The 84168-nt window shown below is 61.4% G+C and carries 81 protein-coding genes, 1 tRNA gene and 2 pseudogenes; 37 read left to right on the top strand and 47 right to left on the bottom strand.

Annotated features, from left to right (window positions below; genetic code table 11):
* Positions 1-58 precede the first annotated feature (58 nt).
* Positions 59-295 carry a hypothetical protein gene (locus ACOYQJ_RS20820; protein WP_422907927.1) on the bottom strand — a complete coding sequence of 79 codons (237 nt, stop codon included), beginning with the start codon at positions 293-295 and terminating at the stop codon, positions 59-61.
* Positions 296-450: 155 nt separating this feature from the next.
* A tRNA-Arg gene (locus ACOYQJ_RS20815) sits at positions 451-527 on the bottom strand.
* Positions 528-765: 238 nt separating this feature from the next.
* Here ACOYQJ_RS20815 and ACOYQJ_RS20810 point away from each other — a divergent pair.
* Both ACOYQJ_RS20810 and ACOYQJ_RS20805 read left to right on the top strand, forming a co-directional pair.
* Positions 766-1791, top strand: a complete 1026-nt coding sequence (locus tag ACOYQJ_RS20810; RefSeq protein WP_422907926.1) for a LacI family DNA-binding transcriptional regulator — start codon at positions 766-768, stop codon at positions 1789-1791.
* Position 1792: 1 nt separating this feature from the next.
* Positions 1793-3010: a winged helix-turn-helix domain-containing protein gene (locus tag ACOYQJ_RS20805; protein WP_422907925.1), complete on the top strand. Its 1218-nt coding sequence runs from the start codon at positions 1793-1795 to the stop codon at positions 3008-3010.
* A 5-nt stretch (positions 3011-3015) separates the two neighbouring features.
* On the opposite strand, the gene ACOYQJ_RS20800 is transcribed toward ACOYQJ_RS20805, so the two are convergent.
* The gene (locus ACOYQJ_RS20800) at positions 3016-3720 is read right to left on the bottom strand and encodes a winged helix-turn-helix domain-containing protein (RefSeq protein ID WP_422907924.1); all 705 of its coding nucleotides are present in this window, start codon (positions 3718-3720) and stop codon (positions 3016-3018) included.
* On the bottom strand, positions 3692-3985 hold the full coding sequence (locus ACOYQJ_RS20795; RefSeq protein ID WP_422907923.1) for a hypothetical protein: 294 nt from the start codon (positions 3983-3985) through the stop codon (positions 3692-3694). Before ACOYQJ_RS20795 ends, ACOYQJ_RS20800 begins: the two co-directional genes overlap by 29 nt.
* Before the next feature lie 174 nt (positions 3986-4159).
* On the opposite strand from ACOYQJ_RS20795, the gene ACOYQJ_RS20790 reads away from it, so the two are divergent.
* The 4 genes from ACOYQJ_RS20790 to ACOYQJ_RS20775 all read left to right on the top strand — a co-directional run bounded on the left by ACOYQJ_RS20790 (position 4160) and on the right by ACOYQJ_RS20775 (position 7815).
* On the top strand, positions 4160-4642 hold the full coding sequence (locus ACOYQJ_RS20790) for a hypothetical protein (protein ID WP_422907922.1): 483 nt from the start codon (positions 4160-4162) through the stop codon (positions 4640-4642).
* Between the two features lie 151 nt (positions 4643-4793).
* Positions 4794-5270 carry an SsrA-binding protein SmpB gene (smpB, locus tag ACOYQJ_RS20785; protein ID WP_422907921.1) on the top strand — a complete coding sequence of 159 codons (477 nt, stop codon included), beginning with the start codon at positions 4794-4796 and terminating at the stop codon, positions 5268-5270.
* A gap of 505 nt (positions 5271-5775) precedes the next feature.
* Complete coding sequence (sseA, locus tag ACOYQJ_RS20780) at positions 5776-6627, top strand: 3-mercaptopyruvate sulfurtransferase (protein WP_422907931.1); 852 nt, start codon at positions 5776-5778, stop codon at positions 6625-6627.
* Positions 6628-6630: 3 nt separating this feature from the next.
* Entirely contained in the window at positions 6631-7815 is a 1185-nt protein-coding gene (locus ACOYQJ_RS20775; RefSeq protein ID WP_422907920.1) for an amino acid aminotransferase, read from the top strand.
* 125 nt (positions 7816-7940) lie between these two features.
* Here the strand turns inward: ACOYQJ_RS20775 and ACOYQJ_RS20770 are convergent, their stop codons facing one another.
* The 6 genes and pseudogenes from ACOYQJ_RS20770 to ACOYQJ_RS20745 all read right to left on the bottom strand — a co-directional run bounded on the left by ACOYQJ_RS20770 (position 7941) and on the right by ACOYQJ_RS20745 (position 14978).
* Positions 7941-8285: an antibiotic biosynthesis monooxygenase family protein gene (locus tag ACOYQJ_RS20770; protein WP_422907919.1), complete on the bottom strand. Its 345-nt coding sequence runs from the start codon at positions 8283-8285 to the stop codon at positions 7941-7943.
* A 57-nt stretch (positions 8286-8342) separates the two neighbouring features.
* Complete coding sequence (locus ACOYQJ_RS20765) at positions 8343-11291, bottom strand: error-prone DNA polymerase (RefSeq protein WP_422907918.1); 2949 nt, start codon at positions 11289-11291, stop codon at positions 8343-8345.
* A gap of 110 nt (positions 11292-11401) precedes the next feature.
* Positions 11402-12307: a metal ABC transporter permease gene (locus tag ACOYQJ_RS20760; protein WP_422907917.1), complete on the bottom strand. Its 906-nt coding sequence runs from the start codon at positions 12305-12307 to the stop codon at positions 11402-11404.
* Positions 12308-12324: 17 nt separating this feature from the next.
* Positions 12325-13224 (bottom strand): annotated as a pseudogene (locus ACOYQJ_RS20755) (metal ABC transporter permease); the annotation flags it as partial.
* A gap of 1 nt (position 13225) precedes the next feature.
* Entirely contained in the window at positions 13226-14002 is a 777-nt protein-coding gene (locus tag ACOYQJ_RS20750; protein ID WP_422907916.1) for a metal ABC transporter ATP-binding protein, read from the bottom strand.
* A gap of 1 nt (position 14003) precedes the next feature.
* Entirely contained in the window at positions 14004-14978 is a 975-nt protein-coding gene (locus tag ACOYQJ_RS20745) for a metal ABC transporter solute-binding protein, Zn/Mn family (RefSeq protein ID WP_422907930.1), read from the bottom strand.
* Between the two features lie 216 nt (positions 14979-15194).
* Between ACOYQJ_RS20745 and deoC the strand changes: the two genes are divergently transcribed.
* From deoC to rlmH, 4 genes are all read left to right on the top strand, one after another.
* Positions 15195-16190: a deoxyribose-phosphate aldolase gene (gene deoC / locus ACOYQJ_RS20740; protein WP_422907915.1), complete on the top strand. Its 996-nt coding sequence runs from the start codon at positions 15195-15197 to the stop codon at positions 16188-16190.
* A 34-nt stretch (positions 16191-16224) separates the two neighbouring features.
* A complete protein-coding gene (locus tag ACOYQJ_RS20735) occupies positions 16225-18561 on the top strand; it encodes an aldehyde dehydrogenase family protein (protein ID WP_422907914.1) in 2337 nt (778 codons plus the stop codon).
* Positions 18562-18825: 264 nt separating this feature from the next.
* Positions 18826-19200 carry a ribosome silencing factor gene (gene rsfS, locus ACOYQJ_RS20730; RefSeq protein ID WP_422907913.1) on the top strand — a complete coding sequence of 125 codons (375 nt, stop codon included), beginning with the start codon at positions 18826-18828 and terminating at the stop codon, positions 19198-19200.
* Complete coding sequence (rlmH, locus tag ACOYQJ_RS20725) at positions 19201-19671, top strand: 23S rRNA (pseudouridine(1915)-N(3))-methyltransferase RlmH (RefSeq protein WP_422907912.1); 471 nt, start codon at positions 19201-19203, stop codon at positions 19669-19671.
* A 9-nt stretch (positions 19672-19680) separates the two neighbouring features.
* Here rlmH and ACOYQJ_RS20720 read toward each other — a convergent pair whose 3' ends face one another.
* From ACOYQJ_RS20720 to pcaD, 7 genes are all read right to left on the bottom strand, one after another.
* A complete protein-coding gene (locus ACOYQJ_RS20720) occupies positions 19681-21105 on the bottom strand; it encodes an amidase (RefSeq protein WP_422907911.1) in 1425 nt (474 codons plus the stop codon).
* Complete coding sequence (locus ACOYQJ_RS20715) at positions 21089-21388, bottom strand: ArsR/SmtB family transcription factor (RefSeq protein WP_422907929.1); 300 nt, start codon at positions 21386-21388, stop codon at positions 21089-21091. Before ACOYQJ_RS20715 ends, ACOYQJ_RS20720 begins: the two co-directional genes overlap by 17 nt.
* 97 nt (positions 21389-21485) lie before the next feature.
* A complete protein-coding gene (locus ACOYQJ_RS20710) occupies positions 21486-22718 on the bottom strand; it encodes a mandelate racemase/muconate lactonizing enzyme family protein (protein WP_422907910.1) in 1233 nt (410 codons plus the stop codon).
* A 90-nt stretch (positions 22719-22808) separates the two neighbouring features.
* Positions 22809-23894 carry a Zn-dependent alcohol dehydrogenase gene (locus tag ACOYQJ_RS20705; RefSeq protein WP_422907909.1) on the bottom strand — a complete coding sequence of 362 codons (1086 nt, stop codon included), beginning with the start codon at positions 23892-23894 and terminating at the stop codon, positions 22809-22811.
* A gap of 121 nt (positions 23895-24015) precedes the next feature.
* On the bottom strand, positions 24016-25341 hold the full coding sequence (locus tag ACOYQJ_RS20700; RefSeq protein ID WP_422907908.1) for a class-II fumarase/aspartase family protein: 1326 nt from the start codon (positions 25339-25341) through the stop codon (positions 24016-24018).
* Positions 25342-25368: 27 nt separating this feature from the next.
* Positions 25369-26079 carry an alpha/beta fold hydrolase gene (locus ACOYQJ_RS20695; RefSeq protein ID WP_422907907.1) on the bottom strand — a complete coding sequence of 237 codons (711 nt, stop codon included), beginning with the start codon at positions 26077-26079 and terminating at the stop codon, positions 25369-25371.
* A gap of 30 nt (positions 26080-26109) precedes the next feature.
* Positions 26110-26898 carry a 3-oxoadipate enol-lactonase gene (pcaD, locus tag ACOYQJ_RS20690; RefSeq protein WP_422907906.1) on the bottom strand — a complete coding sequence of 263 codons (789 nt, stop codon included), beginning with the start codon at positions 26896-26898 and terminating at the stop codon, positions 26110-26112.
* Positions 26899-27020: 122 nt separating this feature from the next.
* Between pcaD and ACOYQJ_RS20685 the strand changes: the two genes are divergently transcribed.
* On the top strand, positions 27021-28265 hold the full coding sequence (locus ACOYQJ_RS20685) for a SulP family inorganic anion transporter (protein WP_422907905.1): 1245 nt from the start codon (positions 27021-27023) through the stop codon (positions 28263-28265).
* Between the two features lie 103 nt (positions 28266-28368).
* Here ACOYQJ_RS20685 and ACOYQJ_RS20680 read toward each other — a convergent pair whose 3' ends face one another.
* Positions 28369-28797 (bottom strand): FKBP-type peptidyl-prolyl cis-trans isomerase, encoded by a 429-nt coding sequence (locus ACOYQJ_RS20680; protein WP_422907904.1) that lies wholly within the window; start codon positions 28795-28797, stop codon positions 28369-28371.
* 228 nt (positions 28798-29025) lie between these two features.
* On the opposite strand from ACOYQJ_RS20680, the gene ACOYQJ_RS20675 reads away from it, so the two are divergent.
* Both ACOYQJ_RS20675 and ACOYQJ_RS20670 read left to right on the top strand, forming a co-directional pair.
* Positions 29026-29703 (top strand): haloacid dehalogenase type II, encoded by a 678-nt coding sequence (locus ACOYQJ_RS20675; protein WP_422907903.1) that lies wholly within the window; start codon positions 29026-29028, stop codon positions 29701-29703.
* On the top strand, positions 29703-30524 hold the full coding sequence (locus tag ACOYQJ_RS20670) for an alpha/beta fold hydrolase (protein WP_422907902.1): 822 nt from the start codon (positions 29703-29705) through the stop codon (positions 30522-30524). The genes ACOYQJ_RS20675 and ACOYQJ_RS20670 overlap by 1 nt, the downstream gene beginning before the upstream one ends.
* A gap of 64 nt (positions 30525-30588) precedes the next feature.
* Here ACOYQJ_RS20670 and truB read toward each other — a convergent pair whose 3' ends face one another.
* Positions 30589-31503: a tRNA pseudouridine(55) synthase TruB gene (truB, locus tag ACOYQJ_RS20665; protein WP_422907901.1), complete on the bottom strand. Its 915-nt coding sequence runs from the start codon at positions 31501-31503 to the stop codon at positions 30589-30591.
* A 127-nt stretch (positions 31504-31630) separates the two neighbouring features.
* Here truB and ACOYQJ_RS20660 point away from each other — a divergent pair, with 127 nt between their 5' ends.
* Entirely contained in the window at positions 31631-32584 is a 954-nt protein-coding gene (locus tag ACOYQJ_RS20660) for a quinone oxidoreductase family protein (RefSeq protein WP_422907900.1), read from the top strand.
* A 33-nt stretch (positions 32585-32617) separates the two neighbouring features.
* Here the strand turns inward: ACOYQJ_RS20660 and metG are convergent, their stop codons facing one another.
* The 3 genes from metG to ACOYQJ_RS20645 all read right to left on the bottom strand — a co-directional run bounded on the left by metG (position 32618) and on the right by ACOYQJ_RS20645 (position 36465).
* Positions 32618-34330, bottom strand: coding sequence for a methionine--tRNA ligase (metG, locus tag ACOYQJ_RS20655; protein WP_422907899.1), 1713 nt, complete (start codon positions 34328-34330; stop codon positions 32618-32620).
* 68 nt (positions 34331-34398) lie between these two features.
* On the bottom strand, positions 34399-35646 hold the full coding sequence (locus ACOYQJ_RS20650) for an MFS transporter (protein WP_422907898.1): 1248 nt from the start codon (positions 35644-35646) through the stop codon (positions 34399-34401).
* A 168-nt stretch (positions 35647-35814) separates the two neighbouring features.
* Entirely contained in the window at positions 35815-36465 is a 651-nt protein-coding gene (locus tag ACOYQJ_RS20645) for an ImuA family protein (RefSeq protein WP_422907897.1), read from the bottom strand.
* 110 nt (positions 36466-36575) lie between these two features.
* Between ACOYQJ_RS20645 and ACOYQJ_RS20640 the strand changes: the two genes are divergently transcribed.
* A complete protein-coding gene (locus ACOYQJ_RS20640; protein ID WP_422907896.1) occupies positions 36576-37616 on the top strand; it encodes an aldo/keto reductase in 1041 nt (346 codons plus the stop codon).
* A gap of 34 nt (positions 37617-37650) precedes the next feature.
* Here ACOYQJ_RS20640 and ACOYQJ_RS20635 read toward each other — a convergent pair whose 3' ends face one another.
* Positions 37651-38511 carry a helix-turn-helix domain-containing protein gene (locus ACOYQJ_RS20635; protein ID WP_422907895.1) on the bottom strand — a complete coding sequence of 287 codons (861 nt, stop codon included), beginning with the start codon at positions 38509-38511 and terminating at the stop codon, positions 37651-37653.
* A gap of 113 nt (positions 38512-38624) precedes the next feature.
* Here ACOYQJ_RS20635 and ACOYQJ_RS20630 point away from each other — a divergent pair, with 113 nt between their 5' ends.
* From ACOYQJ_RS20630 to ACOYQJ_RS20605, 6 genes are all read left to right on the top strand, one after another.
* Positions 38625-39548 carry a fatty acid desaturase gene (locus ACOYQJ_RS20630; protein WP_422907894.1) on the top strand — a complete coding sequence of 308 codons (924 nt, stop codon included), beginning with the start codon at positions 38625-38627 and terminating at the stop codon, positions 39546-39548.
* Between the two features lie 21 nt (positions 39549-39569).
* The gene (locus ACOYQJ_RS20625) at positions 39570-40472 is read left to right on the top strand and encodes an EamA family transporter (protein WP_422907893.1); all 903 of its coding nucleotides are present in this window, start codon (positions 39570-39572) and stop codon (positions 40470-40472) included.
* Positions 40473-40581: 109 nt separating this feature from the next.
* Positions 40582-42606 carry an FAD-dependent oxidoreductase gene (locus ACOYQJ_RS20620; protein ID WP_422907892.1) on the top strand — a complete coding sequence of 675 codons (2025 nt, stop codon included), beginning with the start codon at positions 40582-40584 and terminating at the stop codon, positions 42604-42606.
* A gap of 175 nt (positions 42607-42781) precedes the next feature.
* Positions 42782-44215, top strand: coding sequence for a cell envelope integrity protein CreD (gene creD / locus ACOYQJ_RS20615; protein WP_422907891.1), 1434 nt, complete (start codon positions 42782-42784; stop codon positions 44213-44215).
* Positions 44216-44294: 79 nt separating this feature from the next.
* Positions 44295-44855, top strand: a complete 561-nt coding sequence (locus ACOYQJ_RS20610; RefSeq protein WP_422907890.1) for a type 1 glutamine amidotransferase domain-containing protein — start codon at positions 44295-44297, stop codon at positions 44853-44855.
* A 188-nt stretch (positions 44856-45043) separates the two neighbouring features.
* A complete protein-coding gene (locus tag ACOYQJ_RS20605; protein WP_422907889.1) occupies positions 45044-45949 on the top strand; it encodes a LysR family transcriptional regulator in 906 nt (301 codons plus the stop codon).
* Positions 45950-46103: 154 nt separating this feature from the next.
* Here ACOYQJ_RS20605 and ACOYQJ_RS20600 read toward each other — a convergent pair whose 3' ends face one another.
* The 4 genes from ACOYQJ_RS20600 to ACOYQJ_RS20585 all read right to left on the bottom strand — a co-directional run bounded on the left by ACOYQJ_RS20600 (position 46104) and on the right by ACOYQJ_RS20585 (position 49152).
* Positions 46104-47033, bottom strand: a complete 930-nt coding sequence (locus tag ACOYQJ_RS20600; RefSeq protein ID WP_422907888.1) for an OmpA family protein — start codon at positions 47031-47033, stop codon at positions 46104-46106.
* Positions 47005-47574, bottom strand: coding sequence for a peroxidase-related enzyme (locus ACOYQJ_RS20595; RefSeq protein ID WP_422907887.1), 570 nt, complete (start codon positions 47572-47574; stop codon positions 47005-47007). Before ACOYQJ_RS20595 ends, ACOYQJ_RS20600 begins: the two co-directional genes overlap by 29 nt.
* On the bottom strand, positions 47571-48329 hold the full coding sequence (locus ACOYQJ_RS20590) for a GNAT family N-acetyltransferase (RefSeq protein ID WP_422907886.1): 759 nt from the start codon (positions 48327-48329) through the stop codon (positions 47571-47573). Before ACOYQJ_RS20590 ends, ACOYQJ_RS20595 begins: the two co-directional genes overlap by 4 nt.
* 97 nt (positions 48330-48426) lie before the next feature.
* Positions 48427-49152, bottom strand: a complete 726-nt coding sequence (locus ACOYQJ_RS20585) for a competence/damage-inducible protein A (RefSeq protein ID WP_422907885.1) — start codon at positions 49150-49152, stop codon at positions 48427-48429.
* 49 nt (positions 49153-49201) lie between these two features.
* Between ACOYQJ_RS20585 and sfsA the strand changes: the two genes are divergently transcribed.
* Together sfsA and ACOYQJ_RS20575 are read left to right on the top strand one after the other, a co-directional pair.
* Positions 49202-49906, top strand: coding sequence for a DNA/RNA nuclease SfsA (gene sfsA / locus ACOYQJ_RS20580; protein ID WP_422907884.1), 705 nt, complete (start codon positions 49202-49204; stop codon positions 49904-49906).
* Positions 49907-50047: 141 nt separating this feature from the next.
* Positions 50048-50857 carry a methyltransferase domain-containing protein gene (locus tag ACOYQJ_RS20575; protein ID WP_422907883.1) on the top strand — a complete coding sequence of 270 codons (810 nt, stop codon included), beginning with the start codon at positions 50048-50050 and terminating at the stop codon, positions 50855-50857.
* Between the two features lie 154 nt (positions 50858-51011).
* Here the strand turns inward: ACOYQJ_RS20575 and ACOYQJ_RS20570 are convergent, their stop codons facing one another.
* From ACOYQJ_RS20570 to mutY, 3 genes are all read right to left on the bottom strand, one after another.
* Positions 51012-51932: a manganese-dependent inorganic pyrophosphatase gene (locus tag ACOYQJ_RS20570; RefSeq protein WP_422907882.1), complete on the bottom strand. Its 921-nt coding sequence runs from the start codon at positions 51930-51932 to the stop codon at positions 51012-51014.
* A 120-nt stretch (positions 51933-52052) separates the two neighbouring features.
* The gene (locus ACOYQJ_RS20565) at positions 52053-53186 is read right to left on the bottom strand and encodes an alkane 1-monooxygenase (RefSeq protein WP_422907881.1); all 1134 of its coding nucleotides are present in this window, start codon (positions 53184-53186) and stop codon (positions 52053-52055) included.
* A 136-nt stretch (positions 53187-53322) separates the two neighbouring features.
* Positions 53323-54366 carry an A/G-specific adenine glycosylase gene (gene mutY / locus ACOYQJ_RS20560; protein ID WP_422907880.1) on the bottom strand — a complete coding sequence of 348 codons (1044 nt, stop codon included), beginning with the start codon at positions 54364-54366 and terminating at the stop codon, positions 53323-53325.
* A gap of 88 nt (positions 54367-54454) precedes the next feature.
* On the opposite strand from mutY, the gene ACOYQJ_RS20555 reads away from it, so the two are divergent.
* From ACOYQJ_RS20555 to ACOYQJ_RS20545, 3 genes are read left to right on the top strand one after another with little or no spacing between them, the layout of a single operon-like run.
* The gene (locus ACOYQJ_RS20555; RefSeq protein WP_422907879.1) at positions 54455-54970 is read left to right on the top strand and encodes a DUF721 domain-containing protein; all 516 of its coding nucleotides are present in this window, start codon (positions 54455-54457) and stop codon (positions 54968-54970) included.
* A gap of 32 nt (positions 54971-55002) precedes the next feature.
* On the top strand, positions 55003-55671 hold the full coding sequence (locus tag ACOYQJ_RS20550) for a DsbA family protein (protein WP_422907878.1): 669 nt from the start codon (positions 55003-55005) through the stop codon (positions 55669-55671).
* Positions 55668-56786 (top strand): CaiB/BaiF CoA transferase family protein, encoded by a 1119-nt coding sequence (locus ACOYQJ_RS20545; RefSeq protein ID WP_422907877.1) that lies wholly within the window; start codon positions 55668-55670, stop codon positions 56784-56786. Before ACOYQJ_RS20550 ends, ACOYQJ_RS20545 begins: the two co-directional genes overlap by 4 nt.
* 85 nt (positions 56787-56871) lie before the next feature.
* Here the strand turns inward: ACOYQJ_RS20545 and ACOYQJ_RS20540 are convergent, their stop codons facing one another.
* From ACOYQJ_RS20540 to ACOYQJ_RS20525, 4 genes are all read right to left on the bottom strand, one after another.
* Complete coding sequence (locus tag ACOYQJ_RS20540; protein ID WP_422907876.1) at positions 56872-58002, bottom strand: saccharopine dehydrogenase C-terminal domain-containing protein; 1131 nt, start codon at positions 58000-58002, stop codon at positions 56872-56874.
* A complete protein-coding gene (locus tag ACOYQJ_RS20535; RefSeq protein ID WP_422907875.1) occupies positions 57999-59054 on the bottom strand; it encodes a saccharopine dehydrogenase in 1056 nt (351 codons plus the stop codon). Before ACOYQJ_RS20535 ends, ACOYQJ_RS20540 begins: the two co-directional genes overlap by 4 nt.
* 48 nt (positions 59055-59102) lie before the next feature.
* Entirely contained in the window at positions 59103-59762 is a 660-nt protein-coding gene (locus ACOYQJ_RS20530; RefSeq protein WP_422907874.1) for a histidine phosphatase family protein, read from the bottom strand.
* A gap of 72 nt (positions 59763-59834) precedes the next feature.
* The gene (locus tag ACOYQJ_RS20525) at positions 59835-60734 is read right to left on the bottom strand and encodes a mechanosensitive ion channel family protein (RefSeq protein WP_422907873.1); all 900 of its coding nucleotides are present in this window, start codon (positions 60732-60734) and stop codon (positions 59835-59837) included.
* Positions 60735-60841: 107 nt separating this feature from the next.
* Here ACOYQJ_RS20525 and map point away from each other — a divergent pair, with 107 nt between their 5' ends.
* A complete protein-coding gene (gene map / locus ACOYQJ_RS20520; RefSeq protein WP_422907872.1) occupies positions 60842-61678 on the top strand; it encodes a type I methionyl aminopeptidase in 837 nt (278 codons plus the stop codon).
* An 81-nt stretch (positions 61679-61759) separates the two neighbouring features.
* Here the strand turns inward: map and ACOYQJ_RS20515 are convergent, their stop codons facing one another.
* From ACOYQJ_RS20515 to ACOYQJ_RS20505, 3 genes are all read right to left on the bottom strand, one after another.
* Positions 61760-62725, bottom strand: coding sequence for an MBL fold metallo-hydrolase (locus tag ACOYQJ_RS20515; protein ID WP_422907871.1), 966 nt, complete (start codon positions 62723-62725; stop codon positions 61760-61762).
* Positions 62726-62941: 216 nt separating this feature from the next.
* Positions 62942-63499 carry a 16S rRNA (guanine(966)-N(2))-methyltransferase RsmD gene (gene rsmD, locus ACOYQJ_RS20510; protein WP_422907870.1) on the bottom strand — a complete coding sequence of 186 codons (558 nt, stop codon included), beginning with the start codon at positions 63497-63499 and terminating at the stop codon, positions 62942-62944.
* On the bottom strand, positions 63496-64704 hold the full coding sequence (locus ACOYQJ_RS20505) for an NAD(P)/FAD-dependent oxidoreductase (RefSeq protein WP_422907869.1): 1209 nt from the start codon (positions 64702-64704) through the stop codon (positions 63496-63498). Before ACOYQJ_RS20505 ends, rsmD begins: the two co-directional genes overlap by 4 nt.
* An 82-nt stretch (positions 64705-64786) precedes the next feature.
* Here ACOYQJ_RS20505 and ACOYQJ_RS20500 point away from each other — a divergent pair, with 82 nt between their 5' ends.
* A complete protein-coding gene (locus tag ACOYQJ_RS20500) occupies positions 64787-65275 on the top strand; it encodes a peroxiredoxin (protein WP_422907868.1) in 489 nt (162 codons plus the stop codon).
* Positions 65276-65338: 63 nt separating this feature from the next.
* Here the strand turns inward: ACOYQJ_RS20500 and ACOYQJ_RS20495 are convergent, their stop codons facing one another.
* A complete protein-coding gene (locus tag ACOYQJ_RS20495) occupies positions 65339-65569 on the bottom strand; it encodes a hypothetical protein (RefSeq protein WP_422907867.1) in 231 nt (76 codons plus the stop codon).
* A gap of 151 nt (positions 65570-65720) precedes the next feature.
* On the opposite strand from ACOYQJ_RS20495, the gene ACOYQJ_RS20490 reads away from it, so the two are divergent.
* Positions 65721-67349 (top strand): tetratricopeptide repeat protein, encoded by a 1629-nt coding sequence (locus tag ACOYQJ_RS20490; RefSeq protein ID WP_422907866.1) that lies wholly within the window; start codon positions 65721-65723, stop codon positions 67347-67349.
* A gap of 60 nt (positions 67350-67409) precedes the next feature.
* On the opposite strand, the gene ACOYQJ_RS20485 is transcribed toward ACOYQJ_RS20490, so the two are convergent.
* From ACOYQJ_RS20485 to ACOYQJ_RS20460, 6 genes are all read right to left on the bottom strand, one after another.
* Positions 67410-67700, bottom strand: coding sequence for a 4a-hydroxytetrahydrobiopterin dehydratase (locus ACOYQJ_RS20485; protein ID WP_422907865.1), 291 nt, complete (start codon positions 67698-67700; stop codon positions 67410-67412).
* Entirely contained in the window at positions 67697-68896 is a 1200-nt protein-coding gene (locus ACOYQJ_RS20480; protein ID WP_422907928.1) for a GNAT family N-acetyltransferase, read from the bottom strand. The genes ACOYQJ_RS20485 and ACOYQJ_RS20480 overlap by 4 nt, the downstream gene beginning before the upstream one ends.
* A gap of 34 nt (positions 68897-68930) precedes the next feature.
* Positions 68931-69686, bottom strand: coding sequence for a glycerophosphodiester phosphodiesterase family protein (locus tag ACOYQJ_RS20475; RefSeq protein WP_422907864.1), 756 nt, complete (start codon positions 69684-69686; stop codon positions 68931-68933).
* Complete coding sequence (locus tag ACOYQJ_RS20470; protein ID WP_422907863.1) at positions 69686-70150, bottom strand: RidA family protein; 465 nt, start codon at positions 70148-70150, stop codon at positions 69686-69688. The genes ACOYQJ_RS20475 and ACOYQJ_RS20470 overlap by 1 nt, the downstream gene beginning before the upstream one ends.
* 215 nt (positions 70151-70365) lie before the next feature.
* Positions 70366-71670, bottom strand: coding sequence for an HlyD family type I secretion periplasmic adaptor subunit (locus ACOYQJ_RS20465; RefSeq protein WP_422907862.1), 1305 nt, complete (start codon positions 71668-71670; stop codon positions 70366-70368).
* On the bottom strand, positions 71667-73400 hold the full coding sequence (locus tag ACOYQJ_RS20460) for a type I secretion system permease/ATPase (protein ID WP_422907861.1): 1734 nt from the start codon (positions 73398-73400) through the stop codon (positions 71667-71669). Before ACOYQJ_RS20460 ends, ACOYQJ_RS20465 begins: the two co-directional genes overlap by 4 nt.
* Before the next feature lie 223 nt (positions 73401-73623).
* Here ACOYQJ_RS20460 and ACOYQJ_RS20455 point away from each other — a divergent pair, with 223 nt between their 5' ends.
* A complete protein-coding gene (locus tag ACOYQJ_RS20455) occupies positions 73624-74346 on the top strand; it encodes an MlaA family lipoprotein (RefSeq protein ID WP_422907860.1) in 723 nt (240 codons plus the stop codon).
* Positions 74346-74954, top strand: coding sequence for an MlaC/ttg2D family ABC transporter substrate-binding protein (locus tag ACOYQJ_RS20450; protein WP_422907859.1), 609 nt, complete (start codon positions 74346-74348; stop codon positions 74952-74954). Before ACOYQJ_RS20455 ends, ACOYQJ_RS20450 begins: the two co-directional genes overlap by 1 nt.
* Positions 74955-75012: 58 nt before the next feature.
* Here the strand turns inward: ACOYQJ_RS20450 and ACOYQJ_RS20445 are convergent, their stop codons facing one another.
* Positions 75013-77199: a transglycosylase domain-containing protein gene (locus ACOYQJ_RS20445; RefSeq protein WP_422907858.1), complete on the bottom strand. Its 2187-nt coding sequence runs from the start codon at positions 77197-77199 to the stop codon at positions 75013-75015.
* Between the two features lie 259 nt (positions 77200-77458).
* Here ACOYQJ_RS20445 and ACOYQJ_RS20440 point away from each other — a divergent pair, with 259 nt between their 5' ends.
* Both ACOYQJ_RS20440 and ACOYQJ_RS20435 read left to right on the top strand, forming a co-directional pair.
* Complete coding sequence (locus ACOYQJ_RS20440) at positions 77459-77797, top strand: P-II family nitrogen regulator (RefSeq protein ID WP_422907857.1); 339 nt, start codon at positions 77459-77461, stop codon at positions 77795-77797.
* A 32-nt stretch (positions 77798-77829) separates the two neighbouring features.
* Positions 77830-79152, top strand: a complete 1323-nt coding sequence (locus ACOYQJ_RS20435) for an ammonium transporter (protein WP_422907856.1) — start codon at positions 77830-77832, stop codon at positions 79150-79152.
* Between the two features lie 175 nt (positions 79153-79327).
* Here the strand turns inward: ACOYQJ_RS20435 and ACOYQJ_RS20430 are convergent, their stop codons facing one another.
* Positions 79328-79546, bottom strand: a complete 219-nt coding sequence (locus ACOYQJ_RS20430; protein WP_317384548.1) for a tautomerase family protein — start codon at positions 79544-79546, stop codon at positions 79328-79330.
* A gap of 123 nt (positions 79547-79669) precedes the next feature.
* Here ACOYQJ_RS20430 and ACOYQJ_RS20425 point away from each other — a divergent pair, with 123 nt between their 5' ends.
* The 3 genes and pseudogenes from ACOYQJ_RS20425 to ACOYQJ_RS20415 all read left to right on the top strand — a co-directional run.
* On the top strand, positions 79670-80104 hold the full coding sequence (locus ACOYQJ_RS20425; RefSeq protein ID WP_422907855.1) for an acyl-CoA thioesterase: 435 nt from the start codon (positions 79670-79672) through the stop codon (positions 80102-80104).
* Between the two features lie 309 nt (positions 80105-80413).
* Positions 80414-80989, top strand: coding sequence for a methyltransferase domain-containing protein (locus ACOYQJ_RS20420; protein ID WP_422907854.1), 576 nt, complete (start codon positions 80414-80416; stop codon positions 80987-80989).
* Positions 80990-81076: 87 nt separating this feature from the next.
* A pseudogene (locus ACOYQJ_RS20415) lies at positions 81077-81682 on the top strand (tyrosine-type recombinase/integrase); the annotation flags it as partial.
* A 200-nt stretch (positions 81683-81882) separates the two neighbouring features.
* On the opposite strand, the gene ACOYQJ_RS20410 reads toward ACOYQJ_RS20415, so the two are convergent.
* The gene (locus tag ACOYQJ_RS20410; protein WP_422907853.1) at positions 81883-82686 is read right to left on the bottom strand and encodes a LuxR C-terminal-related transcriptional regulator; all 804 of its coding nucleotides are present in this window, start codon (positions 82684-82686) and stop codon (positions 81883-81885) included.
* A gap of 190 nt (positions 82687-82876) precedes the next feature.
* On the opposite strand from ACOYQJ_RS20410, the gene ACOYQJ_RS20405 reads away from it, so the two are divergent.
* A complete protein-coding gene (locus ACOYQJ_RS20405) occupies positions 82877-84085 on the top strand; it encodes an MFS transporter (protein ID WP_422907852.1) in 1209 nt (402 codons plus the stop codon).
* The last annotated feature ends 83 nt before the right edge of the window (positions 84086-84168 follow it).

Genomic DNA, 84168 nt, shown 5'->3' with positions numbered 1-84168 from the left:
AGATCGCTCATGTCACCGCTCCAGTTTTGGAAGCGTGAATCACGCGGCGCCACAGAAATCAATGCATCCTGACCCTAACCAGCTTTTCGAGCGCTGTTCGGATCTGCTTTTCGCTCAGATAGGGGAACAACTCACCAAAGGCCGAGATCGAATTGTAGGTCCAATACCGCCCGTCTCGAAGGTTACGGCGATTGGCTTGGTTCTTCTCGATCCAGAAGGTGATGTTCTGGAAAATCACCGCTGCATTCAGACCGACACGTCCGGCGATTTCGGGATCAAAGCTATGAAGGCTCATGATTGACCCTCGAAATGCGCACAAACGTGCGAATTTTGTACAGGTTTTGTACGAGATTTCGGTCGTTTTCGGGGAATTCGGCAGATATTGAAACGGGCGTTTCTACACGGCTCTGCACAACAGGCTGAAAATAAGCCATATTTTTCAGGTGTTTTTGGCGACCCTGGCAGGATTCGAACCTGCAACCTGTCCCTTAGGAGGGGACTGCTCTATCCAGTTGAGCCACAGGGCCGGTCAAGGCTGTTCGCATGAACGGTTCGAGTACACTCGTAGTCGGCGGGCCCCCAATAAATCAAGGCCGGATTTCGCATTGACTTCCTCGTTGGAAGGGGGCTGCTCTATCCAGTTGAGCCACGGGACCACTAAACCTGCTCATAACGTCCTGCGTGAAGCTTGTCATCCCGCAACCTGTCTTGAACCCAGCCGGGATTGCGGTAACGATTGCAGCAACTCAAAAAGGAACTTCGCCCTTGTCCAACGATGATACCCGCCCGCTGACCCTTCGTGATGTCTCTGAGGCCTCTGGCGTTTCGGAAATGACTGTAAGCCGTGTGTTGCGAAACCGGGGAGATGTCAGCCAGGCCACGCGGGAAAAAGTGCTCGAGGCGGCGAAGGCGCTGGGCTATGTGCCGAACAAGATCGCCGGGGCGCTGGCCAGCCAGCGGGTGAACCTTGTGGCGGTGATCATCCCGAGCCTGCGCAACATGGTGTTCCCCGAGGTCATGTCAGGCATCTCTGCCGTTCTGGAAGAGACCGATTTACAGCCGGTTGTGGGCGTCACCGACTACCTGCCGGAAAAGGAAGAGCGGGTTCTGTATGAAATGCTGTCATGGCGCCCCTCGGGGGTGATCATCGCGGGGCTCGAACACAGCGAGGCCTCCAAGGCGATGCTGAAGGCCAGCGGCATTCCGGTGGTCGAGATCATGGACACCGACGGCACACCGATCGACAGTGCTGTGGGGATCAGCCACCGCCGCGCGGGCCGCGAGATGGCCAAGGCGATCCTCAAGCAGGGCTATCAGCGCATCGGCTTTATGGGCACCAAGATGCCGCTGGATCACCGCGCACGAAAGCGTTTCGAGGGCTTTACCGAAGCGCTGGCCAAGGAAGGCGTCGAAATTGCCGATCAGGAGTTTTATTCGGGCGGCTCGGCGCTGGCCAAGGGGCGCGAAATGACGCGCGCCATGCTGGAGCGCGATCCTGAATTGGATTTTCTGTACTATTCAAACGACATGATCGCTGCTGGCGGTTTGTTGGAACTGCTGGATCAAGGCATTGATATTCCGGGGCAGGTTGGTCTTGCCGGATTCAACGGGGTTGAGCTGCTTCAAGGCCTGCCGCGCCAATTGGCGACCATGGACGCCTGTCGAACCGAGATTGGCACCAAGGCGGCGCAGATCATCGCAGCCCGCGTCGCAGGTGGCGAACCGGCAGTTGAAAAGGTGACCGAGCTGACCCCCACGCTCACCTATGGCAATACGCTGAAACGGCGTTGAGGTGCGGCTGGAGAACGCCCTTGCCCGGAGGCTGTTCCTAGACAAACACGCCCTGTCCGAGGCGCCGGTCGGGCCTTCGAAAGGGGCGGAACTTCTGGATCTGATCCAACGCATCGGCTTTGTTCAGGTCGACAGCGTGCGCACGGTTGAACGCGCCCACCACATGATCCTGTTCGCGCGGCGCGCCTCGTACCGGCCTGCGCATCTGGCACCTTTGCTGGAGCGTGACCGGGCGCTTTTTGAACATTGGACGCATGATGCCTCGGTCATCCCGACCGAGTTCTTCCCGCATTGGCAGTTGCGCTTTGCCCGCGACAAGCAACACTTGCAGGCGCGCTGGGAAAAGTGGCGCCGAAATGGCTTTGCCGAAAAGGCCGACGACGTGCTGGGCCATATCCGCGCGAACGGCCCATGCGGATCCTCGGATGTTGGGGCGGATGAAAAGCGCAGTTCGGGTGGTTGGTGGGACTGGCACCCGTCCAAAACGGCGTTGGAATACCTCTGGCGCTCCGGCGCCTTGGCCGTCACCCGCCGCGAGGGGTTTCGTAAGATTTATGATCTCACTGAACGGGTGATTCCCGAGGCGGCTTTGGCCGCACAACCGCCCGAGGCCGAGACAACCGATTGGCTGTGCCGGATGGCGCTGACCCGCTTGGGCTTTGCCACGCCGGGAGAGATCGCCAACTATTGGCAAACCCTGCGTCCGGCAGAGGTGAGGACATGGGCCGAAGACGCCTTGAAACGCGGTGAGATCGAGCCCATTGAGGTTGGCTGCATCGACGGAACCTGGCGCAAATGTCTGGCCTTTCCCGGTGTGCGTGACGCGGCGCTCGCCGCGCCCGAGCCAACGGGGCGGTTGCGGGTGCTGTCGCCCTTTGATCCGGCGCTGCGTGATCGCCAGCGGGCAGAGCGGCTGTTTGGCTTTCACTATCGGATCGAGATATTCGTACCGGCGCCCAAGCGGGTCTACGGCTATTACGTCTTTCCCTTGCTGGAAGGGGATCGTCTGGTTGGGCGAATCGACATGACGGCGCATCGCGGCGACGGCGTTCTGGACATTGCCGCGCTCTGGCCCGAGCGCGGGGTGCGCTGGGGTGGTGGGCGTCAGGCCCGGCTTGAGGCCGAGTTGATGCGCATGGCCCGTTTTACCGGGTTGGAGGGGCTGCGCTGGGCGGATGGATGGCTGCGCGATGGGCACCCGACAGGGGCGGTAGAATAAACGCCTTACGCCACCTCAATCACCGATTTGTCGATCGACAGAACATAGCCGCGCCGCGCCACATTCTTGACCAGCAAGGCGCTGACAAGCTGGTTGCCCAACCCGTCGCGCAACCGCTTGATCCGCATGGCCCCGGCGCTTTCATCGCAATCAGACTCGGATTTACCTGAAATCACGGCCTCGATCTGGGCGCCGGTCAGGATGTCGTCGTCCATGCGGGCCTCGGCCAGAACGGCGAGGGTTTCCATCAGCGCCTCGGTCAGTTTGAAGCCGGTGGAGTTGAGGTAAACCGTATTTTCCTCGCGCGACAGGACAAGGCTGTTCACCTCGATGCCCGAGCGTTCGATCTGCGCCATGCGGCGGTTGAGGCCCACCAGCATGACCAAAAAGACCAGCGCGGCCACAAGCATGGCGGCGGCGAAGAGCAGAAGCACAAAGATCACCATGCGATAGCTGGTCAGCGTATCGGCAAAGGTCGTTCCGCTTTGGGCGAGAATTTCGAGCAGCTTGATCTCGGCTTGCGAGGTCAGGTTGTCGTTCTCGACAAAGATCCGTTCCACCCGCGCGTTGAACGCATTGGCGTCGGGCAGGGTCAGCATCAGGACCGTGCCCACAAGCACCAGCAGCGCCACGATCGCGGCAATCCCGGCTGTCACGATGCGGGTGCCGGACCGGCGGGTATCAGTAACGGAGGTAGTAGTCACCGGCATTGGACCTCATCTGTGCTGTGGGTGATTGTTCGGAAAGGCCCAGCACATTCAGCAAGACCCAGCCTCCGGCAGACAGACGCGCCTGCGCAGTGCTGGCAGCCTGAGGGGCAAGGGGGCAACTGCCTTTGATGGCGAGAATGCCATAGTGCAGGCGCAGGGGGCTGTCCTGCTTGGCCTTGTATTCGACAAAGCAATCGGCCTGCGCGGCGGCTGGCAGACCAAGTGTCACAAGGGCGATCAGGAGGGGGGCGAGTGTGTTTTTCATAATGTGCAGACTGCGCTCTGGCTGCCGGAAATTCAATAACGATGGGCCTTTGGTGGGGTGTTATTCGATATCCCCGCGCGGTTATTGCCTGATTTTCCGGAACTCTCGCAAGGTGGATGCATGGACGCCTGTTCGGGGCGCCGCCGACCCAAACCCTTTTCAAGGAGAAACCCCATGTCTGCCAAATTCATTACCGGTGTTCTGACCATTGCCGCCACCATCGCCGCTTTTTCGGCCGCACCCGCCCGTGCAGGGAATGACGACGAAATCGCCAAGATCGTCGCTGGGGTTGCCACGCTTTATATTGCAGGCCAACTGATCAACGAGCTTTCCGACAATGGCGCCATCGTGCAGGTCCACGGTCCGGGCGATCGGTACGACGACCGCCGCTATGGCCACCAGGGCGGCAAGTGGAAAGGTGGCAAGTGGCAAGGCCACCGCTTCAATAAGGTCCTGCCGGGCAGCTGTGTTCGCAAGATCCAAAAGCGCCACACGCGTTTCGTGCTGCCGCGTCACTGCCTGCGCCGGAACAATGTTGCGCTGCGCCATTTGCCGCAACGCTGCGAAATCAACTGGCGCGGAAACCGCGGTATGCGCACCGGCTATGCACTGCGCTGCCTCAAGCGCAATGGCTATCAGATCGCACGTCGCTGGTAAGTGCGTGCACCGACCCGGCTGGTAGGCCGGAACCTGACTGAGCAGTGACACCGAAAAGGGCCCCCGCGGGGGCCCTTTTCACGCGTCGCGCCGCCGCGCTTTGGCTGGTCCGCATATGGACAGTGGCGGGCAGAGTGACTATCTGACCTTAATGGCCAAGAAACCCGCAAAAGCTGACCCGAACTACAAGGTGATCGCCGAGAATCGGCGCGCGCGCTTTGACTATGCCATCGAGGACGATATCGAGTGTGGGATCATTCTCACCGGGTCCGAGGTCAAAAGTCTGCGCGAGAACCCGTCGAACATCGCGGAAAGCTATGCGGCCGTCGAAGATGGTGAGCTGTGGTTGGTGAACTCGTACATCGCGCCCTACGACCGCGCGATGTTCAAACACGAAGAGCGCCGCCGCCGCAAACTTCTGGCCAACAAACGCGAACTGTCACGGATGTGGAATGAAACCCAGCGCAAAGGTATGACCCTTGTGCCGCTGGTGCTGTACTTCAACCACAAGGGCATCGTGAAGATCAAACTGGGCATCGCCAAGGGCAAGAAGAACCACGACAAGCGCGAGACCGAGGCCAAGCGTGATTGGGGCCGCCAGAAACAGCGTCTGCTCAAGCAGGGCTGATATACGGGGAGAACTGGTCAGAGTTTCCTGCCGCCTGCGAGCACCGCGCTTTGCTACCCCTCTGTTCGGCCGATTTGCGGCCCAAAAGGAGGGAGATCCCGAATGGAATTGATAATTGCTCTGGTGTCCGGCGCGATCGGCGGCAATGCAGCGGGCGGTTTGCTCAAAACATCAACCAAGGCACTCTGATCAATTCGCTGGCCGGTATCGTCGGCGGTGGATTGGGCGGCACCTTGCTGGGCATGTTGGGGGTACCTGATTTGGCGGGCGCAGCTGGTAAGGCCTGAGGCCTGGATCTGGGTGCAATCATCGGTCAGGTTGCCGGTGGCGGCATCGGTGGCGGCGTGGTTCTGGCCATTGTGGGCGCTATCCGCAACGTGATGGGCAAATAAGCAAAAACCGAAGGGCGCAAAGATCGGAAACGGGGTCGCACCCTTGCCAGTACGCGCCACCGGGACTAAGGACGGTATGTCTTTTCAACGCTCCCGGGAGTAAGCCCATGGCCATGGATGATCCCAAGACGCTGGTCTCGACCGAATGGCTGGCGCGTCATCTCAAAGATCCCGATCTGCGCATCCTTGATGCCAGTTGGTACCTGCCCGCCATGGAGCGGGACCCAAAAGCGGAATATGAACAAGCGCATATTCCCGGCGCCCGGTTTTTCGACATCGACGAAATCTCGGATGCCCGGTCCGAGCTGCCGCATATGGCGCCGACGATCGAAAAATTCATGTCGCGGATGCGTGCGATGGGCGTCGGTGATGGCCATCAGGTGGTTGTCTATGACGGCATGGGCATGTTCTCTGCCGCGCGCGTCTGGTGGACTTTCAAGCTGATGGGCAAGGATGATGTCGCCGTGCTGGACGGTGGGCTGCCCAAGTGGCAGGCCGAAGGCCGCGAGATCGAAGATCTGCCGCCGATGGTCCGCGACCGCCACATGACGGTGCAACGGCAGGCGCATCTGGTCAAAGACGTGACGCAGGTTTCCGCCGCCTCCAAGCTGCGGGATACCGAAATCATCGACGCGCGCTCTGCGGCTCGCTTCCGCGGCGAAGCGCCCGAACCACGCGAAGGGCTGCGGTCCGGTCACATTCCCGGCTCCAAGAACGTGCCCTATGACAGCCTGATGACCGAAGACGGCACGATGAAAGCGCCGGATGCGCTGCGCGCCGTGTTCGAAGCGGCTGGTGTGGACCTGTCCAAGCCGGCCATCACCACATGCGGATCTGGCGTCACAGCCGCGATCCTCAGCCTTGCCCTGGAACGCCTCGGCAAGAGCGACCATTCCCTTTATGACGGAAGCTGGAGTGAGTGGGGGCAGTTCCCCACCCTGCCCGTCGCCACCACAGAGGACTGACCGATGTTCGAGACCCTCAAGGAACAACCCGCAGACAAGATCCTGATGCTGATGCAGGCCTTTCGCGAAGACCCGCGCGAAGACAAGATCGACCTTGGCGTCGGCGTCTACAAGGATGCCACTGGTAATACCCCGATCATGCGGGCGATCAAGGCGGCAGAGCAGCAACTTTGGCAAGCCGAGACCACCAAGGCCTATACCGGTCTTGCGGGTGATCCGGCTTACGGCGATGCCATGATCAACCTTGTTCTGGGCGATGCGGTGCCGCGCGCCAACGTGGCTGCGGCTGCGACGCCGGGCGGGACGGGCGCGGTGCGTCAGGCCTTTGACATGATCAAGATGGCAAACCCGAAGGCCCGTGTGTTCGTGTCCGATCCGACTTGGCCCAACCACTTGTCGATCCTCAAGCACATGCAGATCGAAACGGTGATGTACCGCTATTTCGATAATGAAACGCGCGGCGTGGATTTCGATGGCATGATGGCTGACCTTGATCAGGTCAAGGCGGGGGATGTGGTGTTGGTCCACGGCTGCTGTCACAACCCGACGGGCGCCAATCTGAATATGGCCCAGTGGAAAGAACTGGTGGCCTTGCTGCTGAAAAAGGGCGCAACCCCGATGGTCGACATCGCCTATCAAGGCTTTGGGGACGGGTTGGACGAGGACGCACAGGCCGTGCGCCTGATCGCGTCGTCGGTGCCGGAATGCCTGATCGCGGCCTCTTGCTCCAAAAACTTCGGCATCTACCGCGAGAGAACAGGCTTGCTGATGGCCGTGTCGAATGACGCAGGCAATCAAAAGCTGAACCAAGGTACGCTGAACTACCTTAACCGTCAGAACTATTCCTTCCCGCCGGATCACGGAGCGAGGCTTGTGACCATGGTTCTGAACGATCCGGCCCTGCGCGCCGATTGGGCGGCCGAACTCGAAGAGGTGCGCCTGTCGATGCTGGGTCTGCGCGAGCAGCTGGCGTCTGAACTGCAGCGCCTGTCGGGGTCTGACCGCTTTGGCTTTATCGCGCAGCACCGGGGCATGTTTTCGAGGCTCGGCACCTCGCCGGAGATGGTGGAAAAACTGCGGGCCGAGCATGGCATCTACATGGTCGGCGATTCGCGGCTGAACATCGCCGGTCTGAACAAGACCACGGTGCCGATTCTGGCCGAGGCGATCATCAAGGTTGGCATCTGAGGTCAGCCTGATCCAATTGTGCCCTTCCGGGCGCTTTTATTCAGCGGGATGGTGAGGCGACGGCCTTACCATCCCGTTTCGTTTGGCGCCTATGATGGATTGAGCCCTTTAAGAACTTGGGCGCTTTAACCATGCTCCATGCGGCTGTCGTCGGGTGCCTGATCGCGGTCGGTCAGGCCGTAATCGCGCAGGACATGGCAGACCTTCAAGCGATAGTCCGAGAACAGCCCGGCGCGCCCTTTGGACTGGGCGTTGCGGTGTTTCGCCAGTTTCCGCCAACGATCCACAGCCGCTTCGTCTTCGAAAAAGCTGATGGAAAGCAGTTTCTCGGGGTTGGTCAGACTTTGGAAGCGTTCGACGGACAGGAAGCCCTCGACCTCTTCGACCAAGGGGCGCATCTGCGTCGCGATATCCAGGTAGGCGTTTTTTCGGCCTTCGGCCGGGATGACTTCGAAGATGATGGCGATCATGGTTTTGTCCTTGGTCAAAGCTTTGCGTTTCATCTTGTCAAAAATACCCCGGGGGAGTCACGCGCTTGCGCGGGGCGGGGGCAGCGCCCCCTTGCCGGGCCGTACAACAGGGTCGGGCGTCAAAATGGCGCGCAGCAGGGCCACAGGGTGTTCGCGCAGGGTCAGGCGCAGGGCGACGTAGTCTTCGACCACCTCTTCGCCGCGCGTCATCAGGGGCAGGTTGGCTGCGGGTTCGGCAATGGCTTCGCCGTCCATGTCCAAGGCGAAAAGTGGCAGTTCCGGGCCATTGGTCAGGGCCTTGGCCTCCCACAGGGCATCGCGGCGGTTCAGGCCGAGGGCGGCGAAGGCATCGGCTTCTGCCAGACGGGTGAGCAGTTTCGGGCTGAGCCCTGCACGCCGCCAGACATCCCGGACGGATTGGTAGCCGTTTCCGCGCGCCGCGGTGATCCAGCCCGCGTCCTCCTCGCTTAGCCCTTTGATCTGGCGAAAGCCCAGCCGCAGGGCAAGGCGGCCATCGTCGTCCGGCTCCATCCGGTTGTCCCAGAAGCTGGTGTTGATACAGACGGGCCGCACGGTAACCCCATGTTCGCGTGCATCGCGAACGATCTGTGCGGGCGCATAAAAGCCCATGGGCTGGGCGTTTAGAAGGGCGCAAGCGAAGATCCCCGGATGGTGGTATTTGATCCAGGCCGAGGCATAGACCAACAGCGCAAAGCTGGCGGCGTGACTCTCGGGGAAACCATAGGATCCAAAGCCCTCGATCTGGGAAAAGCAACGCTCGGCAAAGTCGGCGTCATAGCCGTTGCGGGCCATCCCCTTGAGGAACCGCCCCCGGAATTCCGAGACATTGCCGTGTTTCTTGAAGGTCGCAAGCGAGCGGCGCAGGCGGTCCGCCTCGTTCGGGGAAAAGCCCGCACCGATGATGGCGATCTGCATGGCCTGTTCCTGAAACAGCGGCACGCCAAGGGTTTTGCCCAGCACGGCGCCCAGCGCGTCCGAGGGGAAATGTACCTTTTCCTCGCCGTTGCGGCGGCGGATATAGGGGTGCACCATGTCGCCCTGGATCGGGCCGGGGCGGATGATGGCGACCTCGATCACCAGATCGTAGAAACTGCGCGGTTTCATACGGGGCAGAAAGTTCATCTGCGCGCGGCTTTCCACCTGAAACACCCCGACGCTGTCGGCTTTGCAGAGCATGTCGTAGACGCGCGAATCCTCGGGCGGCAGGGTGGCGAGACTGTATTTGGTCCCGTGGTGCCGGGTCATCAGGTCAAAGGCCTTGCGGATACAAGTGAGCATGCCAAGGCTGAGCACGTCGACCTTGAGAATCCCCAGCGCGTCGATGTCATCCTTGTCCCAGCAAATGACCGTTCGCTCGGCCATGCTGGCGTTCTCGACGGGGACAAGTTCATCCAGCCGCCCTTCAGTGATGATGAAACCGCCAACGTGTTGCGACAGGTGGCGGGGGAAGCCGATGATCTCGTAGATCAGCTCCATCGTCAGGCGCAGTTGCAAATCCTCGGGATCAAGGCCGATTTCACGCATGCGCTGGGCCTCGAGCCCCTTGGTCGAGAAAAACCCCCACAGTTGCGACGACAGCGCGCCGATGGTGTCCTGAGACAGGCCCATGGCGCGACCAACCTCGCGGATGGCGCGTTTGCCGCGATAGTGGATGACGGTGGCGCAAAGGCCCGCCCGGTGGCGGCCATAGCGTTCATAGATGTGCTGGATCACCTCTTCGCGGCGTTCGTGTTCGAAATCGACGTCGATATCTGGCGGTTCGTCCCGCGCCTCGGACACAAAGCGCTCAAACACCATAGTGCCGATTTCCGGGCTGACCGAGGTCACGCCAAGGGCATAGCAGACCACCGAATTGGCGGCGCTGCCCCGCCCCTGACACAGGATATCGCGCGAGCGGGCAAAGGCGACGATGTCGCGGACGGTCAGGAAGTAGGGTTCGTATTTGAGTTTGCTGATCAGCGTCAGTTCATGCTGCAGCATGGCGCGCACCTTGTCCGGGGCGCCTTGGGGGTAGCGCCACTGCAGCCCCTCATGGGCGAGGCGGGCAAGGCGCTGGCTGGCGGTTTCGCCATGGGCGATCTCTGAGGGGTATTCGTAACGCAACTCGGCCAGATCGAACTGGCAGGTTTCGGCCAGATCAGCCGCGCGGGCAATGGCGCCTGCGTGCGGACCCAGAAGGCGGCGCATGTCAGCCTCGGAGCGCAGGCGCTGTTCGCCATTGGCCAGCGCGGCGCGGCCCAGATCGCCGACGCGCTGGCCGGTGCGAATTGCGGTCAGCACATCGGCTAGGCGGCGGCGGCGCCCGTGATGCATGCGTGGGGCGGCGCTGGCCACGGTCGGGATGTTCAGGGTTTCGGCCAGCGCGGCCAGCGCGTCAAAGCGCGGGGCGTCCTGACCGTCGTATTGCGGCGCAAGGGCGAGGTGGATTTGCCCGGCAAAGCGGCGCGACACCTGCTGCGCCTGTGTCAGCCATCCGCCCGCGCCGCCTGTCGACGTTGGTGCCTGTTTCGGCGGGTGAAGGATCAGCCGCAGTCCTGACATGTCAGGGGGCAGATCACCAAGGCTGAGATCGCAATGACCTTTTTGGGCCCGCAGGCGCCCCTTGGAAATCAGGCGGCACAGAGTGGCCCATCCGGTGCGGGTGGCGGCAAGCGCGGTGACCTCGATCCCTTCGGACAGGCAAAGACGCGCGGCGGGGATCAGGCGAGGGACATTGTGGATATGCACCGAGGGCGGTTTGGGCAGATGCGCGGGCGCGGGCGGGCCGATTGGGCCATCGCGGGCCTCGGCCTTGCAGCGCTCGGCGATCTGGTGCCTGATCTCTTTGGCTTGGCTATGGGCGCGCACGATCCCGGCCACCGAATTGACATCCGCAATGGCGATGGCGCTGAGCCCCAGAAGGGCGGCACGCTCCATATACTCCTCGGGGTGGGAGGCCCCGGTGAGGAAGGTGAAGTTGGAGGTGATGCAGAGCTCGGCGAACATGACCGCAGTATATGTTCTTATTTTGTTCTTTTGGAGTCTCTTGTTTTCACGACAGGCGGGATGCGTCCTTGGTCCGCGGCGCGACATTGCATCAAAGCGAAAAGGATATTTCAGGCGCGTCTGTGCGGCGCGATCAGGGCGGCGATACCCAGAAACAGGCCCGAGATGGTGGCGATCATACCCGCTGCCGAGACCGAGGCCGCGGCCCCGATCCAAAGCGGGCCGTAGCCCGCGATCACATATCCCAGAACCGCCGAAAGCGCTGCAAACCCAAGCGACCAGAGGATCTGATGCTCCAGCCGGTTGGTCATCAGCCGCGCGGTGGCGGGCGGACAAATGAACATGGCGATCACGATGATCGAACCGACCGCATCAAAGGCGGCGACGGCGGCAAGCGCGGCCATGGCGACAATACCAAGTCCGATGGCTGTGGTGGGCAGGCCGAGCGATCGGGCAAAGCTTTCGTCAAAGGTCGAAAGCTTCATCGGGCGCCAGAACACCGCTGTGGCAAGGGCCAAACCGGCAAAGGTCACGGCCATGCGGAGCAGTTCAGGCGGCAGCAGGGCGAGGGCGGTGGGATCGGCAAGGGATTCCCACCCCAGCGCGTCGAGCCAGATCAGGCTTTCGAGATTGCCGTAAAGGGCGTGCTCGACATCCAGATGGACAGATGAGGTGTCGGACTGTTCAAGCAGCAGCACGCCGCCTGCAAACATCGCGGTAAAGACCACGCCCATCGCCGCCCCGGGTTCGACCCTGCCAAAACGACGAATCGCTTCGATCAGCAGAACCGAGAGCATAGCTGCCCCTGCGGCGCCAAGCATCATCGGTGCGGTGGTCACGGTGCCGGTGATCAAAAAGGCGACCACGATGCCGGGCAGGACAACGTGGCTGATGGCGTCGCCAATCAGCGCTTGGCGTCGAAGCAGCAGGAAGTTGCCCGGCAGGGCGCAGGCCATGGCCGCCAGCGTCCCGATCACCATCGGCGGCAGCGAGAGGGCGACAAATTCGTAGCCCATCAAGCCACCCTCTGGGGCTGCCGTCGCAGGCGGCGCTGACGCAAGGCTCCGGCAATCACACCGCGCGAGGGGGCAAAGAACATCGAAATTGCAAAAAGCGCCGCTGCGACAAGAACGATAATCGGCCCTGTCGGAAGGTCGGGCGCGGTGGCTGAGACAGCGGCACCGGCATGGCCCGAGACGCCTCCGAACAGACCCGAGAGCAGAACCACGCGGGCCGCATTGTCAGACCAGAACCGCGCGGCGGCGGCCGGGATGATCAACAGGGCGACGATCAGGATAAGCCCGACGATCTTCAGCCCCACCACGGTGACGGCCAGAACCAGCGTCATCAGCGCAAGGTCCAGCCGGTGCGTGTTGATCCCCTGCACACGGGCAAAACCTTCGTCAAAGGCGGTGATCAGAAGCGGGCGGCGCAGCGCCCAGATCGCCAGCAGGACCAGCGTGCCTCCGGCTGCGATCAGCAAGGCGTCGCTGCGCAACATCCCCGCCGTCGAGCCCAGAAGAAAGCTGTCGAGTCCGGCCTGTCGCCCCGCCTGCATGGTCTGGATCACCGTCAAAAGCACGATGCCAAAGCCGAAAAAGACCGACAGCACAGCCCCGATGGCCGCATCTTCGCGCAGCCGTGTGTGGCGTGTCAGCCAGCCTACCATCAGCAGGCCCAGCCAGGCGGACGCCGCGGATCCTGCCATCAGGCCGACAAGCGCGCGCCCCTCGCCGCCGAAACTGACCATCACCAGAAAGGCGATGGCGAGGCCCGGCAGGGTTGCATGGCTGACCGCGTCGGACACCAGCGACCGTTTGCGAAAATAGAGAAATGCCCCTACGACCCCTGCAGCAAGGCCAAGCGCCGTTGATCCCAGCGCCACCAGTGCCGCGTTGTAGCCCAGTTGCAGGGTGAGGGCGTCAAACAGCATCTTACGCCTTCAGCGACACGCGCCCGCCATAGGCGGCATCCAGATACTTTTGGGTAAAGGCACTGGCGACCGGGCCTTCGGCGATGCGGTGACGGTTGATCAGGAAAACCCGGTCAAAATAGTCTTCGACGGTGGACAGATCGTGATGCACGGCAACGACGGTGCGGCCCTCGTCGCGCAGTGATTTGAGGACGGCGATGATGGCGGATTCAGTCGCGGCGTCGACCCCGGCAAAGGGCTCGTCGAGCAGATAGAGGTCGGCTCCCTGGGCCAAGGCGCGGGCGAGGAACACGCGTTGCTGCTGGCCGCCGGACAATTGGCCAATTTGACGTTCGCCAAAGTCCTGCATGCCCACGCGTTCAAGACAGGCGAAAGCGGTGTCGCGGTGCGCCGGGCGGACGCGGCGGAACAGCCCGAGCTCCTGATAAAGACCCATCAACACAACGTCGATCACGCGAGTCGGGAAATCCCAGTCCACGCTGGCGCGTTGCGGGACATAGGCAATCCTTTTTCTCTGGCTCGCCAAGGGCTGCCCCCAAGCGGTACTTTGCCCGGCGAGCGATGGCACAATGCCAAGGGCGGCTTTCAATAAGGTCGATTTCCCGGCACCGTTGGGCCCGATTATGGCGGTCATGCTGCCTTGGACCACCGTCATGTCAATGTCCTGCACCACAGGGTCGGATGCGTAAGCCACCGACAAGCCGCGCAGCGCAAAGGGGCTGGCGGCAATGGCGCCTTCGGGAAGCGCGTTTTCGTAGGCAATATCACGCGGGCTCATATCATCCACCTGCCTTCAGGTTACCGGACATCCCACCCGCAGGCACATCTGCCCCGAGGGCTGCGGCGATAGTGGTCACGTTGTGGTCGATCATGCCGATATAGGTGCCTTCGTAGGTGCCGGGCTGGCCCATGGCATCCGAGAACAGCTCACCCCCGATGCGAACCTCATGCCCGCGCGCCGCGGCGCCTTCGATTAGCGCGCGGATATTGCGATCCGAGACCGAGCTTTCGACAAAGGCCGCCTTGATCTGTTTTTCGACCAGAAGATCGACAAGCGCGCCGATGCGTTGCAGGCCCGCTTCGGACTCGGTGGAAATGCCCTGAATGCCTTCGACGTCAAACCCGTATTCGCGCCCGAAATAGCCAAAGGCATCATGCGCGGTGACCAGAACACGGGCCTCCGGTGGCAATTTGGAAAGGGTGTCGCTGGCGTAGCTGTGCAGGTTGTCCAGTTCGGCCAGATAGCTTTCGGCATTGGCGGCAAAACTCACGCTGTGTTCTGGGCGCTGTTCGATCAGGGCGTCGCGCGTCGCTTCGACGGCAAAGCGCCACAGACGGGGGGCCATCCAGAGGTGCGGATCGGCGCGCCCTTCGTATTCGCTGTGGGTCAGGCGGACATCCTGCGGGGCGGCCTCGGCCACGGCGCGCACCGGAACGCGGCGCGCAAGGCCTTGAAGAAAGGTTTCAAGTTGCGCCTCAAGATACAGGCCATTCCACAAGACCAGATCGGCGCGGGTCATCGCCACGATATCCGAGCGGGTCTGGCGATAGCCATGCGGGTCAACACCCGGCCCCATCAGTGCGTGCACCGCAACCAGATCGCCGCCCACCGCGCGCGCGGCATCGGCGATCATGCCGGTTGTGGCAACCACATTCAGTGGCGCAGCAGCGAAAGCGCTGCGGGCAATCAGCGGGCTAACCATCATTCCAGCAAGAATACGGCGTCGGGTTAGTGGCACAGAAATCTCCTTCATCCAGTTGTATATGAGAGTCATTCGCAGAAGGTCAATGTTTTTGCGAATTATTCGCATCTGTGTCCGGGCGCGCGGCGATTGACGCCACTCAATTGCGCAAAACCGCCAACAAGGGGCCAATGGCATCGGCTGGCCCGCCGTCGCGGAACGCTTGTATTCCGACCCGTCCGGGGCCACTCTGACGCCCTGACTTGACCCAGTCGCAAGGAGGAGAGGATGGCCACATCCCAAACAGTCACCACCGGCAGCGCGCAGCTTCCGCTGGTACAAGAGGCCCGCAATCCGGGGATGGATCTGGATATGGACTGGGTGATGCGCGCCCGGGCCAATCGTTCAGCCATCGAGCGGCGCGCGGCCACCCTGCCGGGGCGGCGCAGCGTCAAGAAAGAGTATCAGGCGGCTTGGCTGGCGCGGGCGGTGTCCTGCATCGACCTGACGACCCTGGCCGGCGACGACACGGCGGGACGCGTGGCGCGGCTTTGCGCCAAGGCGCGGCAGCCAGTGCGCAGGGACCTGGAAAAGGAACTGGGGCTTGAGGGGCTGACGGTGGGCGCAGTCTGTGTCTATCACGACATGATCGCACCAGCAGTTTCGGCCTTGCAGGGTTCGGGCATCCCGGTGGCAGCGGTCAGCACGGGCTTTCCTGCGGGATTGTCACCCTTTCACCTGCGGGTCGCCGAAATCGAGGAAAGCGTCAAGGCAGGCGCCGCCGAGATCGATATCGTGATTTCCCGTCGCTTGGTTCTGACCGGGGATTGGCAGGGGCTGTATGATGAAATGCGCACCTTCCGCGCGGCCTGCGGCGAGGCCCACGTCAAGGCGATTCTGGCGACTGGGGAACTGGGCACATTGCAGAACGTGGCGCGGGCATCACTGGTGTGCATGATGGCGGGGGCGGATTTCATCAAGACCTCGACGGGCAAGGAAAGCGTCAATGCGACCTTGCCGGTGTCCTTGGTGATGATCCGCGCAATCCGCGAGTATCATGAAAGAACCGGCTTTCGCGTCGGCTACAAACCTGCGGGCGGGATTTCCAAAGCCAAGGATTCGCTGAACTATCTGGCGCTGATCAAGGAAGAACTCGGGGATCGCTGGCTGCGGCCTGACCTGTTCCGGTTTGGCGCCTCGTCACTTCTGGGCGATATCGAACGGCAGTTGGAACACTATGTGACCGGGGCCTATTCGGCCTCTTGGCGGCATGCGGCCGGATAAGCCCGGACCTGCGATTATTGAAAGAGACAAAGCCATGAGCGTCAGAGACATCTTCGAGAGCATGGATTATGGCCCCTCGCCCGAGGGCGCAGGTGATGCGCTGGCCTGGCTGGTGGATCAGGGCGACCGCTTTGGGCATTTTATCGACGGGGCCTTTACCGATCCCGGCGAGGGCTTTGACAGCCGCAATCCTGCGACGGGCGAGGTGCTGGCCACTTTGACCCAAGCGACACAGGCAGATGTTGAAACGGCGGTTGCGGCAGCGCGTCGGGCGCAGCCGGGTTGGGAAAAACTCGGTGGCAAGGGGCGCGCCCGCTATCTGTACGCGCTGGCGCGGCTATTGCAGAAACATTCGCGACTGTTCGCGGTTCTGGAGACGCTGGATAACGGCAAGCCGATCCGCGAGAGCCGGGATATCGATATCCCATTGGCGCAGCGGCATTTCTATTATCACGCGGGCATGGCGCAACTGATGGAGGCAGAACTGCCCGGCCGTCAGGCGTTGGGCGTTTGCGGCCAGATCATTCCGTGGAACTTTCCCTTGCTGATGCTGGCGTGGAAGATCGCACCGGCTCTGGCCATGGGCAACACGGTGGTTCTGAAACCTGCCGAGTGGACCTCGCTCACGGCACTGCTGTTTGCGGACATCTGCCGTCAGGCGGGGTTGCCCAAGGGCGTTGTCAACATCGTCACCGGCGATGGTGCGGTGGGCGAAATGATCGTGAATGCCGATGTCGACAAGATCGCCTTTACCGGCAGCACCGAGGTGGGGCGCAAAATCCGCGCGGCCACGGCGGGGCGCGGAATTGCGCTGACCTTGGAGCTGGGCGGCAAGAGCCCCTACATCGTCTTCGAAGACGCCGATCTGGATTCTGCTGTCGAAGGGCTGGTTGACGCGATCTGGTTCAATCAGGGTCAGGTGTGCTGCGCCGGATCGCGCCTTTTGGTGCAAGAGGGGATCGCCGAGCGCTTCCACGCCAAGTTGCGCGCCCGGATGGACAAGCTGCGGCTGGGCAATCCGCTGGACAAATGCATCGACGTCGGCGCGATCGTGGACCCGGTTCAACGCGACCGGATTGCCGCCTTGGTCGCGGACAGCGAGGGCGAGGTCTATCAGGCCGATTGCCCGGTGCCGAACGGCTGTTTCTATCCGCCAACCCTGATTACCGGACTGTCGCAGGCCGCGCATCTGATGCAGGAAGAGGTCTTTGGCCCTGTGCTGGTCTCTACCACCTTCCGCACGCCCTCCGAGGCGGTGCAACTGGCCAACAACACGCGCTATGGGCTGGCGGCCTCGGTCTGGTCCGAGAATATCAATACCGCGCTGGATGTGGCGCCCAAGCTGGCCGCAGGTGTTGTCTGGGTGAATGGCACCAACATGTTCGACGCGGCCGCAGGCTTTGGCGGAGTGCGCGAGAGCGGCTTTGGCCGCGAGGGCGGCTGGGAGGGGCTGTCTGCCTACACCCGCCCAGAGGGCAAGGCGAAACCGGTCAAAGTGATTGCGGCCTACGCCGGTGACGAAAGTGAGCCGCAGCCGGTGGACCGGACGGCCAAGCTGTATATTGGCGGCAAACAGACCCGCCCGGACAGCGGTTATGCCCGCAATTTTTATGACAAGAAGGGCAAGCTGATCGGACAGGCCCCGATCGGCAGCCGCAAGGACATTCGCAATGCCGTCGAGGCGGCGCGCGGGGCGTCAGGCTGGACAAGCGCCACGGCGCATCTGCGGGCGCAAGTGATCTACTACATCGCGGAAAACCTCGTGGCGCGCGAGGCCGAATTTGCCGCCCAGATCGACCGGATGACCGGCGGGCGCACGGGCACGAAAGAAGTCGAGGCTTCGGTGGATCGCCTGTTCACCTATGCGGCCTGGGCGGACAAGTTCGATGGCGACGTGCGCTCGGTCCCGATGCGCGGCGTGGCCCTGGCCATGCGAGAGGCCTGCGGCGTGATCGGCGCGTTTTGCCCCGATGACCTGCCGCTCTTGGGGCTTGTCTCGGTCATGGCGCCCGCGATTGCGATGGGCAACCGGGTTGTTCTTGTCGCCTCCGAACCCTTCCCCCTTGTGGCGACGGATTTCTATCAGGTGTTGGAAACCTCGGACGTGCCGGGGGGCGTGGTCAACATTCTGACCGGGTGCCACGCGGATTTGGCGCCGACTATGGCGGCCCACGCGGATATCGAGGCGGTCTGGTCATTTTCCTCGTCCGACCTGTCGAGCGAGATCGAACGTGGCGCGGCCGGCAACCTGAAACGCAGCTGGGTCAACCATGGCGCGGCGCGCGACTGGATGGGGGCCGAGGGCGAAGGCCGGGCCTTTCTGGAGGCCGCGACCGAGGTCAAAACGGTATGGGTGCCTTACGGTGCCTGATGGGTGGTGGCCATCCAGCCTTGCATTTGAAGCGTTTAGGGGTGGTGTCCGTTATGCGCCGCTTTGAAGCAGAGCTGTAAAAGAAGGCTGGTCTTTGCCGCCCGGCCTCTTCATAAGCCCCGAAATGTTGAGAAATGGCATTCGGGGTGCTATCTTTAGGATAGGCCGGGCGCCGGGGCCGATTGTGCGGCGTGAATTGTCAAGGAGGACATTGTCCTGACACCTAATACAGGTGCGGCCGATGCCGCAAATACTGGAAACCCGATGACGGGCGCATCCAAGACCGAAACGACCAGCGAAACGGTGCTGGCCGCAGTGCTTGAAAGTCTTACTGAAAACAAGGCCGAAGACGTCGTGCAAATCGATCTGCGCGGCAAGACATCCGTGTGCGATTACATGGTGATCTGCTCGGGGCGTTCTTCGCGTCAAGTCTCGGCAATAGCTGAGAAACTTGTTGAAGTGCTCAAGTCAGACTGTGGCGTCTATGCCAAGATCGAAGGCAAGGAAACCGGCGACTGGGTGCTGATCGACAGCGGTGATGTGGTGATCCATATCTTCCGCCCCGAGGTGCGCGAATTCTACCAGTTGGAAAAGATGTGGGTGCCGATGGCCAGCGGGGCCGCGCCGACGGGCGCGTAAGTGCGCCTGCATCTATGCGTCGTGGGCCGCCTTCGGGCGGGGCCTGAACGTACGCTGATCGACGACTATCTCAAACGATTCGACCGGACCGGGCGGGCACTTAGCCTTGGCCCGGTGACGGTGCATGAGGTTGAGGATCGCAAAGGCGGCGGAATGGCCGCCGAGGGCGCGCTGTTGCGCAAGGCGATTCCCACTGGCGCGCGTCTGTGCTGCATGGATGAGCGCGGCAAGGTGATGACGTCGCCACAGTTTGCCGACTGGATGGCGGGCGTGCGCGACTACGGCGCCAGTGATCTGGCCTTTGTCATCGGCGGCGCGGATGGCATTGATCCCGAATTGCGCGCCGAGGCGGATTTGTCCCTATCCTTTGGTCAGATGGTCTGGCCCCATATGTTGGCCCGGGCGATGCTGACCGAGCAACTTTATCGTGCGGCGTCCATTCTGGCGGGCAGTCCCTACCACCGGGTCTGATGCGGCGCGTCAGCCGGGAATTGGATCAATCGGCGTTTGCGCAAAGCCGATCCGCTCTTCCAGCGCGCGGGCCACTTGTAGCAAGCGCGCTTCGCCGCGCGGTTGACCTATCAGCTGGATACCGACAGGCAAGCCGCTGTCGGTAAACCCAAGCGGCAACGACAAGGCGGGCAGGCCGCACAGCGTTGCCGGATAGGCAAAGACCAACCACGACAGGTAGTCCTTGGAAGGAACGCCTGCGACCTCGGTTGGGTATTCCACCGATTGTGGCAAGGGCGGCAAGCCGCTGACCGGGCAGGCCAGAACGTCCATGCCGGACAGGAACCCGCGCATATCCTGATAAAGGCGCGAGCGTGTGGTGATCGCCTCGGCCAGATCTTCGGTTTTCAGGGCGCGTCCGTCTTCGATGTTCTGCAACAGCGTGGGTTTGTAGTGTTTTGTGATCCGCTCAGGCGTCTTGCGGGCCTGCGCCCAGAAACCAAGCGCACGCAGGGCGCGGAAACAGGTGTCAGCATCTTTCAGCGGCGGGGCGGCGTCCTCGACCGAGACACCTTCGCCAGCAATGGCGGTCAGCCCGGCGCGCAGGATGCCCTCCATCTCCGAGGTCACCGGGGCAAGGCCGCCCAGATCGGCGGAAAACCCGATGCGGATAGTGCCGGCATCAGCAAGGCAAGCGTCCAGATAGCTTTGCGCTGGGGCCGGGTAAGACACCGCCGAGGTGGGGTCAAACCCCGCCATGGCATCCAGAAACAGCGCGCAATCCGCGACGTTGCGCGCCATCGGCCCCTGAACGGGCAGGGTGTCAAAGGTATTGGGCCCGCCACCAAGGGCCACGCCCGGCGAGGGGCGCAATCCGACAATACCGCAAAAGCTGGCCGGGGTGCGCAGGCTGCCACCAAGGTCCGAGCCATGGCTGAGCCAAACCTCACCCGTGGCCAGCCCTGCCGCGGCCCCGCCGGAGGATCCGCCCGCGTTCATCTTGGTATTCCAAGGGTTGTGAGTGGGGCCATAGACCGGATTGAAGGTATTTGCCCCGGCGCCCATTTCGGGTGTGTTGGTCTTGCCAATCACCACGCCGCCGCGCGATTCAAGACGCAGGACCAGGGGATCGGACGCATCTGGGATGAAATCGGCCAGGGCGGGCGTACCCCAAGTGGTGCGTACACCGGCAACCGGGGTCAGGTCCTTGATGCCGATGGGCAGCCCGGCCAGCACACTGGAGCGATCAGCGGACTTGGCGGCCTCATAGGCGCGTTCGGCGCAGGTTGCGACCATGGCGTTGATCGCGGGGCTTGACTGTTCAATCCGCGAAAGGCTGGCGTCGATCAACTCGGCCACGGTCACTTCGCCGGTCTTCAAGGCAGCGATGGCCTGCCTTGCGGTCAGGCGGCACACTTCCGGGCCAGAGTAGGTCGTCTCAGGCGCAGCTGCCATCGGAACCTGCGCAGAACATCTCGTACAGCAGGCCAATCACCCGGCTCGTGTTCTCGTTCGCAAGGGAATAATAGATCGTCTTTCCATCGCGGCGTGTAACGACCAGCCCTTCTTCGCGCAGCCTTGCAAGCATCTGGCTGACCGCTGCCTGACGAATGCCAAGAAGCTCTTCCAGCTCGCCCACGGATTTTTCGCCCGAGCCCAGATGGCAAAGAATCATCAGCCGCCCTTCATGCGCCAGCGTCTTGAGAAACGCAGCCGCATTCTGGGCGTTGGAGGCCATCTCATCGGGCGGGGCTGGAGGCTGATGCTGGTTCACTGGGCATATTCTCACACAATTCGATGGCCCAATATATCAGCCTGATTCGGAAAAGGCGAGATCATGGATCGGATGCCGGGGCGCCACCCTGAAAATTGTTGCCCTCTGCGTAATTGCAGGGCTCATCCTGCATTTCGAGATGCAGCGCTGAGCCCGTGTAGGGATGCGCGCGGGCAAGGTCTTCGTCGACCTCGATACCAAGTCCGGGGGCCTGCGGCGCCGGGACAAAGCCGTTCTCGACACGGATGCTGCCTTTGATCAGGGCATCGTGGAACGGGGTTTCGATGGTTTCGGCGATCAGCAGATTGGGAATGGCAGCGGCCAGCTGGATGTTGGCCGCCCATTCAATGGGGCCGGCGTAAAGGTGCGGGGCCATTTCGGCGTTGAAGCTTTCAGCAAGCGCGGCGATCTTGCGCGCCTCCCAGATGCCGCCCGCACGACCAAGCGCCGGTTGCAGGATCTTGGCGCCGCCGGTGCGCAGAACCGTGGCAAATTCCGCGCGTGTGGTCATCCGCTCGCCCGTAGCGATGGGGATGCGGACCGCTTGCGCGACCTGCTGAAACTCCAACAGGTTGTCCGGCGGGATCGGCTCTTCGAACCACAGCGGGTTGTAGGGCTCGATCGCGTGCCCAAGGCGGATGGCGCCGGATGTGGTGAACTGGCCATGGGTGCCAAAGAGCAGATCGGCGCGGTCGCCCACGGCCTCGCGGATGGCTTTGCAAAAGGCGATGGATTGGGTGATGTCGGAGATCGCGGGCTGGTGCCCGCCATGCATGGTGTAGGGGCCCGCCGGGTCGAATTTGACAGCGGTGTAGCCGCGCTGAACGCAATCGGCGGCGGCTTCGGCGGCCTGATCCGCCGAGGTCCAGAAATCCGCCATTTTGTGCTGCGGCAAGGGGTAGAGGTAAGTGTAGGCGCGGATGCGCTCGTTCATCAGCCCGCCGATCAGCGCCCAGACGGGGCGGCCTCGCGCCTTGCCCAGAATATCCCAGCAGGCGATTTCGAGGCCAGAGAACGCGCCCATCACCGTCAGGTCGGGGCGTTGGGTGAACCCCGAGGAATATGTGCGGCGGAACATGCGTTCCACGTTTTCCGGGTTTTCGCCTTCAAAGTAGCGCTGAAAGACGTCCTTGATGACAGCCTGCATGGCATCCGGGCCGACAGAGGCGGCATAGCATTCGCCCCAACCGCTGATGCCGCAAGCGGTGGTCAGCTTGACGAGGATCCAATAGCGCCCGCCCCAGCCCGGCGCCGGTGGCGCGGTCACGATGATATCGAGGTTTCGCAGTTTCATGCGGCGCGTTCCTTTTGAGACCTGCCGGATCATGATGTGATCCGACCCGTCGGGAAATTTAAGAACCGGTGAAGGGCAGGGCGTGGTCCATCATGTATCAAACAGGATAACGTTGCGACGGGCCTTGCCGGTCTTGGTGTCGGCGATGGCTTCGTTGATTTGGTCGAGACGCCAGCGGTTCGAAACCAGCTCATCAAGCTTCAGGCGGCCCTGACGGTAGAGATCGGCCATCCAGGGGATGTCGCGCTGGATCACCACGTCACCCATTTTCGAACCGATCATGTGCTGGCCCATGAAGGCGGGCACGACCGGTTCGTATTCGGCCATGGCGCCGGTGGCGGGCATGCCGACCATGACCATGCGCCCGCCCCAGCCCATGTAGCGCAGCGCATCGTTGTAGGCGGGGATGGCGCCGACAGTGACGGCGACCACATCGGCACCCCGGCCCAAGGCCTTGAACGCCTGTTTCCATGGTTCTTTGGAGGTGGCAAGCACACCGTGGGTGGCGCCGAATTCCATGGCGTCGTCAAGTTTTTCTTCGCTCATGTCGACGGCGACGATGCGACGGGCCCCGGCGATACGCGCGCCTTGAATGGCGTTCAACCCAACGCCGCCCGCGCCAATGACCACCACGTCTTCGCCCGCCCGCAGGCCCGCTGCATTCACCACCGCGCCGATGCCGGTGATCACGCCGCAGGCCAGCAGCGCTATGCTTTCTGCGGGCATATCCTCGGGCATTTTGACGATCTGGGTGGGATCGACAATCACGCGTTCGGCGAAGGCGCCGCAGTTCATGGATTTGACAACTTCGGTGCCATCCGGGCGCGTCAGCGGCGAGGGTTCGGGTTTTGCCCCGTCACAGATCGTCGGTTTGCCGGTCGCGCAATTGGCACAGCTTCCACAGGATTTGATCAGGGTGACGACAACGCGGTCGCCTATGGCAAAGCCCTGCACGTTTGCGCCAAGGGCAGTGATGCGCCCGGCAGCCTCGTGGCCATAGACAGCCGGAAGATCGCCGCCCCACGCGCCCTCGGCATAGGAGATGTCGGAATGGCAGATCGCCACAGCTTCGAGGGTCACTTCGACTTCGCCGGGGGTGGGCGCGCGCAGGTCCAGATCTTCGATTACAAGCGGTGCGCCGAAGTCTGTGCATACGGCCGCTTTGATCCGTGTCATGCCTACCATCTCCCTGATTTGTTTTTTGGGCAGGGTGCGACGGGCAGACCCCCCGCGCAAGATGGAATTTCAACAGTTACGTGGCGGCGCACCGGGCGTCGCCGCTGGTTTGGCGTTGGGATCAGATCTGCGAGACGGCCTGGGCGAAGGCGCGCGCCTCGGCCGGGGCGGTGCCCAGCTGCCGTGATGTGTCGAATAGGTCGCTCGGCAGCCCGGGAAAGGCGGCGCGGGCGATGTGTTCCAGCGGCTCGCCGGTTTCGCGCGCCTGAGCGCACAGCTTTTTGGTGGCGGCTTGGGCTTCGGGGCGGGGCATTTCCTTGGCGAGGGCGAAGGAAAGGGCCTCGGCCAAGATCAAACCGCCGGTGCTGTCCAGAGTGGCCTGCATCGCGGCGGCGTTCGGTTGCAGGCTCTGCGCCAGATTGGCCGCGTGGCTCAGGGCCGCGGCGCAGGTCAGAACCAGTTGCGGCAGGGTCAGCCATTCGGTGAACCACGCCGCGCCATCACGTTGCTGGGCATGGACGGCAGTGCCCTGAAGCGTCGCGTTCAGCCCCCGCGCATGGGCGGCAAGAGCGACAAGTGCCGAGGGGCCGACAGGGTTCTGCTTTTGCGGCATGGTCGAAGACGCGCCAGAGCCACCAAGCGTGACCTCGCCAATGCCGGACTGAACGGCAAGGACCAGATCCTGCCCCATTTTGCCCGCCGCAAGCGTGGCGCGCGTCATCCAGTCGGCAATACGCAGGATTGGGGTGCGGTCGGTGTGCCAGCTGCGCCCGGGATCGCCAAGCGCCAGTTTTGCGGCTAAATCGGCCCGAATGGCAGCGGGGTCCGGCCCAAGAACAGAAGCCGTGCCTGCGGCGCCAGAGAGCGAGACCAGAAGGCAGCTTTTCTGAAGCTCAGGCAGAGCCTCAAGCGCGCCGATAAACGGCCAGCCCCATGAAGCGACCTGTGCGCCAAAGCTGGTAGGCGTGGCGTGCTGACCATAGGTGCGCGCCGCCATCGGCGTATCTGCATGCGTAGCGGCGAGGCGTCCGAGGCCGGTGAGGGTTTCCCTGAGTTGCCCCTCCATCTGCCCCAGCGCCTGTCGCAGGCGCAGCATCAGCCCGGTGTCCTGAATATCCTGCGAGGTTGCTCCCCAATGCAGGTATTGCCCATGCTCGGGGGCTTGCATCGCCTCACGAAAGGCACTCACCAGAGCGGGGGTTGTCACACCGTTCTGCCCGGTGGCATTTGCCAAAGCGCCCGGATCGATCTGGATTTCAAGGCTGGCGCGGTGGATCGCGGCTGCCGAAACCTCGGGGATCACACCATGGGCAGCCTGCACCGATGCCAAGGTGCCTTCGACCAACATCATCGCCCGGATTTCAGCCGTATCCGAAAACAGGCGGGCGGTATCGCCGGTCGGGAAAAGCTGGTGCAGGTGGGCGCTGTCGAAGGGGGTGGCTGGCATGGTCGTCCTCGTCTGATTACGCAGGGTTTAGGCGCCTCGGGCGATACTGTCGAGGGTCCGGGCAAGCCCCTTGGGGTCGGCAAAGAAGGGCGAATGCGAGGTCGGCATCTCGCATACGTTTTTGGCAGGCAGTTTGGCAGCCATCATGTCCTGCAATTCCGGCGGAATGGCGCGGTCGTCGCGGCAAACTATATAGTTCCGCGGGGGCGTCACCTGCGCATCGTTGGGCAGGGCAGTTTCCATCGGCTCAATGGGCTGCGGGCATAGGTTCTGGAGGGCAAAGGTGACAGTTTCGGCAGGGCAATCGTGGTAGAACAGCGCTCGCGTCATGTCCTTGTCAAACGTCATGGTGATGCCGTCCGGCGCCTTGCGGATCGCGGGCACCAAGGGCTGGCGATCTGCCAAGCGGCGCATGTCAGCAAGGGTCAGATCCTTCCAGGGCGTATAGGCGCAGACATAGACAAGGCGGGCGATCTGATCGGGCGCAATTTGCGCGGCGCGGGTGATCGGATAGCCGCCCATGGAGTGGCCGACAAGGATGGTGGGGCCGTCGAGCTTGCCCACGATCGCCTGCGCATACAGGTCCAACGTCACTTGATCCGCAGGCGTTTCGTCGTCGCCGTGTGACGGCAGGTCCATGGCACGGGCGGTGTGGCCCAGCGCCTCAAGCGCAGGGATCACGTCGCGCCACGCCCAGGCGCCATGGCAGGCGCCGTGAATCAGAAGGAAGTTTGCCAAGGGGGTCTCCGCCGCAAGTCCGGCCGTTGATCAGGCCACGCCCTGAGCCTTGAGGAATTCGGTCAGGATGGCCGCGTATTCGGCGGGCTTTTCCACGCAGGGCAGATGGCCCGCGCCTTGGATTAGCTTGGTGTCCGAACCCGGGATCAGGCCAAGGGTTTCGCGCACCAGATCGGGCGGGGTCGAGCCGTCCTCGGACCCGGCGATCCCCAACGCGGGCAAGCGCAAAGACGCGGTGGTGGTAAAAAAATCTGTTCCCGCAATGGCGGCGCCGCAGCCCATCCAGCCGGCTGCCGGGCAGCGCAGGAACATGTTGCGCCATGCATGGAAATCGGAGGTCGTGTGGAACGGCCGGGCAAACCAGCGCTGCATGGTCGCATCGACCACTGTGCTCAGGCCGCCCGCGGCGACGGCGTCGATCCGTTCCTGCCACATCTCGCGGGTGCCGATCTTGGCGCCGGTGTTCGACAGCACCACGGCGCGCACCAGATCAAGGCGCTTGGTCGCCAGTCCCTGGGCGATCATCCCGCCGATGGACAGGCCGACAAAGATCGCGTCCTTGAAACCGTGCCGGTCCATAAGGTGTTCGGTATCGGCGATCAGCTGACCCATGGTGTAAGGGCCCGAGGGGCAATCGGACAGCCCATGCCCGCGCTTGTCGAAGCGCAGGATACGCAGGCCCTTGGGCAGCAGCGGCAGAATGGGATCCCACAGGCGCAGATCGGTCCCAAGGGAGTTGGCGAAGACAACTGGCGTGCCATCCTCGGGGCCATCGATGCGGTAGTGCAGGTGAAGCCCATCAAAGTTAGCCATATGCATGCTGAAAACTCCCGTTTTTCTCCACTCTAAACCTATGGCGGCGGGGCGGAAAGGGGCCTGAGCGTCTTTCAGTTGCCTTGGCGGGCTCTGAGGCCTATCGCTTGGCTATGAAACCCAAGATTTTGACGACTCTCCCGAGCTATACCAAGCAGGCTTTGCTGGCGGATGCGCTGGCTGGGGTCAGCGTGGCCATGGTGGCCTTGCCGTTAAGCCTTGCCATCGCGATTGCCTCGGGGGCCGATCCGGCCAAGGGGCTGGTCACTGCGATTGTCGGCGGCTTGCTGATCTCATTGCTGGGCGGCAGCCGGGTACAGATCGGCGGGCCGACTGGAGCCTTTATCGTGGTGGTCTTTGGCACGATCATGGCGCACGGCTATGACGGTTTGGTTCTGGCGACCTTCATGGCGGGGATCATCCTTTTGATCGCAGGGTTTCTGCGGGCCGGGAACCTTGTGGCCTATGTGCCCGAAGCGGTGATCCATGGGTTCACCATCGGGATCGCTGTGATCATCGCGACAAGTCAGCTCAAGGATCTGTTCGGGCTGCAGGCGGAGGCCCTGCCAGCCGAGTTCTTTGAAAAGCTGGCAGCACTGTGGGCCGCTCGGGCCAGCCTGAACCTGCCGGCGCTGGGCATTGGTGTGGCGACAATGCTGGGTATCCTTATCCTGCGGAGGGTTTTTCCGAAACTGCCGGGGCTGATCGTGGCGGTTGGGGCAAGCTCGGCGGTGGTCAGCCTGTTTGGATTGCCGGTCGAGACGATCCATTCGCGCTTTGGTGATCTGCCAAGCACGTTGCCGGTTCCGATGCTGCCTCAGATCACATGGGAGCGGGTGACGGAATTGCTGCCCTCTGCTTTTGTGATCGCCTTCCTTGCCGGGGTTGAATCGCTGCTTTCTGCAATGGTGGCGGATCGCATGATTGGCGGGCAGCACCGCCCGAATGCCGAGGTGCTGGCGCAGGGCGCGGCGAACATCGGTTCGGCCTTGTTTGGCGGGATGCCCGCGACCGGAGCGATCGCGCGGACGGCGACCAACGTGCGCGCCGGTGGACGTACCCCGGTGGCCGGCGTCGTGCATGCGCTGGTGATTTTGGTGGTGATGCTGGTTGCCGCGCCCTTGGCGGGATACCTCGCCATGCCAGCGCTGGCCGGGCTTTTGGTGCTGACCGCATGGAACATGAGCGAGCCGGACAAATGGGCGGGCTATCTAAGGATGCGGAGGTCAGATCTGGCGCTGTTGCTGTTGACCATGGTGCTGACGGTGGTGGCGGACTTGACCATTGCCATCGGCGTGGGTGTGGCGATTGGGCTGGCACTGCGGTTGCGCAGGCGCGGCGTTCCAGCGGATTGGACCCCGCGAGACAAATGAAAAGGGCGGGGAAGACCCCCGCCCTGCGTCAAAGCGTTTCACGGTGTATCAGGTGTTTCCCGAAACGCCGTGCTGATCCAAGGACGTGACGCCCCGGGCGTAATTACGCGATTTCGACCAATTCGATGTCAAAGGTCAGGTCTTTGCCTGCCAGCGGGTGATTGGCGTCGAGGGTCACTTCGGTCTCGGTCACTTCGGTAACGGTCACGGGCATGACCTGGCCTGTTGGGGTCTGGACCTGAAGCTGAAGGCCGACCTCAAGCGGGATATCGGCGGGGATTTCGGCGCGCGGCACGGCTTGCATGGCCTCGGGGTTGGGGTGGCCGTAAGCCTCGTCTGCGGGGATCTCGACTTTTTTCTTGTCGCCGACGGTCATGCCGGACACGGCTTTGTCGAAACCGGGGATGACCTGACCGGTGCCCACGGTGAATTCCAACGGATCGCGACCCGCCGAGCTGTCAAAAGTGCTGCCGTCCTGCAGAGTGCCAGTGTAGTGAATGCGAACTGTGTCGCCGGATTTAGCCTGCGTCATAAGGGGGCTCCGATATGTTTGGGGGGTTCATGTAAGAGGCCGGGGCGCCCCGGGTGCTCTTTTCGATCCCCGTCAAAATAGGGTGAGTTGACCGGATTTGCAAACACTGGGCGGTGCGGCGCATGGCGAGGTCCGATTTTCGGGCATCGAGAAACAGAAGAAGGCGGCGGCGGGCTTTTCCATGGCGGCGCGCTGTGTCAGGGTTCGCCCGGAAAGCGGGAGGCGCTGATGACGATCCGGGTTTGTGTATTTGATGCCTACGGCACTTTGTTCGACGTTTCCGCCGCTGCGCGTATCGCGGCCGAGCAGCCGGGACGAGAAGCCTTGGCCGAAGTCTGGCCGGTGCTGGCCGAGGACTGGCGACGCAAGCAGTTGGAATACAGTTGGCTGCGGGCGGTGACGGGGGACCATGTGAGTTTCTGGCAGGTCACGCAGGATGGGCTGGACTGGGCGCTTGAGAAAGCCGGGCTTGATGATCCTGAACTGCGAGAACTTCTGCTGGCGCTGTATTGGGAACTGGCCGCCTACAAAGAGGTGCCGATGATGTTGGCGCAGTTGAAGGCGCGCGGGTTGTCCTGCGCGATCCTGTCCAACGGCAGCCGCGACATGCTGGAGGGGGCGGTCGATCATTCAGGTGTTGGTCTGTATCTGGATGCGATCCTGTCGGTTGACGATGTGGGCATCTTCAAGCCCGCCAAAGCGGTTTACGACATGGTTGGCGCCAAGTTCGGCTGTGCCCCGGATGAGGTGCTTTTCGTATCGTCGAATGGCTGGGATGCTGCGGGCGCTTCGGCCTATGGGTTCCAGACCGTCTGGGTGAATCGCGCCGGTCTGCCGATGGATCGGCTGATGGCGCACCCGGCGCATGTTCTGACTGATCTAACCACAATTCCGGAGCTTGTCTGATGTCACGTTTCTTTGCTTCTGACGGGGTAGCCCTGCACTACAGCGATGAGGGCGAAGGGCTGCCGTTGCTTTGCCTCGCGGGGCTGACGCGGGATGTGCACGACTTTGATTATGTCGCACCGCATCTGGAGGGCGTGCGGCTGATCCGGATGGACTATCGCGGGCGTGGACAGTCGGACTGGGCGCCGCATGAGACCTATCAGATCCCAGTTGAAGGGCGCGACGCACTTGAGCTGCTGGATCATCTGGGGCTTGAGAAAGCGGCGGTGCTGGGCACGTCGCGCGGCGGGCTGATTGCCATGGTGCTGGCGGCGACTGCCAAGGACCGGCTTCTGGGCGTCGCTTTGAACGACATCGGGCCAGAGATCGCGGATACAGGTCTTGAGGTGATCAAGGGCTATCTGGGGCGCAACCCGCCGTGGAAAAGTTTTGAAGAGGCGGCGGAAAAGCGCGCCGCCGCCATGACCGCCTTTGCCAACCTGCCCGAGGGGCGCTGGCTGGACGAGGCGAAGAAGCTGTACCGTCAAGGCAAGGACGGTTTGGTCATTCCCTACGATCCGAAACTGCGAGAAGCGGTTCTTGAAAGCGGCGCGAATCCGGCGCCCGACCTTTGGCCGCTGTTCGACGCGCTGGCGGGATTGCCCCTGTGCGCGATCCGGGGGGCGAATTCGGACCTTTTGTCCGAGGACTGCTTTGCCGAGATGAAGAAGCGGCGCCCGGATATGATCGCGGTCGAAGTGCCGGATCGCGGGCATATACCGTTTCTCGACGAAGCCGAGTCGCTGGATGCCTTGGAGCGCTGGCTGAAGATGCTGCGGTAAACGCAGTACGGCGCTGGTTCCGGCCAAAGGCCGAAACGCCGCCCCGCCCACCGTCCCGCAGGCGTTACTCTGGCGCCTGTGCGAAGACCCGGGTCGGGTGCAATTCCCCGGCGCGAAAGGTGCCGACGGCCAGTGCGCGGCCGTTGATCGAGGCCCAGGCCTCATCTCCGTATTCCACGTCATTGGGGATCACCATGCCCGGGTTGCCGTTGCGCAGACGCGCGGCGCCCTCGGGGGTGGCTTTGAGTTCGGGCAGATCGGTGAGGCCTTCTTCGAGCGGGCGAATGTAGGCATCCAGCGCCGGAGTGCGGGCCATTTCGTCGATCTGTTCGATGCTCAGCCCATCCTCGGCGTCCCAGGGGCCGGACCAGATGCGGCGCAGGGTCAACACGTGGCCATGGCAGCCAAGCGCCTTGCCCAGATCGCGGGCGATGGACCGGACATAGCCGCCCTTGCCGCAGGTCATCTCAAGTTCGACGTGATCGGGATCGGGGCGGTCGGTCAGCAGCAATTCCTCGACCCAGAGGGGGCGGGCGGCGAGTTCCATTTCTTCGCCGTCGCGGGCGCGTTTGTAGGCGCGCTCTCCATCGACCTTGACCGCCGAAAACTGCGGCGGCACCTGCATGATGTCGCCGACAAAGCCGCTGAGCGCCTCTTTGATTTCGTCGTCCGTGGGGCGAAGATCGCTTGTTGCGATCACTTCGCCTTCGGTGTCATCGGTATTGGTTGCCTGCCCAAGACGCACGGTAAAGCGGTAGGCCTTCAGCGCATCGGTGATATAGGGCACCGTCTTGGTCGCCTCACCCAGTGCAATCGCCAGCACGCCTGTCGCCTCGGGGTCCAGCGTGCCGGCATGTCCTGCCTTTTGCGCCTCAAGCGCCCAGCGGACCTTGTTCACCACAGCGGTCGAGGTGATGCCAGCAGGTTTGTCGACCACCAGCCAACCGGAAATGTCGCGACCCTTGCGCTTGCGTGCCATGCTTTGTTCCCTTTGGATAAGGCGGGCGGCGTAACAAGCGGCGCAGGAGCTGTCAATCGCGCGTTGACCTTGGACAATGCGCCGGGGCGGTTGGCGGACTAAGGTGGCATCGTGAAAGGGGCCCAGAATGAAGGCAATTGTCCAGAACCGCTATGGCGGGCCCGAGCATTTGCGGCTGGCCGATCTGCCGTTGCCTGAGCCGGGTAAAGGGCAGATCCGCGTCAGAGTGCTGGCCTGCGGGGTCAACCTGTCGGATTGGGAATACCTTGTGGGATCGCCGTTCTATGCGCGGATGGTGGGCGGGTTGTGGCGGCCCAAGCAACCGGTGCTTGGATCGGATATTGTCGGGTTCATCGACGGTTTGGGCGAGGGCGTGACCGGCTTCAAACCAGGTGACCGGATCATGGGCGATTTCGTTATGACGCGGGGCGGATTTGCCGAATTTGCCTGTGTTCCTGCGGCCCAAACGGTTGCCGTACCTGATGTGCTGTCGGACGATATCGCCGCCTGCCTGCCGCAGGCAGGGGGCATCGCGCAGGCCGGGACCGAGGGGCTGTCGCCGGGACTGCGCCTTTTGATCAACGGCGCGGGCGGTGGATCGGGGACAATGGCGCTACAGTTGGCCAAGGCGGCAGGCGCGCATGTCACGACGGTGGACACTGGCGGAAAAGTCGATTGGCTAAAGTCCCTTGGGGCCGATGAGGTGATCGACTATCGTCAGCGCGATTTTGCGGATGGCAATGCCCGGTGGGATCGAATTCTGGACATGGTCGCCACACGTGGGCCGCGCCAGATTGCGCGGGCGCTGTCGCCCGGCGGTGCTTACAAGGCCGCCGGGGGGCAGGTCAGGGTCTTGCTGGCACTTGTATTTGGCGGAGCGGCATATCGGCTGCGCGGCAAATCTATCGGCATGCTGTTGGTGCCTTCGGGGCGCGAACTGACCCAGCGCGTGGCGCAAATGGCAATTGGCGGTCGGATGGCCCCGCATCTCGTAGGCGTGCTGCCGCTTTCAGATGTACCCGAGGCGCTGAGACGCACCGGGCAAGGGGAGGTCAAGGGCAAGCTGGTGATCAAGCCCTGACTTTTGCGTTACGTGATCGGCGCGGTCGTCCTGTCAGGTGCGCACGCCCGCAAAGCGTTCCTGCCATTCTTCGCGCTCGGCATCGGTGATCTTGCGGAAGGTCACTTCGGGCACGGTGAAGGCGTGGCCCTCGGGCATGACGGCAAGCGCGGCGGCGATGTCCGTTGGCCAGTCGGTCACGTCCGATTGCATCGCCTCTTGCAGTTGCGCACAGGCGTCCGGGATGAAGGGCGCCGAGATGACGGCGTAAAGCCGGATCAGGTTCAGCGCGAGACGGATTTGCGCGGCGGCCTGATCGGGGTCGGTCTTGAAGGTGGTCCAGGGCGCAACCTCTTGCAGGTATTCGTTGCCCAAAGCCCAGGCTGCGCGCAGGGCGCTTGCGGCTTTGCGGACTTCGATGGCCTCCATGTGCTCTTCGTATTCGCGGATCTTGGCAGTCAGGTCAGCGATCAGCTTTGCCTCGGCCGCGCCATAGGTGCCGCCCGAGGGCACCGCTTCGGAGAATTTCGAGCGGCAGAATTTGGTGACACGCGACGCAAAGTTGCCCAGCACGTCGGCCAGATCCTTGTTCACAGAAGTCTGGAAATTCTCCCAGGTGAATTCCGCATCTGACGACTCGGGCGCGTGGCTCAGCAGCCACCAGCGCCAGTAGTCCGCCGGAAGGATTTCCAGCGCCTGATCCATGAAGACACCGCGCCCGCGCGAGGTGCTGAACTGGCCGCCGTCATAGTTCAGGTAGTTGAATGACTTGATGTAATCGACCAGTTTCCACGGCTCGCCCGAGCCAAGGATCGTCACCGGGAAGGACAGGGTGTGGAAGGGCACGTTGTCCTTGCCCATGAACTGGGTATAGCGCACATCATCCGCGCCCTTGTCGGTGCGCCACCAGCGTTCCCAATCGGTGCCTTTGCCAGCCTCGACCCATTCGGCGCCGCAGGCGATGTATTCGATCGGCGCGTCGAACCAGACGTAAAAGACCTTGCCTTCCATGCCGGGCCAGGGCTCATCGCCCTTTTGCACCGGGATGCCCCAATCCAGATCGCGGGTGATACCGCGATCCTGCAATCCATCACCATCGTTCAGCCATTTCTTGGCGATCGAGGTGGTCAGGATGGGCCAGTCGGTCTTGGAGTCGATCCACGCCTCTAGCTGGTCCTTCATCTTGGACTGGCGCAGATACAGGTGCTTGGTCTCGCGCATTTCCAGATCGGTCGAACCGGAGATCGTCGAATGTGGATTGATCAGATCAACCGGGTCGAGCTGTTTGGTGCAGTTGTCGCACTGATCGCCGCGCGCGCTTTCAAAGCCGCAGTTCGGGCAGGTACCCTCGATATAGCGGTCGGGCAGAAAGCGGCCATCGGCCTTGGAATACATCTGGGTTTCCGACACTTCGCGGATCAGCCCGTTCTTTTCCAACTGGGCGGCGAAATGCTGGGTCAGTTTGTGGTTCTGCGGGCTGGACGAGCGGCCAAAGTGGTCAAAGGACAGCCGAAAGCCATCGGCGATCCTGGCCTGAACTTCCCACATCTCGGCGCAATACTCGGCCACGGGCTTGCCTGCCTTGGCGGCTGCGAGCTCGGCGGGGGTGCCGTGTTCGTCCGTGGCGCAAAGGAACAGCACCTCGTTTCCGCGGGCACGCAGGTATCGGGCATAGAGGTCAGCGGGCAATTGGCTGCCCACGAGATTGCCAAGGTGCTTGATGCCGTTGATGTAAGGAATGGCGGATGTAATCAGATGTCGGGCCATGTCTCACCTCTCTGCCGGTTTTCCCGGTCCTTAGCGCAAGGGCGCGCCGAGGGCCACAGAGATTTGCGTCAGCCTTGTCCGGAACTGTCGGGCGTTTTGTTCTCGCGGAAGCGCGACATCAGGCGTCCGACGGTAAACGACGTGCGCGGGGCGTAGACATAGGCGGTCCGGTCTTCGGCGGTGGGGCGGGCACGCATGCGGATGATGCCAAAGACGACAAGCAGCGCATGACCTGCGCCGATCATTGCGAACAGGGCGGGGGGGCCGTACCACTGGATCAGCGCAGAAGCGACCCAGGGGGCTGCGATGGCGCCGGTCGCGTACCAGAACATCAGCGCGGCTGACAGCTCGACCCGCTCATGGGTTTCGGCAAAGTCATGGGCATGGGCGGCCGAGACCGAATAGATCGGAAAGGTGGTCAGCCCGAACAGCGCGGCGGTGGCCATGATCCCGGCGGTGGACAGGTTCGACGCGGTTGCCGTCAGGGTGCAACTGCCGATGGCCGCAACCGACAGCCAGATCAGCACGCTGCGTCGGTCGAATTTGTCCGCCAGCCAGCCGACCGGCAATTGCGATACCGCGCCGCCCGCCACGAAAGCGGCCAGAAACAGCGCGATCTGATTGGTTTGCAGTCCGACCCCGGTGCCATAGACCGGCCCGACCATGCGGAACGAAGCGCTGGATAGTGCCGCCACCAGCACACCTGCCACCGCGAGCGGAGAGCGGCTCCAGGCAAGGGATGGGGTCAGGCGCGGGGCCTCGGGGGTTTCGGGCTGGTCCAACCGGGTCAGCGTCAGGGGCAGCAGCGAGGCGGTGCAGAGCAGGGCCAGCAGCGTGTACGAGATGTAATGCGCTGGTTCCAGCACCGAGATCAGCAACTGCGCCACCAGCGAGGCGCCCATATCCGCCACCCGGTAGGCGCCCATGGCGCGCCCGCGCGTCTCATTGGTGACCTTGGCCTGCAACCATGCCTCGACCACGGTGTAGCACCCGGCGATGCACATCCCTTGGGCGATCCGCAGGGCGGCCCATGCATAGGGGCTGTCGGTCAGGACATGCCCAAGGATGCCGATGGTGCCAAGAGCGGTGAAAGCGGCAAAGCCGCGCGAATGTCCGACCGACCCCATCAGGCGCGGCGCCCACCAGCAGCCGATGAAAAACCCAAGAAAATGCGCCGAACCCAGAAGACCGATCTGGGTGGTCGAGAACTCCAGCACAAAGCCCGACAGCGCATCGAGAGGCCCCAACCCTCCGGACGAGAGTTGCAGCAGGATGACCGACAGGAAGAGGGCGGCAAAGGTCAGGACAAGGCGCATGAGGGAATAGGAGCAGCATCCGTGAAGGTTGTCACGGTAGGAAGCGACCTGTCGTGTCGTTTTGTACGTGGGGCTGGCGGGGCGGTCAGTGTTGACGTGAAGCACGGGGCGAACCGAATGCGCAGGCGGCGTTTGGGCTGTTGTTCTTCAGGTTGCGCCCCAGGGATTTCAGGTCAGGGCGGTGCCTTGAGGGGCCAATGGCGGCTCTGCATCTTGGGTCGTTCGGGGCGCTTGTTTTGTCAAACTGTCCCCCTCCAGCCACCAGACCTGTGGCGGCAGCATCCGCGCCCGCATCCGTTCCAGCCGCCACAGATCGCGCCCGGGCAGGTGCGCGGGTTCCAGCCCCCAGCGGGTTTCGATCCCTGCCGCGCCGCCACGCCCCGGCGTCAGGATCAGCCCCAACGGCTGGCACATGCCCTGCGCCGCGCCGGTTTCAGCCGCCAGATGCAACCGGCGCACCGGGGTCATGGGGGGCGGTTCGGGCAGTTCGGTGATGACGGTGGGCACACAGCCTGCGCGCAGCACCTCCTCCATGCACCACAGCAGGTCCGAGGCGCTTTTGGGTGCCAGAAAGGTCACCTGTCCCGGGCCGATCAAGGGGACCATGCCATCCGGGTTCAACGCCCCGCCGCCGCGCTCTTGTGCAATCCAGAAGACGGGGCCACCGGCCTTGGCGGCAAGGCGCAGCGCCAGCGTGCGCCGCGCCCTCCCGCAAACCTCATGCACGCGGGCATAGGGCAGGCGCACGCCATCCCACAGCTCCAGCGCAGGGGGCGGGTGATGCGGGCGGCGGCCCAGAAGAGGATCGGCGAGACTCATGGCTCAAGGATACATGTTCCCTTTATGTTCTCAAGGGATTCGAGCGCGGGCTTGGCATCCGCGAACAGAAAGCTATGGTCCCGCGCAACGCATTCGACAGGAGAGACGCGATGAAGATGAACCCGCTGGGCCGTTCGGGCCTGATGGTGTCAGAGCTGTGCCTTGGCACGATGACCTTTGGCCGCCACACCGATGAGGCCGAGGCTCATGCTCAGATGGACATGGCGCTGGAGGGCGGCATCAACTTTATCGACACCGCCGAGATGTACCCGGTCAACCCAATCCAGAAGGAAACCGTAGGCCGCTCCGAAGAGGTGCTGGGCACTTGGTTCGAAAAGACCAAGCGGCGCGGCGACTGGGTGTTGGCCACAAAGATCACCGGCAAGGGCAACATGAACGTGCGCGACGGCGCGCCGATCACCGGCGATCTGATCCCGCAAACCGTCGAGGCTTCGCTCAAGCGGCTCAAAACCGACTACATCGATCTTTATCAACTGCACTGGCCGAACCGGGGCAGCTATATGTTCCGGCAGAATTGGCGCTATGACCCCTCGGGTCAGAACCGCGACGCGACGCTGCAAGACATGGCCGATGTGCTGGGCGCCCTCGGGCGCGAGGTGGAAAAGGGCACGATCCGCCACTTTGGCCTGTCGAACGAAACCGCATGGGGGACCGCCATGTGGCTGAAACTGGCCGAGGAAACCGGCGGGCCACGCGTCATGTCGATCCAGAATGAATATTCGCTGCTCTGCCGTCTGGCCGATACCGATCTGGCCGAACTGATGGTGAACGAAGAGGTTGGCCTGCTGCCGTTTTCGCCGCTGGCGCAGGGGCTTTTGACCGGCAAATACCAGAACGGCATTCCCGAAGGGTCGCGCCGCGTCGTCAACCCGGACCTCGGTGGGCGCATGACCGACCGCGTTTTGCCTGCCGCGCAGGCCTATCTGGATGTCGCCCGCGACTTTGGCGTGGACCCGGCTCAGATGGCGCTGGCCTGGTCCGCGCGGCGGCCTTTCGTGGCTTCGTCGATCTTTGGCGCGACGCATCTGGCGCAGGTGAAACACGCGCTGGGTGCGGCCGATCTGACCCTCTCCGAGGACCTGCTGGCAGCCATCGACACGGCGCACAAGGCCCATCCCCTGCCGTATTGATAACGCGTGGCGGGGGCAGATCCCCCGCCGCCGGTCAGGCGATTTGTTGTTCCAGTGCGCGCAGGTGGTCCGGAAGGGCGCGCGAGGTGATGCTGGCCTCTTTCACCAGATGGTCAAAATGGTTGGTAAAGGTCACGATCCGCTCGGTGTCGCGGAAGGCAAGGTAGCTTTGCCCGAGGTACAGCACCGCAAGCAGCGGACCAAAGACGGTGATCGGCGCTGAATACAGGCGGCGGGCGTCGAACAGGTAAATCCGCAGCCGTGGGTAAAGCGCTTCGGACAGCTCGATCAGGTGGCTCAGTTGTTCACGCCGCGCGGTCTCGGGCAGGCCGTCGTAATAGCCGGTGCCCTTGGCAAAACTGTCGAGTTCGAACAGCGGCATGGCAATTTCATAGTCCGAGCGCGACACCCGCATCCAGTTCAGCCGATCCGTCGCTGCGTTGATCGCCTGTTCGGTCGTGCGGCCAAGATGGGGTCCGTATTCCCATTCCAGCACAGCCTGCGTCTTGAACATGTCCGGCAGGGTCGCAGGAACGTAGCGGATCTTGTAGCCTTCGGCCTCGCGGTGCCAATCAAAGATCGCCTCGTCGATCAGCGCGCGGGGGGCTTTTGAGACTGTCATGGAAGTGGCGAGCAGGTCCGCCGCGCTTTCCGGACGGTCCGAAAGGCCCAACAGCCAATCCGTCGACACACCCAAAGCCTGCGCGCAGGCCCCGACCAGATGCGCGTTTGGCAGACGCGCACCCTTGTCCTTGAGCAATTGCGATATGGTGGAACGGTCCACCCGGATCGCCCGCGCCAAAGCGGTCTGATTGGTCCCGACGCGGGCCATGGCTTCGGAAAGGCGGGTGCGCAACAGGGCGGCGCGGCTGAGTTTGTCGATAGAAAGCGGCATGAGGTGATAATTATCACAATCAGGGAGTTTTGTTAATCAAATACGTAATTTCCAATATGATCACGAACAGGTTACCTGAAGGACGGATTTTCAAATATTTCAGAGGCTTGTGAATGTCAGCGTTGCGTCGCTTCCAGATCTCGCTAGGGTTGCGCGCCGCCGAATGGCCGACGTTCGGGTTGCTCATCCTGTGCTATGGGCTTTGGGTCCTTGGCACGACATTCGCCGCGACGCTTTGGCTGCCTTTGGGCATGGGGCTGGTCACACTGGGCGCGGCGCTACATTCCTCGCTGACCCACGAGATGCTGCACGGCCACCCGTTCCGGTCGCGCTTTTGGAACGCAGCGCTGGTTTTCCCGGCTTTGTCGATTGTCGTGCCCTACCTGCGGTTCAAGGACACGCATCTGGCGCATCACCGCGATTCAATCCTGACGGACCCTTATGACGATCCGGAAAGCAACTACCTTGATCCTGTGGTCTGGGCGGGTCTGGCGCGCTGGAAACGGGCGCTTTTGAGGGTCAACAACACTCTGGCGGGGCGTCTTCTGCTGGGGCCTTTGCTGGGCACATGGGCCTTTGCCGCTAGTGATCTGCGGGCGATCCGGGACGGTAATCGCCGGGTTTTGCTGGGTTGGTTGATACACGGTCCGGCGCTGGCTGTGGTGCTGTGGTGGATGATGGCCGTCGCGTCGATGCCGATCTGGGCCTTTTTGACCTCGACCTATGCGGCGCTGTCGATCCTCAAAATCCGCACGTTTCTGGAACATCAGGCGCATGAACAGGCGCGGGGCCGCACCGTGATCATCGAGGACAAGGGCCCCTTGGCGCTGATCTTCCTCAACAACAACCTGCATGTCGTTCATCATATGCACGCCGCCGTGCCGTGGTACCGGCTGCCACGGCTCTATTATCAGAACCGGGCGCGCTATCTTAGCCGCAACGAAGGCTATTGCTATCGCTCTTATGCCGAGGTGTTCCGACGCTATTTCTGGCGTGCAAAGGATCCCGTCCCGCATCCCCTCTGGCCAAAACCGTAAAGCGGAGGCATAGCGAGGGGCATGGAACTCTGGATCTTTGCGACCCTCTCGGCGGCGACCTTTCAAACGGTGCGCTTCATGCTGCAAAAAGTGCTGGCAGGCGGCGCCTTGTCGGCCACCGGCAGCACTTTTGCGCGCTTTGCCTATGCCGCGCCCGCCGCATGGCTGGTGATTGGCGGCTATCTCTGGGTCACCGGGCAAGGCCTGCCGCAACTTGGGCTAGAGTTTTGGCTTTGGGCGATTTTCGGCGGGCTGGGGCAGATCCTCGCGACGGTTCTGGTGGTCCTCACCTTTGCCGAGCGCAACTTTGCGGTGGGCATCACCTTCAAGAAAACCGAAGTCCTGCAGACCGCGCTGCTGGGGTTTGTCCTGCTGGGCGAGGCGATCAGCCTTGGCGGATGGATCGCGATCGGGATCGGCTTGGTCGGTGTGCTCATGCTGTCGCAAACGCCAGGATCGGTTGGCGCGCTCTGGCGCAGGCTGGCCGGGCGCGCGGTGGTTCTTGGGGTCGGATCGGGGTTCTTCTTTGCGGTGTCCGGCGTGGGATATCGTGCAGCGACTCTGGCGGTGCCCAGCGAAGACCCGATCATGCGGGCGGGCATGGCGCTGGTCTGCGTGACGGCCATGCAGGCGGTGTCGCTTGCGCTATGGCTGCGGTTGCGCGAACCGGGACAGTTGACGGCCGTCTGGGGTGCGCGAAAAAAAGCCGTCTGGCTGGGTGTGACATCCATGGCGGGCACGTTGTCGTGGTTCACCGCCTTCACACTGCAAACGGCGGCCTATGTCTATGCCTTGGGTCAGGTCGAACTGATCCTGTCACTGGCGGCCTCGGTCCTGTTCTTTCGCGAAACCGTGACAAGGCGCGAGGTGGCGGGGATCGGGTTCCTGACAGCCTCGATCGTGGTGCTGGTTCTGGTCGCCTGATCGTGGCGGAATGAAATCCAGGCTGGTGGACCTGTGACGCCACGTTTGACGGTGACAGGGCACCTGCTTTCATGTGTTCTGCCCCTGACCACGCGAAGGGAGGCCGCTCATGTCCACTTACCCCCATCTTCTAGCCCCGCTCGACCTTGGGTTCACCACGCTGAAAAACCGGGTGCTCATGGGGTCGATGCATACGAACCTTGAGGAAACCGGCGATTGGAACCGGGTGGCCGAATTCTATGCGACGCGGGCGCGGGGCGGCGTCAGCCTGATGGTCACTGGGGGCATGGCGCCGAACCGAGAAGGCGGGGTTTTTCCGGGGGCAGCGGGGCTGTTCTCCGACGAAGACATCGCCAATCACAGGATGATCACGGACCGCGTGCACGAGGCGGGTGGCAAGATCGCGATGCAGATCTTGCACGCCGGGCGGTATGCCTATGGGCCGGAGTGTGTTGCGCCTTCTGCGGTGAAATCCCCCATCTCTCCTTTTCCGCCGAAAGAGCTGGACGAAGATGGAATCGAAAAGCAGATCGCCGATATCGCAACCGCCGCCGCCCGGGCCCGCGAGGCCGGATACGATGGCGTCGAGGTGATGGGCTCGGAGGGGTATTTCCTCAACCAATTCATCGTGACCCATACCAACAAACGCATGGACCGCTGGGGCGGATCCTACGAGAACCGCATTCGCCTGCCTTTGGAAGTGGTGCGCCGGGTGCGCGCGGCGGTGGGCGACGATTTCATCGTGATCTACCGCCTGTCGATGATCGATCTGGTGCCGAACGGATCCACCTTCGACGAGGTGGTGCATCTGGCGCAAGAGGTCGAGAAAGCCGGGGCAAGCATCATCAACACCGGCATCGGCTGGCACGAGGCGCGGGTGCCGACGATCGCCACCAGTGTGCCGCGCGCGGCCTTTGCCTGGGTGACGAAAAAGCTGATGGGCAAGGTCGGTATCCCGGTGATCACTTCGAACCGGATCAACACGCCCGAAGTGGCCGAGGATGTTCTGGCCACGGGCTGTGCCGACATGGTGTCGATGGCGCGGCCTTTCCTTGCGGATCCGGACTTTGTCGCCAAGGCCGCGGCGGGCAAGAGCGCGTTGATTGCGCCGTGCATCGCCTGCAATCAGGCCTGTCTTGACCATACTTTTGCCGGCAAGGTGTCGAGCTGCCTCGTGAACCCCAAAGCCTGCTACGAGACCGAGGTGATTGTGGAACCGTCCGACGCGATCAAAAGCGTGGCAGTGGTCGGGGCCGGCCCTGCGGGTCTGTCGGCGGCCATCACGGCAGCCGAGCGCGGGCATCAGGTGACCGTATTTGACCGTGACAGCCAGATTGGCGGGCAGTTGAACATGGCGCGGAAGGTGCCGGGGAAAGAGGAATTCGATGGGCTGGTGGACTGGTTCGCGGCCATGGTCGCAGATCTTGGTGTGACGCTTCGGCTGGGCGCTGAGGTTGGCGTGGATGATCTGGCGGGTTTTGACGAGGTGATCATCGCCACGGGCGTGCGCCCGCGCGAACCCGGAATTCCGGGGCAGGATCATGCAAAGGTTCTGGGCTATATCGACGTGCTGAAAGGCGGTGCCACGGTGGGGCCGCGCGTTGCGGTGATTGGCGCCGGGGGCATTGGATTTGACGTGGCCGAGTTCCTTGTGACCGAGAACAGCCCGACGGAAAGCCTGCCAGACTGGTTGCGCGAATGGGGGGTTGCTGATCCTGCCGAGCATCGCTCGGGGCTGGCGCCAGAGGGGCCGCAACCGGACAAGCCGGTGCGCGAAGTTGTCTTGTTGCAGCGGAAATCCGAAAAGCCAGGCAAGCGTTTGGGCAAGACCACGGGCTGGATCCATCGTCAGGCGTTGGTGATGAAGGGCGTTCAGATGAAGGCTGGCGTGAATTACGAGCGTATCGACGATGAGGGGCTTCATATCAGCTTTGGCGAAGCGCGAGAGCGACCCGAAGTGATCGCCTGTGACACGGTGGTTCTGTGTTCCGGGCAAGAGAGCGAGCGCAACCTTGCCGATGCTTTGGAGGCGCAGGGCGTTAAGTGCCATGTGATCGGCGGCGCGGATCTGGCTGCCGAACTGGATGCCAAACGGGCGATCAATCAAGGGGTGCGTCTGGCCGCCGGGCTTTGAGGCTTTGGGTCTGCGGGCGGCTCTTGTTCCTGCGGAACGTCGCCCGCCCACCGACCCATAAACGCAGCGCTTAATGCACAAACAGTGCACATCCCGTGCGCAGGGGCTGCGCGTGAGGTTGGCTATTGGGGTGGCATGGTCCAACCAAAGTGAGTGATTTTTGATGCCTGTCCCCATGACTCAATCCGCCGGGCGGCGGTTCTTTATTGTCGGCTTTCTGGTGCTGCTGATGTTCATCCCGCTGTTCTTTGCGGCGGAGGTGATTCAGGAGCGCAAGTTCTATTCCGAGCAAACCCTGCGCGAGGTCGGGAAGGAATGGGGCGGGGCGCAGAGCCTGTCCGGCCCGCAGCTTGTTATTCCGGTTGAAGAGACGATCACCCGTCTGGCCACACGGCCTAGACTTGACCCGTTGAGCGGTATCGTGATGACCGATCCGGTCAGCGGCGAGGAATTGGTCGAAAGATTCGAAGAGGTGGTAACTCAGCTGGGAAATCCGGTTTTTTTGTATCCCGAAAACTTTGATGTTCAGATCGGCACGCAGACGCAGATCCGCAGTCGCGGGATTTTCCGGGTGCCGGTCTATCAAGCCGAGGCCGGGCTTCGTTTTCACTTTGCGCCCGAGGCGGCCGAGGGTCTGATCGGCAACAACGAACGGCTTTTGTGGGAAGAGGCGGAGGTGCGTCTGAGTGTTGCCAGCAACCGGGCGCTACGCGGCGAGGCCCGTCTGACGGTTGATGGCGCTGAGCAGGCCCTTGAGCCGCGCACGGATCGGCAGGGGCTGCTGGCGCCGGTGGGTGACCCGAGACAAGCGCAGGCCTATCATCTTGTGCTGGCCTTCAACGGGGCACAGTCGCTGTTCGTAGCGCCGGTCGGGCGGAACAGCCGCGTACAAGTGACCAGTGACTGGCCACACCCGTCCTTTGGCGGAGCTTTCCTGCCCGATGGGTCCGAGATCAGCGACGCAGGCTTTGTCGCCACTTGGACCATTCCGCATCTGGCCCGCGCGCTGCCGCAAGCCTCGCGCAGCGATATGGAAAGCGAAGCCAGCGCGACGGCTTTGGGCGTGCGCTATATCGAGCCGAACGATTTTTACCAAAAGGCCTATCGCGCGGCGCGTTACGGGGTGTTGTTCATTGCTCTGACGTTCCTGACCATTCTTTTGATCGAGCGTGGTGCGGACGAAGCCTCAGGCCGCCCGGCTCATGCGGTGCAGTATATTCTGGTGGGTTTGGCGCAGACGGTCTTTGTACTGCTTATGGTCAGCTATGCCGAGCACCTTGGATTTACGCTCAGCTATGCGATTTCCGCTGGTGCGACGGTCGCCCTGCTGACGCTTTATGGCGTTGTCGGGCTCAAGCTCGGGCAGCGGGCGCTGGTATTGGGAGGCACCTTGTTGGTGCTCTATGCGGTGCTTTATCTGATCCTGCAATCGGCCGATTATGCGCTTCTCGCTGGATCGACCTTGGCTTTCCTTGCCTTGGCGCTGACGATGATCGTCACCCGGAACGAGGATTGGATCGGGCCAGAGCGCCAGCGCGGACCGGGCGTTCTGGCAGGGGCGTTGGGCAAGACTCAGCAGCCTGCGTCAGGCGCCACACCCCCTGCGTGACCCTATTGGCCAACGTTCCCGGAACCGAATTGCCCCGGGGACGTTGTTCCCATGAAACGAAACGAAAGGAGGCAGCACGATGCCAAGCATAGACAGTGCGAAGATCCTGATTGTTTCGACCCATGGGTTTGAGCAGTCCGAGCTGGAAGTCCCACGCGATCAGCTGCGTGCCAAAGGTGCGCAGGTCGATGTCGCCAGTCTTGACGGTCAGCCGATCAAGGGCTGGGATGGCAGTGACTGGGGGCGCGAGGTCACGGCCGATCTGAAGTTGGCCGATGTGGACCCGGACGCGTACCACGCGCTGGTCATTCCCGGCGGTCAGATCAACCCTGACCTACTGCGCGTCGAGGATGATGTAATCGCGCTGGTCAACCATTTTGACCATGCCGGTGCCGTCATCGCGGCAGTCTGCCACGCACCTTGGGTGCTGATCGAGTCGGGTGTCGCCAAGGGGCGGGACATGACTTCGTACCATTCAATCAAGACCGACGTGACCAACGCGGGTGCGAACTGGATCAACGCCGAGGTGGTGGTAGACAAAGGTATAGTCACCAGCCGCAACCCCGGGGATCTGGATGCCTTCGTGGCCAAGATCGTTGAAGAGGTGGAAACCGGTAAACATGATCGCGCAGCCGCCTGAAGAAGCGGCCCGTGACCTATCCTGTCGCCCGGCATCCCAGTGGTGCCGGGCTTTTTCGTGCCGAAATCCTGTTTCCGATGCACAGACAGCCCCTGCATTTCCCCTCAATTGTCGCCCCAATGCCCAAGTTGCGCCGCAGTTGACAGGCAATCCTTGTTGCAACCGAAAGAGATAAAAGAGGGACGCGCATGGATCGCCTCACGGAAATGGAAGCATTCGCCACGGTCGTCGACCAAGGGGGCTTTACCGATGCCGCGAAGAAGATGGGGATTTCCAAATCCGCTGTCTCCAAGCATGTATCCTCGCTGGAGGCGCGCCTTGGAGCGCGACTTCTGAACCGGACAACGCGGCGTGTGTCGCCGACCGAAATTGGCCTTGCCTATTATGATCGCGCCCGCCGCGTGCTGAATGACGCAGGCGAGGCGGATGCGCTGGTCACGTCGATGCAAAGCGCGCCGTCAGGGTTGCTGCGGATCAGTGTGGCGACGGACTTTGGCGTGAACCACCTAAGCCCGGTGTTGGGTGATTTCCTTGCGGAATTCCCGGACATCACGGTGAATATGGTGCTGAACAACCGCTATGTTGAACTGATCTCGGAAGGGTTCGACATGGCCATCCGGATTGGCGAGCTTGAGGACAGCACCCTGCGCGCCCGCAAGCTGACCGAGACGACGAAACGCATGATCGCCTCGCCGAGCTATTTCCAGAAGTTCGGGCGTCCGCAACGCATTGACGATCTGAACGAACACAAGCTTCTGCATTATTCGAACCAGTCTTCGGGCAATATGTGGAAGATCACCGCGCCTTCGGGCGAAAAGCGGCAGGTGCGCACCGCGGGCTGGCTGACCGTGAACGATGGCCAGTCACTGCTGAATGCCTGTATCGCGGGACTCGGCATCGCCTATCTGCCGTCATACCTTTATCACGAGGCGTTGGATCAGGGGCTGGTCCAAGAGGTCATCCCCGATCTGCCGCAGGAAACCCAGGGCATCTACGCGGTCTACCCGCCGGGCCGGTTCACCCAGCCCAAGGTGCGGGCTTTCATCGACTTTCTGGTGCATTCTTTCGCCGAAAAAGGGCCGCACAGCTGGTAATTCAGGCGTGCCGGTCCGGCGCGGAAACTCTGATACCCGCAAGACCAAGCTGGCCCGCTAAGACGTTCTTCCCCCAGCCCACGCACAGGGCGACCTTTGCCCCGGGTTTATCCCGGGGTTTTCTTATTTTGGCTTTGCTGCCTGATCGCTGCGGTTATTCGATCGAGATCAGAACCGCCTCGACCCTGCGGTTCGCCTCGCGACCCGCAGGCGTGAGGTTGCTGGCGACCGGGGATAGATATCCCACGCCATTCGCGCCGATCTGGGCCGTGGGTATGTCATGGCGGGTACGCAGGTAGTCCACTGCCGATTGCGCCCGTTTGCGCGACAACGCCTGATTGGCCTCAAGCGAGCCAACCGCGTCCGTATGCCCGACGAACAGGATTCGCCGGGAAGGATTGGCCTGAAGGTAGGCGGCGATTGCGTCGAGAGACGGCACAGCATTTTCGCCCAATGAGGACGAGCCTGTTTCGAACTCCAGATCGCGCAGGACGGCGTGACCTTCGGCCTCCAACTGCCCCGCAATCCCTTCGGTTTCAAAGGCCCGCACGGGCGCGGCGTCGGTCTTGACTTCGGACTGTGTGGCCGCGCCAGCGCGGATGATCTGAAGATAGGCCGAGGTCGCATCGCGGCTGGCAAGCAGTGACACGGCGCTGCCTTCGGGCGACAGGGCCGACAGCGCAAGGTAATCTGTCAGATCCACGAACATCTGTGGTGCGGGCAAAACCAGCGTTGAAAACCGGAAGTCAAAGCCGCCGCAGGCCCGGGCGACGCAGTCCAGCACGATATCATAACCGGCCGCGGTCAGTTGGTCGCGCAGCGGCGCGATGATCTGCAGGGGGGTCAGGCCCGATGCCTCGATCCGCCAGCTTTGCGTAGAAATGGCCCCTTCGATCCGCTTGGTCGGAAGGCCGCCCTGCATGGTCCAGGGGCCGATCGGCAGGTCATAGGCGCCGGGGTCTTTTTCAAACTCGCGGGTCAGGGTTGCGCCCGCAGGCAAAGACAGGTCCTGCGCGATGGCAGGCCCCGCCAGCAACCCTGCAAGAGCTGCGAGTTCAGCGAGCCTGCGCGTGATAGTCATCATTCGGGCGCATATCGGTTGCGCTGGCCACTCGGTTCGTCATGTTGAAGAACCCGGCGACATTGGCGATATCCCAGATATCGCGGTCGCTGAACCCGGCGTCGCGCAGGGCTTCGCGGTCATACTCGGCGATCTCGGAGCTGGATTTGGTCATCTTTTCTGCGAAATGCAGCATGGCACGCTGGCGATGGTCCAGATCGGCCACGCGCCAGTTCATCACCAGCATTTCGCCCAGCTTTGGATCGCCAGACAGGGCGCGCACGGCGGCGCCGTGGGCGGTCAGGCAATAGAAACACTTGTTCACCGAAGACACGACGACGGCGATCATCTCGCGCTCAAGCTTGCTCAGGCCGCTGTCCGCCAGCATCAGATCATTGTACATGGCGGTAAAGGCGTTCAGCTTGTCGACGTCAAAGGCATAGGCCTTCAGAACATTCGGAACCATGCCCAGCTTGTCCTGACAGACATCGAAATACTTCTGGGTGGCCTCAGGCAACGGGTCGGCCATCGGCAGATTCAGGGCGGTGGGAGAGTCTTTTGTCACTTGGTTGTGCCTTCTGGCTCGGGCTTCATACGATAATGGTACTGTCCCACAACCTCCATCCCGAGGGAAGCATATAGGGCATTTGCGCCGGTGTTCGCCTTGGTGACGGCCAGCGCGAGCCATGGTGCGCCGTTTGCCACGGCCCAAAAGCCCGCGGCGCGCATCATCCAGCCGCCAAGGCCCTTTTTGCGATGCTCGGGCAGGATATGAAGCGCGTGGACCATGGCAATGCCGTCATGGACGCCGCAAAAGCCGGTGCCGCCGGGGCTGTCGCTGACCCGGCCGAACAGACCGGTCTTGGGATCGGGCGCGCGCTCCATCACATTCTGGCGGGCCTCGGTGATGCCGCCATCCTCCCAGATCTCACGCATGATCGCCAGAGGTTCCCAGATGGTAAAGGCGGTAACGCGCGGGATCGGGCGGTCCGTTAGCTTTTCGGCGGCGACCATGCGGATATTTACGGGATCGACGATGTCATAACCTTGCTGGGCCAGCATCGTATCCAACAGTTCGTCGCCGGGGCGGATCATGAACAGCGGCGTCTGGCCCATCATCCGCATGGCCTGTTCGGCAGCGCCCAGATCATCCTCGCGCCAGTCACCAAGGGCAGTTGCAGCGGACACGCGTTTTCCGCCGCCACGCCCTTCGCGAAGCCGCCAGGGACCGGCGTCTACCGTGGCAGCGGCAGGCCAGGTTCCGTCAACAGCGGCAAGCAGTTGGTCAAGCGAAGGTGTCAGAGAGGTGTCTGTGGTCATGCCCCGTTTATGGCGTCGCAGCGAGGGGCTGTCCATCGGTTCTGCGCGCGGAAACCGAGTTGAGGGTGCGGATCGCAGATTTGGCAATTGTTCCCCGTCAATCTGGCGGGAATAGCGCGCAAAGTTCGGCCATGGCGCGGTCGATCATAGCCCCGTCACTGCCGCGGATCACGACGTTGGCGCCGTATATGCCATCGCGTTGGAACGGGTAGGACCCCATCGAAAGCTCTGGGTACCGTTTGGCCAGATCGCCCAAGGGTTCTGCGATCATACCTTCGCCGCGCATGATCCGCAGGCTTTGGCTCAGCAATGGGGCGCCGCCGGTCAGTTTGGGCAGCAGGCTCGCCACCATTGCCTGAAAGACGCTGGGCACGCCGGCCATGACATGCACGTTCTCCATCGAGAACCCCGGCGCGATAGACACCGGATTGTCGATCAATGTCGCTCCATCAGGAATGCGCGCCATGCGTTGACGGGCTTCGTTGAACTCGACCCCTTGGCGGTCGTAATGCGCCGCGAGCAAGGCGCGGGCATCGTCGCGCACGCCGATATGCGCGCCAAAGGCCTCGGCCACGCAATCGGCGGTGATGTCATCATGGGTTGGGCCAATACCGCCGCTGGTCACCACCACGTCAAAGCCTTTGCGCAAGGCGGTCAACGCCGAAACGATGGCGGCGCGATCATCGCTGACAACGCGCACTTCCTTCAGGTCGACACCGTGTTTGGTCAGTTCCTGAGCGAGGTAATACATGTTGGCGTCACGAGTGCGCCCGGAAAGGATCTCGTCTCCGATAACCAGCATGGCTGCGGTGGGGTTGGGCATGGCTCGGCTCTCCTTGCGCGGGGTTTGAACCCGGTATAGGCCCGGGATCATGCGCTTTCAATCCGACCTGATCCCAGCAACCCTGATCCGCCGCTACAAACGCTTCCTTGCAGATTGCAGGCTGGAAGATGGCCGCGAGATAACCGCGCATGTGGCCAACCCTGGCTCGATGCTGGGGCTCAAGGACGAAGGTCTGCGGATCTGGCTTGAACCAAACGATGACCCCAAGAAGAAACTGAAATTCGCATGGCGGCTGGTGGAACATGCGGATGGTCATTTCACCGGCGTCGATACGGGGGTCCCCAACCGAATGCTGAAGGCTGCCTTGATGGCAGGCGAGGTTCCCGGCTTGACTGGATATGATCTGATCCGGCCCGAGGTGAAATACGGGGCAAACTCCCGCATTGATTTCTTTCTGACCGGCGCGGGCAAACCCGACACCTACGTCGAGGTGAAATCCGTGACCCTTTCGCGTCAAAGCGGGCTGGCCGAGTTTCCCGACAGCGTCACCGCGCGCGGCGCCAAACATCTGGATGAGCTGGCCAATATGGCCCGCGCAGGCCACCGCGCGGTCATGCTCTACCTGATCCAGCGCACGGATTGCACGGCAATGGCCCTCGCTGCTGACATTGATCCGGCCTATGCCGGGGCCTATCGTGAGGCGACGCAGGCAGGGGTTGAAACGCTTGCCTTTGATTGTTGCATTTCACCACTGGCTGTGACCCTCGGTGCGGCTGTCACTTTCCGCATGTGATACCCAGACGGCGAAAAAGCGTATCGCGCGCTGGCAAAATAGGGTACGCTGCAGCTTATGGGCGGAGGTGTCCAATCCCAACATTGACGGCGTTCCGTGGATACGCCCCGCTCGCGGCCCTTGCCAAAAGGAGGCGGGTTCATGTCCAGCACAGCCCAGACGACAACCGGCTTCGCCGAGCGCTACCAATCCATATTGGTGCCGGTCATCTTTGAACCCTGGGCACGCGAATTGATCCGCCGCGCCGATCCGCAAGCAGGGGAGCACATCCTCGATCTCGGCTGCGGTACCGGCGTGGTCACGCGGCAAGTTGCTGCGTTGAACTTGCCTCTGGGAAGCCTGACAAGTGTCGACCACAGCCAGGAGATGCTTGATGTCGCTCGCCGCCTCTCCAAAGACTCCGGGCTCAATGCCGAATGGATCCAGGCCGACGCTTCGGCGTTACCATTCAAGAACGAAATGTTCGAATTGGCATTCTGCCAACAGGCGCTGCAGTTCTTCCCGGACCGACCGGCGGCGCTGCACGAATTGCACCGCGTCCTCAAACCGGACGGCAGAGTCGTGTGCTGCGTGCAAGGCGCGCTCGACGTCAACCCAATGCTACTGGCGCAGGCGAAGGCTCTCGACGAATTCGTCGGCCCGACAGCCGGTGACGCCGTGCGCGCGATCTGTAGCTTGCCCGACGCCCACACCTTGCGGGATCTCTTCGAAGAGGCAGGATTTCACAAGGTCCGGGTCGAGCCCGTCACCCTTGATCTTCAACACCCTGACGCGCGCGCCTTTGCCGTCGGGGCAATGGGAGGCATGCATACCGGAGACAAACTGTCCGGTCTGGCCCAGGCCAATATCGACGGCGCCACCGACGCGTTCCTGACCGGGCTGGGCCCCTGTTTCGACGGAATTGGAATGCAATTCCCTCATCTCTCGCATGTTGTGCAGGCCCGCACCTGACTGCAATCAAGCGGCCCTCACCACTCGCGCTGAGCGCGCCCGACAGATCATGCGCGCGCTCATGCTTCTTTGGGCTAAAAATACCTCGGGGGAGCCCCGCAGGGGCGGGGGGCAGCGCCCCCGCCCGATTTCCGTAAGGGAAATCGGTGCCCGCTCAGATCTTGAGGTTCGGGATGATCTGCTTTTTGCGGCTCATGATGCCCGGCAGAACAACAGTATCCCCGGAAACCGACGCGCCAAAGCTTTTCTCGGCGACGCTTTTGACCAGATCGTTGGGCACCAGCAGCGTGGCTTCTTCGTTCAGGATGTCGACGACGAACAGCAGCACCTGATCGGCGCCGTCCTCGGCGGCCACATCGACCATCGCGGCCATCAGGCTGTCCTTGCGGTCCAGCACTAGCTTGGGTGCGGTGGTTTCCAGAACCGAAACCCGGAATTCCTTGCCGTCCACAGTGTACTCCTTGGAGTCCATGCGCAGCAGCTCGGCGTCCGAGAATGCCGAAACGTCAGATTTGGCTTCGAACATTTCGCTGGCATAGGCGGCAATGTCGACACCCAGGTCGGCGGCAAGCTTTTCGGCCACGGCCTTGTCATGCGCGGTGGTGGTCGGCGAGCGGAATTCCAGTGTGTCGGAGAGGATGCAGGACAGTGCCGCGCCTTTGATCGCGGTCGGCATCTTGGCGGCGTCGTCACCCATGAGGTCAACCATGATGGTCGCCGTGCAGGCCAGCGGGCGCATCGTAATATCGATCGGGCCTTTGGTCTCGAGTCCGCCGACCAGTTTGTGGTGGTCGATGATCGCCTTGATGTCCGCGTCGTTGATATCTGCAGGCAATTCGGCAGGGTTGTTTGTGTCGACGATGACAACCGCGGCGCCTTCGGCCACACCCGAGATGATCTCGGGTTTGTCGAGGTTCCAGCGCTCCAGCATGAAGGCGGCCTCGGTGTTGGGCTCTCCCAGCAGGACAGGCTTGGCAGCCTCGCCTTTGATTTCGTTCAGATACCAGGCCCAGATGATCGGGCTGCCGGTGCTGTCGGTGTCGGGGCTTTTATGGCCGAAAACCTGCGTGGTCATGGGAATCCTCATGTTCAAAAGGGGACGAATTTGCGGGCGTTCTAGCTTTGCTCGACTGTGATGTCACCCCACAGGATGGGGGTGCGACCATGCTGCACTGCGGCGAAGCGTTTCAGGCTGTCAGCGCGGCATGGGCGTGCGCGCCTTGTTGTACTCGGTCCAGTCGGTGATTTCCGGGTAATACATCTGCCGCCATTGCCGAACTTTGGGATTCATGATGCGGCGCCAGAGCGGGGGAACCATGGCAGTGACGGCCATCAGCGGGTAGCCAAGCGGCAGCTGCGGCGCATCCGCCTCTGAGTAGTTCTGCAAAAGCGGAAACCGCCGGTCGGGTTTGTAGTGGTGATCCGAATGCCGTTGCAGGTTGATCATCAGCCAGTTGGTCGCCTTGTGCGCGGCGTTCCAAGAATGGCGTGGCATGACGTGTTCATATTTTCCATCGCCCAGGTGTTTGCGGGTCAGACCGTAGTGTTCGACATAGTTGACCACCTCAAGCTGCCAGATCGCGACCCCGGCCTGCACCAGGAACAGCACGAGCCCGCCCCAGCCGCCAACCAGCAGCGCCAGCGCCAGCATTCCGGCCTGAAGGCCCCAATAGGTCCAGAAGGGGTTGGCCTTGTCCCACCACGGCCGACCTTTGCGCGCCAGCATCTCTCGCTCGGCCCGAAAGGATGAGTGCAGACTTTCGCGCAAAACGCGAGGGTAAAAGCGGTGGAAGCCCTCATTGTAACGCGCAGTCACAGTGTCGCGCGGGGTGCCGACATAGCGGTGATGCACCAGCAAATGTTCGGACCGGAAATGCGAATACAGCACCATCGCCAGCAGCAGATCGCCCAAGGTCCGCTCGAACCGGTTGCGCTGGTGCATCAGTTCATGCGCGTAAACGATACCGACCGTGCCGGTCATCACGCCGACGCCAAAGAACACGCCGAATTTTTCCAGTCCGGACAGGTGCTGCGCCCCGCTGACATAGGCAATCAACCCGAACAGGCTCAGGAATTGCAGCGGTGCCCAGACCTGTGTCAGCAGCTTGTACCAGAACAACTGATCCTCACTGGTTTCGAGGTCGGCATTCTCAAGGTTCAGGCCCACCATCATGTCGATGGCCGCAAACAGATACCATGCGCAAAGCGGCGTCAGCAGGATCCACCAACCGCCCATCAGCGCCCCGATCCAGACCAGAGGGATCAGGATAAACGACAAAAAGAAGGGCAAGGCCGAGGAGAGCTTTCCAAGGGTCTGCGCGGGGATCATGGCACTGCTCCGGTTTTTTGGGCTCAACATAACCTGTCCCACGTCTTAGCCCAAGGGTCTGAACGCAGCCTTGCGCAGGGTCAAATTGGGCGTTGGGTTGGCGCTCGGGGCGGCCAGAGAAGATTTCAGCCCCGCACTACCGCGACACATCGAAGGCCTTGCGCATCACGGTTGGCAGATCACTTGGGGAAAACTCTTCGGGGGACAGGAAATGCCCCCGGTCCGGCTGGCGTTCCATCGGGACGAGTGCGGTCTTGACCATCAGGCGTAAGTGGAAATGCGTAAAGGTGTGGCGCGCCTCGGCGGGAACGGTCTTCCATTCGGCGCGAATCGGCGGGGCGTCTTGCGGGGCGTCTTCGCCCCAGTCTGATCCCGGCCAGCCCAGCATTCCGCCCAGCAATCCGCTGTCCGGGCGCCGTTCCAGCAAAAAGGCGCCATCGACCCGCCGCGCCAGATAGGCGATGCCAAACCGCGTGGGCTTCTTCTTTTTCGGGGTCTTCTTCGGCAGGTCGGCAGGGGTTCCGACAGCCCAGGATGCGCAAGATCGCCGCCAGGGGCACAACCCGCAGGCGGGTCTTTTGGGGGTGCAGATGGTGGCGCCAAGGTCCATCACCGCTTGCGCATAGTCGCCGGGGCGCTGGTCAGGCGTCAGCGAAGCCGCATAGCCTGTGAGGATCGGTTTGGCCGCAGGCAAGGGCGTGTGTTCGTCAAACAGGCGCGCCATGACCCGTTCGACATTGCCATCGACCACCACCTCGGGCAGATCAAAGGCAATGGCCGAGATCGCCGCGGCCGTGTATGGCCCAACCCCGGGCAGGGTCAAAAGCGCGGCGTGGTCCGCAGGAAAGACGCCGCCGAATTCGTCGCGCACCACCCTCGCGCATTTCAGCAGGTTGCGGGCGCGGGCGTAATAGCCCAGCCCAGCCCAGGCCGCCATGACATCTTCGTCGCGGGCATCGGCCAGATCCTGCACGGTCGGCCAGCGCGACGTGAACGTCTCGAAATAGCTTTTGACTGCCGCGACAGTGGTTTGCTGCAACATGATTTCAGACAACCAGACCCGGTAGGGATCAGGCTGAACCCCGCGCGCGCGCGCCGAAGGGCTGATCCGCCACGGCAAATCGCGCGAATGGCGGTCGTACCATTCCAGAAGATCGCTGGCCTTGGCCATCTCACGCAAGTTTGATCTCCTTAACGAGATATGAATTCCGGGGCTGACGCGGGCCACGCAGGTCACTAGAATAGTCTCCGAGAGTGAGATTCAACCCATGTCGCAACGCAAGACTTCGACCTTCGGCTTTGCCCATACCGCAAAGCTGCTGGAAGGCAATATCCGCAAAGCCTCGGAAAGCCGGGGGTTTGCCCAATCGCGCGTGCTGACCCATTGGGCAGAGATCGCCGGTGCGGACATCGCTGCGATCTCTCGTCCGGTCGAAATATCCTATGGACGTGGGGGATTCGGCGCCACGTTGACGCTTTTGACCACCGGGGCGAATGCTCCTGTTCTGGAGATGCAGAAAGAAAAGCTGCGTGAGCGGATCAATGCCGTCTACGGCTACAATGCGATCACGCGGCTGCGGGTGACCCAGACCGCCGCGACCGGCTTTGCCGAGGGTCAGGCCGACTTTGTGCACCGTCCCAAACAGGTCGAGAAACCCCGTCCGGATCCCGACCAGACCGCCCGTGCGCGCAGCGCCACCGCCGAGGTTGGGGATGACAGCCTGCGTGCAGCGCTTGAACGTCTGGGGGCAAACGTCATATCCAAGCACGAACGCCGCCGATAAAGCCGCGGCAAGACACAAGAATGAGGCACTACATGAACCGCTTGATCGCTATCGTTGCCGTCCTGATCGTCCTTGCGGGCGGCGGGTATTGGTGGGTCACTCAGCAAGCCACCGAGACAAGCTCCGAGGCTGAGCCTGCGGCCACCGCAACCGACGCGAAGACCGCGCAGGATTTTGGCCTGACCGAAATGGCCATCGGCAATCCCGATGCGACGGTAGAGGTCATCGAATATGCCTCGTTCACCTGTCCGCACTGCGCCAATGCCCACGCCAACCTGATCCCGCAGCTCAAGAAGAACTACATCGACACCGGCAAGATCTACTTTGTCTATCGCGAAGTGTTCTTTGACAAATACGGCATGTGGGCCTCGCTGATCGCGCGCTGTGGTGGTGAACAAAAGTATTTCGGCATTGCCGATCTGATCTACAAAGGTCAGGCGGAGTGGGTTCGTGCAGGCTCGGACGCTGCGATTGCCGATGAATTGCGCAAGATTGGCCGCCTTGCCGGGATCAACGCCGAGCAATTGGATGCCTGTATGAACGACAGCGAAAAGCTGCAAAACCTTGTCAGCTGGTACCAGGGCAACGCCACGGCGGATGGCATCGAATCGACCCCGTCCTTCGTGATCAACGGCACCAAGTACTCGAACATGAGCTATGCCGATTTCTCGGCTCTGCTGGACGAGAAACTGGCCGAATGATCTCTGCGCCGCGCGGCCCGCTTGAAGGGCTGAAAGTCATTGAACTGGCCCGCATTCTGGCGGGCCCCTGGGCCGGTCAGACGCTTGCCGATCTGGGCGCTGATGTTCTCAAGATCGAAGCGCCCGCTGGCGATGACACGCGCAAATGGGGCCCGCCTTTCATCGAGCATGACGGGGATCGCTCGGCGTCGTATTTTCATTCCTGCAATCGCGGCAAAGCGTCTGAGGTTGTAGACATCGCCAGCGCCGAAGGTCAGGCGCGGATGCGCGACCTTGTGAAGGATGCGGATATCCTGATCGAGAATTTCAAGGTCGGGGGCCTGAGGAAATACGGTCTCGATTACGATAGCCTCGCGGCGGTGAACCCGCGGTTGATCTATTGTTCGATCACCGGTTTCGGGCAGGATGGCCCCTATGCCCACCGCGCAGGCTATGACTATATCATTCAGGGCATGTCTGGCCTGATGTCGATCACTGGCGAACCAGATGGTCAACCGCAGCGCGCCGGGGTCGCGATCACTGACCTGTTCACCGGACTTTATTCGGTCACGGGCATTCTTGCGGCTCTGCATCAGCGGACACGCACCGGCATGGGGCAGCACATTGACATGGCTTTGCTGGATTGCGCGGTGTCGGCCACTGCCAATCAGGGGCTCAACTACCTGTCCACCGGCACGCCGCCGGGGCGCACGGGCAATTACCATCCGAACCTGACGCCCTATCAGGTCTTTGACTGCGCTGACGGTCATATCATCATCGCCACCGGCAATGATGCCCAATACCGGCGGCTTTGCGCGCTGCTGAGCCTCAACGATATGGCAGAGGATCCGGACTATCTGACCAATGCTGATCGCGTCCAGAACCGCGAGGCGATGATCGCGCGGCTCATGTCGGAAACCCGCAAACGCACCAAGAGCGACCTGCTTCAGGGGTGTGAGGACAAGGGGATTCCTGCCGGTCCGATCAACGATATGGCCGAGGTTTTTGCCGATCCGCAGGTCATCGCCCGAGGACTGCAAATCGCCCCGGATGGCGTCCCCGGTGTGCGCGCGCCGTTCCGCTTTTCAGATGCCGAACTGGTGCTTGACAAACCCGCACCAAAGCTGGGCGGATAACCTTCGCCGCTTTTTCATCTTGTCAAAAATACCCCGGGGAGCGTGAGGGGCTGGCCCCTCACTCCCATCCGCAGTCCAAAGCGCCTCAGGCCAGATGATCGACCACGGTCAGGTGCTGTGCCAGCGTCTGAACCTCGTCCATGAAACGTTCGACCAGTTTGGGGTCTGATGGGGCGGCCTGCACACCGGCAGGCATTTCGCGGTTCAGCACCGCTTCCACCGCCAACGATACCGGGACCGAGACCAGCCGCGCCATGGCCGTGCCGCGCGCGTCGCCCCATGCGTCCATCACATAGGTCTTGTGCCAGACGGTCTGCCCGTCCTTCTGCGCCTCGAAGGAGACGCACAGAACCACGCGGTCTGGCTCGCCCTCGTCATAGGCATTCTGTTTCAGAAGCCCTTCGGCGATCTCGGTCAGGCGTTCGTCGCTGGCGGTCCCGACCTCGGCAAAGATGTCAGCCCAGGCATCGGCCCAGCCATTCAGGCGCAGGGTGCCGCGGACGAAGTCCTTGACCGGCCAAGCCGGGTCAAACTTGTAATCCTCGATAAAGGGGATCGAGTCGCGGTTTGGATAGACCTCAAAGGTTTCGGGGGTGGAGAGCGGCGCATCGAAGCGCCCCAAAGCATCCCACGGGCGTGAGACATTCAGTTCCGAGAAGTGCCGGATCGACCGCGACGGGGATTTCAGCGCCTTCAGAACCCCGACAGGCGCCCAGCTGAACTTGTAACGAAAGGCGTTGGCGAATTTCGGAACACCGCCGCAGTAGGAATGAAAGCTGATCGCGTTCTTGGGATCATAGGCGTCCGAGGCGCGATAGTCGGCCACAAGGTGATGGGCCATCAGGTGATCGATCCCGGGATCAAGGCCGATCTCGTTGACCACGCGCACATCCGCCGTTTTGGCTGCCGCGTCCAGCGCCCGCATTTCAGGGGCGATATAGCTGGACGAGACGAAATTCGCGCCTTTGGAAATCGCCATTTCCGCAAGTTGCACGTGCCAGTCACCGGGCAGCATGGAGACAACGACGTCTCCGGCTTTGACTTCGGCGCTTAGCGCCTCGGGCGAAAAGGCGTGGATGTTGTCCGTCAGATCGCCCACCGCTTCCCGGGCCTTGGCGACGGTGCGGTTCCAGACAGCCACATCGTGGCCTGCCTTGATCAGCCTGCGCAGGCCGGGAACGGTCGAAAGGCCAGTGCCGCACCAATGGATGGTCATGAAGTCACCTCGGGTTTGTGTTCTTGAAAGATTGTCAGTGCCCGACCCCAGACGCCGTCGCCAATGGTGTCCAGCGTTTCCAGCCAAGGCAGCATTTGCCCGGCAAAATCCTGCGAGGATTCCAGCGGCAGCAGCGAGGGCAGGTTGTCGATTGCCATCACGTCCAGCGGCGGCGAGTCGTGGACGCGTATCACTGGCTTTTGCCAGTCGGTTTCGCGGTCATAGACCTTGATGGGCGAGAAATTGGATTGTGGGTCGCAAGCGATGTCGCCAATCACCGTCAGATTGCGCGGGGCCGTCTTGGCCGAGGCCGGAACGAAGACCGGGCAGCCGGGCCGCGCAAGGATGCAGTTGAAGAACATGTCATGCGCCAGCACTTCGGGGAAGGGGCCGCCATGGGCGGTTTCGGCCATGTCCCATTTGGTCACGGCAATCCCCAGCGCTTCGCAAAGGTCCGTGGCGCCGGTTCCGACGCGACCAAGCGCGCCGATAACCAACGCCTTTTCCGGCGCCTTGCCATTCAAAGCGTCGCGCAGGTCGTCCAGCATCGCCTCGGAGTTTTTCCAAGTCGTCACAGAGGGGCAAATCCCGCCATTCTGCTGCGCTGCCCAAGCCAGAACTGACACTGCCGCCCCGGCATAGCCCGCCCAATACCCAAAGGCAGCCACGCGTCGGCCGTCTGGGTCCACGAGATATTCCAGATCGTAGAGCGTCCCGCCTCCGGCGACGAAACGCGCCAAAAGACGCTGGCCCGCAGTCTGCCCTTTGTAGGCATGGCCGAACATGATGTGGCGATGGGGCAGGGGTGTCCCGTCGTCCGGCAATTCCTTGAGGCCATAGATGATGGCATCGCGCGGCGCGTCGGGCCAACTGCCCTCGGGCGCGATTTCAGCACCCGCCTTGGCGAAGGCGTCAGTCGGCAGGATGCGGGTGCCGCTTTCCTCGACGGTGATACGAAAGCCTTTGGCCACCAGCGCCTTGACGCCATCGGGGGTGATGCCGACACGTTCTTCGTTGGGGCGGCTTTCGGCTCGAATCCACAAATGGATCATGCGGGCTCCTGTCAGTTTGGCGACACGCTAACGCAGGGCGAAGCCGGGTTAAAGGTGGCTGCGGGCGTGCTGCCGTTCCGGTGTGTCCAGATGTGGCAGAGCGTTGAACTGGGTCAGTGCCAATCCTGTCGGCAATGGCTGGATCCGGTGGACCGAGCTGTTTTCAATCGCAAGGCAGATATGGGCCATGGCGGTCAGCTCCAGCCCCATGACGATCCGCATGGCCATGCCGATCAGCCCGCCCGAGGTCACCACAAGCGCGCGTCCCTCTCCATTGGCGATCTCGTGCAGGGCCTCTCCTACACGATTTTCGAAATGCGCAAAGCTTTCCGGCGGGTCCTTGATCGCATCGTCCTTCCAATGGCTGAACAGGGTCGGCAGATGGCTGATAAAGCCTTCGCGATCTTGCGGAATGGGGATGCCGTGCTGCTGTTCCAGCGCATGGGCAAGGTCGAAATAGGACATCTCGTTCAGGCGCGCGTCCTGAATGGCGGCGGCGGCACAATCGGGTTTGATCCCCTGCGCGGTCTCGACATGACGGCGCAGCGTGCCCGTATAGACCCGGGCAAAGCGTTCGCCCGCCTGCCGGAAATATCCCCCAAGCCATTCAGCCTGCTGCCACCCCAGAGGGCTGAGCTGGTCATAGCTGCCTTCGTCGCGGGCAGTGGAATTGGCCTGCCCGTGGCGGACGAGGGTAATATGCGACATGGGCCTCTCCTTGCGGTGTCAGGGCGGTTTACGCGCTGCACCAAAGGAAGGAAAGACGGCGCGAGGCCGCGTTCAGGCCGCGTCGCTTTTCGGGTCATCCTTGGCCTCGTCTGAGGCGTCCGAACGCTCAAGATACAGCGTGCGTGTGGGAAAGGGGATATCCACCCCTTCGCGGTCGAGGGCCTCTTTGACGCGGCGCTTCATATCGGCCTGATACTGAAAGAAATCGCTTGAACTGACCCAGACCCGCACCAGAAAATCGACCGAACTTTCATTCAGGGCGTTCACCTGAACAAAGGGCTCCGGATCGTTCATCGAACGCGGGTCGTTCATGATCGTCTCGCGGATCACTCGTTCAGCCTGCGCAAGGTTCGCGCCATAGCTCACCCCAAAGGTCCATTCGGCGCGGCGCGTGTCATAGACAGAATAGTTTTCGATCACATTCCCCCAGACCTGGGCATTGGGTATGATGATCTGCACGTTACTGAGACCGGCAAGCTCGGTGGTGTTCAGGGTGATGTCCTTGACGGTTCCCATCTCGCCCGCGACGGCCACGAAATCACCGATCCGGATGGGGCGAAAGATGATCAGCATCACCCCTGCCGCCACATTCGACAGGGTTCCCTGCAAGGCGAGGCCAATCGCCAGACCAGCCGCACCCAGCGCCGCGACGATCGAGGTCGTCTGCACCCCGAATGTGTTCAGCACGAACAGGCTGGCAAAGATCAGGATGACATAGCGGGCGGTGTTTCCAAGAAAGTGGAACAGGGTGATATCCATCTTGGGGTTCTTCTCGCCGATCGCGCGAATGCGGCGGCGCACCCACCCGGCTATGATGAAGCCTATGATCAGGATAAGGAGGGCTGCTAGGACACTGCCCAGAACCCGCGCCATGAAATCCAGCGTCAACAGATCTGATATGGATTTTCCACCCACAATTTCGGTATTCAATAGCTGGTGCAGTTGATCCATTTGGTCTGTCCTCGCAGTTGTTTTTCCCCGAACGCCGGGAAGCTTTGATTGGTTCCCGATGCTGCATTGCCGCATGGACTGGCAAAACCCGCGCTGAGCGTCTAAATATGGCGCAACTAACGATGGAGCATGACGTGAACATTGATCACGGCGGGCGCAAAACCCGAGACGGCATTCGTATCTACCAAGAGGCAGACTTTGCAGGAATGCACAAGGCTGGCCAATTGGCTGCGCAAATCCTCGACGAAGTGGCCAGCCACGTCTTTGTCGGTCAAAGCACCGGCGTGATCGATGATTTCATTCGCAACCGCGTGAACGAGGCCGGCGCAGTATCGGCCACTATTGGATATAAGGGCTATAAGCACGCCAGCTGCATTTCAGTGAACCACGTGGTTTGCCACGGCATTCCGGGCGACAAAAAGCTCAAGGATGGGGATATCCTGAATATCGACGTGACGGTCATCGTGGATGGTTGGTTTGGCGATACATCGCGGATGTATGTGGCAGGCAAGCTGTCGCGCAAATCCGAGCGTCTGATCCAGGTTACCCACGATTCCCTGATGCACGGCATTGAAGCGGTGAAACCGGGTAATACCTTTGGCGACATTGGACATGCCATCCAGACATATGTCGAAAGCAACCGCATGTCGGTTGTGCGCGATTTTTGCGGCCACGGTCTTGGCCGGGTTTTTCACGCGCCGCCGAACGTGTTGCACTATGGTCGTCCCGGCACCGGCCCGGTTCTCGAAGAAGGCATGTTCTTCACCATCGAACCCATGGTGAACTTGGGCCGCCCCGAAACCAAGGTGCTGGCCGACGAATGGACAGCGGTCACACGCGACAAAAGCCTTTCGGCGCAGTTCGAACATTCTGTCGGAGTAACGGCCGATGGTGTCGAGATTTTCACGCTGTCGCCAGCCGGTCGCTTCCATCCGACCTACTGAAAGCGACGCGGCCTTTTCATATTGTCCCAAAACGTGGGGACCGGGGGCAAACGCCCCCGGCTCGTCACGATCAGGGCGCGTTCACCATTGCCACATGGCGGGTACAAACCTGTAGGCATCGCCCTCTTTCATCACATGGCCAACCCCCGGGAAGGGGAAGTGATAGCCCAGCACGGCCATCCGGTCCGCCACCGCCATATCCAGAAGACGTTTGCGCGTTGCGACGGTCTTGTCGCCGTCCATATCGAAGTTGTTGTACCAATCGGGGTGCGCAAAATTCATGTAGGCGTGGTTCATCGAATCGCCCAAGGCGATCAATTGTTGCCCGCCAGATTCCACAACCACCGACAGATGCCCCGGCGTATGTCCCGGCGTGTCAATCACCCGAATGCCCGGCGCGACTTCCTTTTCATGGCTGAGCAAGGTCCAATCCGCACCGTCCACCTCGATGGAATTTACCGCTCCAACGACAAACTGCTGCAACTCGGTGGGAACAGAAGTGGCAAGCCCATCCTGCATCCAGAAATCCCGCTCGCTCTGCCCGATGAAATAGGCGGCATCCGGCAGTATCGCTTCGTCAAAATCATCCCGAATGCCCCAGATGTGATCCGGATGGGCATGGGTGATGATCACATGGGTGATTTCGCCGGCATCAATCCCGGCGCTTTCAAGATTGCCCATCAGATCGCCCGCCGTCGGCAGGAACCGCGTGCCCGATCCGACATCCACCAGAACCTTTGCCTCGCCCAACTCGATCACGATGTGGTTGGTGTGGGCATAGTTGGTTTCGGTCGACAGGAAATAGGACTTCAGAAAGGCCTGCACCTCGGAAGGATCGGCATTGATTCCAAGACCTTCCGCCGGAGTCTCCAGCCTTCCGTCAGAGACAACGGTCAACTTGGCATCGCCCAAGGAAAAACTGAAATGCGACGGGTTGCCCTTGGCGGGAGCCCCCAGATCGGCACGCGCGGCCACAGGAAGGGCCAGCGCGGGCATGGCGGCTGCCATGCTGAACAAATCACGACGGCTCGGTTTGAAGACGGACATGGATTCTCCCCAAATTCACGTATACGCATATAACAATACCAGCGCCGCCCGGATTTGCCAGCAAAGCTTTGCGCACTCCCGCCATTCCGCCGATCAAGGCCGCAACACAGACCCCCATGGCGTTTCACTGGTCCAAAAATATCCCGGGGGAGCGCGCAGCGCGGGGGCAGAGCCCCTTACAATCCCAGCGCGGGTCGCAAGACCCGCACATTTGGATCAATCAGCCTCCAGCAGCGTGACCGTGGTATCACCATAGCGCCGGTGTTCCAGCAGTGAAAACCCGTCTGGCGCCAATTGCGGCGCACTTTCTTCCCAGACAACCAAGGCCTCGGGCGCGATCCACCCGGCCTCTCGGGCCGAGGCCAGCGCCTTTTCCCCCAGTCCCTTGCCATATGGCGGGTCAAGAAAGACCAGATCGGCGGGGGCTTCGGCAGCAGGCAGGCGCAGGACATCCGCGCCAATCATTCGCGCACGGCTCTCACAGCCCAGAATCCCGAGGTTCTCGCGGATGAGCCTTTGCCCAACGCGTCCTTTTTCCACAAAGGTCACAAAAACTGCGCCACGCGACAGGGCCTCCAGCCCCAGCGCCCCGGTTCCGGCGAACAGATCCAGCACCCGCGTGCCATCAAAAGGCGCGCCAAAGCGCCCGCCATCCAGCATGTTGAACAGCGCCTCGCGCACGCGGTCCGTGGTCGGGCGCAGATGCGCCCCGGGATCGCCCTTGCCAACTGCTGCCAGCCGCCGTCCGCGAAATTCTCCGGCGATGATCCTCACGCCTTCAACAGGGCCTTCAGGTCGGTTGCGGGATCGCCCACCGCCTCTGGCGCCGGACTCTTGCCGCTTTCGATAAGCCGTTTGCCGACCATATAGGCCCGGCTGTCGTTCATTGCATCAATCGCCAGAAGCGTTTCGCCGGTGAAATACCAATGCGAAAGCGCGCCGTCACCGGCGTCGCGTACCACGATCCGGTCATAGCCTGTGCTCAGCCCGGCGATCTGCAGCTTGATGTCATACTGATCTGACCAGAACCAAGGCTTGGCCACATAGGCTGCCCCGGAGCCCATGATGTTGTCGGCCACCAATTCACCCATGTCGATGGCATTGCCAACGGATTCCAATCGCATCTGCGCCCCGCCTTGCGGGAAGCTGGCGCAATCGCCCGCGGCCCAGATATGTGGGTCCGAGGTCTGGCCAAGGGCGTTCACCTTGATGCCGTTGTCAACTTCGATCCCGGCGGCTTCCGCCAAGCCGCTCGCGGGCAGAATGCCGACGCCGACGATCACAAAATCCACCTCAAGCCTGCTGCCATCGGCCAGTTCGGCCGCGGTCACATGGCCGTCACCCGTCAGCCGTGCCAGTCCCGTGCCTTCACGAAGATCCACCCCGTGTTTGGTGTGCAAAGCGCGGAAGTACGCTGAGGTCTGCGCCGAGGCCACGCGCTGCAATATCCGGTCTGCCGCCTCGACCAAGGTCACTTTCAGACCCAGTTTGCAGGCCACCGCCGCCGCTTCGAGACCGATATAGCCACCGCCAACGATCAGCACCCGCGCACCTTCGGAAAATCGCGGCGCCATGGCATCCACGTCAGCCAGAGTGCGGACCTCGAATACGCCATCCAGATCACCGCCGATGGCGGCGGGCAGGCGCCGCGGGGTTGATCCGGTGCACAGAACAAGCTCGTCATAGGCAATCACCTGATCTCCGGCCAAAACGGTCTTGGCCGCGCGATCAATGCCGTCAACACGCAGGCCGGTTTTCAGGGTGATATTTTGCTCGGCGTAATAGCTTTCGGGGCGCAGGTACAGCCGATCCAGCGCCATTTCGCCCAGCAGATAAGCCTTGGAAAGCGGTGGGCGCTGGTAGGGCACAGCCGGTTCATCGCCGATCACGGTGATCTCGCCCTCAAAGCCTTTGCTGCGCAACCGCGCCACCAAACTGGCCGCTGCCTGGCCGGCTCCGATCACGACGACACCTGCCATTTCACGCTCTCCCACTTTCCCTTTGGTTGTCAGAGCCTATAGTCTCAACCTAGGGAAACGCAATTACAGGAAAGCAGAACCAATGACGATTAAAGCTGGCGACACGCTACCAAACGCAACTTTGTCCCGCATGGGTGACGAGGGTCCGGAACAGGTGGACCTTGATACCCTGACCAAGGGCCGCAAAGTGGTGATCTTTGCGCTGCCGGGGGCCTATACCGGCACCTGCACCACGGCCCATGTGCCAAGTTTCATCCGCACTCGTGATGATTTCGCCAACAAGGGCGTCGACGAGGTGATCTGCCTGTCCGTCAACGATCCTTTCGTTATGGGAGCCTGGGGCGAGTCGACTGGCGCAACAGCGGCGGGCATTTCCATGCTCGGCGATCCGCAGGCCGAGTTCACCAAGGCCGTTGGTATGGAATTCACCGCCCCGCCTGCGGGACTGATCGACCGTTCCAAGCGCTATGCCATGGTCGTTGAGGACGGCAAGGTCACTATACTGCAGGCCGAAGAAAACCCCGGCGTCTGCGATGTTTCGGGCGGCGAAGCGCTGCTTGCCGCGATTTGACATGGTTCCCGGCGGCGCTGTGATGGTGCCGCCGGGGGCTTTATCCGGCGCTTGCCCATGCTGTCACCAGAGGTCAGCCCGGGGCGCCGCGCCATTTTCGCCGCTTGTGCGACGGTTCGCGGCGGTTCTTGCGGGGATGCCCATATCGGCAAGGCGTTCGGCGGGCATATTGGCGAGGATGTCGGCATCGCGGCGCGCACGCCGGTCTTCGCGGCGGGTAGCGATCCAATGGCCAAAAAGGTCACGGGCTGCGAAAATGACAGTGATCAGGCGGTTTGTGGCAATGTGCGACATGGGGAAAGTCCTTTGTTGAGGATTTGAACTCCCCCAAGTCTGACATCCGCCCATAATAGTTTTGCAAAATGGATTGGCGCGCAGACCGCCTCTAATGCAATACTTCCGTCAAAACCGATTGCCGAAACGTAAAAAAGACGAAGATTGCGTAATGCCCAAGTTCATCGTGCACCTAAACGGTCCTTTTCGGATGACGGACCCGGATGGGCATGGGCAAACCGGGCTCAGCCGCAGGGCGCAAGCGATGCTTGCCTATCTGGCCAGTCAACCGGGCTTTCGTGCGGAACGTGGCTTGTTGGCGGACCTGCTCTGGTCCGACAGGTCCGAGGCGCAGGCCCGGGCGTCGCTGCGGCAGGAATTGTCGATGCTCAAGCGGCTGTTGCCAGAGGGTCTTTTGTCCGCCGACCGGCAGGCGGTCTGGCTTGATCCGGACCTTGTTCAATGCGCGCGTGGCGATGGGGATTTCCTTCAGGGCTTCGATCTTGCCTCGGAAGGGTTCGAGGATTGGCTGCGCGCCGAACGGGCGCGCGACCCCGCGCCTACCGCCCCACAGCCAAAGCAGGCGTCGGCGGAGCAGGGGCGCACAGAACAGCCGGCGCTGGCGGTCATGCCATTTGACGATCTGGGCGGAGATCGCGGCGATATGTTTACCGAGGGTGTGGTCGAGGAAATCACCGGCGCACTAAGCCGGGTGCAGGCGTTCCATGTTATCGCGCGCCAGTCGGTCTATGCCCTGCCGAAAACCGTGCTCTCGGCTCCGGACGCGGCCAAGGCCTTGGGGGTGGACTATCTTCTGGAAGGAAGCGTCAGGCGATCCGGGGAAAGGGTGCGTATCTCGGTGCAGCTTGTGCTGGGGCGCAACGGTCATACGCTTTGGTCAGCGCGCTTTGACGATCGGATCGATGACCTCTTTGATCTTCAGGACAGGATCGCCGCGCAGGTGGCGGGTCAGATTTCGCCTAATCTGAGGTCTGCAGAAATCGCGCGGGCCCGTCGCCACCCGAGCGAGGCGCGCACTGCATATGAATTGATGCTGACCGCGTTGCCGCACTTCTGGATTCATGACAGCCAAGAAAATGACCGGGCAATTGCCTTGCTTGACGCCGCGCTGGAAAAATCCCCGAACTATGGCACGGCACTGGCGCAACGGGCGTGGTGCCACTCTCATCGGTGCTGCTATATCTGGACCTTGCAACCCGAAGAGGCGCGGCGCATGGCGCGGGCGGATTTTGACGCCGCATTGCCGCAGGTTGATGAGCACGCACCGGCACTGACGGCTCTCAGCGCCACAGCCGCTTTGGCCCTCCAGGATTTTCGTCTGTCTGAGGAGCTCGCCTTGCGGGCTTTGGACATCGATCCGAACAATGCCTGGGGCTGGTTGCGGCTGGGATGGGTGAATTGTTACCTCGGTCGGATCCATGATGCGCTTGAACACTTTGACCGCGCCGAAGCGCTGAGCCCGCTTGATCCGTTTCTCTTCAATATCGATTTCGGCCGCTCGGCCTGCCTGAGATCGCTCCGGGACTATGACGGTTCGATCGCGTTGATCGAAAAGGGGCTCAGGGCGGCGCCACGTGCGAAATGGGCGTACCGGATGCTGTTCGGAACCTTGTGGCTGAAGGGCGATCAAAAAGGCGCCGTCGAAGCCGGGCGCAAGTGGCTTGCAGCGCATCCTGGGCTATCGAAGCAGGTTCTGCTGGACGGTATTCCGGCTTGGGACCATGACCCTGACTATGTAAACCTGCTGACGCGGTTCGACGAGATCATCCCGCTCGACTGAGTGTTCCCGCAGCCGCAAGCCGACCCGCCCTTTGCCAAGCGGGTGCGCTGCTGACCCGGATCACAGCTTGTCCATTTTCCGCGCAAGTTTGGCGTCCAGCGCCGATAGTCCGTCCACATCATGAGTTGTCAGCGTCACCTGCACAGTCTTGTAGACGTTGGACCATTCTGGATGGTGATCCCATTTTTCCGCCCAAAGCGCTGCGCGCGTCATCCACGAAAAGGCCTCGGTGAAATCGCCAAACACAAACGTCTTGGTGATGGCATCGCGTCCTTCCTCCATGGCCCAGCCGTTTTCCAACAGCGGTGCCAGCACCGTTTTGCGGGCGGTATCCGATAGTTTCTCGGTCATTGCTGTTCCTCCTGAGGGGTCTTGCGAAAGGGGCCATAAGCCGTGAGGATTTCGATGTCTTCGTCTACCGCGGCTTTCTCCGCTTCAAGATAGCGCGCAACGGCGTCGGAAAATCCCTTGTCCGAAATCCAGTGCAGCGAATGGGTCGGCGCGGGCAGATAGCCGCGCGCCAGTTTGTGTTCCCCCTGCGCCCCGGCTTCGACTCGGGCAAGGCCGTGGCTGATGGCAAAGTCGATGGCCTGATAATAGCACGCTTCAAAGTGCAGGCAGGGGTGATCTTCGATACAGCCCCAATATCGCCCGAACAGCACATCGCGCCCGATGAAATTCAGCGCCCCGGCCACTGGCAACCCATCGCGTTCGCAGATCACAAGGGCGATGTCGTTTCGCATACTTTCATGCGCAATCTCAAAGAATTCCCGCGTCAGATAGGGGGAGCCCCACTTGCGCGCCCCGGTGTCCTGATAAAACGTCCAGAAGGCATCCCAATGCTCTGGCTGGATGTCGTCGCCGGTCAAGGTCCGGATGGTGCCGCCAAAATCCTGCGCTCTTGCGCGCTCCTTGCGGATGTTCTTGCGCTTGCGCGAACTGAGCGAGGCAAGGAAATCGTCAAAATTGCCGTAGCCGTCATTCACCCAGTGAAATTGCTGCGTCAGACGTCGGAGCAACCCCATCTGCGCGCCTGCGATGGCCTCGTCCTCCGTGCAAAAGGTGATGTGCAGCGACGACAGATCGTTCTGGACGGCAAACTCGATTGCGCCTTGTGTCAGCGCGGAAATCCCCACGGCTTCTTCGCCCGGCCGGGTCAAAAAACGCCGCCCCGTGGCGGGGGTGAAGGGCACGGCGATCTGAAGCTTGGGGTAATAGTGCCCGCCCGCCCGTTCCCACGCATGGGCCCAGTTGTGGTCAAAGATATACTCGCCCTGACTGTGCCCCTTGGCATAGAGCGGCGCACAGGCGATCGGTACGCCATCGCGCTCGGCCACCAGATAACGTGGCTCCCATCCTGTTCCCGGCCCGACCGAGCCGCTGTCCTCCAGCGCCTTCAGAAAACGGTAGCTGGTGAAAGGATCAATCGCGCGCGCTCCGCCCAAAGCTTCTGGGCAGGCGCAAGCATCCCAGTCCTCTGCCGCGATCTGCGACAGCGACGTCAAGACATTGACAGTGATCGTGGCGCCGGGGCTCTGGTCAGTCATCGTGTGGTAGTATTTGGGGCCTGCGCTTGGCCGATCAAGCGACATAGCCTTCGAAAGTCACATTGTCCGCGATCTTGCGGGCCACTGCCTCTTCTGCGGGCGAACGGATTGTCCAGCACAGGATCGGCACGCCGCGCGCTTTCAACTCGGCCACGCGCGGGGCGGTCAACGCCTTGTGTTTGTGGCTGATGAAATCGGCCTGAGCGCGGTCGAAATCTGGGATCTCGCGCAGATGGTTGCGCACTTTTGCGCCAAGCGTCAGCCAGTCCTTGGCAGAGTAGGCGCAGGTGGTTATCCCGCGCGGGCGCTGGGGCAACAGGTCCGCCATGCGGGCCACGGAGTTCGGATTGAACGACATCAGCGCCACATCGCCGGTATAGGTGGCCAGAGCCTGCGCGGTTGCCTCTTCCAACGGGCCGATGTTGGCGCCCATGGCGCCGTCTTGGTCCTTCAACTCGATCAGCAAGGGAACGCGCCCGGCCACCAGTTCCAGCACCTCGACCAGCGTTGGCACGGTTTCATCGCTGTACCGCAGGCTGATCGCGCCCAATTCCTTGGCTGTTCGCTGATGAATGGCGCCCTTGGCGACGGTCAGACGGTGCAGATCGTAGTCATGGAACACCATGGCCTGCGCATCCTTGGACAGTTGCAGGTCCAACTCGATGCCATAACCCGCCTCGATTGCCGCCTCGAAGGCCGCTCGGGAATTTTCGGGCCGCCCGGCATGGGCGTCGTGATAGCCGCGGTGTGCGATGGGTCGGTCAAGAAAGGACTTGGGCAATTGAGGCATCAGGCGATCTCGAAGATGCCTTCGATCTCGACCGCAACGCCCAAGGGCAAAGCCGCCGCCGACACAGCCGAGCGCGCATGTCGGCCGGCGTCGCCCAGGACTTCGACCATCGTGTCCGAGGCTCCGTTGATCACCTTGGGCTGATCCTTGAAGTCGCCCGTCGAATTGACGAAGCCGGTCAGTTTGACCACCCGTTTCAGACGGGACAGATCTCCGTCACATGCCGCTCGCACTTGTGCCAAAAGGCTCAGCGCACAGCTTTTCGCGGCGGCGGCCCCGGCCTCGACGTCCATGTCGTCACCAAGTTTGCCGCAGATCAGAGCGCCGTTCGCCATGCTGATCTGACCTGACACATACAAAGTGGTCCCAACCTGTACGAAAGGCACATAATTGGCCGCGGGCGCGGGGGCGTCAGGCAGGCTCAGCCCCAATTCGGCAAGGCGGGTTTCGATAGCATTGCTCATGTCAAATCCTCCAGTATTTGTCGCGACGCTAGAGGGCTGGTGGATGATTGAAAATACCCCTGCACCGTCTTTTCGAAAATACTCGGGAAATGCCTCGCAACGCGCGCTGGCGCCGCGCATCGGGATGGTCGGCCGCCACAAGCACCAGCCGCCGGGGCCGGCACTTTGGCGGACCCGGCTTAGCCTGCGCGCGCAAGCGCTCCTTTTGAGACCAGTCAGCTCTCGCGGAAGGCCTTGGCGAAATAGTCGGCAAAGGGCTTCATCAGATAGGCCAGCGGCGTGCGGTCCGAAGTGCGGATAAAGGCTTCGACCGGCATGCCCGGGATCAGCGTTACGCCTTCAGGCAAGCGCTCCATCTCGCCTTCATTCAGTTGGATCTCGGCCCGGTAAAAGCTGAGCTTCGTGGCCTCGTCTGTAAAAGCGTCCGCCGAAATCTGCACCACATGCCCGAAAAGCTCGGGCGTCGTGCGCTGATCCAGCGAGGAAAACCGCAAGGATACGTTCTGCTGCACGGACAACTGATCGATATGGATCGGCTCCACCCGCGCGGAAATCACCAGTGGACGGTCCTGCGGAACCAAAAATAGCACCGCATCCGCCGGGCGGATGACCGAGCGCGGCGTAAACACCGTCATGCCATAGACCACGCCGCTGACCGGCGCAGTGATCTCCATCCGGCTCAGTTGTTCGATAAGCGCGCGGCGTTGTTCTGCCAATTCGCGTTCATTCGACTGAAGGTCGCGCAGCGTGGTGATGGCCTCTTCGCGGCGGCGGGTTTCAAGCGACAGGATCTGAATGTCGATCTCGGTGATCCGACCCTCGGCCTGCGCCTTTTGCGCGGTCAGTTCGCCAACGCTACCCAACAACCGCGATTCTTCGCGTTGCAGCGACAAGACGCGGCTGGCCTGCGTCAGGCCATCGGCCAGAAGTTTCTTCTGGCTGGTCAGCTCTTCGTTGATCAGCGCCAATTGTTCTTTCAAGGCAGCCTGCTGCGCATCGATCCCTTTGACCTGATCGGCAATCTGGTCCGAGCGCTTGCCCAACTGTTCGACCTCACTCGCAATCGAGGCGCTGCGGGCGTGGAACAGGTTGCGCTGCCCTTCGATCAGTTCAGCCACCTCGGGATCGGTTTCGGCGCGCGCCAGAACCTCGGGGGCAAAGGTGATTTTCTCAAGGTTGTCCCGCTCGGCCTGCAGGCGTCCGCGGCGGGCCATCGCTTCGAAATACTGTCCCTCGACGATGGTCAGCTGCGATTGCACCTGCGTCGGGTCCAGCCGCAGCAGTGTCTGCCCGGCGGAAACGGTATCGCCTTCTTTCACCAGAATTTCCGAGACGACTCCGCCATCGGGGTGCTGGACGACCTGTCGGTTCTGATCCACCTGAATCTGACCCGAGGCGACGATGGCTCCGGCAATCTGAGTCGTCGCGGCCCATGTGCCAAAGCCACCGACAAGCACGACCAAAGCCAGAAGCCCCGTCATCATCTGCCCACGCAGCGGGAATGATTTGTCCACGCTCATTGCACACCTCCATGCCCGACGGCCTGTTTGATCTGCTGGTGGTTCTGAACCATCTTTTTCAGGACCTCTTCCTTGGGTCCAAAGGCCACGCGATTGCCGCCTTCGAGCATCAGAAGCAGATCGCATTCCTTGATGGCGGCGGGGCGGTGCGCCATGATCATCACCGACTTGCCCTCGGCCTTCATGGTCTTGATCGCCTTGTTCACCGCTTCCGAGCCTTCGTTGTCGAGGTTCGAGTTCGGCTCGTCCAAGACCAGTACAACGGGGTCGCCGTACATGGCCCGCGCAAGGCCGATGCGCTGCATCTGGCCGCCCGACAGGCGCCCTCCGGCGCTGGTGACCTGCGTGTCATAGCCCTGAGGCAGTTTAAGGATCATCTCGTGGGCATCCGCCTTTTGCGCCGCTTCGACGACCTTCTTTGCATCGGGCCTTTGCGACAGGCGCGCAATGTTTTCGGCGATAGTGCCGTCGAACAACGTCACGCGCTGCGGCAGATAGCCGATGTGCTGGCCAAGCGTGTCTGTTCCGTATTGATCCAGCGTCGCGCCATCCAGCCGGATCTTGCCGCCAGCGGGGCGCCATACGCCCGTTACGGCGCGCGCCAGTGTGGATTTGCCCGATCCCGAGGGACCGATGACCCCCAGTGCCTGTCCCGGCAGCAGGGTAAAGCTGACCATGCGCAGCGCCGCTTGCTGTTCGCCCGGCGGCACAACAGTGACCTGCTGGGCCTCCAGCTTGGCTGCAGGACGGGGCAATGCTGTGCGCTGCGCCTCTGGGGGGATCTCGGTCAAAAGTTGCGCCAGATTCTTCCAGCCCTTGCGCGCCTGCTGGACCATTGGCCATTGGCCAATCGCCAGTTCGATCGGTGCCAGGGCACGCCCCATGAGGATCGAGCCGGCGATCATCGCCCCGGGCGAAAGCTCGCCCTGCAGCACAAGATAGGCGCCAAGACCCAGCATTGCCGATTGCAGAAGCAGCCGGAAGGTCTTGGTCAGGGTCGAAAAGGTGCCGGTCAGATCCGACGTACCGATCTGCGCCTGCAATGCCGCGCTGCGCGCTGACATCCAGCGATTGAAGGCATCCGTACGCATCCCCAGTGCCGTTACCATCTCGGCCTCCGAACGGATCTGCTCGGCAGTGCGCTCGGCGGTCATTGAGGCCACGTTGGTCTTGAGGGACGGGTTCTTGGTCACAAGCTGGTTGATCACCGTGACAAATATCAGAACCGCTCCGCCAATCAACGCCAGATAGCCCAGCCAGGGGTGGAAGATCATGATCGCGAAAATGTAGACCGGCGACCACGGAATGTCGAAAAAGGCCATCAGTACGGGCGACGCCATAAAGCGCTGCACCGATTCCAGATCGCGGACTCCCGTGCGGGCCAGCGCATCGTTCTGTACCGTCGAACGGCGCAACACCGCGTCGAAAACCCTCAGGTCCAGCGCTGCCTGAAACCGTGCTGCAACCCGGCCCATCACCCGCCCGCGGACGTAATCGAGAACGCCCATGATCGAATACAAGAAGATCACCAGCACCGAGAGCGCGATCAGGGTCGCCTCGGAGCGCGACCCAAGCACTCGATCATAGACCTGCAACATATACAGCGGTCCGGTCAGCATCAGCATGTTGACGAAAAAGCTGAAAATGGCGGCGAACCAGTAGTAGGGGCGGCTTTTGCGGCGGGCGGCACGCAGCTCTTCCAGCCCTTTGTCGAAGTTGTCAGGTTTCATCAGCGAATGTCTGCCTTGTATTTTTGTCAGGCGTGCTAATCTGTGAAATGCTTTGCAGAATTAGCGTTGTCGCCATTGTGTCACAAGATGAATCAAACCGGTAGGTTGCATTGGGTGTTCGCAGGAATGAATTTATGTAAGCATTCGAGAAGTCTTCTGCGGGCTTCACAGAAATTGAAGAAAGCGGGCTGAGATGCGCCATAGCCGTGTGATTTTTTCCGGAATGTTCGTTTTGCTTGTTGGGGCATGTTCGGTGCCCGGTCCCGGCGAGGCGCCGGATGGTGTGTACGATCCTAACGAAGCTGGCAACCGAAAGGTACATGCCTTCAATCAAAAGTTGGATCAAGTTTTGGTGCGCGCCGCGGGCAAGGGCCTTGCCGAGGGCGCTTCGGAGGGTGTGCAGGACAACATCTCGACGTTTGCCAATACCTTCGCCACGCCGTCTTATGTGGTGAACCAGGTGCTGCAAGGCCGTCCGGGACGTGCGACCCAGAATGCTTTGCGCTTTGCGATCAACGCGACGCTCGGCTTTGGCGGGATCGCCGACGTGGCCAGTGACCTGGGCCTGCGCGAGGACGAGACCGACTTTGGCGAAACGCTTTTTGTCTGGGGGGCGCCTGAAGGGGCTTACCTGGAACTGCCGGTTTTTGGCCCTTCGACCGAACGCGATGCGGTGGGGCAATTCGTTGATTATTTCACCAATCCACTGGATTACATAATTCCTACGCCCGAGCGGTACATCGGCACCGCGGCAACCTATGTCGACAAGGTGGCGAGCCGGGGCAGGCACGCTGACACCTATGATTCTGTGCTGTATGAAAGCGCGGATTCCTACGCGCAACTGCGCTTGATCTACCTGCAAAACCGCCGGTTCGAGCTTGAGGGAACCACAGGCCAAGATACCGGTTATATAGATCCCGATGCCATTGATACGGAGGGTTTCTGATGAAGCCGACTTTCGCGAACCGCCGGACATTCCTTTTGGGCGGGCTTGCCGCGCTGACAACCAGTGTCGCCATGTGGCCGCGTTCCGCTGCGGCGGCGACCGCTGCGCAGGCCGAAGCGCTGGTCGACAAACTGGTCGCGGACATCAACAGGGTGATCGCGTCGGGAAAATCCGAGGCCTCGATGATCAAGGACTTTGAGCGGATCTTTCAGCGCTATGCGGATCTGGCGACCATCGCGGCGACCGCTTTGGGGGTAGATGCCCGCCGCGCTACCAGCGCTCAGAAACGTGCCTTTACCGATGCCTTCTCGGGCTACATCGCGCGCAAATACGGCAAGCGGTTCCGCGAATTCATAGGCGGCGAGATCAAGGTAAACGGGTCCAAAGCGGTCAAGAATGCCTTTCAGGTAACCGGCACCATGATCCTGCGCAATGAAGCGCCGTTCGAAGTGGTGTTCTTCGTCGGACAGAAAAGCGGCAAGTTCTATAACCTCTATCTAGAGGGCGTGAACATGCTGCTGACTGAGCGGACCGAGATCGGCGCCATGCTGGATAAACGTCGCGGTGACATTGACGCCCTGATCGCGGATCTGCGCAAGGCAGGCTGAGCCGGGAAATGAAGTTGGATGCGCGGGGCGGGGAATTCCCCGCCCTTTTCATTTCAACTCAGCGGCCGCCGCCCAGAATATCACGCAGCAATTGCTGAAGGACAGTCTCGGCCACACCATCGCGCACCCGTTTGCGCCCGTCTTGCGGCGCGGGGGCGACCGCTTGGGGGTCGGGTTCCGGGGCAGGGGCCACCGGAGCCTCGGCGGGCAGGGGGGTGACGGGAAGGCCCTCGTTTACACGCACCATGACCTCGTGCCAGATTTCGGCTGGAAGGCCGCCGCCGGTTACACCGGTCAGCGGTGTGTTGTCGTCATAGCCCATCCAGACCCCGGTGACATAATCCGCCGTAAAGCCGATGAACCAGGCATCGCGGGCCTCTTGGCTGGTGCCGGTCTTGCCTGCCGCCTGGCGATCAGGCAGCTTTGCGCGTCGCCCCGAGCCTTCGTTGACGACCTTTTCCATCATCCAGATCAGTTGGTGCGCGGCCGACGGTTGAATGACCCGCTCACCGATGCCGCCGCCGGTGCCCATCAGTGGATCGGACTCGCCTTTCAGTCGCAGTTCGACCAGCCCGTAGGGCGTCACCGAGGAGCCGCCATTCAGGATGCCCGCATAGGCGCCGGTCATCTCGATCAGAGTGGCTTCGGAGGTGCCAAGCGCCATCGCGGGCGTATCATGCAGATCGCGCACAATGCCAAAGTCGCGCGCCACTTTCATCACCAGATCGCGACCCACGGATTCAGAGATCTTGACCGCCGGGATGTTCAGCGAATGCTTGAGCGCATCGGCCAACGTCACGCGGCCTTTATAGTTTTTCGTGTAGTTCTCAGGGCACCACTGGCCCGAGCCGGGGATGTTCATGCAGAAAGGTTCATCCACCACCGTATCCAGCGGCGAATAGCCCAGTTCCAGCGCCGTGGCGTAGACAAAGGGTTTGAAGGCGCTGCCGGTCTGCCGAACCGCTTGGCTGGCGCGGTTGAATACCCCGCTGGCGTCGGTATCCCGCCCGCCGACCATGCCGCGCACGGCGCCATCGGCAGACATGACCACCACAGCAACCTGCGCCTTTGAGCCTTCGCGGACCTTTTCCTTGAAGATTGCCTTCACGGCCGCCGCGGTGGCATCCTGAATGCGCTGGTCCAGTGTTGTCTGGATCAGCACGTCTTCGGTCGTGTCGCGGGTGAAAAACTCCGGGCCGGACTGCATGACCCAATCGGCGAAATAGCCGCCGCGCAGGCTGCCAGCCTCATCGGACAAGGTGGCCGGGTGCGCTTGGTAATAAGCGGTGTCCTTGTCGCTCAGGTAGCCCTGCTCGTTCATCAGTCGCAACACCGTCGCCGCCCGGGCCTGCGATCTTTCAAGGTTCGACGTCGGAGCCAGCGACGAAGGCGCGGTCAGCAGCCCGGCCAGCATCGCTGCCTCGGCCGGGTTCAGGGCAGCAGCCGGTTTGCTGAAATAGCGTTCTGACGCCGCCTCGGCCCCGTAGGCGCCACTGCCCATATAGGCGCGGTTCATATAGATCGAGAGGATCTCGTTCTTGGTGTATTTGACCTCCATCGCGATGGCGAACAGCGCCTCTTTGGCTTTGCGCGCCAAGGATGACCGGCGGCAATCCGAGATATATTCAGCCTCGGTCTCCCACGTGTCCGGATCGAAGGGGACGCCAATGCACAGCAGCTTGGCCGTCTGTTGCGTGATGGTCGAGCCGCCGTGCCCAGACAGTGCCGAGCGCCCTTCGGACAGGTTGATCCTGATCGCGCCTGCCACGCCGCGCGGGCTGACGCCGAAATGCTGGTAAAAGCGTTTGTCCTCGGTGGCGACGATCGCGTTCTTGAGGTGGGGCGAGACGCTTTCGGCGGTGACCACGCCACCAAACTGATCGCCGCGCAGGGCAAAGACCGCGCCCTTGTTGTCCAGCAAAGTGACCGAGCCTTTGGCGCGCCCATCGACCATTTGGGAGGCATCGGGCAGGCCTGATTGCATGTAAAAGACGATGGCGCCAACGATCAGCACGGCAACCACGGTCGAAAAGGCGACGACGCGCCAGATCAGCCCAAGAAACCAGCTGAACACGCCGAGAACAAAGGCGACAATCGGGTTGCGACGCTTGCGGGTGGACGCCGTCTTGCGGCGCCTGACCGGCGTCTTCTTCTTTGTTGCCGCGCTTTTTGCAGGAGCGGCTTGCTTTTTGGGGTATCGCCTGTCGGCGACAAGCCGCTTTGGCTTTCGACGTGAATCACTCATGAATGCTGCCCGGATCTTTTGTCCTCGTTACGCGCAGACTACCCCGATTGCACAGCAATGTTGACCACCAATGCGCGGGAAACCGCTTCTCATATCGCCTAATTTTTGAGCTAAAAAGTTAATTCGCACAAATAGTGGGCAAGCGATCCGTAAAATGCCCCCTAAATGCGCCGTGAATCCTTCCATCCAAAGGCTGGGGAGGCTCTTTCTGCATGAGCAAAACGCAGGTGACTGCCCTGCAAAAGCGAAAGGGACCAAGGTGAAACTGATCATTGCAACGATCAAGCCGTTCAAGCTCGAGGAGGTGCGCGAGGCGCTCACCGGGATCGGCGTACGCGGCATGATGGTAACGGAAATCAAGGGCTTCGGCTCTCAGTCCGGCCATACAGAAATCTACCGTGGCGCAGAATACGCCGTGAACTTCGTGCCGAAGATCAAGCTGGAAATCGTCGTCGGGTCGGCCATGGCCGAACAGGTTGTCGAAACCATCAAGTCGACAGCGCAAACCGGCAAGATCGGCGACGGCAAGATCTTCGTACTCGATGTGCAGCAGGCCGTGCGGGTGCGCACCGGCGAAACCGACGCAGACGCGCTTTGAGCCGCAGCGATAAGACCAAGGGAATCGGACAAATGAAAATTTTCAAGACACTGGCTCCGGCTGCCGCGCTGATTGCGCTGCCCGTGCTGGCCTTTGCCCAAGAGGCGGATGTAACGCCTCCGAACGAAGAGATCGGTTATATCTTCACAACCTTCATGTTCCTTGTCACCGGCTTCCTGGTGATGTGGATGGGCGCGGGCTTTTCGATGCTCGAAGCCGGCCTTGTGCGCTCCAAGAACGTCGCGATGCAGTCGCTCAAGAACGTCGCGCTCTTCTCGATCGCCGCGATCATGTATTACATCATCGGCTACAATCTGATGTATCCGGGCGATGGCTGGACCATCACCAACGTGCTGGGTGCCTTCAGCCCCGCCGCGATGGAGCCGGTTGGCGGATCGCCCGACACGGACCTGACCTATGCCTCCGTGGGCTCTGACTTCTTCTTCCAGTTGATGTTCTGCGCCACCACCGCGTCCATTGTGTCCGGCACCTTGGCCGAGCGCATCAAACTGTGGCCCTTCCTGATCTTCACGGTTGTCCTGACTGGCTTCATCTACCCGATCCAGGCGTCGTGGAAATGGGGCGGTGGCTTCCTTGATGCCAACTATGGTTTCCTTGACTTCGCTGGCTCGACGGTCGTGCACTCGGTTGGTGGCTGGGCCGCTCTGGCGGGCGCTCTGATCCTTGGGCCGCGTATCGGCAAGTACAAGGATGGCCGCACCGTTCCGATGCCGGGTTCGAACCTGACGCTGGCAACGCTTGGTACGTTCATCCTGTGGCTCGGCTGGTTCGGCTTCAACGGTGGTTCGCAGCTTTACATGGACACCGCTGGCAACGTCGCTGACATCAGCCGCATCTTCGCCAACACCAATACGGCCGCAGCGGGCGGCGCAATCGCAGCGCTGATCCTGACCCAGCTGATGTACAAGAAGCCTGACCTTACCATGGTGCTGAACGGCGCTCTGGCAGGCCTCGTCTCGATCACTGCCGAGCCGCTGACCCCGTCGCTGGGCGCAGCCACTCTGATCGGTGCCGTGGGTGGTATTCTTGTGGTTCTGGTCGTGCCGATGCTCGACAAGCTGAAGATCGACGACGTGGTCGGCGCCATCCCGGTGCACCTTGTCTGCGGCATCTGGGGCACGCTGGCCGTGGTCCTGACCAACGGGGACGCGACCATCGGCGGTCAGGTGATTTCGATTGTCATCGTCGGTGTCTTCACCTTCGTGGTTTCCTCGGTGGTGTGGTTCATCCTGAAGGCGACAATCGGCATCCGGGTTCCCGAAGAGGACGAGATCAACGGTCTCGACATGGCGGAACTGGGAATGGAAGCCTATCCCGAATTCTCCAAAGGCTGACCTCCTCCTTCCTGTCAGTCCAACACAACGACCCGGGCGTTCGCGCCCGGGTTTTTCTTTGGGTGGTAAAGGCGCATTGCGACATCGCTACCTATGGAAGATCCACTTCATGATCTTGTCGTGACCAACTTTCGGCAACCTTGGTTTGCTTCGTCGCAGTGAGGAAAGCGGCCGCTCAATCGCGTGCGCGCATCTCCAAAGCATCTTCGGTTGTCAGGATATTTCCGGCGTAACCCCACGAACCGCTGCTCACTTCATGTACGCGGACGGACGTTCCGGCCCTGATGGTCTGACCAGCGACTTCACCAAATGCGTCTGTCACCTTTCGGATGATCTCGGCTTTCTCCTCCGCCGAAAATACACCTTCTAGAACTTGGATATCGATGGATGGCATCGTCTTCTCCTTTGTTTGTGGTCTCGCAGGAGATCGATCATTTGAACGATCGTCTGGCACGCAACATGACATATGATGTTTCTAAGTGTAAAAATGTCCGCCAAAACAGAAAGGACCTCAGGGATGGCAGCAATGATTTCCTTCCGCTCTGTCGTTGACCCTGCAGATTGTGATTTTCTGGGTCACATGAATGTTTCGAGATACTTTTCTGCCTGCTCAGACGGTGTTTTCGCCATTCAATCAGAGATGGGGTTGACGGCCAGTGACATGCGCTTGGGTCGCAGGCTGTCGTTTGCAGTCGTACATGCCGAAAGCGATTTTCGATCCGAGCTATCTGCAGGTGATGCAATTCGGCTGGAGACATCGATCATTGAGATGGGTGTCAAATCCATCACATTCCGGCACCGGCTTGTAAGGTGCGAAGACGATGCAACGGCGTTTGAAACGGTGTTCAAATGTGTGATGCTGAACCTTGAAACACGCCGGGCAGCGGACATCCCAGATGAAGTCCGACAGAGAGCGCACGCTTGGCAGGAAGACGTCCCCCAACAGGCATAGGGCATAGCCTTCACTTCATCCGATGGCAGAATGCATGGCTGCAAAAGGTCTATGCAAAGAAAATTTGAATGTTTGGAATTGAGGGGGGCAGAAAATGACAAATACGGAATGGCAGCTCAGCGGCAACATGGCCGAACGATACGATGAATTCCGCGTACCCGTCATTTTTGCGCCGTAGGCCAACGACTTAATTGTGAGCGCTAGCCTTGCCTCCGGCGGCAGTTTTCTCGACCTTGCGTGCGGAACAGGCATTGTCGCGCGACTGGCGGCACAATCCGGTGTCACGGCGACTGGCGGTGACATCAAGCAGTGGCAAAAGAACGCTCGGCAGGGCTGGACGCAATGTTCCATTCGGCAGATGCACAAGTCCTGCCTTTCGAGGATGAAAGTTTTGATGCCGTCATATGTCAGCAAGGCCTTCAAGTCTTTCCAGACAAGCTCGGCGCGCTGTCCGAGTGTTTGCGGGTCATAGAGCCAGGTGGCCAGGCAGTGTTTTGCACGGCGCGTGGGTTGGAGGAAAATCCGTTAATGCAGGCACAGATTACCGCCTTTGGCAGGCATTTTGGCGAAGAAACAACCGGGGCGATCCGTGCCGTTTGTGGCTTTCCTGATCCCGATGAGATGCGGTCTGTATTCGAAGGCGCAGGTTTCGAGCAGGTCGCCGTAGAGAAAGTTATTCTTGATCTTGAAGCTGAAGATGGGTTCGCATTTGTGAACGGATTGATGATGGCCACTCCGGTTGCCGACCGCAAAGCGGCAATGAACCCCGCTGACAGAGCGACACTGCACGACGACATCCTAAAAGGGTTTGGAGCCTGCTATGATGATGCCGCGCTGCGTTTCCCGCATAGCGCCAACGTCGTTGTCGCATCGCGTTCGGTGTGAACTCTGAGGGCTCACCATTCAGGGAAGCACCTTCAACGAACGGCTTGTTTTTCAGAAGCTCATGGGCCGTCAAAGAATTTTCATGACATTCGCGCACTTTGCCCCGCTTGGAACAAGGGGCGCATCGTTGGTCAGAAGCGGCTGCTGAAGCCTAAACATGTCTGGGCAATCCATGTCAGGCCGGAACTGGCCGAGAACCATCGCGATCTTGCTCTTTTCAATACGGGCATCGATAGCAAATTGCGCGGCTGCGACCTTTTGCTGATAAAAGTCGTCGATGTCATGGCGTCCGGCAAGATCAAGGAACGGGCTTCGGACCTGCAAAGCAAGACGCACAAACCTGTCCATTTTGAAATCTCGAAAGGCACCCGGATCTCACTCGAAAGATCGATGCAAGAGCCGCTGATGGTCGGGGCCCAATACCTCTGGCCGGACCGCTTTCACGAACGCCTTCACATCTCGCCCCGCCAGTATGCTCGAATTGTTAGGAATTGGGTGACGTCGATTGGCCCGGAGGCGAGCGCTTACGGAACCCATTCGATGCGTCGGACCAAGGTTACGCTAATCTTTTAGGTGGCCGGCAATCTGCGCGCCGTTCAGCTTCTGTTGGGCCACACGAAGATGGACAGCACCGTCAGGTTTCTCGGTGCTCAACTCGAAGATGCGTTGGCACTCGCCGATGCTATCGAAATTTTAAAGACCGGGCCATATTCACGGACGGCCCAGTTCGGACCTTCGTCGGGTCAGGCCGCGCCGCATTGCAACTTCACCAAACCGGACTTGCGCAGCGAACGCAAACATTGCGGTGGTCCAACCAACAGTCTGCGGGACCAAGTGGTCAGAAGGTTCTCAGATCGCGTTCGTCGAGGTATGCGCCACAAGTGGCAGCCGGATCAGTTGTTTTTCGAGCGCAGCGCGCTCACAAGTCTCGCGTTCTCAATGGCGATGGCGCTTTGATCTGCAAAGCAGCGGGCGAGTTGCACTGTTCTTTCATCGAAGGGGCGCAACTGCTGGCGATATATCGTGAACGCCCCGATCAATCGTTTTCCTGCCAGCATCGGGATCGCGGTAAAGGAACGCGCCCCGCCCAGTGATGCCGTCGCGTGACGTAGAGGGTCGTTATTGCGGAACACCGGCTCCGCGCGGACATCCGGGATGTTTACAACGTCAAGGCTATCTTCAAGCCGGCCAATTGCCGTCTGTGGGCTTGGTTTATAGCTGCCGCGAGCTTCCCACCAGTCTTGGAAGGCTTGCGGTATCCCTTTCATGAACCGTGCAGCGAATCCGGCGTCCCGGTTGTACGTCAAAAGCAAGCCGAACTCGGCATCGCATAGTTCCAATGCGTAGCCCAAGAGCGCTTCGATAACCTCATCAATCCGGCCCTCCGACCTGCTGATGATCCCAAGCACTTCGGCGAGTGCCTTTTCACGGCTAAGAGACTCTTCGAGGTTCAGAGCGAGTTCCGAGATAATCGCAGCCTGATCGGTCTCTTGTTGCGAGAGTGTTGGCACGCCGTCGAGTACCTTGAAGAGTTCCAGCTTCGACGAAATTTCAAGTTTCTTATAGATTGCGGAAAGATGGGTCCGGACGGTCGACGGCGCGAGGCCAAGTGCATCTGCAATCCCTTTATAGGACTGGCCGTCCGCATAGGCGCGTGCAATTTCGGTCTCGCGTGTGCTCAATCGGTTCTTGTCCAAGGTAAGGGCCCCAATAATGGATCACGCGAGAATTCCTGCCCGCGGCCTGTTCATGATACAGCATTTGCACGAGCTTTCATCTAGCGGATGCTGTACGAAATTTGCTGCATACGGCTGATAGGCGCGGTTCCGCGACTCCCCTAAAATGAGAGAAATTGACGGTCTGAACGCCCAACCCGCGGAGCCTCCCATGACCCGGCCTTTTCTTGCCCAAAGATGGCGTATTCTGGCGCTTTTGTTCCTTGTCCGCATGACAATGGCGATCCAGTTTCAGATGGTTGCCGCACTGTCTCCGTACATCGAGCAGGCCTTTGCCGTAAGCCTCGCCGACGTTGGTATCTTGATCGGCCTGTACTTTGCGCCGGGCATATTCATCGCAGCACCCGGCGGAGCCTTGGGAAGATACTTTGGCGAAAAACAAACAGTTCTCGCAGGACTGGTGCTTATGCTGATTGGTGGGGCCATGATGGCCATGTCCGATGCTTGGTCCACCCAGTTGAACGGACGTTTCATCTCCGGGGTTGGTGGCGTACTGCTCAATGTTCTCCTGACCAAGATGGTCGCCGACTGGTTCGCTGGGCGCGAGATCAGTTTCGCTATGGCGGTTTTCGTGAATTCGTGGCCGGTGGGGATCGCATTGGCCCTGATTGGCCTGCCAGTTTTCGCGATGGCTGTCGGATTGAAACTATCCTTGGCTGTCGTGAACGGCCTGATAATTATCGGGATCCTCGGCTTGTGGCTACTCTACCGCACCCCGGGCGACGACACGCAATCAACCGTGGCGCAGACCGAGAAGGTGCGGTCCGCGGTACTCTGGGCCGTGCTTACGGCAGGGGCGATATGGGGCCTCTATAATGCAGCGCTCGCCATCGTTTTTAGCTTTGGTCCACAAATGTTCGTAAGCCGCGGAATGAGCCTCGCCGAAGCAGGATCCGTAACGTCGCTGGTGCTTTGGTGCCTTGCGATTGTCGGCGCGGTCGCTGGTTACATGGCAGATCGTAGTGGCCGCCGACTGCTATTTATTGCGATCGGCAACCTCGGCTTCGCGTTTTTCGTGGCCTTGGGGTCAGTGATCGGAAACTCAATCCCGAACGTGATTGCCATTGGTGTGTTCTCCGGCGTGGCAGTGGGGGCGATGGTCAGCTTGCCCTCGTTGGTTCTTCCTCCTGCGGCGCGAGCCTTGGGGATGGGAATCTTTTTCACCGTTTATTATCTATGCATCGCCGTCGGGCCGATGATCGCTGGCCGCATATCCGAAGGCGCGACAACCGCTGCCGCGTTCCAATTGGCGGCTGTGCTATTAATTGCGACCGTAGCCCTGCTGCCTGTCTACCATTGGCTGTCGAGACTTTCACAGAATACTGTGGTCCAGGAGGAAAAAGAGACCATGGCGATTTGACCGCTTTGGGCCGAGGCTGTGTGGAAACTGGGGCCTTGCGTGTTGGCAAGCATCTTGATGTGCCAGATGGGTCGGGTTCACAT

The organism is Pacificoceanicola algae, from assembly GCF_049341065.1.
In the GTDB taxonomy this organism is placed as follows: Bacteria; Pseudomonadota; Alphaproteobacteria; order Rhodobacterales; family Rhodobacteraceae; genus Pacificoceanicola.
This window is presented reverse-complemented; position numbering and strand designations above follow the sequence as displayed.

Coding starts and splice junctions, on each gene's coding strand:
- ACOYQJ_RS20820 (WP_422907927.1), bottom strand. CDS start 295: ATGAGCCTTCATAGCTTTGATCCCGAAATCGCCGGACGTGTCGGTCTG.
- ACOYQJ_RS20800 (WP_422907924.1), bottom strand. CDS start 3,720: ATGCCGGTGACTACTACCTCCGTTACTGATACCCGCCGGTCCGGCACC.
- ACOYQJ_RS20795 (WP_422907923.1), bottom strand. CDS start 3,985: ATGAAAAACACACTCGCCCCCCTCCTGATCGCCCTTGTGACACTTGGT.
- ACOYQJ_RS20790 (WP_422907922.1), top strand. CDS start 4,160: ATGTCTGCCAAATTCATTACCGGTGTTCTGACCATTGCCGCCACCATC.
- smpB (WP_422907921.1), top strand. CDS start 4,794: ATGGCCAAGAAACCCGCAAAAGCTGACCCGAACTACAAGGTGATCGCC.
- sseA (WP_422907931.1), top strand. CDS start 5,776: ATGGATGATCCCAAGACGCTGGTCTCGACCGAATGGCTGGCGCGTCAT.
- ACOYQJ_RS20775 (WP_422907920.1), top strand. CDS start 6,631: ATGTTCGAGACCCTCAAGGAACAACCCGCAGACAAGATCCTGATGCTG.
- ACOYQJ_RS20770 (WP_422907919.1), bottom strand. CDS start 8,285: ATGATCGCCATCATCTTCGAAGTCATCCCGGCCGAAGGCCGAAAAAAC.
- ACOYQJ_RS20765 (WP_422907918.1), bottom strand. CDS start 11,291: ATGTTCGCCGAGCTCTGCATCACCTCCAACTTCACCTTCCTCACCGGG.
- ACOYQJ_RS20760 (WP_422907917.1), bottom strand. CDS start 12,307: ATGGGCTACGAATTTGTCGCCCTCTCGCTGCCGCCGATGGTGATCGGG.
- ACOYQJ_RS20750 (WP_422907916.1), bottom strand. CDS start 14,002: ATGAGCCCGCGTGATATTGCCTACGAAAACGCGCTTCCCGAAGGCGCC.
- ACOYQJ_RS20745 (WP_422907930.1), bottom strand. CDS start 14,978: ATGAAGGAGATTTCTGTGCCACTAACCCGACGCCGTATTCTTGCTGGA.
- deoC (WP_422907915.1), top strand. CDS start 15,195: ATGGCCACATCCCAAACAGTCACCACCGGCAGCGCGCAGCTTCCGCTG.
- ACOYQJ_RS20735 (WP_422907914.1), top strand. CDS start 16,225: ATGAGCGTCAGAGACATCTTCGAGAGCATGGATTATGGCCCCTCGCCC.
- rsfS (WP_422907913.1), top strand. CDS start 18,826: ATGACGGGCGCATCCAAGACCGAAACGACCAGCGAAACGGTGCTGGCC.
- ACOYQJ_RS20720 (WP_422907911.1), bottom strand. CDS start 21,105: ATGGCAGCTGCGCCTGAGACGACCTACTCTGGCCCGGAAGTGTGCCGC.
- ACOYQJ_RS20715 (WP_422907929.1), bottom strand. CDS start 21,388: ATGGCCTCCAACGCCCAGAATGCGGCTGCGTTTCTCAAGACGCTGGCG.
- ACOYQJ_RS20710 (WP_422907910.1), bottom strand. CDS start 22,718: ATGAAACTGCGAAACCTCGATATCATCGTGACCGCGCCACCGGCGCCG.
- ACOYQJ_RS20705 (WP_422907909.1), bottom strand. CDS start 23,894: ATGACACGGATCAAAGCGGCCGTATGCACAGACTTCGGCGCACCGCTT.
- ACOYQJ_RS20700 (WP_422907908.1), bottom strand. CDS start 25,341: ATGCCAGCCACCCCCTTCGACAGCGCCCACCTGCACCAGCTTTTCCCG.
- pcaD (WP_422907906.1), bottom strand. CDS start 26,898: ATGCATATGGCTAACTTTGATGGGCTTCACCTGCACTACCGCATCGAT.
- ACOYQJ_RS20680 (WP_422907904.1), bottom strand. CDS start 28,797: ATGACGCAGGCTAAATCCGGCGACACAGTTCGCATTCACTACACTGGC.
- ACOYQJ_RS20675 (WP_422907903.1), top strand. CDS start 29,026: ATGACGATCCGGGTTTGTGTATTTGATGCCTACGGCACTTTGTTCGAC.
- ACOYQJ_RS20670 (WP_422907902.1), top strand. CDS start 29,703: ATGTCACGTTTCTTTGCTTCTGACGGGGTAGCCCTGCACTACAGCGAT.
- truB (WP_422907901.1), bottom strand. CDS start 31,503: ATGGCACGCAAGCGCAAGGGTCGCGACATTTCCGGTTGGCTGGTGGTC.
- ACOYQJ_RS20660 (WP_422907900.1), top strand. CDS start 31,631: ATGAAGGCAATTGTCCAGAACCGCTATGGCGGGCCCGAGCATTTGCGG.
- metG (WP_422907899.1), bottom strand. CDS start 34,330: ATGGCCCGACATCTGATTACATCCGCCATTCCTTACATCAACGGCATC.
- ACOYQJ_RS20650 (WP_422907898.1), bottom strand. CDS start 35,646: ATGCGCCTTGTCCTGACCTTTGCCGCCCTCTTCCTGTCGGTCATCCTG.
- ACOYQJ_RS20645 (WP_422907897.1), bottom strand. CDS start 36,465: ATGAGTCTCGCCGATCCTCTTCTGGGCCGCCGCCCGCATCACCCGCCC.
- ACOYQJ_RS20640 (WP_422907896.1), top strand. CDS start 36,576: ATGAAGATGAACCCGCTGGGCCGTTCGGGCCTGATGGTGTCAGAGCTG.
- ACOYQJ_RS20635 (WP_422907895.1), bottom strand. CDS start 38,511: ATGCCGCTTTCTATCGACAAACTCAGCCGCGCCGCCCTGTTGCGCACC.
- ACOYQJ_RS20630 (WP_422907894.1), top strand. CDS start 38,625: ATGTCAGCGTTGCGTCGCTTCCAGATCTCGCTAGGGTTGCGCGCCGCC.
- ACOYQJ_RS20625 (WP_422907893.1), top strand. CDS start 39,570: ATGGAACTCTGGATCTTTGCGACCCTCTCGGCGGCGACCTTTCAAACG.
- ACOYQJ_RS20620 (WP_422907892.1), top strand. CDS start 40,582: ATGTCCACTTACCCCCATCTTCTAGCCCCGCTCGACCTTGGGTTCACC.
- creD (WP_422907891.1), top strand. CDS start 42,782: ATGACTCAATCCGCCGGGCGGCGGTTCTTTATTGTCGGCTTTCTGGTG.
- ACOYQJ_RS20610 (WP_422907890.1), top strand. CDS start 44,295: ATGCCAAGCATAGACAGTGCGAAGATCCTGATTGTTTCGACCCATGGG.
- ACOYQJ_RS20605 (WP_422907889.1), top strand. CDS start 45,044: ATGGATCGCCTCACGGAAATGGAAGCATTCGCCACGGTCGTCGACCAA.
- ACOYQJ_RS20600 (WP_422907888.1), bottom strand. CDS start 47,033: ATGATGACTATCACGCGCAGGCTCGCTGAACTCGCAGCTCTTGCAGGG.
- ACOYQJ_RS20590 (WP_422907886.1), bottom strand. CDS start 48,329: ATGACCACAGACACCTCTCTGACACCTTCGCTTGACCAACTGCTTGCC.
- ACOYQJ_RS20585 (WP_422907885.1), bottom strand. CDS start 49,152: ATGCCCAACCCCACCGCAGCCATGCTGGTTATCGGAGACGAGATCCTT.
- sfsA (WP_422907884.1), top strand. CDS start 49,202: ATGCGCTTTCAATCCGACCTGATCCCAGCAACCCTGATCCGCCGCTAC.
- ACOYQJ_RS20575 (WP_422907883.1), top strand. CDS start 50,048: ATGTCCAGCACAGCCCAGACGACAACCGGCTTCGCCGAGCGCTACCAA.
- ACOYQJ_RS20570 (WP_422907882.1), bottom strand. CDS start 51,932: ATGACCACGCAGGTTTTCGGCCATAAAAGCCCCGACACCGACAGCACC.
- ACOYQJ_RS20565 (WP_422907881.1), bottom strand. CDS start 53,186: ATGATCCCCGCGCAGACCCTTGGAAAGCTCTCCTCGGCCTTGCCCTTC.
- ACOYQJ_RS20555 (WP_422907879.1), top strand. CDS start 54,455: ATGTCGCAACGCAAGACTTCGACCTTCGGCTTTGCCCATACCGCAAAG.
- ACOYQJ_RS20550 (WP_422907878.1), top strand. CDS start 55,003: ATGAACCGCTTGATCGCTATCGTTGCCGTCCTGATCGTCCTTGCGGGC.
- ACOYQJ_RS20545 (WP_422907877.1), top strand. CDS start 55,668: ATGATCTCTGCGCCGCGCGGCCCGCTTGAAGGGCTGAAAGTCATTGAA.
- ACOYQJ_RS20540 (WP_422907876.1), bottom strand. CDS start 58,002: ATGACCATCCATTGGTGCGGCACTGGCCTTTCGACCGTTCCCGGCCTG.
- ACOYQJ_RS20535 (WP_422907875.1), bottom strand. CDS start 59,054: ATGATCCATTTGTGGATTCGAGCCGAAAGCCGCCCCAACGAAGAACGT.
- ACOYQJ_RS20530 (WP_422907874.1), bottom strand. CDS start 59,762: ATGTCGCATATTACCCTCGTCCGCCACGGGCAGGCCAATTCCACTGCC.
- ACOYQJ_RS20525 (WP_422907873.1), bottom strand. CDS start 60,734: ATGGATCAACTGCACCAGCTATTGAATACCGAAATTGTGGGTGGAAAA.
- map (WP_422907872.1), top strand. CDS start 60,842: ATGGCGCAACTAACGATGGAGCATGACGTGAACATTGATCACGGCGGG.
- ACOYQJ_RS20515 (WP_422907871.1), bottom strand. CDS start 62,725: ATGTCCGTCTTCAAACCGAGCCGTCGTGATTTGTTCAGCATGGCAGCC.
- ACOYQJ_RS20505 (WP_422907869.1), bottom strand. CDS start 64,704: ATGGCAGGTGTCGTCGTGATCGGAGCCGGCCAGGCAGCGGCCAGTTTG.
- ACOYQJ_RS20500 (WP_422907868.1), top strand. CDS start 64,787: ATGACGATTAAAGCTGGCGACACGCTACCAAACGCAACTTTGTCCCGC.
- ACOYQJ_RS20495 (WP_422907867.1), bottom strand. CDS start 65,569: ATGTCGCACATTGCCACAAACCGCCTGATCACTGTCATTTTCGCAGCC.
- ACOYQJ_RS20490 (WP_422907866.1), top strand. CDS start 65,721: ATGCCCAAGTTCATCGTGCACCTAAACGGTCCTTTTCGGATGACGGAC.
- ACOYQJ_RS20485 (WP_422907865.1), bottom strand. CDS start 67,700: ATGACCGAGAAACTATCGGATACCGCCCGCAAAACGGTGCTGGCACCG.
- ACOYQJ_RS20480 (WP_422907928.1), bottom strand. CDS start 68,896: ATGACTGACCAGAGCCCCGGCGCCACGATCACTGTCAATGTCTTGACG.
- ACOYQJ_RS20475 (WP_422907864.1), bottom strand. CDS start 69,686: ATGCCTCAATTGCCCAAGTCCTTTCTTGACCGACCCATCGCACACCGC.
- ACOYQJ_RS20470 (WP_422907863.1), bottom strand. CDS start 70,150: ATGAGCAATGCTATCGAAACCCGCCTTGCCGAATTGGGGCTGAGCCTG.
- ACOYQJ_RS20465 (WP_422907862.1), bottom strand. CDS start 71,670: ATGAGCGTGGACAAATCATTCCCGCTGCGTGGGCAGATGATGACGGGG.
- ACOYQJ_RS20460 (WP_422907861.1), bottom strand. CDS start 73,400: ATGAAACCTGACAACTTCGACAAAGGGCTGGAAGAGCTGCGTGCCGCC.
- ACOYQJ_RS20455 (WP_422907860.1), top strand. CDS start 73,624: ATGTTCGTTTTGCTTGTTGGGGCATGTTCGGTGCCCGGTCCCGGCGAG.
- ACOYQJ_RS20450 (WP_422907859.1), top strand. CDS start 74,346: ATGAAGCCGACTTTCGCGAACCGCCGGACATTCCTTTTGGGCGGGCTT.
- ACOYQJ_RS20445 (WP_422907858.1), bottom strand. CDS start 77,199: ATGAGTGATTCACGTCGAAAGCCAAAGCGGCTTGTCGCCGACAGGCGA.
- ACOYQJ_RS20435 (WP_422907856.1), top strand. CDS start 77,830: ATGAAAATTTTCAAGACACTGGCTCCGGCTGCCGCGCTGATTGCGCTG.
- ACOYQJ_RS20430 (WP_317384548.1), bottom strand. CDS start 79,546: ATGCCATCCATCGATATCCAAGTTCTAGAAGGTGTATTTTCGGCGGAG.
- ACOYQJ_RS20425 (WP_422907855.1), top strand. CDS start 79,670: ATGGCAGCAATGATTTCCTTCCGCTCTGTCGTTGACCCTGCAGATTGT.
- ACOYQJ_RS20405 (WP_422907852.1), top strand. CDS start 82,877: ATGACCCGGCCTTTTCTTGCCCAAAGATGGCGTATTCTGGCGCTTTTG.